At 54.3% G+C, this 115,343-nt stretch carries 91 protein-coding genes and 1 riboswitch (2 of these 92 cut by a window edge); of the genes, 57 read left to right on the forward strand and 34 right to left on the reverse strand.

What is annotated here, in order from left to right:
- From pgmB to LOS79_RS26395, 3 genes are all read left to right on the forward strand, one after another.
- A protein-coding gene (pgmB, locus tag LOS79_RS26385) for a beta-phosphoglucomutase (protein WP_315413564.1) crosses the window boundary here: on the forward strand, positions 1-453 show its end. Its footprint begins 2,556 nt before the window's first position; 453 of the gene's 3,009 nt are visible here — the last part of the coding sequence; the start codon falls outside the window, past its left edge; the stop codon is at positions 451-453.
- A gap of 499 nt (positions 454-952) precedes the next feature.
- A complete protein-coding gene (locus LOS79_RS26390; RefSeq protein ID WP_315413566.1) occupies positions 953-3,907 on the forward strand; it encodes an ABC transporter substrate binding protein in 2,955 nt (984 codons plus the stop codon).
- A 24-nt stretch (positions 3,908-3,931) separates the two neighbouring features.
- Positions 3,932-4,429: a GNAT family N-acetyltransferase gene (locus LOS79_RS26395; RefSeq protein ID WP_315413568.1), complete on the forward strand. Its 498-nt coding sequence runs from the start codon at positions 3,932-3,934 to the stop codon at positions 4,427-4,429.
- Positions 4,430-4,536: 107 nt separating this feature from the next.
- Here LOS79_RS26395 and LOS79_RS26400 read toward each other — a convergent pair whose 3' ends face one another.
- Both LOS79_RS26400 and LOS79_RS26405 read right to left on the reverse strand, forming a co-directional pair.
- On the reverse strand, positions 4,537-5,928 hold the full coding sequence (locus LOS79_RS26400; protein WP_315413571.1) for an aldehyde dehydrogenase: 1,392 nt from the start codon (positions 5,926-5,928) through the stop codon (positions 4,537-4,539).
- A 17-nt stretch (positions 5,929-5,945) separates the two neighbouring features.
- Entirely contained in the window at positions 5,946-6,647 is a 702-nt protein-coding gene (locus LOS79_RS26405; RefSeq protein ID WP_315413573.1) for a Crp/Fnr family transcriptional regulator, read from the reverse strand.
- Positions 6,648-6,865: 218 nt separating this feature from the next.
- Between LOS79_RS26405 and hcp the strand changes: the two genes are divergently transcribed.
- Positions 6,866-8,518 (forward strand): hydroxylamine reductase, encoded by a 1,653-nt coding sequence (gene hcp / locus LOS79_RS26410; RefSeq protein WP_315413575.1) that lies wholly within the window; start codon positions 6,866-6,868, stop codon positions 8,516-8,518.
- Between the two features lie 115 nt (positions 8,519-8,633).
- Here the strand turns inward: hcp and LOS79_RS26415 are convergent, their stop codons facing one another.
- Both LOS79_RS26415 and LOS79_RS26420 read right to left on the reverse strand, forming a co-directional pair.
- Entirely contained in the window at positions 8,634-9,614 is a 981-nt protein-coding gene (locus LOS79_RS26415) for an aldo/keto reductase (RefSeq protein ID WP_315413577.1), read from the reverse strand.
- A 5-nt stretch (positions 9,615-9,619) separates the two neighbouring features.
- Positions 9,620-10,534 (reverse strand): LysR family transcriptional regulator, encoded by a 915-nt coding sequence (locus LOS79_RS26420; RefSeq protein ID WP_315422462.1) that lies wholly within the window; start codon positions 10,532-10,534, stop codon positions 9,620-9,622.
- 96 nt (positions 10,535-10,630) lie between these two features.
- Between LOS79_RS26420 and LOS79_RS26425 the strand changes: the two genes are divergently transcribed.
- Positions 10,631-11,506 (forward strand): DMT family transporter, encoded by an 876-nt coding sequence (locus LOS79_RS26425; protein ID WP_397386694.1) that lies wholly within the window; start codon positions 10,631-10,633, stop codon positions 11,504-11,506.
- 85 nt (positions 11,507-11,591) lie between these two features.
- Here LOS79_RS26425 and LOS79_RS26430 read toward each other — a convergent pair whose 3' ends face one another.
- Together LOS79_RS26430 and LOS79_RS26435 are read right to left on the reverse strand one after the other, a co-directional pair.
- Positions 11,592-13,211: a flagellar assembly protein A gene (locus LOS79_RS26430; protein ID WP_315413581.1), complete on the reverse strand. Its 1,620-nt coding sequence runs from the start codon at positions 13,209-13,211 to the stop codon at positions 11,592-11,594.
- A 103-nt stretch (positions 13,212-13,314) separates the two neighbouring features.
- A riboswitch (cyclic di-GMP riboswitch) is annotated at positions 13,315-13,408 on the reverse strand.
- 296 nt (positions 13,409-13,704) lie between these two features.
- Positions 13,705-14,814, reverse strand: a complete 1,110-nt coding sequence (locus LOS79_RS26435; protein WP_315413583.1) for an FUSC family protein — start codon at positions 14,812-14,814, stop codon at positions 13,705-13,707.
- A 288-nt stretch (positions 14,815-15,102) separates the two neighbouring features.
- On the opposite strand from LOS79_RS26435, the gene LOS79_RS26440 reads away from it, so the two are divergent.
- The 4 genes from LOS79_RS26440 to LOS79_RS26455 are packed head-to-tail and all read left to right on the forward strand — an operon-like array spanning position 15,103 to position 18,923.
- Positions 15,103-16,227, forward strand: a complete 1,125-nt coding sequence (locus LOS79_RS26440) for an ABC transporter ATP-binding protein (protein WP_315413585.1) — start codon at positions 15,103-15,105, stop codon at positions 16,225-16,227.
- Entirely contained in the window at positions 16,217-17,023 is an 807-nt protein-coding gene (locus tag LOS79_RS26445) for an ABC transporter permease (protein WP_315413587.1), read from the forward strand. The genes LOS79_RS26440 and LOS79_RS26445 overlap by 11 nt, the downstream gene beginning before the upstream one ends.
- Positions 17,020-17,853: an ABC transporter permease gene (locus tag LOS79_RS26450; protein ID WP_315413589.1), complete on the forward strand. Its 834-nt coding sequence runs from the start codon at positions 17,020-17,022 to the stop codon at positions 17,851-17,853. Before LOS79_RS26445 ends, LOS79_RS26450 begins: the two co-directional genes overlap by 4 nt.
- Entirely contained in the window at positions 17,850-18,923 is a 1,074-nt protein-coding gene (locus LOS79_RS26455; RefSeq protein ID WP_315413590.1) for an ABC transporter substrate-binding protein, read from the forward strand. Before LOS79_RS26450 ends, LOS79_RS26455 begins: the two co-directional genes overlap by 4 nt.
- Positions 18,924-19,450: 527 nt before the next feature.
- Here LOS79_RS26455 and LOS79_RS26460 read toward each other — a convergent pair.
- The 5 genes from LOS79_RS26460 to LOS79_RS26480 all read right to left on the reverse strand — a co-directional run bounded on the left by LOS79_RS26460 (position 19,451) and on the right by LOS79_RS26480 (position 24,648).
- Positions 19,451-20,572 carry an IS4 family transposase gene (locus LOS79_RS26460; RefSeq protein ID WP_315411632.1) on the reverse strand — a complete coding sequence of 374 codons (1,122 nt, stop codon included), beginning with the start codon at positions 20,570-20,572 and terminating at the stop codon, positions 19,451-19,453.
- 716 nt (positions 20,573-21,288) lie between these two features.
- Positions 21,289-21,963, reverse strand: coding sequence for a hypothetical protein (locus LOS79_RS26465; protein WP_315413592.1), 675 nt, complete (start codon positions 21,961-21,963; stop codon positions 21,289-21,291).
- Positions 21,964-22,121: 158 nt separating this feature from the next.
- Complete coding sequence (locus tag LOS79_RS26470; protein WP_315413593.1) at positions 22,122-22,946, reverse strand: class I SAM-dependent methyltransferase; 825 nt, start codon at positions 22,944-22,946, stop codon at positions 22,122-22,124.
- A 139-nt stretch (positions 22,947-23,085) separates the two neighbouring features.
- On the reverse strand, positions 23,086-23,937 hold the full coding sequence (locus LOS79_RS26475; RefSeq protein WP_315413595.1) for a 1,4-dihydroxy-6-naphtoate synthase: 852 nt from the start codon (positions 23,935-23,937) through the stop codon (positions 23,086-23,088).
- A complete protein-coding gene (locus LOS79_RS26480; RefSeq protein WP_315413597.1) occupies positions 23,938-24,648 on the reverse strand; it encodes a futalosine hydrolase in 711 nt (236 codons plus the stop codon).
- A 655-nt stretch (positions 24,649-25,303) separates the two neighbouring features.
- On the opposite strand from LOS79_RS26480, the gene LOS79_RS26485 reads away from it, so the two are divergent.
- The 10 genes from LOS79_RS26485 (at position 25,304) to LOS79_RS26530 (ending at position 35,750) form a co-directional block, all read left to right on the forward strand.
- The gene (locus tag LOS79_RS26485; protein ID WP_315413599.1) at positions 25,304-25,777 is read left to right on the forward strand and encodes a MarR family winged helix-turn-helix transcriptional regulator; all 474 of its coding nucleotides are present in this window, start codon (positions 25,304-25,306) and stop codon (positions 25,775-25,777) included.
- 314 nt (positions 25,778-26,091) lie between these two features.
- Positions 26,092-26,493 (forward strand): DoxX family protein, encoded by a 402-nt coding sequence (locus LOS79_RS26490; protein ID WP_315413601.1) that lies wholly within the window; start codon positions 26,092-26,094, stop codon positions 26,491-26,493.
- A 47-nt stretch (positions 26,494-26,540) separates the two neighbouring features.
- Entirely contained in the window at positions 26,541-27,491 is a 951-nt protein-coding gene (locus LOS79_RS26495) for a ring-cleaving dioxygenase (protein ID WP_315413603.1), read from the forward strand.
- Positions 27,488-28,111 carry an alpha/beta hydrolase gene (locus LOS79_RS26500; protein ID WP_315413604.1) on the forward strand — a complete coding sequence of 208 codons (624 nt, stop codon included), beginning with the start codon at positions 27,488-27,490 and terminating at the stop codon, positions 28,109-28,111. The genes LOS79_RS26495 and LOS79_RS26500 overlap by 4 nt, the downstream gene beginning before the upstream one ends.
- Before the next feature lie 254 nt (positions 28,112-28,365).
- The gene (locus LOS79_RS26505) at positions 28,366-29,595 is read left to right on the forward strand and encodes a multidrug effflux MFS transporter (RefSeq protein ID WP_315413606.1); all 1,230 of its coding nucleotides are present in this window, start codon (positions 28,366-28,368) and stop codon (positions 29,593-29,595) included.
- Positions 29,592-30,458: a DMT family transporter gene (locus tag LOS79_RS26510; RefSeq protein ID WP_315413608.1), complete on the forward strand. Its 867-nt coding sequence runs from the start codon at positions 29,592-29,594 to the stop codon at positions 30,456-30,458. The genes LOS79_RS26505 and LOS79_RS26510 overlap by 4 nt, the downstream gene beginning before the upstream one ends.
- Positions 30,459-30,546: 88 nt before the next feature.
- A complete protein-coding gene (locus LOS79_RS26515) occupies positions 30,547-30,906 on the forward strand; it encodes a FlxA-like family protein (RefSeq protein ID WP_315413609.1) in 360 nt (119 codons plus the stop codon).
- 280 nt (positions 30,907-31,186) lie between these two features.
- Positions 31,187-31,972 (forward strand): nucleotidyltransferase domain-containing protein, encoded by a 786-nt coding sequence (locus tag LOS79_RS26520; RefSeq protein WP_315413611.1) that lies wholly within the window; start codon positions 31,187-31,189, stop codon positions 31,970-31,972.
- Between the two features lie 197 nt (positions 31,973-32,169).
- Positions 32,170-34,821, forward strand: a complete 2,652-nt coding sequence (gene mprF, locus LOS79_RS26525; protein WP_315422464.1) for a bifunctional lysylphosphatidylglycerol flippase/synthetase MprF — start codon at positions 32,170-32,172, stop codon at positions 34,819-34,821.
- A gap of 89 nt (positions 34,822-34,910) precedes the next feature.
- Complete coding sequence (locus LOS79_RS26530) at positions 34,911-35,750, forward strand: nitroreductase family protein (protein ID WP_315413612.1); 840 nt, start codon at positions 34,911-34,913, stop codon at positions 35,748-35,750.
- Here the strand turns inward: LOS79_RS26530 and LOS79_RS26535 are convergent.
- Positions 35,743-37,455, reverse strand: a complete 1,713-nt coding sequence (locus LOS79_RS26535) for an ATP-binding cassette domain-containing protein (RefSeq protein WP_315413614.1) — start codon at positions 37,453-37,455, stop codon at positions 35,743-35,745. The two genes, LOS79_RS26530 and LOS79_RS26535, sit on opposite strands and share 8 nt — an antisense overlap.
- On the reverse strand, positions 37,449-38,267 hold the full coding sequence (locus tag LOS79_RS26540) for an ATP-binding cassette domain-containing protein (protein ID WP_315413616.1): 819 nt from the start codon (positions 38,265-38,267) through the stop codon (positions 37,449-37,451). The genes LOS79_RS26535 and LOS79_RS26540 overlap by 7 nt, the downstream gene beginning before the upstream one ends.
- A 119-nt stretch (positions 38,268-38,386) precedes the next feature.
- Between LOS79_RS26540 and LOS79_RS26545 the strand changes: the two genes are divergently transcribed.
- The gene (locus tag LOS79_RS26545) at positions 38,387-38,995 is read left to right on the forward strand and encodes a biotin transporter BioY (RefSeq protein ID WP_315413617.1); all 609 of its coding nucleotides are present in this window, start codon (positions 38,387-38,389) and stop codon (positions 38,993-38,995) included.
- A gap of 102 nt (positions 38,996-39,097) precedes the next feature.
- Here LOS79_RS26545 and LOS79_RS26550 read toward each other — a convergent pair whose 3' ends face one another.
- From LOS79_RS26550 to LOS79_RS26560, 3 genes are all read right to left on the reverse strand, one after another.
- On the reverse strand, positions 39,098-40,579 hold the full coding sequence (locus LOS79_RS26550) for an alpha-amylase (protein WP_315413618.1): 1,482 nt from the start codon (positions 40,577-40,579) through the stop codon (positions 39,098-39,100).
- A 49-nt stretch (positions 40,580-40,628) separates the two neighbouring features.
- A complete protein-coding gene (locus LOS79_RS26555) occupies positions 40,629-41,474 on the reverse strand; it encodes a DUF72 domain-containing protein (RefSeq protein WP_315413619.1) in 846 nt (281 codons plus the stop codon).
- A 266-nt stretch (positions 41,475-41,740) separates the two neighbouring features.
- Positions 41,741-43,333: a histidine kinase N-terminal 7TM domain-containing diguanylate cyclase gene (locus tag LOS79_RS26560; protein WP_315413621.1), complete on the reverse strand. Its 1,593-nt coding sequence runs from the start codon at positions 43,331-43,333 to the stop codon at positions 41,741-41,743.
- 366 nt (positions 43,334-43,699) lie between these two features.
- On the opposite strand from LOS79_RS26560, the gene LOS79_RS26565 reads away from it, so the two are divergent.
- The 6 genes from LOS79_RS26565 to LOS79_RS26590 all read left to right on the forward strand — a co-directional run bounded on the left by LOS79_RS26565 (position 43,700) and on the right by LOS79_RS26590 (position 50,464).
- Complete coding sequence (locus LOS79_RS26565; protein WP_315413623.1) at positions 43,700-44,482, forward strand: ABC transporter ATP-binding protein; 783 nt, start codon at positions 43,700-43,702, stop codon at positions 44,480-44,482.
- A 2-nt stretch (positions 44,483-44,484) separates the two neighbouring features.
- Positions 44,485-45,297: an ABC transporter permease gene (locus tag LOS79_RS26570; protein WP_315413624.1), complete on the forward strand. Its 813-nt coding sequence runs from the start codon at positions 44,485-44,487 to the stop codon at positions 45,295-45,297.
- Positions 45,297-46,217: an ABC transporter permease gene (locus tag LOS79_RS26575; protein WP_315422466.1), complete on the forward strand. Its 921-nt coding sequence runs from the start codon at positions 45,297-45,299 to the stop codon at positions 46,215-46,217. The genes LOS79_RS26570 and LOS79_RS26575 overlap by 1 nt, the downstream gene beginning before the upstream one ends.
- A gap of 167 nt (positions 46,218-46,384) precedes the next feature.
- Positions 46,385-47,482: an ABC transporter substrate-binding protein gene (locus tag LOS79_RS26580; protein ID WP_315413625.1), complete on the forward strand. Its 1,098-nt coding sequence runs from the start codon at positions 46,385-46,387 to the stop codon at positions 47,480-47,482.
- 91 nt (positions 47,483-47,573) lie between these two features.
- Positions 47,574-49,037: a CoA-acylating methylmalonate-semialdehyde dehydrogenase gene (locus LOS79_RS26585; protein ID WP_315413626.1), complete on the forward strand. Its 1,464-nt coding sequence runs from the start codon at positions 47,574-47,576 to the stop codon at positions 49,035-49,037.
- A gap of 32 nt (positions 49,038-49,069) precedes the next feature.
- Positions 49,070-50,464, forward strand: coding sequence for an aspartate aminotransferase family protein (locus LOS79_RS26590; protein ID WP_315413627.1), 1,395 nt, complete (start codon positions 49,070-49,072; stop codon positions 50,462-50,464).
- Here LOS79_RS26590 and LOS79_RS26595 read toward each other — a convergent pair.
- Positions 50,430-52,118 carry a PucR family transcriptional regulator gene (locus tag LOS79_RS26595; protein ID WP_315413628.1) on the reverse strand — a complete coding sequence of 563 codons (1,689 nt, stop codon included), beginning with the start codon at positions 52,116-52,118 and terminating at the stop codon, positions 50,430-50,432. The genes LOS79_RS26590 and LOS79_RS26595 overlap by 35 nt on opposite strands.
- A 333-nt stretch (positions 52,119-52,451) precedes the next feature.
- Here LOS79_RS26595 and LOS79_RS26600 point away from each other — a divergent pair, with 333 nt between their 5' ends.
- The 4 genes from LOS79_RS26600 (at position 52,452) to LOS79_RS26615 (ending at position 56,887) form a co-directional block, all read left to right on the forward strand.
- On the forward strand, positions 52,452-53,843 hold the full coding sequence (locus LOS79_RS26600) for an NAD(P)-dependent oxidoreductase (protein WP_315413629.1): 1,392 nt from the start codon (positions 52,452-52,454) through the stop codon (positions 53,841-53,843).
- A 78-nt stretch (positions 53,844-53,921) separates the two neighbouring features.
- Positions 53,922-55,211, forward strand: coding sequence for an NAD-dependent dihydropyrimidine dehydrogenase subunit PreA (preA, locus tag LOS79_RS26605; protein ID WP_315413630.1), 1,290 nt, complete (start codon positions 53,922-53,924; stop codon positions 55,209-55,211).
- Between the two features lies 1 nt (position 55,212).
- The gene (hydA, locus tag LOS79_RS26610; protein ID WP_315413631.1) at positions 55,213-56,640 is read left to right on the forward strand and encodes a dihydropyrimidinase; all 1,428 of its coding nucleotides are present in this window, start codon (positions 55,213-55,215) and stop codon (positions 56,638-56,640) included.
- A 1-nt stretch (position 56,641) separates the two neighbouring features.
- Positions 56,642-56,887, forward strand: coding sequence for a hypothetical protein (locus tag LOS79_RS26615; RefSeq protein ID WP_315413632.1), 246 nt, complete (start codon positions 56,642-56,644; stop codon positions 56,885-56,887).
- Positions 56,888-57,030: 143 nt separating this feature from the next.
- On the opposite strand, the gene LOS79_RS26620 is transcribed toward LOS79_RS26615, so the two are convergent.
- From LOS79_RS26620 to LOS79_RS26635, 4 genes are all read right to left on the reverse strand, one after another.
- Positions 57,031-57,531 carry a GNAT family N-acetyltransferase gene (locus tag LOS79_RS26620; RefSeq protein WP_315413633.1) on the reverse strand — a complete coding sequence of 167 codons (501 nt, stop codon included), beginning with the start codon at positions 57,529-57,531 and terminating at the stop codon, positions 57,031-57,033.
- 85 nt (positions 57,532-57,616) lie between these two features.
- Entirely contained in the window at positions 57,617-58,288 is a 672-nt protein-coding gene (locus tag LOS79_RS26625; protein ID WP_315413634.1) for a hypothetical protein, read from the reverse strand.
- 289 nt (positions 58,289-58,577) lie between these two features.
- On the reverse strand, positions 58,578-59,669 hold the full coding sequence (locus LOS79_RS26630) for a response regulator (protein WP_315413636.1): 1,092 nt from the start codon (positions 59,667-59,669) through the stop codon (positions 58,578-58,580).
- A gap of 11 nt (positions 59,670-59,680) precedes the next feature.
- Positions 59,681-62,803, reverse strand: coding sequence for an ATP-binding protein (locus LOS79_RS26635; RefSeq protein ID WP_315413638.1), 3,123 nt, complete (start codon positions 62,801-62,803; stop codon positions 59,681-59,683).
- A 224-nt stretch (positions 62,804-63,027) separates the two neighbouring features.
- Between LOS79_RS26635 and LOS79_RS26640 the strand changes: the two genes are divergently transcribed.
- Positions 63,028-63,672, forward strand: coding sequence for a TVP38/TMEM64 family protein (locus tag LOS79_RS26640; protein ID WP_315413640.1), 645 nt, complete (start codon positions 63,028-63,030; stop codon positions 63,670-63,672).
- Here the strand turns inward: LOS79_RS26640 and LOS79_RS26645 are convergent.
- Together LOS79_RS26645 and LOS79_RS26650 are read right to left on the reverse strand one after the other, a co-directional pair.
- Positions 63,658-65,178, reverse strand: coding sequence for an aminotransferase class V-fold PLP-dependent enzyme (locus tag LOS79_RS26645; RefSeq protein ID WP_315413642.1), 1,521 nt, complete (start codon positions 65,176-65,178; stop codon positions 63,658-63,660). The two genes, LOS79_RS26640 and LOS79_RS26645, sit on opposite strands and share 15 nt — an antisense overlap.
- Before the next feature lie 101 nt (positions 65,179-65,279).
- Positions 65,280-65,762, reverse strand: coding sequence for a DsrE/DsrF/DrsH-like family protein (locus LOS79_RS26650; protein WP_315413643.1), 483 nt, complete (start codon positions 65,760-65,762; stop codon positions 65,280-65,282).
- 170 nt (positions 65,763-65,932) lie between these two features.
- Between LOS79_RS26650 and LOS79_RS26655 the strand changes: the two genes are divergently transcribed.
- The 5 genes from LOS79_RS26655 (at position 65,933) to LOS79_RS26675 (ending at position 70,532) form a co-directional block, all read left to right on the forward strand.
- Positions 65,933-66,658, forward strand: a complete 726-nt coding sequence (locus LOS79_RS26655; RefSeq protein ID WP_315413644.1) for a response regulator transcription factor — start codon at positions 65,933-65,935, stop codon at positions 66,656-66,658.
- Positions 66,648-67,736, forward strand: coding sequence for a sensor histidine kinase (locus LOS79_RS26660; protein WP_315413645.1), 1,089 nt, complete (start codon positions 66,648-66,650; stop codon positions 67,734-67,736). The genes LOS79_RS26655 and LOS79_RS26660 overlap by 11 nt, the downstream gene beginning before the upstream one ends.
- Before the next feature lie 73 nt (positions 67,737-67,809).
- Positions 67,810-68,682, forward strand: coding sequence for an ABC transporter ATP-binding protein (locus LOS79_RS26665; protein ID WP_397386695.1), 873 nt, complete (start codon positions 67,810-67,812; stop codon positions 68,680-68,682).
- 1 nt (position 68,683) lies between these two features.
- Entirely contained in the window at positions 68,684-70,270 is a 1,587-nt protein-coding gene (locus tag LOS79_RS26670) for a Tat pathway signal protein (protein WP_315413647.1), read from the forward strand.
- A 37-nt stretch (positions 70,271-70,307) separates the two neighbouring features.
- A complete protein-coding gene (locus tag LOS79_RS26675) occupies positions 70,308-70,532 on the forward strand; it encodes a hypothetical protein (protein WP_315413649.1) in 225 nt (74 codons plus the stop codon).
- Between the two features lie 102 nt (positions 70,533-70,634).
- Here the strand turns inward: LOS79_RS26675 and LOS79_RS26680 are convergent, their stop codons facing one another.
- The 4 genes from LOS79_RS26680 to LOS79_RS26695 form a co-directional block, all read right to left on the reverse strand.
- Entirely contained in the window at positions 70,635-70,961 is a 327-nt protein-coding gene (locus LOS79_RS26680) for a hypothetical protein (protein ID WP_315413651.1), read from the reverse strand.
- A gap of 76 nt (positions 70,962-71,037) precedes the next feature.
- Complete coding sequence (locus LOS79_RS26685) at positions 71,038-73,179, reverse strand: bifunctional diguanylate cyclase/phosphodiesterase (protein ID WP_315413653.1); 2,142 nt, start codon at positions 73,177-73,179, stop codon at positions 71,038-71,040.
- A 258-nt stretch (positions 73,180-73,437) separates the two neighbouring features.
- Positions 73,438-74,061: an acetate uptake transporter gene (locus tag LOS79_RS26690; RefSeq protein ID WP_315413655.1), complete on the reverse strand. Its 624-nt coding sequence runs from the start codon at positions 74,059-74,061 to the stop codon at positions 73,438-73,440.
- A gap of 120 nt (positions 74,062-74,181) precedes the next feature.
- The gene (locus LOS79_RS26695) at positions 74,182-76,548 is read right to left on the reverse strand and encodes a bifunctional diguanylate cyclase/phosphodiesterase (protein ID WP_315413656.1); all 2,367 of its coding nucleotides are present in this window, start codon (positions 76,546-76,548) and stop codon (positions 74,182-74,184) included.
- Positions 76,549-76,721: 173 nt separating this feature from the next.
- Between LOS79_RS26695 and LOS79_RS26700 the strand changes: the two genes are divergently transcribed.
- The 4 genes from LOS79_RS26700 to LOS79_RS26715 are packed head-to-tail and all read left to right on the forward strand — an operon-like array spanning position 76,722 to position 80,513.
- The gene (locus tag LOS79_RS26700) at positions 76,722-77,642 is read left to right on the forward strand and encodes a prenyltransferase (RefSeq protein WP_315413657.1); all 921 of its coding nucleotides are present in this window, start codon (positions 76,722-76,724) and stop codon (positions 77,640-77,642) included.
- 39 nt (positions 77,643-77,681) lie between these two features.
- Positions 77,682-78,467, forward strand: coding sequence for a DUF6081 family protein (locus LOS79_RS26705; RefSeq protein WP_315413658.1), 786 nt, complete (start codon positions 77,682-77,684; stop codon positions 78,465-78,467).
- 37 nt (positions 78,468-78,504) lie between these two features.
- Complete coding sequence (locus tag LOS79_RS26710; RefSeq protein WP_315413659.1) at positions 78,505-79,464, forward strand: 1,4-dihydroxy-2-naphthoate polyprenyltransferase; 960 nt, start codon at positions 78,505-78,507, stop codon at positions 79,462-79,464.
- A gap of 53 nt (positions 79,465-79,517) precedes the next feature.
- Positions 79,518-80,513, forward strand: a complete 996-nt coding sequence (locus LOS79_RS26715; RefSeq protein WP_315413661.1) for a Gfo/Idh/MocA family protein — start codon at positions 79,518-79,520, stop codon at positions 80,511-80,513.
- Between the two features lie 88 nt (positions 80,514-80,601).
- Here the strand turns inward: LOS79_RS26715 and LOS79_RS26720 are convergent, their stop codons facing one another.
- Positions 80,602-81,969, reverse strand: a complete 1,368-nt coding sequence (locus tag LOS79_RS26720; RefSeq protein ID WP_315413663.1) for a dicarboxylate/amino acid:cation symporter — start codon at positions 81,967-81,969, stop codon at positions 80,602-80,604.
- A gap of 426 nt (positions 81,970-82,395) precedes the next feature.
- Here LOS79_RS26720 and LOS79_RS26725 point away from each other — a divergent pair, with 426 nt between their 5' ends.
- From LOS79_RS26725 to LOS79_RS26745, 5 genes are all read left to right on the forward strand, one after another.
- Complete coding sequence (locus LOS79_RS26725) at positions 82,396-83,181, forward strand: hypothetical protein (RefSeq protein ID WP_315413664.1); 786 nt, start codon at positions 82,396-82,398, stop codon at positions 83,179-83,181.
- A 69-nt stretch (positions 83,182-83,250) separates the two neighbouring features.
- Positions 83,251-86,988, forward strand: a complete 3,738-nt coding sequence (locus tag LOS79_RS26730) for an S-layer homology domain-containing protein (RefSeq protein ID WP_315413665.1) — start codon at positions 83,251-83,253, stop codon at positions 86,986-86,988.
- A 204-nt stretch (positions 86,989-87,192) separates the two neighbouring features.
- Positions 87,193-87,996: an ABC transporter ATP-binding protein gene (locus LOS79_RS26735; RefSeq protein WP_315413667.1), complete on the forward strand. Its 804-nt coding sequence runs from the start codon at positions 87,193-87,195 to the stop codon at positions 87,994-87,996.
- The gene (locus LOS79_RS26740; RefSeq protein ID WP_315413669.1) at positions 87,989-89,653 is read left to right on the forward strand and encodes a hypothetical protein; all 1,665 of its coding nucleotides are present in this window, start codon (positions 87,989-87,991) and stop codon (positions 89,651-89,653) included. Before LOS79_RS26735 ends, LOS79_RS26740 begins: the two co-directional genes overlap by 8 nt.
- 225 nt (positions 89,654-89,878) lie before the next feature.
- On the forward strand, positions 89,879-91,888 hold the full coding sequence (locus tag LOS79_RS26745) for a putative bifunctional diguanylate cyclase/phosphodiesterase (protein WP_315413670.1): 2,010 nt from the start codon (positions 89,879-89,881) through the stop codon (positions 91,886-91,888).
- An 84-nt stretch (positions 91,889-91,972) separates the two neighbouring features.
- Here LOS79_RS26745 and LOS79_RS26750 read toward each other — a convergent pair whose 3' ends face one another.
- Positions 91,973-93,646: a methyl-accepting chemotaxis protein gene (locus LOS79_RS26750; protein WP_315413671.1), complete on the reverse strand. Its 1,674-nt coding sequence runs from the start codon at positions 93,644-93,646 to the stop codon at positions 91,973-91,975.
- Between the two features lie 301 nt (positions 93,647-93,947).
- On the opposite strand from LOS79_RS26750, the gene LOS79_RS26755 reads away from it, so the two are divergent.
- Positions 93,948-94,379: a MarR family winged helix-turn-helix transcriptional regulator gene (locus LOS79_RS26755; RefSeq protein ID WP_315413672.1), complete on the forward strand. Its 432-nt coding sequence runs from the start codon at positions 93,948-93,950 to the stop codon at positions 94,377-94,379.
- Between the two features lie 100 nt (positions 94,380-94,479).
- On the opposite strand, the gene LOS79_RS26760 is transcribed toward LOS79_RS26755, so the two are convergent.
- The gene (locus LOS79_RS26760; protein ID WP_315413673.1) at positions 94,480-96,372 is read right to left on the reverse strand and encodes an LTA synthase family protein; all 1,893 of its coding nucleotides are present in this window, start codon (positions 96,370-96,372) and stop codon (positions 94,480-94,482) included.
- A gap of 263 nt (positions 96,373-96,635) precedes the next feature.
- On the opposite strand from LOS79_RS26760, the gene LOS79_RS26765 reads away from it, so the two are divergent.
- Positions 96,636-98,954 (forward strand): ATP-dependent DNA helicase, encoded by a 2,319-nt coding sequence (locus LOS79_RS26765; RefSeq protein WP_315413674.1) that lies wholly within the window; start codon positions 96,636-96,638, stop codon positions 98,952-98,954.
- A gap of 102 nt (positions 98,955-99,056) precedes the next feature.
- Positions 99,057-100,025 carry a Gfo/Idh/MocA family protein gene (locus tag LOS79_RS26770; RefSeq protein ID WP_315413676.1) on the forward strand — a complete coding sequence of 323 codons (969 nt, stop codon included), beginning with the start codon at positions 99,057-99,059 and terminating at the stop codon, positions 100,023-100,025.
- Positions 100,026-100,119: 94 nt separating this feature from the next.
- Here LOS79_RS26770 and LOS79_RS26775 read toward each other — a convergent pair whose 3' ends face one another.
- Entirely contained in the window at positions 100,120-100,800 is a 681-nt protein-coding gene (locus tag LOS79_RS26775; RefSeq protein WP_315422468.1) for a CidB/LrgB family autolysis modulator, read from the reverse strand.
- The gene (locus LOS79_RS26780; RefSeq protein WP_315413678.1) at positions 100,800-101,171 is read right to left on the reverse strand and encodes a CidA/LrgA family protein; all 372 of its coding nucleotides are present in this window, start codon (positions 101,169-101,171) and stop codon (positions 100,800-100,802) included. The genes LOS79_RS26775 and LOS79_RS26780 overlap by 1 nt, the downstream gene beginning before the upstream one ends.
- A 113-nt stretch (positions 101,172-101,284) precedes the next feature.
- Between LOS79_RS26780 and cidR the strand changes: the two genes are divergently transcribed.
- The 7 genes from cidR to LOS79_RS26815 all read left to right on the forward strand — a co-directional run bounded on the left by cidR (position 101,285) and on the right by LOS79_RS26815 (position 110,950).
- A complete protein-coding gene (gene cidR, locus LOS79_RS26785) occupies positions 101,285-102,190 on the forward strand; it encodes a cidABC operon transcriptional activator CidR (protein WP_315413679.1) in 906 nt (301 codons plus the stop codon).
- Positions 102,191-102,328: 138 nt separating this feature from the next.
- Positions 102,329-102,610 (forward strand): aspartyl-phosphate phosphatase Spo0E family protein, encoded by a 282-nt coding sequence (locus tag LOS79_RS26790; protein ID WP_315413680.1) that lies wholly within the window; start codon positions 102,329-102,331, stop codon positions 102,608-102,610.
- Between the two features lie 139 nt (positions 102,611-102,749).
- Positions 102,750-104,156, forward strand: a complete 1,407-nt coding sequence (locus LOS79_RS26795; protein ID WP_315413681.1) for a DNA-binding protein — start codon at positions 102,750-102,752, stop codon at positions 104,154-104,156.
- Between the two features lie 316 nt (positions 104,157-104,472).
- Complete coding sequence (locus LOS79_RS26800; protein WP_315413683.1) at positions 104,473-104,856, forward strand: MarR family winged helix-turn-helix transcriptional regulator; 384 nt, start codon at positions 104,473-104,475, stop codon at positions 104,854-104,856.
- On the forward strand, positions 104,849-106,609 hold the full coding sequence (locus LOS79_RS26805) for an ABC transporter ATP-binding protein (RefSeq protein WP_315413685.1): 1,761 nt from the start codon (positions 104,849-104,851) through the stop codon (positions 106,607-106,609). Before LOS79_RS26800 ends, LOS79_RS26805 begins: the two co-directional genes overlap by 8 nt.
- A complete protein-coding gene (locus LOS79_RS26810; RefSeq protein ID WP_315413686.1) occupies positions 106,606-108,495 on the forward strand; it encodes an ABC transporter ATP-binding protein in 1,890 nt (629 codons plus the stop codon). The genes LOS79_RS26805 and LOS79_RS26810 overlap by 4 nt, the downstream gene beginning before the upstream one ends.
- Before the next feature lie 226 nt (positions 108,496-108,721).
- Positions 108,722-110,950, forward strand: coding sequence for an MMPL family transporter (locus LOS79_RS26815; protein WP_315413688.1), 2,229 nt, complete (start codon positions 108,722-108,724; stop codon positions 110,948-110,950).
- An 88-nt stretch (positions 110,951-111,038) separates the two neighbouring features.
- On the opposite strand, the gene LOS79_RS26820 is transcribed toward LOS79_RS26815, so the two are convergent.
- Positions 111,039-111,758, reverse strand: a complete 720-nt coding sequence (locus LOS79_RS26820; RefSeq protein ID WP_315413689.1) for a 3-ketoacyl-ACP reductase — start codon at positions 111,756-111,758, stop codon at positions 111,039-111,041.
- A gap of 104 nt (positions 111,759-111,862) precedes the next feature.
- A complete protein-coding gene (locus LOS79_RS26825) occupies positions 111,863-113,416 on the reverse strand; it encodes an FAD-dependent oxidoreductase (RefSeq protein WP_315413690.1) in 1,554 nt (517 codons plus the stop codon).
- Between the two features lie 153 nt (positions 113,417-113,569).
- Between LOS79_RS26825 and LOS79_RS26830 the strand changes: the two genes are divergently transcribed.
- Together LOS79_RS26830 and LOS79_RS26835 are read left to right on the forward strand one after the other, a co-directional pair.
- Positions 113,570-114,937 carry a spore germination protein gene (locus LOS79_RS26830; RefSeq protein ID WP_315413691.1) on the forward strand — a complete coding sequence of 456 codons (1,368 nt, stop codon included), beginning with the start codon at positions 113,570-113,572 and terminating at the stop codon, positions 114,935-114,937.
- 35 nt (positions 114,938-114,972) lie between these two features.
- On the forward strand, positions 114,973-115,343 hold the 5' end (the start) of the coding sequence (locus LOS79_RS26835; protein ID WP_315413692.1) for a GerAB/ArcD/ProY family transporter. 691 nt of this gene lie beyond the right edge of the window; 371 of the gene's 1,062 nt are visible here — the first part of the coding sequence; its start codon is at positions 114,973-114,975; its stop codon lies off the right edge, out of view.

The following is a 115,343-nucleotide window of genomic DNA, read 5'->3' on the forward strand; positions in this document are numbered from 1 at the left end:
AAGCTCCGGCTGGCGGAGAAGAAGAATGATCATTACAAGGTAATGATCAGCCGCATCACCCCGGCGGACCTGCTGCCGGGTATCCCGGAGCTGCTGGATTCCCTGCGTGAGCGGGGAATCGCAGCCGGGCTGGCCTCGGCCAGCCTGAATGCGCCGCAGATTCTGGAGCGCCTCGGCGCCGCCCGCTGGTTCCAGGCGGTCGCCGATCCGGGCAGTCTGCGGAAGGGCAAGCCCGACCCGGAGATCTTCCTGCAGGCGGCAGAGCTGCTGCACGCCGATCCGGGGAGCTGCATCGGCGTGGAGGATGCAGCCGCAGGCGTGGCCGCGATCCGCGCGGCCGGCATGAAGGCTGTGGGCATCGGCAGCGCTGAGCTGCTCGGCACAGCCGAGCTGGTCCTGTCCTCCACAGCTGAGCTGACCGTCCAGGCGCTGCTGGAGCTGTCCGGGCGGTAGCCGCGGGCGTCCCGCAGTTGCGGCTGCCGGCTGTGACTGCGGGCTGCGACTACCGGCCGCGATTGCTGCTGGGTTCGATATGCCGGACGTGGTTCTGCATAGACCGCCTACGCAGTGACAGCAACAATAAGACGCCCCTGTACTCCGTGCGAGCGGAGACAGGGGCGTCTTTGGTATGCAGCGGCAGAGGATTGCTTAGGGATAGTTGTATTGTGTGCAATTAAAAGATCATTTAGTTGTACGAACTGCAGTTGCCGCCGATACGCCAGCGCTGTCCTGTCCACAAAGGGGGATTCCTTTACTTTTAGTTATTTAAAAAAACCTGATTTCCCCCTATAATTGTATGAAAGCGGCTGATTCCGGTCAAATTTAACCTAAAAAATAAAGCTTTTATATGCAAAAGAGGGATGAGAAGCCGGAGCACCGAAATAGTAGATGTCGAAATTCCTCGTTTTATAATCAAAACCAGATTTTGAGATAGATGAACGGGAGTGTGCGAATGGGCGTAGATCATAACCATCTCAGATTGTTAAAAACCTTGCTCGTGCCGTTGTTTGTCTTGCTGTGTACTGCAGGAGGGGCGCGGGCTGAAGCGGAAGAGCTTCCTCCCCGGAATGTGCTGGTGCTGCATTCTTACCAGAAGGGTTTTGCCTGGACCGATGAACAGGGGGCCGGAATTGAAGAGCGTCTGAAGAATGCAGCCGATCTTCCCCTGATCTACACCGAGTATATAGACTGGAAGAGATACCCGACTCAGGAGAACCTCGATCATTTCTACGAAACCATCAAATTCAAGTATCAGAATGTCCATATTGATGCGGTGATGACCACAGATGATGCAGCGCTGAATTTTGCCATGAAGTACCGCAAGGAGATTCTGGATGATGCGCCGATCATCTTCAGCGGTGTGAACGAAGTGGGTGTGAACAGCATTCCGGACCGCAGCAATATTACAGGCATTATTGAAAAAATCGACCCAACCCTCACGATCCAGATGGCCAGGGAGATCAATCCTGCGCTGAAAAAAGTCTATGTGATCTTCGATAACTCGGAGAGCGGCCTGTCTACCGGGAAGATGGTCATGGACCAGATTGACTCCCTGAACCTGGGGCTTGAGCTATATCCCATGAACAACCTGTCGATCGAGCAGATTAAAGCAACAGCCTCAGGCTTATCACAGGATAGCATCGTGCTAATGACTACATACTATAGCGACTCTACCGGAAGAATTGTTGAGTTTGAACGGTTCGCCAGTGAACTTGGCAAAAGCAGCAGCGTGCCGGTGTATCATATCTATGATTTTGGACTGAATCACGGGGCCTTCGGCGGCAGTCTGATTAGCGGGAAAATACAGGGCAGAGCGGCAGCCGAGCTTGCGCTGCGTGTACTGCAGGGTGAGGGCGCGGGCCGGATACCGGTGGTAACGGACAGTACCGTGCGCAATGCGTTTGACTATAATGAGCTCCAGCATTTCGGCATTTCCCTGAAGCAGGTGCCGGCAGGCAGCGAAATTATCAACAAGCCGTTTTCCTTCTATCAGACTTATAAGGTGCTGGTGCTGAGTATTATTGCCGCCTTTGCTGTATTACTGGCCTTTATCCTCGTCTTATTATTCTATGTACAGCTGGTCAAGCGGATCAGAACCAATCTGGAGAAAAGCAATGAACGCTTCAGCCTGGCCACCTACGGTGCCGATGCAGTAATCTGGGATGTCGACATGTCTACGATGATCTACTACTTCTCGGACAGCTGGTACGAGCTGCTTGGCTATGAACGGGATGAAATTAATGAGGCGCACGGCGGCTGGAGGGAGATCATTCATCCCGAGGATGCCGAGCAGGAGGACCGGCTGCGGACGCAGCATCTGGAGGGGCGTTCCTCTTACTACTACGCAGAATACAGAATGCGCAGCAAGTCAGGCGAATATAAGTGGTTCCAGGCCAGGGGCAAGGTTCTGCGCAATGCAAACGGCAGCTACATCCGCTTCGCGGGTTCGATGGTCGATGTGACTGACCGCAAGGTCTATGAGAGCAAGCTGCAGCTCAGCTACCAGGAGCTTGAATCCACCTACGAAGAGCTGACAGCGCTGCAGGATGAACTGCTTGAGCAGTATAACAAGGTGGTTGAGAATCAGGCGCTGCTGCAGAGCAGTGAAGAGAAGTACCGGCTGCTGGCCTATAATGATGTGCTGAGCGGCCTGCCTAACCGCCTGTCGCTGTCCGAGGATCTGAAGGGATTCGTAGAAGCCCATTCCGGCGGCCATGCTGCGCTGTTCTTCCTGGATATTGATAACTTCAAATACATTAATGATACCATGGGGCACACCTTCGGCGATGAGCTGCTGGTGAAGGTCGGCGAACGGCTGCTGGGCCTCTCTGACGGCCGCAGCAAGCATTTCCGCTTCGGCGGCGATGAGTTTGTCATTCTGTTCAAGGATGTCGTGGGGTTCGGCGAGATTATCCGTTATGCAGACTCACTCGTCCAGGGCTTTAAGGAGCCGTTCCAGCTCCATGCGAGTGTTGTTCATATCTCGGCCAGTATCGGGATTGCCCAGTATCCGGAGGATGGGGTGAATGCGGAGGAGCTGCTGAAGAATGCCGATATAGCCATGTACAAAGCGAAGGAAGCATTCAAGGGGACCTATGTGATCTACGGGCATGAGATGCAGCAGCATTTTGACGAACGGATGATTATTGAGAACCACTTAAGAAGTGCAATTGCAAATAATGAGCTCTCGCTGCACTATCAGCCGCTGGTGGACATCAGCTCGAATGAGCTTTGGGGGTTCGAGGCCTTAATCCGCTGGAATAATCCGGTTCTGGGCTTCGTCTCTCCGCTGTCCTTCATTAAGATCGCCGAGGATTGCCGCCTGATTGTACCGATCGGGGAATGGGTACTGCGTTCCGCCTGCCGGTTCATCAAGGATCTGCAGGGTCACGAGTACGGGGGCTGCCATATTTCAGTGAATATTTCGGTAATTCAGCTGATGCTGGATGATTTCACGGACATGGTGCTGGATGTGCTGCAGGAAACCGGGCTTGCCCCCGAATATTTGGAGCTGGAGATTACCGAGTCCATCTTCATGGAATCATTCGAGGCGATCAGCTCTAAGCTGGAAGCCCTCAAGGAGAAGGGGATCGGCATTGCACTGGATGATTTCGGGACAGGCTACTCTTCGCTTAGCTACCTGAAACAGCTGCCGATTACAACGCTCAAGATTGATAAATCCTTTATTGACAGTATTGATACCCCGAATAATATGTCGCTCGCCAGCTCCATTGTGACGATCGGCCATGACATGGGCCTGAATGTTACTGCTGAGGGAGTGGAGACGCAGGAGCAGCTGGAATTCCTGGAACGGACAAGCTGTGACAAGATTCAGGGCTACTTTATCAGCCGGCCGATACCGGAGAAGGAAGTAGCAGACTGGGTGGCTGGACGGCGTGCGGGTTAGCGGGCAGTAACGGAGGCGGAAGTGATGATTGAGCTGCGCCCGGCACAGCTTAGTGACGGCAGGGACATTTATGACATGATTACCGAGATTGGACCCGGAGAGAACGGTTATGTAAATGCCGGCTACGATATGGGCTACTCTGATTTTCCCGGATTTATAAGGGAGCGAATACATATGGCAGAAGGGTTGGATCTCCCGGCCCACCATGTGCCCCAGACGACTTACTGGCTGCTGGTGGATTCGAGGCCAGTCGGCATCGGCAAGCTCCGCCATTCTTTGAATGAGCACCTGATCCGGTCCGGAGGACATATCGGTTATGCCATCAGACCCGGTGAGCGGGGGAAGGGGTATGGAAAGCTGATCCTGGGCGAGCTGATTAAGGCGGCAAGGCAGAAGGGGATAACTGTACTCTTGCTAACCTGTGATGAAAGGAATATTCCTTCCAGAAAAGTGATAGAAGCCCACTCAGGCCGGCTTGTGCAGGCTGAAAACGGGAAATGCGCATATCATATTACAACCTGAAGTCCAGGCAGCGGCCTGGATGGGTTCCTCGTACAAACGGCTCCGCTGTCCTTGAATAGGACGGCGAAGCCATTTCCGCTTGTGTCTTCTTGTGCTGCCCCGATCCGCTACTTCAGCAGCTTACGCGCCAGCTTGACCTTCTTGCCGTAAGGCGGGTATACAATACCCAAGTCCAGCCGGGTACCGCGTTTAACCACACTTTTGTGGTGGGAGAAGAGGTCGAAGCTGTATTTGCCGTGATAGCCGCCGATTCCGGAATTGCCGACACCGCCGAACGGCAGCCGCGTGCTGGCGACATGCGAGATGGTGTCATTAATACAGCCGCCCCCGAAGGACACGCGCTCCATTACCTGCTGCTCCACCTGCTTATCCTCCGTGAATAGATAGAGGGCGAGCGGCTTGGGGCGTTTATTGATGCTCTCAATTGCCTCGTCCAGCTGGTTATATTCCATAACCGGAAGGATAGGGCCGAAGATTTCATCCTCCATCGCTGCATCACTCCAGGCTGCCGGATAGATCAGGGACGGTTCGATGTACAGCTCCTCCTCCGCGACGCCTCCGCCCGCAATTACCTTGGCACGGTCCTGCTCCAGTATGGCTGCGAGCCGCTGCAGCTGGCGTTCATTCACGATCCTCCCGTACTCCGCATTATGCCGGATGTCAGATCCATAGAATGCCGTAATGCTCTGCTTGACCCGCTCAATCAGCTCAGCGGCAACCTCGCTGTGGACCAGCAGATAATCCGGGGCGATACAGGTCTGGCCTGCATTAATCAGCTTCCCCCAGACGATCCGTTTGGCCGCAGCCTCCAGATTGGCAGATTTGTCGACGATGACCGGACTTTTGCCGCCCAGCTCGAGCGTTACAGGCACCAGATTCTTCGCCGCAGCCTCCATAACAATTCTCCCAACGGGCACACTCCCGGTGAAAAAAATATAATCAAAGGCTGCATGAATCAGCAGATTCGTAGTTTCCTTCTCCCCCTGAACGACACTGATATATGCAGGGTCAAACGTGCTGCGGATCATGTCCTCGATGACTGCTGAAGTAGCCGGTGTGCTCTCGGAAGGCTTCAGCACAGCACCGTTGCCTGCTGCAATAGCCCCGATCAGCGGTTCGATGAGCAGCTGAAACGGATAATTGAACGGACCGATGATCAGTACCGTTCCGTAAGGCTCTGTGAGGATTCTGCTCTTCGCAGGGAACAGATGCAGCGGTGATTTCACCCGGGACGGCTTCATCCAGCGCCGCAGATGCTTCATCATATAGCCGATGCTGTCCAGCGTGAAGCCGATTTCTGTAGCGTAGGCTTCGAACTCACTCTTGTGAAGATCCTGATACAGCGCGGCGATAATCCGCGGCTCATAAGTCAGGATGGCCTCCTTGAGCTTCCGGAGCTGTTCCAGCCGGAAGGCGAGAGTTCTTGTAAGTCCGCTGCTGAACCACTGTTTGTGCTCAGCCAGCAGCTGGTTTATGGATTGTGCAGTGAACTGCGTCATGCTTGCATTCTCCTTAGTTACAGGTTACCTGCCGAAGGCAGGCTCTGAATGTAGTCATTCATCCGGCTCTGGTTCAGCAGGGTTACTTCACTGCCCTTGAAGGTTATCCAGCCCTGATCGCGCAGAAAGCCAAGCTCCCGGGACAGCGAAGGGCGGGCTGTATTCAGATGCTCAGCCCATTCTTTCCGGGTGAAGGGGAGCTTCACAACAGCCGAAGCCTGCTCGGTCCCCTGCTCCAGCAGAAAGCTGATGATCCGCCTGCGCAGCGGGCCGGCAGACAGATTCTCAATCTTCCGGTTAACGAGCACCAGGCGCTCGGACAGGTTCTCAATGAAGCGGGTAAGAATATCTGTATCTGCCGTGAATATTCTCAGCAGCTCCTGTTTGCCGATAAACATAACTTTGCAGGGACCTGTAGCCGTTACTGTAGCAGGTACTATATTCTCCCGGCGGAACAGCACGGCTTCACCGATGGTCTGCCCTTCCTTCAGGTGGGCGATGGTCACACTGCTGCCGGTTGAATGCGTCTTCTGTACCTCGACCCGTCCGGAGAGCAGAATGCCCAGCCGGTCTGCGGTATCGCCTTCAGCCAGGATGATAGCATTTTTGCGGTAAGTACTGACCGTATAAGCCAGCTTGTGCAGCAGACTTCCGATTTCCTCAACAGTTTTGCCGCGGAACAGCAGGCAGGACTGCAGCACGGCAGGCTCTGGTGACATATACATCCTCCAAATTTAATCAGGTATTGGTAACATCCGTTACCGATTGATAGACGAAAGTCTACTACAATTACTGATAACTGTAAAGGCAGGCACAACCGGGCTGTTCAGCTGAGCAGCTATCCAATTCAATAATCCTTTCCTTTGCAATGCGGGCTTAGTTTGAATGGATACGGGTGGGGTCTATGCTTACAATACTTTGAGGGAGTGAATGTGTAATGAGCGACATGTTTTGTTTCCAGTGCCAGGAGGCAGCCAAGGGAACGGGTTGTACGATTCAGGGAGTGTGCGGCAAGACCAGTGATGTAGCCAATCTGCAGGATCTTCTGGTGTATACACTTAAGGGAATTGCCGTCTTTGCGCGCAGCGGCCGGGAGCTTGGCATTACCGATCCGGTGACAGAGAAGTTTATTATAGAGAGTCTGTTCGCTACCATTACCAATGCTAATTTTGTACCTGAATATTTTATAAGCAGAATCCGGGAGGGGCTTACCCTGCGGGATAAATGGCGGAGCAGGGTTGCGGATGCCGGAGTCATTGCCTATATGTCAGAACATGACGCAGCCTGCTGGAGCGCTGGTACAGACGCGGAACTGATGGACAAGGCGGCGACCGTAGGCGTGCTTGCCACAGAACATGAGGATATCCGCTCCCTGCGTGAGCTGTTAACCTATGGCCTCAAGGGAATGGCAGCTTATATGGAGCATGCGGCGGTGCTGGGCTTCTACGAAGCGGGTGCACATGCTTTTATGGAAAAGGGGCTGACGGCTGTTCTCGATAATACCTTGGGCGGAGGCGAGCTGACAGCTCTGGTTCTGGAATGCGGCAAGTTCGGTGTCGATGTGATGGCGCTGCTCGACCGGGCGAACACGGCGGCTTACGGCAGTCCGGAGATTACCAAGGTGAATATCGGTGTAGGCAATAAGCCGGGTATTCTGATCAGCGGGCATGATTTGAAGGATATGGAGGAGCTGCTGAAGCAGACGGAAGGTACCGGAGTGGATGTATACACGCATAGCGAGATGCTTCCCGCCCACTATTATCCGGCCTTCAAGAAGTACAGCCATTTCGTAGGCAATTACGGCAACGCCTGGTGGAAGCAGACGGAAGAATTCGATAGCTTCGGCGGTCCGGTTCTAATGACGACCAACTGCATTGTACCGCCTAAAGAAAGCTATAAGAACCGGTTGTATACGACAGGGAACACCGGTTATCCGGGGGTTCAGCATATTGCGCCAGGGGCCGACGGGCGGAAGGATTTCTCTGCCCTGATTGAGCAGGCTAAGCAGTGCAGTGCTCCTGTTGAAATCGAGACCGGGGAGATCGTCGGCGGCTTCGCGCATGCGGCTGTAATGAATGTGGCGGATCAGGTGGTAGATGCGGTGAAGAGCGGCGCGATCAAACAGTTCTTCGTCATGGCCGGCTGCGACGGGCGGATGAAGAGCCGGAATTATTACAGGGACTTCGCGGCGGAGCTGCCAAGCGATACAGTGATTCTTACCGCCGGCTGTGCCAAATACAAATACAACAAGCTGCCGCTGGGCGACATCGGGGGAATTCCGCGTGTGCTTGACGCCGGCCAGTGCAATGATTCTTACTCGCTAGTGGTCATAGCGCTGAAGCTGAAGGAAGTGTTCGGCCTCGAAGACATCAATGATCTTCCGATCTCCTACAACATTGCCTGGTATGAACAAAAGGCAGTTATCGTGCTGCTGGCGCTGCTGCATCTGGGTGTGAAGAATATTCACCTCGGGCCTACCCTTCCGGCGTTCCTTTCGCCTAATGTAGCCAAAGTGCTGGTAGACAGCTTTGGCATCGGAGGCATCACCACTGTGCAGGAAGATATGGAAATGTTTATCGCAGCGGTATAACAACCAATATGCAGCTCCGGTGCAATATGAAGTAACCCGGCAGCCTATCTTACGAGCAAAGCGAGTCCCCGCCATACCAGGGACTCGCTTTGCTGTATATAAGCAGCCAGCTGCATTATGGCAGCCGGTAGACAGCGAACGGCTCGCCGGTGCGGAACGCGGCGCTGGCCTGCTCCAGCTCCAGCTGCGCAAGCGTCTCAGTATTCAGCTGGACCTTCAGGCTCTGCAGATTATGCTGCAACTGCTCTACCCGGGTTGCGCCGACAATCACTGTGGACACGGCAGGCTGGTTCATCAGCCAGGCCAGGGACAGCGCCGCAGGCGTTGTGTCCAGCTCTGCGGCGGCCGCGCTTACCCGTTCCCCGAGTGCAATGCGTTCCGGAGTCAGGAAGCGGCGGAAGTTCGGGTCTGTCACTGCTCTGGACCCCTCCGGTACGGTGTCGCTGCCGGCATACTTGCCGGTGAGAATGCCGCCGGCCAGCGGGAAGTAAGGGATAATGCCCAGTCCCTGATCCAGGCTGAGCGGAACCAGCTCAGCCTCCGGTGTGCGGTCAGCCAGCGAATAGCTGCACTGAATGGAGACAAACTTGGCCCAGTGGCGGGCCTCACTGATCCCCAGCGCCTTCATCAGCTCCCAGGCGGCATAATTGGAAGCGCCGATATAGCGTACTTTGCCTGCGGAGATCATATCGTCAAGCGTACGGAGAGTCTCCTCCAGCGGCGTGTAGGGATCGAAGGTATGAATCTGATACAAATCAACATAATCACTCTTCAGCCGGCGGAGGCTGCCCTCCAGCTCCTGCATCAGATGGTGGCGGGAAGAGCCGCTCCCGCCGGGGCCTTCATGCTTCGGCAGCCCGGCTTTGGTAGCAAGCACCGCTTCCTGGCGTCTGCCCTCCAGCGCGAGACCGATGATCCGCTCTGATTCAGAGCCGGCATATATGTTGGCGGTATCAATGAAATTTATACCCTGATCCAGCGCCGCATGAATAATCCGGATGGAAGTCTCCTGATCCGCACGCTTGCCGAACGCGTTCGTTCCAAGACCAAGGGCAGATACCTGCAGCCCGCTGTTGCCCATGCGGTTGTATTTCATGAATATCACTCCTTATGGATATTAGCAGTATGGATCGGCTCTGCAGCTGCCCCGCCGGAGAACAGCTGCAGAGCCGTATCGATGAACAGACGGACGGCGATAGAGGCCTCCTCCAGCGAAGGGACCACAACATGGATATCGCGGTAAGCCTCCTCCGCCAGCTCCCGGACTGCCACATTCGGCGGCAGGGACAGGAGGGAGAGCTGGGACATTACGCCGGCAGCGAGTCCCTCATTGATCATATTCAGCGCGGTAATATAGCTGTTAACCTCGTATTTCACATTAAGCCGGCAGCCGGCCCTGCGGAATAAATCGACTACCGGAGGCTCGTACCCCGACCGGCAGAGCAGCATGGGTTCAGTCTCCAGCTCCTGCACTGTAATGGAGGGCTTCTGTGCAAGCGGGTGATTGCCGGGCAGGACAGCATAGAGCTTCTCCCGGAACAGGGGCAGAGCAGCAAATTCCTCCACTGGCGGAATGACTAAGCCGACGTCAATGAATCTGGTATCCAGCCACTCCTTCACCTCGGCTACCGAGCCTTCATGCAGGCTAAGTTCAACTCCCGGGTATTTGGCCGAGATGGCCCGGATAATGGACGGAATGAAATGGGCGGCCGCTACCGGGAAGGCGCCGATGCGGAGCTGCCCCTTCTCCAGTCCCTTCTCGGCAGCAATCTCTTGCTCGATCTTGTTGAAGCCGCCCAGAATGCCGCGGCAGATGACGAGCAGGCGCTCACCGATGCCGGTCAGCTTCAGTCCGCTGCGCCGGTCGCGCAGCAGCAGCTTCACATCCAGCTCAGCCTCAAGCGCTGAGATCGCCCGGCTGACTGCGGGCTGTGTCATATTCAGCTCAAGGCCTGCCTTGGTGAAGCTGCGGCTCTCGGCAATTAAGACAAACAGACGGATTTGCGTATTGTTCATAACGAATCTGGTATGCCCCTCATGAGAATAATTCATTTCAATTATGACTGGTTCTATTGTATCATTTTGAAATAAAACAGAACAAGAGGTGCAGTGATGCAGAAGCGGAAGCAAACCATAGGCTTGTTAGTATTCCTTGTGATTGTCTGGGGCATCAACTGGCCGCTCTCCAAGATTGCCTTAACTTACGCCCCGCCGCTACTGTTCGCGGGAATCCGTACAGTAGCCGCTGGCATTATACTGATTATTGCCGCCCTGCCGAGACGGGGGCAGCTGCATTTCAGACAGCTCTGGCCGGTCTATCTGGTGTCGGCTTTCCTTAGTATTGTCTTCTACTACGGCTTCCAGACGATTGGCCTGCAGTATGTGCCTTCCGGGCTATTCTCGGCCATTGTCTTCCTCCAGCCGGTGCTGCTTGGAATCTTTGCCTGGCTCTGGCTTGGCGAGCGGATGTACGGGCTGAAGATTGCCGGGCTCATCATCGGCTTCCTCGGTGTAGGTTCATTGAGCCTTGGGGGATTCACCGGAAGCATCTCTGCTGCCGGTGTGATTCTGGCTTTAGCCAGTGCGCTTAGCTGGGCACTGGCTACGGTCTATACGAAACGGAATGCGGCGCGGGTGGATATGCTGTGGATGACGGCCATGCAGATTATGATCGGCGGACTGATTCTGCTGGCTGCGGGTTCAGCATCCGAGAGCTGGGGGGATATTACCTGGAGTCCGGCATTTATTGTAAATACGTTATTCATCGCGGTCTTTGTAATCGCGCTGGGGTGGATGGTCTACTTCAAGCTGATCAATGAAGGCGAAGCCGGCAAGGTGGGCTCGTTCACCTTCCTGATTCCGCTGATCTCAATCGGTTCAAGTGTGGTTCTGCTGCATGAGCAGATTACACTGAATCTGGTGATCGGCATGCTGCTGATCGTGGGCAGCATTATTCTGGTCAATGTCAGGCTGGCCAGGACGCACTGACAGAATAAACGGCTGCAGCCCCGCCTGGCGGGACTGCAGCCGTTTATGTTATGTAACAAACTCTGAAAGCCGGTATATTGCGTCATTACAGATGCTGCAGCTCCCGCTGGATCAGCCGGCCGCCGGATTGCTGGACATTGCCCTGTAAGCGGGCAATGTCAATGACAGCATATTCCTCATAGAGCTGCGTAATGCTGTCTGAGAGGTTATGAAGCAGACTGCAGAAGGTGGTGAGGACACTGTCTGTAATGAATTCTGTGAATTGTCCCGGATGAGAGAATACCTCCAGCATATGCTTAAGCCGCTCTGCGCTGAGCTGGAAGGCAGGGTTCATGGAGAGCAGGGCGGACTGCAGATCACTGACCAGAGGATCAATATGGCTGAACTTATCCTCCAGCAGCAGCATAACAACCAGGCCGTATTTAACAGACTGCTGGCGGGATTCCACATTCTTGGCCAACTGACGGGCAGCCTCCTGCAGGGCCGCTGCTTCTGCCGCAAGCAGCTTGGAGAAGCTGTGCAGACGGTTCTGCTCCACTCCGGCCTGACCTGCGTAGAGGCAGGAGTCTATAGCCTCACCGCTTATATATATGCTTCCGGTGGCCGTAATTGTGGATTGCCGGATGCTGCCGTAAATATAGACATTTCCTAACGCTTCAATCCGCAGGGGGCCACTGATGGAAGCCGGAACAATAATGTCACCGGCGAACATAATATCCGTAGACTCCGCTGCCAGCTCTTTGGTGAGCAGGAGGCTTGCCGGCATATCGCAGGTCTGGGCACTGCCGGTGCTGCCGCAGATCCGCGGCCTGCCGGACCGCAGAGCGGCGATGCCTCCGTCCTGAAGGAGCCGGGCAGCCTGTCCCCCTGTGAAAGGGAAATCCTGCGGCGAAGGCGGCGGCAGCACGCTTCCATCTACGTCGAATCCGGGAATTCCTTCTTCGGGCGGCAGCTTGCGGGCAAATGCCTCTCCCTCCCACGCGAAAGGGGCGCCCGGAAACCTGAGGTAATCCAGCAGGCTTGCTGTTTCCGCGGCTTCTTGCTCAAGCAGCATTCCGTTTCCTGCATGCGTATGCTCCGGAAGAGACAATACCAGCCGTGATGCCCTGCCGGGCCGGGGGGCTCTTCCTTCGGCAATACAGACGGGAAGATATGTAGGGTTGTCCAGCTCTGCGTACAGGGCAGGAATATTAAGATTACGCAGTATAACAGGGTTGTCCAGAGCAGAGAGAATCTTTTCTATGGTGAGCGTGGACAGCAGCATTGCCCGGTTAGGCTCAGCCCGGACTGCAGCCTCGAAGGAGGCGGGGCAATTAACCAGATTCCAGGCATACTTCTCCACGCGGTATAAAGTGGAATGCACCTTGAGCTTATCAGGAGAGACGGTAATCTGATACTGCGGCTTCTCGCAGATCTCCCAGGTAATATGATCTGCCGAGGTCACCTCGGTAGGTTCCGTTATCGTCTTCCAGTTGAGCTTCAGAACTACAGGGGGAACCGCTGAGATTCTGGCGGGCTTGCCGCCAAGCAGCGGCGGGGTGACAAAGACCTGATTGTTCTGCACAAGAATAATTCCGTTCTTATCTCCGTTGGTCCCGCTGGGGGCCAGGCCTTCTGCAGAGAATGAATCCAGGAAGCCGTTACGTTCAAGCATCAGGGATTCCATGAATTCAAACCGGGATGGATCAATGAACTGCTGGGGCATGTTCTTAACCTCGCTTTTCGTATAATCAATGGCATTCGTACAGAAAAGAGCATCATAAAGCCCGGGAACGCCTTCTTGGCCGCAGCTGGCTTACGTGGTCTCTATTGGCAGCCTGGCGACCGTAAACGCGGCATATCTGCGCTTTTAGGCCCATGGCTTTGCGTCCTAACCTTTCGGAAAGTTTGCCTTTAGAAATAGATCAATGATATACACTCAGCATGAGGCAATTTCGAATCGACTGTTATCGACAAAAAAGATCATAACTGGTTTCTGGGTGTAACAGAAACTTCTGCAAACAAGCTTAATTCTAGTACTTAAGAAGCTATTTTTCAACTCAATTCTGCCAATTTATTAATAATCTTAAAATATGCATTGCCAGGGCGCAAAAAAATAGGCTTTACCAGAGCTTACAGCATATAGGAGATTTGGTTATAATGGTAACGGTATCCAGTGAAATCCCGGCTGAATGTAAAAAAAGGGACACCCCCCAAGCTTATAGCTTATGAGAGAGTCCCTTTTGCAGAAAGCGCACAGCGCGCGCTGTATTGGCCTTGGCCGGCTGGGCGGCAGCTGAGACTGCCGCGTAATCAGCACGTTCAATCTCTTCAAGAATCCGGTTCAGATGGGAGAAGACTGCCCCGAGATCACGGAATGCGGCGAGCGGGCACTCCCCCTGCAGTTCAGCGAACCAGGCCAGCTGTACATCACGGGCACGGCGCAGGCTCTCTGGAAGGGAGCGTCCGCACTCAGCATCTGACAGTGTCCGGGTACCGTATAAAGCAATGCAGTCCGCAGTAGCCGTCACAACCTCAATCATCCAGTCTGCTGCAGCATAATGTGCCGGCAGCAGAGCGATCTCCTCGGCAATACCCTTAACGTATGCGTGTATCCTGCCGAGATGGGATGTGGCCTGTGATAAAGCACCCAGCTCTTTGCGGCACGGGAAATGGGACAGCGTGTAATGCAGCTCCTTCTGCAGCCGGTCACTCTTTGCCAGCAGCTCACCGGACTGCTTAAGCGCTGCAGGGGCTGATGCGGTACCCCGGCTGCCGGCGGTCAGGCCGCTTAAGGCATCAGACAGAAGGAGACTGCCTTCAAGTGCCAAGCTCTTGACCTTGACGAACCCTTTGGGCGGAACGATAATCATATTTATGGCTAAGGCGATCAGCACGCCGATTAGCGTTTCGGCGACTCTCCAGACAATATACCCATCATGATAGAAGGTAAGCGCCAGAACGGAGGTTACGCCGACCTGCGACACAGCCTGGATATTAATCCGGCACGCGGTGGCTACGCCTATGCCGAGCAGCAGCATCAGCAGAATGGAGAGCGCGCCTACATCGAAGAAGCGGCCGACAATCAGGCTGACGATCCCGCCGAGCACAATGCCCAGCAGCCGGTAGGCGCCTTTTTCGAGGGAAGCTTTAACACTGCTCTGGGTAATCAGAATTGCCGCCAGCGGTGCAAAGTACAGATAATGGTCCCCGTAAAGGCTGTGCACCGCCACCCAGGAGAGTGAAGCAGCGAGCGTAATGCGTATCATATAAAGCGATAATCCGTATTTTTCAAGGCGGTCCTGTAACCCCTCGTTCATTGATTTCATCTTCTTTCATAAAAGTGAGAAAATTAACATGATTTTCAGCCGTTTTCATTATAGCACCCCCAAACGTGCCTGACCGGCTTCAGTTTTTACGAACTTGTTAAGTTTCACGGACTAATTTTTACATTGTAAACTATCGCATATAAAGGATTATTCCTTTATGCTATATATATTGAAGTCTGTCGAACCAGAGGAGGAAATGTCGCTTATCACCGCATGGCATGCTGCCTGGACGGATTGTCTCCCGCAGGAAGCGGGTAAAATAGGTTGTACTACATAAGGTAAGGGAGGTTGTTAGCTATAGCTACCCCGGAAGGCACTATCATTTCATTTGATCAGGTAATTAAGCAATATGACGACGAAGAGGCAGTATTAAAAGGCGTAAGCTTCGAAATTGAACGCGGCAAATTCTATACACTGCTGGGCCCCTCGGGCTGCGGAAAGACGACCATACTGCGGCTCATCGCCGGTTTTGCCGAGCCGACTGAAGGTTCCATTTATCTGAACGGCAAAGTCATCAATCATATTCCCGCTAACGAGCGGCAGGTAAATACGGTTTTTCAGGATTATGCTTTGTTCCCGCATCTGAACGTATTTGAGAATGTAGCTTTCGGACTGCGGATCAAGAAGCTGAAGAAGGATGTCATTACGCAAAAGGTGCAGGAAGCGCTGCGCTTCGTCAACCTGGTCGGCTATGAGCAGCGGGCCATTAATGAAATGTCCGGCGGACAAAGGCAACGTGTGGCAATTGCCCGGGCAATTGTCAATGAGCCGCAGGTATTGCTGCTGGACGAGCCGCTGTCGGCGCTGGATCTTAAGCTGCGTACGGAGATGCAATATATTTTGCGGGAGATGCAGCAGCGGCTGGGCATCACCTTTATTTTCGTTACCCATGACCAGGAAGAGGCGCTGGCGATGTCTGACTGGATCTTCGTCATGAACGGCGGCAAGATTGAGCAGAGCGGTACGCCTAATGATATCTACGATGAGCCGATTAACCGGTTCGTGGCCGATTTCATCGGGGAGTCGAACATTGTGCCGGGCGTGATGATTGAAGACTATGTGGTGGAATTTAACGGCCACCGGTTCGAGTGTGTCGATGCCGGCCTGAAGCCGAACGAAGCGGTGGAAATCGTAATCCGCCCTGAGGATCTGGAGATTGCGACGGTGGAAGCCGGTAAGCTGCAGGTGCGTGTGGATTCCCAGCTGTTCCGCGGAGTGCACTACGAGATCAGCTGTTATGACGGCTCCGGCCACGAATGGCTGGTCCATTCTACGCGCAAGGCGGAGGTAGGCAGCGAGATCGGCCTGTATTTTGATCCGGAAGCCATTCATGTTATGCGGTTCGGTGAAACGGAGGAAGAGTTCGACAAACGTCTGGAGGCTTACGGCGAGGTGGAGAGCGATGAAGAGTAAGGGCAAGTCGTATTACCTCATCCCGTACTACCTGTGGATTGCCTTATTCGTTATTGCACCGGTGCTGCTGGTTATCTATTACTCCCTGTTCGATCTCGACGGGAAGCTGACGCTGGATAACTACGTTAATTTCTTCACGCCGGTCTATATGAGAATGATGCTGAACTCCTTCTGGTATGCCTTCCTGATCACCCTGTTCTCGCTGCTGGTGGCTTATCCGGCGGCGTATCTGCTGACGCGCACAAAGCATAAGCAGCTTTGGCTGCTGCTGATTATTTTGCCGACATGGATCAATCTGCTGCTGAAAACCTATGCCTTCATCGGCATCTTCGGCACCTTTGGCCCGGTGAACAATTTCTTTGACTTGGTTGGAATAGGTGAACAGCAGATACTCTTTACAGGCTTCAGCTTTGTGTTCGTATCGGTTTATATTTTCATCCCGTTCATGATTCTGCCGATCTTCAGCGCACTGGATGAGATGAATCTGTCGCTGGTGGATGCAGCGCGTGATCTGGGCGCCTCCGGCTGGACGACGTTCCGGCGGGTGGTATTCCCGCTCACCATCTCCGGCGTACGCTCCGGCTGCATGGCAGTGTTCATCCCGGCACTGTCGCTGTTCATGATTACTCGCCTGATTGCCGGCAACCGGGTTATTACGCTCGGTACCGCCATTGAGCAGCACTTCCTCGTCACGCAGGATTGGGGTATGGGCTCTACGGTAGCGGTGTTCCTGATCGCCATTATGGCACTGTTCATGATTCTTACGGGCAGCTCGCGGAAGGGGGTGCGCGGGTGAGAAGCAAGAATAAAAACGGGATAGCGAATATCTATCTGGTGCTGGTCTTCGTTGTCCTGTACGCGCCGATCTTCTACCTGATGTACTACTCGTTCAACAGCGGCGGCACGATGCATGAATTCGAGGGGTTCACGCTCGACTATTACCGCGAGGTTGTCGGGGACACCCGGCTGATGATTATTATGATTAACACCCTGGTGATTGCGCTTCTGTCTTCGGCGATTGCAACAGTAATTGCTGTCATCGGAGCACTGGCGATCCAGCATGTCCGCAGCCGCCGGGCCAAGAATACGCTGCTCTCGCTGAACAATGTGCTGATTGTCAGCCCGGATGTCATTATCGGAGCCTCGTTCCTGATTCTGTTCACCATTGTCGGAATCAAGCTGGGCTTCACCTCCGTTCTGCTCTCGCATGTGGCGTTCAGCATTCCGATCGCCGTTATTATGATTCTGCCGCATCTGCAGGAGATGAGCCCGACGCTGACCGATGCAGCCCGTGACCTTGGGGCTACCCGCCGCGATGTGCTTACGAAGGTTATTCTGCCGATTATCAAGCCGGGGATCTTCAGCGGGTTCTTCATGGCCCTGACCTATTCCCTGGATGATTTCGCGGTCACCTTCTTCGTAACGGGCAACGGCTACTCTACGCTGTCTGTTGAGATTTATTCGCGGGCACGGCAGGGGGTTTCGCTGTCGATCAACGCGCTGTCGACGCTGATCTTCCTCTTCACCATACTGCTGGTAATCGGTTATTACTACCTCAACCAGCGTAAGAACAAACCAATGATGCATACCGCAGAACCGGTTGCCGAAGCGGGGGTGCCTAGATGAAGCAGCTGATCAATACTTTTCTGGCCATTCTGATTGTCGCTTTCGGGCTGATGTTTCTGGCCTACCGGCTGAATTCAGCGGAAGGCTATTCCGGCGGCAATACGCTGACCATCTATAACTGGGGTGATTATATCGATCCCGACCTGCTGAAGCAATTCCAGGAGGAGACCGGCATTACGGTCATCTACCAGACCTTTGACTCCAATGAAGCGATGCTGACCAAGGTCGAGCAGGGGGGTACGGTCTTCGATGTCGTCGTGCCATCCGACTATGCCATTGCCAAGATGCGGGAAGAGAATCTGCTGCTGCCGCTCGATCACAGCAAAATTCCGAATTTGACCAATATTGATTCTAAATTCATGGACCTCTCCTTTGATCCCGGCAACATGTACTCCGTGCCCTATTTCTGGGGAACTGTAGGCATTATCTACAACCCGGATATGACGGAGGGGATGGATTTCAGCAGCTGGAATTCGCTCTGGGACAAGCGCCTGAATAACGAAATCTTCCTGGTGGACGGGGCCCGTGAGGTGATGGGGATGGCGCTTAACAGCCTGCATTATTCCGTCAATGACAAGAACGAGGAGCACCTGCAGGAGGCGCTGTCCAAGCTGAACAAGCTGTCCCCGAATGTCAAAGCGATTGTCGGCGATGAGATCAAGATGCTGTTGGCCAACGAAGAGGCCTCAGTAGGAATCGTCTGGTCCGGTGATGCTTCAGAGATTATGGACGAGAACGACAAGCTTGATTATGTGGTGCCGGAGGAAGGCTCGAACATATGGTTCGACAACATGGTCATTCCGCGCACAGCAGCTAATGTAGAAGGCGCGCATAAGTTCATCAACTTCATGCTCCGCCCTGATGTGGCCGCGCAGAATACGGAATATGTCGGCTACTCTACGCCTAACACGCCTGCACTCGCGCTGCTGCCGGAGGATATTTCCGGGGATGAGCGCTTCTACCCGCCCGCCGAGATCACCGACCGGCTGGAGGTCTATGATAACCTCGGGAAGCGGATGCTCGCCCATTATAACGAGCTGTTCCTGAAGTTTAAGATGAACAAGAAATAGGAATTGGAGTTAGAATGGGATTGCCTGGCGGCACCTGGACACCCGTATGCGGATTATCTGCGTGCGGGTTTTTTTTGCGGAATGAGCTGGAATGGGGGTAGTTGGTGAACTGGTGAAGAGGAACTGATAGGGCATGTAAGGTAAGGGGGGACGGGGATGAATAGGCGGGAGCAAGCGGGGATAGGCAAGAGTAGGTATAAGTGAGAAATGAGTATGGATAAGTAGGAAAGAGTAGGTGTGCGAATGGCAGGAGTAGATATGCGCGAATGACGGGAGGAGGCAGGAATGGCAACCTTAGCAGCATTGGTGGATGTAATTAGAGTGTTATCCCAATTTAGTTGGATTTTATCCACTTGCTGATGAGCAAAAAGCGTCTGCCTGAGAAATAGTTGGAAAAACAGCACTTAATTTGTAATATTTAATCTGAAAAGGCTGAATCCTATAGAAATAGATGCTGTTTTTCCACTTAATTGCTCGAAATCGCCCGGAGGCATGAAATTAAGATACGTTTATCTAGGCCTGTTGATTTACCAGTTTGTGTTAATAAAATGGACGGCTTGAGCTAAATAAATCCTCCACTCCACAGGTAACTTATGCAGCGCAAATAACCGGTCAAAGTTCGCGAACGTTAACCTAGCGCTAGCGTGCACGATACGATTTCCCTGCTCAAACAGAAACTTTAGCAACACATACACCAATAAAGCCACATAGAGCTGTCCATAGACTGCATTTTCTGTGGTTCCAAACAACTTGGGAATGTTTAAATGCTGCTTAATCCAACGAAAAAAAACTTCAATCTGCCAACGTTTCTTATAGATCTCTGCTATGGCTTCTGGGGAGTGCCAGTGCAGATTTGTTGCGAGAATGACGGGATTTCCCTTGGGATCTTTCAGAATAACCACTCGAAACCGATTCTCGGAGAGCGCCTTTTTCTTTCCCAATTGGCACGTCAAATCCTGTTCGATCCCTCCCTCAAATGGGCGATTTCGCAGGCGCGGGATGGGATTGGCGAGCGTAGTATTATCCTTAAGCCGAATCACAAAATATTGCCGCTCTTTCTGCTCTTGATAGCGGTCAAACAGTTGGTGCTTCCCGTAAGCACGGTCACCCACCAAAATAAATTGGCTGTCGAGCAGCGCAGCACAACTGTTTAGATCATGCTGAATGGCCGGGGTCTCCGTCACTTTGTGCAATTCGTTCGAGTCCCCGAGTAACCCGACATGCAGCTTAACGCCTGCTTTTCGCCCTTTAATTTGCGCCCACGGCAACCGACCCTGACCGACCGAAATAGTGGTGGAGTCCACGATTAACAGGTCTTTCGGAATACCGAGGGTACGCTTTGTCTTCCGGTTACATAGCCCTAGCATCAGATTCAATAGACGCTTAAATACTGAAAAAGGAACCGCCTTGGCCTTTTTGGAAAGGGTAGAATAATTCACCGTACGTTGTCCCTGAAGGGACATTCGCTGTGCGCCGTCTCGGTATCCATCCCACTGCTGAAACGCAGCTTCCGCCAAAAATAAAAACAAATCATACACGGTAAATTTACGCGCAACATCCGTATATTGTAATTCTTCCAGGATGGGACGCATGTCTTCCTCGGGAATCACCAATTGCAGAATGTGTGAAATTGAAGTAGACTTTTTCATGAGGTCGCCTCGTTTCGGATAGTTTGTAGGGGTACAAACACTTTACCGAATGAGCGGCCTTTTTGCTACCTTTTTTTGGCTAATCAACAGGCCTAACGTTTATCCACTTACTGATGCTGCGGTCAGTGCCGGGTGGTCTTTCCGGCCATATAACCGGGTAGCCAGGCAACAATTCTTCCGCAAATAATCGCTGTCTAAGCCTGTGAGTGTGTACCGGCCCATCACTTACCGCGCCCCTCTAACACCTACCCATCACTTACCCGTCACTTACCGCACCTACCGCAACTACCCCGCACTCGCCGCGCACCTATCAGGTATCTGCCCCGCACCTGGTACCTTGCAGCCTCGCTACTTACATGCCGTTTGCTAAAGCTGGCTCACCAGTGCTTTTCACACAAGAATGTTACTTGGCATACGCCTGAGCGGAGAATGAAGCAGAGTTAGCCCTGCCAGGCGCTGCAGCATCCAGCTGCGTTAATCTGTTAAGTAATCAGCCCCACAATCTGACCGGAGGTGGCAGCACTCCACTGTACCTAAAGCACGGCACGGAAGTCCCGTCCATCACCGCCCAGCACAATGGCACGACACGGAACTCCACCAACCACTGCACAGTAGCGGCACACAGTAAAATGGTTAGATGATCCGTAGGCCCGCAGTCTGTTGCATTCATGCCGGTTCGCTGCAGTAACCTCTTTGTTGCGCTTTTTGGCCACAGGTTAGTTGAAGTACTCCAGTACGCCCCGCCCCAGCTCATAGCGGCTGATTCGCTCCCGATTGCTGGTGGGGAGGGGGAGGAGCCAACCCTTGTCTGACAGACTGCGCAGCGTGCGGACTGCCGTCCGGTAATCGACAGTGAAATGCTCTTTAACATCCTGGGGGCGGATGGGCCGGGCCAGCTGGATAGCCAGCCGGATTACCTCCTGCTCCATAAGCTGCAAGCGGGACACAGGCGTTTCTGCAGGCTGATACCGGCCGAGCACCATCCGCAGCAGGGTCATGCAGACTTCAGGCCGCTGCTCTACATCATCGTAAGCGAATGAAATGACATGATAGCCCATGGCGTATAAGAAGGTCTCGCGGTTTAGCTCATTGCAGTATTTGAGCCGGTCCATGTCGCGGACATGGGTGGTATAGCCCTTAATTTCGATGAGCAGCTTCACATATCCGGGCAGCCAGGCGAAGTCGGCGAAATAGGATCTTCCCCGCCAGTCCAGCACCTCATATTCCGGATGCAGCCCGTCCAGCTGCCCCCGCAGCGGCCACCAGACATTACGCAGGAACAGAATTTCTGCATGGCGGTGCCCCCGCTCCAGCCGGCCGCGGCGTTCTCCCTCTGGTCTGCTGTCCAAGTGCCCGTTGATGAACGCCAAATGTGCTTCTTCAAATAACATATTCGCTCAATCCCCCCTGTAAAATAGAAAACGCCCCGGAAGCCCTCTTAAGGGCAACCGGGACGTTCTTCGTCTCGCTGTTATTAAGTATAGGCCGGATACTTCAGGAAGGCCAGAGTGCTTTTTATTTACGTATTAGCATTCACACATTCGCACATCTACTTCACTCCGATCCGCATCCGGTAGCTGATCGGCACCTGCAGGGTCCGGCCTTGGAAATAATCCTGGACCGCTGCCGAGAAACCGGCGATGTCCGTCTCGAGCAGAGCGGGATCCAGCTTCAGGACGGACTGGATTCCGCCTTGGCTGAGAGTCAGGCCGATGTACCGCTCAGCATTGCAGGCCTCCATATTATGAAAAACAACCTCCCGGGCGTAGGTAAACAGCCCGCTTGCTTTGATCCGGGCGAGGTGTCCTTCCTTATCCCACTTGCGGGCCTGCTCTGCGGCCGGCTGCCGCTCAGCAAGCAGGGCATCAGCAGAGGCAATCAGCCCGTTATAGCGGGCTTCAACCGCCGGGTGCAGCATCAGGGGCCAGTCGCAGTCATAGGCGGCAAAGATACCGCCGGTTCGCAGACAGCGGGAGATTTCCTGCAGGGTGCTGGACGGGTCCATCCAGTGGAAGGACTGCGAGCAGGTAACGATATCGACAGTGCCCGAGGGGAACGGCAGCTCATTGGAATAGCCTTGAACAAAGGATAAAGCGCTGCTTCCGGCGTGCAGAGCGGCAAGCTTCTCTTGTGCTTTGCCCAGCATATCGGGATTAGGCTCCACTCCTGTTACCTGATCCGCAGCGTCCTTCCACAGGAAGGTGGAGAGACCGGTACCGCAGCCGATGTCAGCCACCAGGGCCGGGCGGCGGCCGAGATAGGTACTCAGCAGCCCGGTAACCAGCGGCGGCGCTTCGGGCCTGTAGCGGTCGTAATTGTCCTGATAGCCCAGGAACCGGTCAATATTTGCCTTGCTGTTGCCTGATGGAATCATAAGATGAGCCTCCTCACGGATTGTAGATAGGGTAAGGGTTGGAAAGCCTGGTGGCTACCAGGATTATTCAATTATCTGACTCCGGAGCGGCGGGGCCGCCTGGCTACCGGCAGAATGGTCCAGAACTCCGGTAATGCAGCTACCGCAGCAGTGCCGGATTTATGGCCGGAACGAGACCTTCGGCTGCAGCCCGGTTCAGCAAAGCAGAGATTGCACCATAACCGTCATCTCCCAGATTCATGGAGAATTCATTGACGTACAAATCGATGTGCGATTTGGCTACCTCAGGGGAGAGCTCCTGGGCGTGGCTCAGAACATATTCCTGAGTATCGAGCGGATGGTCCCAGGCATGCTGCAGCGAGCTGCGGATCCAGCCGGTAATGGCTTCATGGTCCAGATCCCGGCGGGCAATGATGGCCCCGAGCGGAATCGGCAGACCGGTATCGCTCTCCCACCAGCTGCCCAGATCGGCGAGCAGTTGGAGATTATAGGAAGGGTAGGTGAACCGTGCCTCGTGAATCACCAGACCGGCATCGATTGCCCCGCTCTGCACCGCAGGCATAATCTCATCAAACGGCATGACGATAATCTCGGCAGGGTCGCCCGATACCTGCTGCGCTGCCCACAGGCGGAACAGCAGGTAGGCTGTGGAGCGCTCGCTCGGAACAGCGATTTTCCGTCCGGACAGCTCACGCGGGTGCTTGATGGCACCTGCTCCTTTACGGCTCAGCACCAGCGGGCCGCAGCCCCGTCCGAGTGCGCCTCCGCAGGGCAGCAGCCTGTAGTTATCCAGTACCCAGGGGAGGGCGGCGTAGGAGATTTTCAGCACCTCGGGCCCGCGGCCCTCTGCGGCCAGTTCATTGGTAATGTTAATATCGGCATAGGTAATATTCAGCGCCGGCGCATCCGGCACCAGCCCGTGCGCCCAGGCATGAAAGACAAAGGTATCGTTAGGGCAAGGGGAAAACGCAATATTAAGCTCAGCTGTCATCTATAGCACCTCCACTAAAATAGCCGCTGCTGCGCTCAAGGCATCCAGCGCTTCATTGATCTTCCACGCGGCCCGGTCGCGCGGGCCGACCGGGTTCGAGATCGCGCGCAGCTCAAGCGCCGCGATCCCCAGCCTTTGCGCGGCCACGGCAACCCCGTGGCCTTCCATCGCCTCCGCCGCCGCCTGCGGGTGGCGGGCGGCCAGGGCCGCGGCCGTACCGGCGGTGCCGGTCGCGGTGGACACGGTAAGCACGGTGCCCGTGCTTACCGGTAGCCCGGCCGCAGCCAGCGCGGCCGCAAGGGCCTGTACCGTGCCGCCGGGCGCCGGCACGGACACGCTGCCGAAGCCGAGCTCGGCAGCGCTGCGGAAGCCCTCCGGCGTCTCCGCGCCGAGGGCCGCGTCAAGCATCTCGCTGGCGACAACCAGCGAGCCTACAGGGGCGCGGCCCGGGAAGCCGCCGCCGATCCCGGCGCTGACGGCCCAGCCGTAGGAGCCGGCTGCCAGAGCGGCGGCGGTGCCCGCCGCAGCCGCAGCGGTACCGGCGCCCGCTGCAATGACATGGAACCTGCGGTCGCCCCGCAGGCCGCGCAGGACGGCATCCCGCTCAGCCGCGACTGCCGTCACAATCAGCACCTCCGCGTGTGCCGCTGCGGGCAGGGATTCACCAGCGGATGCATCCCGTTCCGGTCTGTCTGTTGATGTTGATTCCATTCGGGTGAAGCCTCCTCTATATGAACTGGACTTGCTTCTATTATTCGCACCCAAAAGGATACGCCGATTTAACGGTGAGGTCAAACCGGCTGCAAGTTCTGGCAGTTTCTATTGAGCTGACTGTAGGGTGGGGAAGAATACTCCATTACATTCAGTCAGGTGCTTTTCATACCATTTTATCTTTACTGTACGCGTGCCAAATGAAAAAATAAGCGGGAAAATATCAGCTAATAACGGAGAGCTCTTGAAAAGTACGAATGATATAGCTTGATCTGGAACCTTCCAATTTATTAGCGCTAAGAGGATGTCCATAACAAAGGCGCAACAAAGGAGCGAAAGTGCAATTGTATTTTATACTGTAGATCTCTTGCAAAACGCTCCAAATATTCATTCTATTGTATTTTGTACAATGCATTTCAGGTAAATGAGCTTTAAATGCCTAAATCAGAAGAAGCTAGTGTACAAAATACAATAGATTCTGTTTTTAGGCGCTTTTAACCGTAATCTGCTGTACAAAGTGCAATAGAACTCCCCGCGCCCCCCGGTCAAACAACTTTATTGCAAACAGTTGACAACGGCTGAAGCATGCTGTATATTTATCTTAACTTAAAGATAATTAACTTAAAGATAAATACAAAAGACAGGAGGTGCACATATGAGCGACAACAAGGAGACCCTTAACGCGGCAGCAGGCAGTCAGAGTGACCAGGATGAGGCAGTATCGCTGAAATTGTTCGTAGTTTTGTCTAAGGCGTATAAGAGCCTGATGGATCTGGCCGTGAAGGATATGAAGAGCCACGGGCTGGCTTCGGCGGAGTTCATGGTGCTGGAGGTCCTGTATCATAGAACGCGGATTCCGCTGCAGCAGATCGGCGAGAAGATTCTTGTGACCAGCGGCAGCATCACCTACAACATCGACAAGCTGGAGAAGCGCGGACTGCTGAAGCGTGTTCCATGCAGCGACGACCGGCGCGTGACCTATGCTGAGATTACGGAAGCGGGGCGGGAGCTGTTCGATGATATTTTCCCCCGTCATATCCAGTCTATACACAGCCTGATGGGCGGACTGAGCAGTGAAGAGAAGGCCCAGGCAACCCTGCTGCTGAAGAAGCTGGGCAAGGGAGTATAGAAGCGCAGGGCCGCCGCTCCCAGGTGCCGCCTGATTAGAAGTTCAGCCGGCAGCCGGCGTTATATGGTAAACTGCAGCCCGTCCGGGCACATCATGCAGCCATATTAACATCATTCAGTATTAATGCATGCATGGTCGTTATATTAATCCGCAGGAAGACTAGGCGATCATATGCAGCAGTAATGTTACCGAAGTTACCTGGGCAAGAACGCATGACTTAGAGTTCAGCAGAAGCAAATAGAGAGAATCAAAAATTTTTAGTCAATATCTTAACGTTAAGATAATTAAAATCGAGAGAATGAGGAGTGTTTAAAATGGTTAGTGTAGGTTTATTGTTGATCAGATTGGTAATTGGTGTAGCGTTTATCGGGCATGGTGCACAGAAGCTGTTCGGCTGGTTCGGCGGCTACGGTCCCAAAGGCACAGGCGGCTGGATGGAGTCCATCGGCATTAAGCCGGGCGTGCGCATGGCGGTACTGGCAGGGCTGATGGAGCTGGTTGGCGGGTTGCTGTTCACACTCGGCCTGCTGACACCGGTGGCTGCTGTCCTGATTGCTGCAACTATGCTTGGCGCGATTGTCAAAGTGCATGCTCCGAACGGCTTCTGGTCTACAGCTAACGGTATTGAATTTCCGCTGACACTGCTGGTGGTTGCGGTAGCGGTAGCATTGACCGGAGCAGGATCGATCTCTCTGGATGCCATCTTCTTTAATTAATCGAAACTAATGAAATATCATAAACTCAAATTCAGGAGGGCTTACTCATGACTATGCAAACTGCAGGAATTCATCATATTACCGCTTTTGTAGGGGATGCACAGCGTAACGCTGACTTTTATGCCGGAATTCTCGGGCTGCGGCTCGTTAAAAAAACGATCAACTTCGACGCTCCCGAGGTCTATCACCTCTACTTCGGCAATGAGCAGGGTGCGCCGGGCACAATCATCACCTTCTTCCCGTGGTCTACCGGACGCAAGGGCAGAATCGGCGGCGGGCAGGTGGGCGTAACTACTTATGCGGTACCTGCCGGCTCCCTTGGGTTCTGGGAGCAGAGGCTGGCTGCCTATCAGATTCCCGTTACCAAGGTTACCCGGATCGGCGAGTCCTATCTCTCCTTCGCGGATTTCGACGGGCTGCGGATTGAACTGGCAGAGCGTGAGGAAGGGGCGCTTAGCACCTGGTCCTTCGGCGGAGTCCCTGTTGAACATGCAATCAAAGGCTTCGGCGGCGCCGTACTCTACAGCACGGCACCGGATAAGACGGCAGATACGCTCTCCCGGACAATGGGCATGGAGCAGATTGCCGAAGGCGACGGCTACATCCGGTATAGAGCAGCTGGTGATATCGGGAATATCATCGATCTGAAGTCGGCTCCGGTACCGCAGGGGGCAGGCGGCACAGGAACTGTCCACCATATCGCCTGGCGGGCGGCAGATGATGCCGATCAGCTGGAATGGGGCCGCCGCGTACAGAGTCACGGCTATCAGCCGACTCCGGTACAGGACCGCCAGTACTTCAACGCCATCTACTTCCGTGAAGAGGGGGGAATCCTGTTCGAGATTGCTACTGATCCTCCGGGCTTCGCCCGTGACGAAGCTCCGGATGCGCTGGGACAGAAGCTGATGCTTCCGGCATGGTTTGAGCCGCACCGCAGCACGATCGAGGAGAACTTAAGCCCGTTTGAAATCCGCGAAATCGGGGTGAAGCAGGTATGATCCATATCTATAAGCAAGGTACAGATGCAAGTCTGCCGACACTTGTATTATTCCACGGTACCGGCGGCAGCGAGCAGGATCTGCTGCCGCTGGCCGGGCTGCTGGCCCCGGGCGCCCCGGTGCTCGGCATCCGCGGCAATGTGCTGGAGAATGGAATGCCGCGCTTCTTCCGGCGGCTGGCTGAAGGGATATTCGATGAGGAGGATCTGATCTTCCGCACCCGTGAAGTGAAGGGATTTCTGGAGGAGGCTGCGCTGAAATACGGATTCGATGCTGACAATCTTGTTGCTGTCGGCTACTCGAACGGGGCGAATATCGCCGGCAGCCTGCTCTTCCATTACGGGAACATCTTCCGGGCAGCGGTGCTGCTGCACCCGATGGTCCCGCTGCGCGGGCTTGAACTGCCGCCGCTGCAAGGTGTTCCCATCTTTATCGGTGCCGGGACTAACGATCCGATTATCCGCTCTGAAGAGACCAGGGAGCTGGAGGCACTCCTGAGCGGTGCAGGGGCAGAGGTTACCGCACACTGGGGCAATCAGGGACACCGCCTGAGCGCCGCTGAAGCTGAGGCGGCCAGAGATTGGCTGGCTAAACTCATAGCGGCGGATCAAAGCAAATAAATGAGTACCCGGACAACCGTCTGCGGGGCTGCTGACCAGTGACTTCATTGTCAACTGTAAGCCCCTGCAGGCGGTTTTTTATTGAAATAAATAGGAATTGATGTGTTTGCGCATAGAATTGCCCGTATCTATTTCCCGTTAATGCATAAAAGCATTGAACAATCCGGCTGCGATCAGGTAGTATGGGGAAATACAAAAATCGGGCCTGCTTAATAATCAAGGAGGTTGCCAGTGAAAGGTTGCGTCGTTAAATCATGATTAAGCAAAACCATCTTACAAGCCTGGCGGCTGACGGGCCGTCCAAGAAACAGCGGCTGCAGCTTGCAGTCATCCTGGGAGCCATTGCTACAATCGGCCCTCTGTCCATTGATATGTACCTGCCGGCACTGCCCGCGCTGAGCACACATTTCTCGACCAGTGCGGCTATGGTCCAGCTCAGCCTGACCTTCTTCCTGCTGGGGCTGGCCTCGGGCCAGCTGGTGGCAGGACCGCTCAGTGATATGCACGGCCGGCGTCTGCCGCTGTTTATCGGCATGGTTATTTATGCAGCTTCCTCGCTGCTCTGCGCGTTCAGTCCCTCCATCGGTCTGCTGATTCTGCTGCGTTTCATCCAGGGGCTGGCCGGCTCGGTCGGTGTAGTCATCTCCCGGGCTGCTGTCCGTGATATGTACAGCGGTCCGGAGCTGACGAAGTTCTTCTCGCTGCTGATGATTGTCAACGGACTGGGACCGATCTTCGCCCCCGTGATCGGCGGACAGCTCCTGAGAGTGACCACCTGGCAGGGTGTGTTTGTCGTGCTCTTCTTCTGCGGCCTGCTCTTTGCGGCGACTATTCTGCTGCGTCTGCCGGAGACCCTGCCGAAGGAGCGGCGTGTCAAAAGCGGTCTTAAAGGCACCTTGCACACCTTCCTTATTCTGCTCCGTAATATGAAATTTATGGGATATGCCCTCTCCCAGGGATTCGTTACGGCGGCCATGTTCGCTTATATCTCTGGTTCTTCCTTCGTACTGCAGATTATTTACGGGGTGACCCCGCAAATGTACAGCCTGATCTTCGCGGTTAACGGCATCGGCATTATTATTACCGGTCAGATTGCCGGCAGGCTGGCTGGCAGAGTCGGTGAACGGAAGCTGCTGGTCAGCGGCCTTCTGCTCTGTACGCTTGGCGGAGCCGCCCTGCTGGTTACACTGCTTGCCGGCGGAGGCCTGCCGGTGGTTCTGCTCTGCCTGTTCGCTGTTGTCTCCAGTGTAGGACTGGTATCAACCACCAGCTTCTCACTGGCGATGCAGGATCAGGGGGAAACCGCAGGCAGTGCCTCGGCACTCCTCGGGCTGCTTCCGCTGCTTCTGGGGAGCTGCGCCGCGCCGCTGGTCGGACTTGGCGGCAGCGGTTCTGCAGTGCCGATGGCACTGGTTATCGCTTCAGCCGGTGTCCTGTCTATCCTGTCTTATCTGCTGCTCTGCCGCAGGGAGGAGAGATCATGAGCCGCAAGGATTTCGCTACGCTGCTGTTGTTGGCTTTTGCCTGGGGCGCCTCCTTCCTGTTCATGCGCATTGCTTCGCCTGAACTCGGCCCGGTCTTCACAACCGAGCTGCGGGTTACGCTGGCCGCAGTAGCTCTGCTGCTCTATGCGCTGCTGACCCGGCGTAAGCTGGGGATTCTGAGGTACTGGAAGCAGTTCCTTATGCTTGGTGCGGTTAATGCCGCGCTTCCCTTCACCCTGATCTGCATGGCTGAGCTGCATCTGAGTGCTTCGCTGGCGGCAATCCTTAATACTACCACCCCGATGTTTGCGGCATTGGCCGCCTGGGGGACGCGCCAGGAGAAGCCGGGACTGGCCAAGTCAGCCGGGCTAATCATGGGTATGCTGGGCGTGGGCGTTCTGGTCGGCTGGAGTCCTGTACCGTTAACGGGTACCGTCCTCTTGTCCGTAGGCTTCTCGCTTGGTGCCGCCTTATCGTATGCCTTCGGAGGCCTGTATGCTTCACGCGTGGGGAAGGGGCTGACGCCGCTCGCGCTTGCCGCCGGACAACAGCTGGGGGCAAGCGTAGTCCTGCTGCCGCTGGCCGTTATTTTCGCCCCGCAGCATATGCCGTCTGCAGCAGCCGTATACTCCGTACTCGGCTTGTCGCTGATCTGTACATCGGTGGCCTATCTGCTGTATTTCCGCCTGATTGCCAGTGTCGGACCCGTGAAGACCGTCAGCGTAACGTTTCTGGTACCGGTATTCGGACTGCTGTGGGGAGCGCTCTTCCTCCATGAACCGGTCTATGCCAATACCATTGCCGGCTTAATCATCATTCTGCTCAGCCTGACGCTGGTTAACCGGAAGACCCGGAGGCCCTAAGCGGCAGACATTCAGCAAACTTTCAGCGCATTTTAACGTTATCTTTGGCTTAAAGGACTATATTGAAGGAATGAAAGGAGGGACAAGCATGAACATTTCATCTGTATCATCTTCAACTTCGGCTTCGTATACGTCCTCTAGCGCAAGCGACACAGCCGCACTTGAGAAGCAGAAGGCTAAGCTGGAAGCCGATCTGGAGAAGGTGAACTCAAGCAAGGACAACGAGAAGACCAAAGAGACCAAAACCAAGCAAATTGAGCAGCAAATCAAGCAGATCGAAGCGCAGATTGCCCAGAAGTCACAGAGTACAGGCAGTGCTTCTTCCGCGCAGGGTGCTGGTGCACCGCCGGAGAAGCCCGCTGACAGCAATAAGCTCGCAGCCGCATCGGCACAGCAGATTGCAACCGCAACAACGGATAGCGAAGGCAGATTCGATATCCGGGTTTAGTTTCAGACGTTTCAGATGAACAGCATGCTGCAGGACAGCTCCGTTATTGCCGTGGTAGCGGTGCCCGTTTGCAGCCGGCAACCCGTGTACAGCAGGAAGCAGGCTCCCGGACCTTATACCGTCCGGAGGCCTGCTTTTTGCTGTGTAAGGAGCCTTGCTGTACAGCAGACACACAAAATTTGGTATTCGATATACATGCTGTATGCTATGATACTGGGAAGTTAGGTTTGTGATTTTGTTAACTAATTAATAGTATTATAAACTTAAAGGGGGATAACGCTTGTATCAGCATCATCAGAAGGCTATTGAAGCCATAACCGGCAAGTTGCGGGCCAGGGAAGATGTGCTTGGAGTAATTATCGGCGGTTCCATAGCGCACGGGTATGCCAGTGAAACCTCGGATCTTGATTGTATGCTTGTGCTCTCTGAGGAGGATTACCGGAAGGCGCTTCAGACCGGAGACATCGGTTTTTTTGAGACGGAATCCACTCCGTATGAGGGCGGTTATGTGGACGGAAAATGCATAACGCAAGACTATCTCAGAAAGGTGGCGGAGCATGGGACGGAGCCTGCGAGGTATGCATTCAAAGATGCCTTTGTAGCCTATTCCCGGATAGAAGGTCTTGAGGAGCTGGTCCATGCGGCTTCCCGCTATCCGGCGGAGCACAAGGAGGAGAATATTCAGAAATTCTACGCCCAGCTGGAAACGTGGAAATGGTATTTTTACGAAGGGCTTAAACGAAACGACCGGCTGCTGATGGATTATTCCCGCACAAACTATGTTATGTTCGCCGGGAGACTGATCCTGGCCCACAATGAGCGGCTGTTCCCCTCCTATAAATGGCTGCTCAAGGAGCTGGAGAAGGCAGAGGCTAAGCCGGATAACTTCATGCAGCTGATGGACGAGGTGATCAGGCTGCAGACGCCGGAATCCATTGAGTGCCTGTACGGCAGCATCACGCAGTTTCATGACTGGTATACCTCGGCAGAGCACTGGACTGTCAGGTTCATGCTTGACAGCCAGCTGAACTGGCTTGAAGGCATCGTGCCCGTTCTGGACCTATAATGAGCCTGACTTGAAGCCGCCGGATGCCCAGTGTCCAGCGGCTTGTTCTAATCCTTGAAGGCAGTGTTGCCGTTTCTGCTTGGCATTGTGACCATTAAACGGGCCTTCTGCTCCCTGTGTTGCTATAATGGTGCATATGGAGAGTGCTGGATATTCCTGATTCGGGGATAATGACAGCAGTAAGGACAGGTGAAGTCATGCATTCTATGAAAGAAAGACTGGAACGTTTTAAAATTGTGCGGCTGCTTCTGTCGCTCTACCGGATCAAGGCGGTGCGGGCGCTTGTCCCGCTGATGATTATCGGCCTTGTCTACTGGGAAGGGCAGCATGAGCTGAAGCAGATTCATTTAGGACAGATTATTCATGAATTAAAGACGGTTCCCGCACCGGCGATTATGCAGATGCTGGGTATTTCCCTGCTCGCAGTTGCGGTGATGAGCGCTTATGATTACTTGATCCGCAGGCATTTCCGCCTGGAGACCGGACTCCTGGGCACCTTCCGCTATGCCTGGATTGCCAACACCTTTAACAATCTGATCGGGTTTGCCGGGCTGGCCGGAGCTGGCCTGCGGACACTGTTATACAAGAAGAGCGGTGTGCCTTCGGCAGTGCTGGCGTCGGCCATCGTATTCCTGTCGCCGCTTATGATAACGGGGTTATCCCTGTTGTCCTGGGGCAGCATTACCGGCCTTCTTCCGGCTGACGGGCTGCTGCATGAGCATCACTGGCTGGTGTTCGCGGTTTGGGGCATGGGCCTTTATTTGCCGTTTTTTGTGCTGCTTCAACGCTCCTCACTATTCGCCAAGTGGATCAACCGGGGGCAGGGCAGAACCCCCTGGCTTACGGTCGCTGCTTCTGTGGGGGCTTCTTTTATGGAGTGGGCGTTTGCCGGACTGGCCTTCTGGGTCATCGCCGGCCAGCTGCTCGGGGGGATCGGCTTTACTCCGGTATTCAGTATTTTCGTGGTCGCCGCAGTAGCAGGCATACTCAGCATGGCTCCCGGAGGTATCGGTGCCTTCGATCTGATTGCCCTGCTCGGGCTTACCCAGCTCGGGATCAAAAGCGATCAGGCCATGGCGGTGCTCGTCATCTACAGATTATTCTATTATATTGTGCCCTGGCTGATCGGGCTGGCGCTGGCTGCGCTGGAAATCGGCCTGCCGGGCAAGAAGGGAGCCGGACGAAGCGGAGAGAGCATCGAAACTCCGCTTACGGTCTGGCAGAGAATCTGGGGCTGGCCGGGCCAATACACCTTCCTCAGTGATTTGGGCGTATGGGCGCTAGGCAAGCTGGTGCTGGCCAGCGGCCTGATTCTGCTGTTGTCTGCGGCTACACCCGAGCTGCTCTACCGGTTGAAGGTTACGGAGGAGCTGTTGTCATTGCCGGTTATGCGGATATCCCATCATCTGTCCGTGTTAATCGGCTTCATGCTGGTCCTGTTATCACGGGGGATCTCCCTGCGGATCTACAGGGCATATGTCTGGACTAGTCTGCTGCTCTTCGGCGGAGCAGTGTTCGCTTTTACCAAGGGATTGGATTATGAAGAGGCGCTGTTTCTGCTGTTAGTTGCTCTGATTCTCTGGATCTCGCGGACCCGCTTCTACCGGATCAGCGTTCCGGTCAGCACAAGAAGCACTATCTGGTGGCTGATTCTCACCTCGGTTATTGCCTTCAGCTACTATCTGCTGGGCAGCTATTCCCATCATGGCTTCCTGAAGCATCTGCCGGCCGGCATTCAGCCGGAATGGCTGCGCCAGCACAGCAATGTGGCGGTTACGGCTGTTTCCGGACTGATCTTCTCCTGGCTGCTGCTGACGATGTTCATCACCCTCCGGCCGCAGCGGAAGGCGGATCAAATCTTCGCGGATAAGGATATGGCGCGGCTGGAGAAGTTCCTCTCGGAGGAATGGGGAAATGCTTTGAGTCATATGCTGTTTCTGGGTGACAAAAGCTTCTTCTGGGCACAGGAGGGCAAAGTGCTTTTTGCTTTTGCCAGAGTCCGGGACAAGCTTGTGGTGCTGGGCGATCCGCTCGGCCCGCTGAACCGGGTCAATGACGCAATCAGCGAATTCAGGCAGGCTGCTGATTTGTACGGGCTTACGGTAGTCTTCTACCAGGGGACACCGGCCTATCTGCCTGTATATCATGAGCAGGGCTACCGCTTCTTCAAGCTTGGCGAGGAGGCGCTGGTACCGCTGGAGAACTTTAAGCTGAGCGGGGCCAGAAACGGCAGTCTGCGGGGTGTGAAAAGCCGGTTTGAACGCGAGGGCTACCTCTTCGAGATTGCCGAAGCGCCCCATGCTGATGAGCTGCTGCAGGAGCTTCGCTTAATCTCTGAGGAATGGCTGGCCGGACGGCTCGAAAAAGGATATTCGCTCGGCTGGTTCAGCGGGCCTTACCTGCAGCAGGCTCCGCTGGCTGTGCTGCGCTCCGCCTGCGGGGAGGTGCTGGCCTTTGCTTCTATTGCCCCGGGGTATGACGGGCACAGGACGGTTTCGATTGACCTTATGCGCCACCGCAAGGAAACTCCCAACGGGACTATGGATTATCTGTTCCTCTGCCTGCTGGAGTGGGCGAAGTCGCGCGGCTTCCGCAGCTTCAATCTCGGCCATGCCCCGTTGTCTAGTGTCGGCCGAAATTCAGGAGCGCTGCGGGAGGAGAAAATCGCCCGGCTGGTGTTCGAGCGGGGCGGACACTGGTACGGATTCTCCGGTCTCAGACGGTATAAGGATAAATTCGGACCCGAATGGGAGCCAAGGTATCTGGCTTATCCGGCCTCGCTTACCTTGTCTGTCCTGACACTGGATCTGGTAAGGCTGGTCTCCCGTCATCCTGAGGGTAAAGGGTAGCCCGGCAGCGGCTTAAGCGGGCGGAACGGGGGTATGATCCCGAAATTACGAGGAGGCGGACGAAGATGGTGAATGCTGTACTTGAAATTATGGAGAAACGTAAATCGGTACGTACTTATGAGGTTACGCCGATTGCTCCGGCAGCCCATGCCTCAATTATGGAATATCTGGCTGCGGAAGAGAATCTGCGCGGGCCATTTGGCGGAGTCCCGGGCATCGAATGGATCTGGGCCAAGAACGGGGCAGGCGAAGGGAAAGGCATGAAGCTGGGGGCTTACGGAATTATTGTTAATCCGCAGGCATACCTGGTAGGCTCCGTGCGGAATGAGAAGCTGGCGCTGCTGGAGTTCGGTTACACCTTTCAAAAGCTGATTCTGCATGCCACCGGGCTGGGGCTGGGAACCTGCTGGATCGGCGGAACCTTCAACCGCAAGTCCTTTGCCCGTGAGCTTGAGCTTGCCGAAGGGGAAATCATCCCCTGCATTACCCCGCTTGGATATGCGCGGGAGAAGCAGCGGCTGCTCGATACTACGATGCGTTATGTGGTTAAGGCGGACAATAAGAAGCCGTGGAAGGATCTGTTCTGCGACAGCAGGTTCGGCCAGCCGTTAAGTCCTGAAGCGGCAGGAGAGCTGGCCGTTCCCCTGGAGATGGTGCGGATCGGCCCGTCTGCCTCCAACAAGCAGCCATGGAGGCTCGTGATGTCTCCAGACCGCCGGCAGGTGCATTTCTATCTGCTGCATACGCCTAATTACAGCGGCAACAAGCTGGGATTCCAGATGCAGCGGATTGATATCGGCATTGCCGCCTGCAATTTCGAGCTGGCCTGCCGGGAGCTGGGGATTGCCGGCGCCTGGACCATGAATGATCCGGGCATCGAGGCAGACAGCCCGCATCTGGAATATATGCTCAGCTACACGCTCAGCTAAGCTGCGCTATCCACCACAGCAGTGCCGCTGTGCCAAGAATGATCAGGGCAGCCAGTGTATCCCGTCTGCTCCATGACAGCTGGTAGGCTGGTGTACGCTGCCTGGCTGGATCATATCCCCGTGATTCAATAGCTGTAGCCAGCTCATCCCCCATACCCAGGACAAGAATCAGCAGCGGCACAATAAGCAGGGCGATCTGCCGCGGAGACCAGCGCCTTAAGCCGTGTGCAGGCCTTCCGCGTGAGCTCAGCGCAAGCTGCAGCTGGGCCAGCTTGCCGATAATCCAGGGGATAAACTGGAGTGTCACGGAAACGACCAGCGACCAGTTGCGCGTCTTTATTCCAAGCGCCTTCAGCGGAGCAATGCCCCATTCCAGCCCTTCGCGCAAGGGCATGCCGGTTGTGGTCTCGGTGAACAGGAAGCCGAGCGCGATAAGCAGCAGAAACCGCAGTACGCTGATTCCGCCGCTCAGCATTCCAGCTGTGCTGAAGCCGAGCGGCCCGACCGTGAAATCGGGCGCGCTCCAGCTGAGTGCGGACATCAGCCAGAGAAACAGAAACATGAGCAGGAACGGACGGAAGAAGCGCAGCGCCCTCCGCCGGGATATTCCTGCTGCACCGCCAAGCCCGGCCAACAGGCCTCCTGCCAGCAGCAGCGGCAGGAGGGTATCCATCCCGAGCACGGTCATTGAACCTGCCAGCATCCCCAGCCATTTGACGCGGGGGTCCAGCCCCTGCCAGCTCCACCAGCGAGGGGCTGTTTGCCGTGCTGATGCCCCGGCTCCCGGGGAGGGCAGGTCCGCTCCGGCGGATTCCTGCCGGTCCGGGTGATCCGCGCTGGCCGGCTCCGCCTGCACCTGTACTTGAACCCGGCCGTTGACCGGGAGGGGCAGGGGGTGCTTATCCAGACTATCAAGCAGCATCTCCAGACTGTCCGGCATGGTATGAAGATAACCGCGCTGCAGCAGGCTGCTTCCCAGCGAGGCGTAGGCCGGCGGCGTAAGACCGGCATCCGGGAGCAGCTGCGGATCGGCAGTCAGCGCTGGTGCGGGGCCGTCATAATGGACGGCTCCCTGCTTCATAACAATTACCCTGTCCGCAACCGGCAGGAAGCTGTCCAGATCATGCGTGCCGATGATCAGTGTCAGGCCGCTTCCCCGCAGTTCCTGCACCAGCGCAAGCAATGATTGGGCAGCCTGGGGGTCCAGTCCCGCGGTCGGCTCATCGAGAATCAGCAGCCCGGGCTGCAGGGCGAGAGCGCCGGCTATGCAGACCCGGCGCTTCTCCCCGCCGCTGAGCAGGAAAGGCGAGCGCCCGGCGTATTCCTCATACGGCAGCCCGGTTCCGGCCAGCGCCGAGCGGATCATATCACTGCGCTGTGCCTTGGGCACGCCATGCTCCGCCAGGCCGTATTCGACATCTTTATGTACACTGCCTGCGAACAGCTGGGTCTCCGGCTGCTGGAACACCATGGATACGGCAGCTCCGGTCCGTTTGTCTGTACCTTCCACCTCCGTGAAGGTGATTGTGCCGGAGGCCGGCCGTTCCAGCCCGGCGAGCAGGCGCAGCAGTGTAGATTTGCCGCTGCCGTTAACGCCGCAGAGAACGTTCAGCGTCCCTTCACGGATATTCAGGGAGATATCCTGCAGAACCTGCTTGCCGCCATCGTACTGGAAGAAGAGATGCTCCGCCTGGATTCTCACCATAGCCCCTCCAGCTCAGGCCCGGTAAGCGGCAGCTGCCGGAGCGGCCAGCCCTGTCCCTGCAGCAGCTTCCCGATCCGGACTGCCGGGGGCGGAGTCCAGCCTAGCTGCTCCGGCAGCTCCGAGGTGTAGAACAGATTGCGCGGGCTGCCGTCATAGAGCAGCTGTCCGCCGCCCAGAACCATGATCCGCGGGCTCTCTGCCAGCTCCTCCATCCGCTGGGTTACCCAGAGCACAGCGGTGCCCCTGCGCCATAATTCCCGGGCCAGCTCCAGAATATCCTGCCTTCCGGCAGGGTCCAGCATGGAGGTCGCTTCATCGAAGATAATCAGCTCAGCCTCCAGGGCCAGGCAGCTGCCTACAGCCAGGCGCTGGCGTTCCCCGCCGGACAGCGTGGCGACATCTGCCTCTGCTTTGTGGGCCAGCCCGATCTGCTGCAGAACCTCATTAATCCGCGTAATCATCACACTCCGCTCCAGTCCCCGGTTTTCCAGCCCGAAGGCGATATCCTCCCAGGGGGTAGTGCCTACCGTCTGCGACTCAGGATTCTGAAATACCAGCTGGACATACTGCTTGACCGCAGCGCGGTTCGCCGGGACACGCAGATCAAGCCCGGCTACAGACAGACTGCCCCCTGACGGCGTATTCAGGCCGTTGAAGGTACGGATTAACGAGGTTTTGCCGCAGCCGTTGGCGCCGGTGAGCGCAACCCATTCGCCCCGTCCGATATGTAAGCTAATCCCTTGCAGGACCGGCAGCCTGCGCTGTCCATCCCGCATAGACAAGGTTAAATTATCCGCCCTGATCATCATCATGCCTGCTTTCCTTAGAGCTCTAGTCAACAATCGCTACCCATTATAGCAAAGAATTAAGGATTGATGTATCCGCAGGGATGATGTTATAGTGATCCTAAAAAACGGGGGTAATCCTGCCAATGAAGAAATGGACGACTCGCGGCCTGATATTCAGCGCCTTATTCGCCGCAGTTATGATAGCCCTGAGCTATTTGAAGATCTCACTGCCCTTCTCCACTGTGCCTATTACGATGCAGACGCTGGCAGTCATGCTGGCCGGCTCTATCCTGGGTGCCCGCTACGGATCACTCTCGGTACTGATCGTAATTGGACTTACAGCAGCAGGCTTCCGGGCGATGGGCGGAAGCGGCGGGCTTTCCGTGCTGACCGGCCCGACGGCAGGTTATATTTTCTCCTGGCCGTTCGTGGCTTATCTGATCGGCTTCTTCGCCCAGCGCTTCAAGCATAATAAATATACCTTCGCTAAGCTGCTGATGGTCAATATCCTCTTCGGTGTATTGCTTGTTTACCCTGGAGGTGTATGGTGGCTGGCTCATTCTTTGGATATGAACTCGCTGGCAAAGGCGCTGACTGCAGGCATGTGGCCGTTCATTCCCGGAGATCTGCTTAAGGCGGTCTTATGCTCGGCGGTAGTAACCGCGGTCTGGAAGGTCTATCCGATCGAACGTATTCTGAACAGTGATGCCGGGGGCTGGGCCGAAGGGGACAAATCCACGGTCAGCCGGTAACTGCAATATACAGCACAACAAGGCGATTCCCCGGCCGTGAGGCCTGCGGGAATCGCCTTGTTTGAAATATAAGACTCTCCATAAATCAGCTCTGTGTCTGCCTCAATCCGCGTCATCCGCTCCGGTCTCCGGGTCAGGCAAAGCCCAGACTGAGACGCTTCCGCCATTCGCCGGGAATACCGCCCAGCCGTCTTCCCCTATCGTGACCGACTCTCCGCGGTTACGGGTGAGATCAGTCCAGTTTTCGCCGCCCCGCTGCTCACCGACGAACATCCGCTTCTCTCCGTTGTCTCCGTTCGAGATTACTACAGCGCAGCCAGAACCTTCAATCTCCGTGACGCCGCGCCGCACCCACCCGATGGTGTTTGGATGATCGAAGTAGTCATCCTGATCACCGTAGGCTTTGCTGTGGCGTGCACAGAGCAGCGGATCGATAGCCTCCTTCTTGCCGTCTACCGGAGCAGGCCCGCCAATACCGTAATAATCCCCGTAGAAGACGACCGGATAGCCGTCCCGACGCAGCAGGATCAGCGCATAGGCACTTTGCTTGAACCAGTCGCCGACCCATGACTCCAGCGCTTCATGCGGCTGGGAATCATGGTTGTCTACGAAGGTCACGGCATTCAGGGGATGCGTCTGCACCAGCGTATCCTCAAAAATATGCCGCAAATCAAAGTCCCTGCCCCCGAGGGCAGCGGAATACAGCTTGTAATGCAGCGATACATCGAACAGGTCGATCTGGTAATCAACAGTGTTCAGAAACTCACGGCAGGCCTCCAGATTGGAATTCCAGAATTCACCGACGATGTAAAAGTCCTCGCCGCGCTTTTTCTTCATTTCCGCCGCGAATTCCTTGATGAACTCATGGTTGATGTGTTTGATCGCATCCAGGCGGTAGCCGCTGCACTGCAGCGTATCAACCAGCCATTTGCCCCACGCCAGCATCTCATTCTTGACTTCCTCATTGCTGTAGTCAATATTGGCGAACATCAGATAGTCGTAGTTGCCGAATTCATCATCGACATTCTGATTCCAGCCTTTATGGGTGCCGTCAATCCGGAATACGCCGGTACGGCTGCCTTTGGCATCGAAATCAGTGCCATTGAAGTGGGTGTGATTCCATTTGAAGGCGGAATGCTCATCGCCGCGTCCCGGGAAGTTAAATTTGGTCCAGCCTTCAATCTCGAACGGCTGGGAAATATCCTTATTGCGGTCATTCGGATCAACCTCAATGACCTCGAAGACCTCTGTCTCATCAGCCCCGGCCTTGTGATTCATGACCAGATCGACGTAGACGGCGATGCCGTTCTTCAGGCACTCGGCAATGGCGTCGACCAGTTCCTGCTTCGTTCCGTATTTCGTGCGTACAGTTCCTTTTTGATCGAATTCACCCAAGTCATACAGATCGTAGACACCATAGCCGGTATCCTCGGCAGAGACTGCCTTCGTCACCGGAGGGACCCATACAGAATCAATTCCCGCCGCCTTCAGCTCCGGGGCCATTTGGGCCAGCCGTTTCCAGTGCTCTCCGTCAGCCGCAACATGCCATTCAAAAAACTGCATCATCGTATGGTTTCTCTTCATCCGGTATGGCCTCCTTTATAGTTATAGCGCTTATGTAGATCTATGGAATTCATGAGAACAAATCGAGCTGGCGCGGGGCGAGTCCGCCGTCAATGCCAAGCAGTGATTGCAGCTCCTTGGCGTTGGGGGTGGCATCCCCGGCAGAATTATTATTAAAAACGACGTAGATTTCCTTACAGCTCTGTTCCAGCGCAAGCAGCCGGGTACGCCATTCAGTCAGCTCTTCCGTGCTGTAGCGGTACAGATAGCGCAGTGCGCGCCAGTCGGGATGGCTGCTCTGGCTCCATCCGGCAACATTGCGGCCGTGCAGCCGGACATAGGTGATATCGGGCCGGGTAGCAACCGGAACAATTGGAATGGAGCCTGAACCGGCCTGTGGTTCATCGGCTACCGTATGAATCCAGCCCTCGTGTTCAAGAAACTGCAGGGTTCTGCTGCGCAGCTCCGGACTGTACCAGGAATCGTTGCGGAATTCAACCGCTGCAGGCACATCCCGCATCCGCTGCTTGGCCTCGCGCAGGAACGCGACATTGTCCTTGGTGCAGTCGAACCAGGGCGGGAATTGGAACAGCGTCATCGCCAGCTTGCCGGCATCGCGCACGGGGGCAATGGAGGTATGGAAGGCGCGGTACATTTCCTCCGTGGTATCGTAATAATTTTTGTTGCTGCGCAGGTGTCCGGTCATTCCCTGATAGGCCTTCACTATGAACCGGAACTGCGCGGGTGTCTGGTCTACCCATTTGATGTAATTCCTGACCGGCTGAACTGCATAGAAGGAGCTGTCGATTTCAACGATGGAAAAATGTGCACTATATGCAGAGAGCCGGTCGGCCGGTTTGAGTTTGCCGTACAGCTCCTCATGATCGCCAAAGCCGGTCAGCCCGATCTTAATCATTGTAAGCCCTCCTTGTCTGCACAGGTTGTTCGGAAGATGTATAGCGGCTAACTCTTATTAAACTGAAAACATATCAGGACAAACAAGGGCGGTTAATGAATGCCGCAAATTCAGGGAGCTATGGGTGCTGTTATCACCAAAAGTGGAAAAGGATATACTTCGGCGGAATCATTTAAAAAAAGAACAGCCCGCCTCTGCCGGCCTGAAGCCGGCTATGAGGGGGCTGTTTGTGTGCGTCCTGCAAAAATCAGCCGGCAGGCAGCTCTTTACACTGACGTGAAGTGGACAATAGAGGAGCCGCTGGATAAATGCACGGCATTGCGTCCGCCCCGCTTGGAAGCGTACAGGGCATGGTCGGCCTCAGAGAGCAATTCCTCCAGTGAACCATTGCTGGGGCCGGCCTCGGTTACACCGAAGCTTGCCGTGATATTGACCGGTCCGGACAATGTGTAGAATACACTCCGCTCAAGGTCACTGCGGATAAGATCGGATATGCCGGCCGCCTGCTTCAGGCTGGTGCCGGGCAGGCTTAAGACGAACTCCTCACCTCCGTAACGCCCGAACACATCACCTTCACGCAAATGCCGGCTGCATACATCCACCACATGCTGCAGAGCCATATCCCCGTATTGATGCCCGTACCGGTCATTAATACTCTTGAAGAAATCGATATCGAGCAGAATGATGGAGAAAGGTGAAGCCTCTTCCGCTGCTTCCCGCAGTAACTGCCGGCTCAGCGCCATGAAATGTGTCCGGTTATAGATGCCGGTAAGACTATCGATGGTGGCAAGCTGCAGCAGCTTCTCCTGAAGCAGAGTCCGTTCTGTGACATCAATCAGCATAATCATCCGTCCCGCCAGGTGATCATCTTGCTTCTGGACCGGGGAGGAGCGGATCTGGTAATAACGGATCTCGCCGCCTGTATTCCAGGCCAGCTCCTGCTCCTCGGTGTCGTGCGGGCTGGAATTCATGACATAATCAACAGCCTCCTGGCCGGCGGACAGAAACAGCTGGGCCAGCGGCCGGCCGATCGCAGCAGCACTGAGGTCCGGCAGCATCTCAGCCGCAGCCCGGTTATAGTCCACCAGCTTGTCCGCCAGGTCCATAACCAGCACACCGTCACGCATGCTCTCGAACAGATTCTCCCGGGCAATCGGGGCTGCGGTAAGCATGCCGCGCGAGAGAATAGCCCAGATATACAGAGTCGAGGTGATGCTCATAATGACGGGCACGGGATCTATTCCGTAAGGAGTCAGGTCAACCAGATAGAGAAATGCGCCTAATGCGGGCAGGAACTGTCCAATGAAGATAATCAGCATCTGCCGGAAGTATACCCGGCGCATCCGGCTCCACCGCCATACAATCAGGCACATACCGGTCAGCATACAGCCGAAGGTCAGGCTGCCCTGGACGATATACCAGGGGCCCATAACGACATCCACGAGAGGGGTAGGAGCACCTTCGCGGAAGTAAATCGACTGATAGAACAGATGATGATATTCGTTAGTCCATACAAGCAGGGTGGAGATTACGGGTACTGAATACAGAATGGTCAGCATTTTTTTGGAGATCAGCCGCTCCAGACCTACGAAATGCATAATCATAAGCAGACTTGAGGGAGCTATATAGGGCATTCCAAGGTACTCCAGTTTGATCCACAGCCCGATTTCCCGCATGTTGCTTCCGGACAGCTCCAGGGCGAAGCCGAATGTATATATGGCGGAAGCGGCTGAGCTTACGATGAAGGCATTGAGGCCGGAAAATTCAGTCTTCCTGTAGTAGGCGAACAGCGCGAGTAATGTGCTCAGCACACCTGAAATAGAGACGATAATTATATAATTTGAAATCATGGATTGCATAGATGGCGCCTCCATGTATTGAGATGGGCTATGAACATTGGTAACAGGTCTCCCGGGTAAGAATGGATACATTCAAATGATATCATATCAGCCGTACAGATGCAGATACCGCCCTGCAAGGAGCGATATAAGATAGATACTATCTTTATCGGCACAAAGTTCAATTATTAACAATGCAAAGGGCCCCCTAGACAAAGTGACGGAATTTCACGGAGTCAATTTTACGAATTGTCTAATGTAGCTCTGAAGAGCAAAGTGTACCATGTTAATAAATCATACATGAAGTAATTAAGTAGACGTTTTTTAGGTATTTTGTGTTATGTTAATTAACATTAAATGCATTCAGGGATGAAGGGGGAACCGGGAATGTCATTAGTTGCGACGAAGATTCCTGAAATACAGCTGGAAAACGTTGAAATGCGTTACAGGGCCGAAACGGCCGATGTGCTTGCACTGCATCAGGTAAGCCTTAATATTGCCAAAGGGGAGTTTGTTTCTTTGCTGGGGCCTTCCGGATGCGGAAAAACTACACTGCTGAGATTGATGGCAGATCTTATAACACCAACCGCCGGGAATATTATGGTAGCAGGCAAAAGTGCAAAAGAGGCCCGGCTGGCCCGGAAGTACGGAATAGTATTCCAGAGTCCGGTGCTCTATGACTGGCGGAAGGTCAAACATAATATTATGCTGCCGCTTGAACTGATGGGCGTGAAGAAGTCCGAGCGTGAAGATAAGGCGCTGGAGCTGCTGGATCTTGTCGGTCTTCAGGGCTTCGCAGATAAATATCCCTGGCAGCTCAGCGGAGGGATGCAGCAGCGTGTAGCCATTGCCCGGGCGCTGTCGATGGAGCCGGAGATTCTGCTCATGGATGAACCGTTCTCTGCGCTGGATGAGTTTACCCGTGAGCGATTAAATGAAGAGCTTCTCTCTGTCTGGAGTAAAGTCCGGAGCACCGTTGTCTTCGTTACGCACAGCATCCCGGAATCGATCTTCCTGTCGGACAGGGTGTTTGTCCTGTCTCCGCATCCCGGGAGGCTGTCGGCGGTTGTTGATATTCCGCTGCCGCGTCCGCGTACAGCAGAGATGAGGAACAGCCCGCAGTTTTTTGAACTGATCGCCCGCATCCGCGACAGCTTCGAAGGGGTGTAGCCATGAAGCAGAACAATGCCTTTATGCGGGGACGTCTGCTGCCGCTCCTCGTCTGGATCTTCGGCCTGCTGGTAATCTGGGAGACTGTCTCCTGGTGGCTGCTTAACGTGGCCAGGACACCGCTGGCCCAGTCCAAGCTGCCGTATGTGCATGAAGTGGCTTCTACCCTGTGGAAGTACAGCGGTACTTTATTGAAGGAAGGGGGAGCGACCTTTGGCAATGCAGGTGTCGGGTTTCTGATTGGAGCGCTGGCAGGTGTACTGCTAGCTGTTCTGATGAGCCTGTCCCGGACCATTGAACAGCTAGCGTTCCCGTATGCCATTGCTTCGCAGATGATACCGGTCCTGGGGCTTGCGCCGATTATCTACGGCATAGTACGCGATGAGCAGGTGTCGCGGATTATTATCTCCGGCTACATTACCTTCTTTCCGGTTGCGCTTAATATGCTGCGCGGTCTGCGGAGTGTTGATCCTTCGGCGCTGGAGCTGATGCACTCGTATGCTGCGAAGCCCTGGGCTGTATACTGGAAGCTGCGTTTCCCGGCGGCACTGCCGGGACTGTTCAGCGGGCTGAAGATTGCGGCCCCGCTGGCCGTAACGGGGGCTATCCTTGTTGAGCTGATGGGTGCGCAGCACGGCATCGGTGTCATCATGCTCCGTAACCTTTATTACGGCCCGTCGCATACGTATATGTTCTGGTCCACTGTACTGGTCGGTGCGCTGCTCGGTATGGCCAGCTACTGGCTGATGAGTCTGGCAGAACGTCTGGCGGCTCCCTGGCAGCCGGAATTCCGTCCGAAGGGAGGCGGCCAGTGATGAAGAGCAGTCCTGTGCTGGATGCCGGACCCGCCGCTTCTGCCGGTAAAGGGGCTGATTCTATTCAGTTTTCTTCAGCCGAGCATCCTCAACATTCTCCTAACAACGTTAATCTGACAGAACCTCTACAGCAGAACAATCCACGAAGGTCTATGAAATTGCTGAACCGCGGTGTGTTTCTGCCTTTGCTGGCCGGAGTTGCATTCCTGCTCCTCTGGGAGTACCAGGTGTTCCATAAGATCTTTGATTTGAAAAAGTATCAGCTGCCGCTGCCCTCAGCCATTGCGGAGGCGATGCGGGATAACTTCAGCCTGCTGATCTCCTACACCGGCTATACCCTTGCGGAGGCGGTTCTCGGCATGCTGATCGGTTCGGCCTGCGGCTTCCTGATTGCCCTGGCCGCAACCGCCTGGCCCCGCTGGGGCGGAGGCAGCCTGACGATGGTGGCCGCGCTGAATGCTGTGCCGATCGTGGCGCTTGCTCCGATCATGAATCTCTGGTTCGGCGACGGCATCGGCTCGCGGGCCGCTATTGTTACAGCGACCACCATGGCGGCGATGGCGATCAACGCCTATAAGGGCATGGCGGCTGTAGATCCGCTGGCGCTCGATCTGATGCATTCCTATGCAGCAGGCAAGCCGGCGGTATTCCGCTACCTGCGGATTCGCAGCAGCCTGCCTTATGTATTCACTGCCCTGAAGATCAATGCCACGGCAAGTATGATCGGAGCGATAGTCGGGGAGTTCTTCTTCTCCTCGCGGGGGCTTGGGTATCTGCTCTCCAACTCTATCAAGGTGGCGAAAATGCCGCTCGGCTGGTCCTGTATCGTGCTGGCAGCCATCGCCGGAGTTGTCTTTTATCTGGTTGTGGAGCGCCTGGAAAAGGTGTTCATCAGGTGGCATCCCTCCCGGCGGTCGTAGCGGCAGTGCAAGTGATGAAGAACTCCCTGAATCTGTTACATCCGGCTGTGTGCTGACGGGATATAGAGAAGCTGTCAGCGCATGACCGTATGCATAGAGCAACAAGACGGCAGCCATGCTGTGTTTGGCCGGATTACTAATCTCAAACGGGTAGGGGGAGTTGCTGGATGAAGGGTAAGAAGAGCAAATTTCACGGCGGGTTAATGGTGGCGGCGGTGATTACGATGGTTTCATTGCTGGCAGGCTGCGGAGGGAATAACAATGCTCCGGCAGCCGGGAGTGGCAGTGCGGCAGCCACAGCTTCGCCGGAAGCGGCGGCAACTGCTGCACCGGCGGCCGATCCGGTCACGGTGAAGCTGCAGCTCAAATGGGTGCCGCAGGCACAGTTTGCCGGGTACTTCCTGGCCCAGGACAAAGGCTATTATGCCGAAGAAGGGCTTAATGTGGAGATTCTGCCCGGCGGCCCGGATATCGTGCCTGAGCAGCAGGTTGCCGGCGGTTCGGCTGATATCGGCGTGGACTGGGTAGCGAGTCTGCTGACCAGCCAGGAGCAGGAAATGCCGCTGGTGCAGATCGCCCAGATCTTCCAGAAGAGCGGGCTGGTGCTGGTCTCGAAGAAGGATGCTGGGATCAGCACACCGGCAGATCTGAAGGGCAAGAAGGTCGGCAACTGGATGGGCGGCAATGAGTTTGAGATTCTGGCTCTCTTTGATAAGTACAAACTGGATTCTAATAAGGATCTGAACTTCACCAAGCAAGGCTTCACGATGGACCAGTTCCTCGGTGGCGAAATTGATGCGGCATCAGCCATGACCTACAACGAATATCAGGTTGTGCTGGAATCGGGCGTCAAAGCAGAGGAGCTGAATGTAATTGACATGAATGATGAAGGCGTGGCGATGCTTGAGGATAACCTGTTCGCCAACAAGGAATGGCTGGAGGCAAATAGGGAGACAGCAGCCAAATTCGTGCGGGCTTCCCTGAAGGGCTGGGCGGATGCTATTGCAGATCCGGAAGCGGCAGTCGACAGTGTGATGAAGCTGGCGGAAGAAGGCAGTACGACCCGTGAGCACCAGCTGACCATGATGACCGAAGTGGCTAAGCTGATTCAGCCGGAGGGCTTTGATGCTTCCAAAATGGGATATACAGATGCTGCCGCATTCCAGCAGACTGCTGATATCGCCCTCAAATTCGGGGTGATCAAAGCAGCAGCTGATGTGAATGCAGCGTACACGAATGAAATCGTAGAAATGGCAGCGCAATAGAGTACTCTTCATAGCAATAATAGATGGCCGCCCGGAACTGGCGGTCATCTATTATCATAAGCATTCCAGAATATGGAAAGAGGTGCAGACGATGTCTCTGCTTGCAGGTCAGGCCGTGAAAGTGAAGAACTATGTGGAGGGTGCTTGGATAGAATCTGCCTCCGGAACTGAAGAGGAGGTGTTCAATCCGGCGACAGGTGAAGTGATTGCGTACGTGCCGATCTCCAGCCGTGCAGAGCTGGAGGTGGCCGTCCAGGCGGCTTCAAAGGCCTATATGTCTTGGAAAAGAGTGGCCGTTCCGCGCCGGGCCCGCTACTTCTTCCAGTACCAGCAGCTGCTGGTGCAGCACTGGAATGAGCTGGCGGAGCTGATTACACTGGAGAACGGCAAAAGCCTGGATGAAGCACTGGGTGAAGTGCAGCGCGGTATTGAATGTGTGGAATTCGCCGCTGGCATTCCGACGCTGATGATGGGCAGCCAGCTGCCGGATATTGCGACAGGCGTGGAGTCCGGGATGTACCGCTACCCGCTCGGCGTAATCGGCGGCATCGCCCCGTTCAATTTCCCGATGATGGTGCCCTGCTGGATGTTCCCGCTGGCCATTGCCTGCGGCAATACCTTTGTGCTGAAGCCGTCTGAACGGACGCCGCTCCTGGTGAACCGGCTGGCGGAGCTGTTCGCGGAGGCGGGCTTCCCGCCGGGAGTGCTGAATGTGGTACATGGAGCTCGTGAGGTAGTGAATGGCTTGCTTGAGCATGAAGAGGTGAAGGCGGTTTCGTTCGTCGGCTCGCAGCCGGTGGCGGAATATGTATACAGACACGGCACGGCGCACGGCAAGCGGGTTCAGGCGCTGGCCGGAGCCAAGAATCATTCGATTGTACTGCCGGGTGCGGATCTCGACAATGCGGTGAAAAATATTATTTCCGCCGCCTTCGGTTCCGCCGGAGAACGCTGCATGGCCTGTGCTGTGGTCGCTGTGCATGAAGCGGTCGCCGATGAACTGGTAGGCCGGCTGGCCGCAGCGGCCGACGGCCTGAAGATCGGCGACGGCAAGGAGGAAGGCGTGTTCCTCGGCCCGGTAATCCGCCAATCGAACAAGGAGCGGACGATAGCCTACATTGAGGCCGGGCTGGCTGAGAAGGCGGTGCTGGTGCGTGACGGCAGGAAGGACGCTGCAGCGGCGGGGGCCGGATATTTCCTCGGACCGACGATCTTTGACCATGTGACGCCGGGCATGACGATCTGGCAGGATGAGATCTTCGCACCGCTGCTGTCCATCGTCCGCGTTAGGGATCTGGCCGAGGCGATAGCGGTTACGAATCAGTCGCCCTTTGCCAACGGGGCCTGTATCTATACCGACAGCGCCAAAGCCATCCGTGAGTTCCGCGAGGAGATTGATGCCGGAATGCTGGGGGTTAACTTGGGCGTACCTGCGCCGATGGCCTTCTTCCCGTTCTCGGGCTATAAGAAGTCATTCTATGGGGATTTGCATGCTAATGGAAGGGACGGCGTTGAATTCTATACCCGCAAGAAAATGGTTACGGCACGTTATTGACTTATGACTTATGAAACAAACTCAAACATCAAATGGGTTTTCCGGGAGGAGAGAGTGCCGTGCAGAGTCTGGGCAAAGAAAGCGAGCAGCTGCTGAAGAAGGATCAGCAATATTTATGGCATAATATCACGCCTTACAGTGAACAGAATCCGCCTATGATCGCTGCTTCTGCAAGCGGTTCGTGGGTTACGGATATCGACGGCAATAAGTTTCTGGACGGGATGTCCGGGCTGTGGTGCGTGAATGCCGGTTACGGGCGCAAAGAGCTGGCGGAAGCGGCCTACCAGCAGCTGCTGGCCCTGCCGTATTTCCCGCTGACACAGAGTCATATGCCAGCTATCGCCCTGGCGGAGAAGCTGAATGAATGGCTGGAGGATGACTATGTCATCTTCTTCTCCAACAGCGGCTCGGAAGCGAATGAAGCTGCCTTTAAGATTGCCCGCCAGTACCAGCAGCAGACCGGCCAGCCGTACCGCCATAAATTCATAGCCCGCTACCGCGGGTATCACGGAAGCTCGATGGGCTCCCTTGCGGCGACCGGACAGGCGCAGCGCAAATACAAATATGAGCCGCTCAGCGGCGGGTTCCTGCATGTGGCCCCGCCGGACAGCTACCGCCGCCCTGAGGGGATGACGGAAGAGGCATTCAACCTCCAGTGCGCCCAGGCGATTGAGGACATGATCATCTGGGAAGGTGTAGAGTCCGTCGCGGCGGTCATTATGGAGCCGGTCATTACCGGCGGCGGCGTCATTGTGCCGCATCAGGTCTATATGGACCGGGTTCAGGAGATTTGCCGCGCGCATGGGGTGCTGCTGATCATCGACGAGGTCATCTGCGGCTTCGGGCGCTCCGGCCGTAAGTTCGGTCATCATAATTATGGGGTCAAGCCGGATATTGTCACGATGGCGAAGGGGCTGACGAGCGCCTATCTGCCGCTGTCGGCCACGGCGGTGCGCAAGGATATCTATGAAGCCTTCAAGGACAACAGCGATGAATACGGCCATTTCCGCCATGTGAATACTTTTGGCGGCAACCCGGCGGCTTGTGCGCTCGCGCTGCGTAATCTGGAGATTCTGGAGCAGGAGAAGCTGGTGGAACGTGCGGAGCTTCTGGGCCGCAGGCTGGCAGACGGATTCGCTGCTCTCCTGGATCACAGGCTGGTCGGCGACATCCGCAGCTTCGGGCTAATTACCGGCATTGAGCTGGTGGCGGACAAAGTTACCAGGCAGCCTGCCGGGCTCAGCATCGTCAAGGGTATTATTGCCGAATGTAAGTCAAAAGGGCTGATCATCGGCAAGAACGGGGATACCGTAGCAGGCTTCAATAACGTATTGACCTTCGCTCCGCCGTTATCGTCCACCGATGAGGATATTCAGTTTATCATTGATACGTTCACAGCTGTGCTGAACGGGGGCTGGGCAGGGTGAATTTCTCCGGGTAGAGGAACTGGTAGGCACGCAGGGCGACCTGGATGGAGATCCGGTTCTCCGGCAGCATGAAGTCTTCACCCAGCAGTTCGGTGATTTTGTCCAGCCGGTAGTAGAGCGACTGCCGGACAATGAACAGGTTCCGCGCAGCGATCTGCTTCGAGCCGTCATGGTCGAGATATACGCGAAGTGTCAGCATCAGCTCGCTGCCCTTGGCTTCGTCATGGTCAATCAGCGGGCCGATATAGCTGCGGATGAAATTTTCCAGTGTCTTGCCGTCGTTCAGATTCAGCAGCAGCTGAAAGACTCCGAGCTCTTCGTAGAACAGGATGGATTTCTGGTAGCAGGTATAGAGAGACAGCGCTTGTACGGCTTCCTGATAACCGGCGTGGGCATGCTTCAGGCCTTTGTGGGACTTGCTGACTCCGATGACGAGCTGCAGGTCCTTCAGCTTCTCATCCGAGCGGATATGCTGCAGGGAGCCCAGCGCCTGCTGCAGGCGCAGCTTGCCGGGCAGCTTGGACTGGATATCCAGTGCGATGACGGTCAGCCGGTTGTTCTTCAGGGTAATCAGCGGCCGGAGGGAATACTTCTCGAAGATGGAGCGCAGGATGAGGGACAGATGGAAGGTGATTGATTCCCAGTCGTTCTCTGAGCTGTTCCATTTCACGTCACGCGGGTTCTCGATTTCAATCAGGCAGACCCGGTACGGCAGCTCGTTGACTGTGTTGAAGTCAGGACCGACCAGCCCCTTGAGCCGGGAGTCGTCCTGGCTGCGTCCGCCTACGAGTTCATCCACCCACAGGTTCTCGGAGAAAAGCTTGCGCTCCTCCATATAACGCGTACGCAGCAGCTCCTGGGCAATCGACAGGGAGGCTGAGTCGAGCAGCAGGCAGTCGAATTCCTGCGGCTTGTGATTGCAGACCATCAGAATATAAGCCCAGGTCTGATCCAGCGCGCCAACCGGCTTCAAGACAATGGATTTATGGCCATATTCGCGGATATGGGGAGCTGCGTCGGGCTGTGCGCCCTCCATCTCTTCTCTGAAGGCTGTGAAGAAGCTGAGCAGCGGGGCCTGCTCCTCGGGCGCAAGCGCCGGGAAGAACAGCGGTTTGCCCTGCAGCTGCATATAAACAATTTGCGTGCGCGTGCTTTTACATAAAAGCTGAAGGACCTTAAGGGTGCCTTGGGAAGTCAGTGTGAGCCGGTGGAATTCGCGGGAGATGCTCTCGAGCTCCTGCAGCATACGGTGATGGCGGTTGATGATGAGGGAATGCAGGTCAAGGGTGATGTCGACGAATCGTACGGTGCGGGTAAACTGGATCAGCGGGAAGTCGTGACGGTTAGCGAGATCAATCATCTCTTGCGGAATGGTGCTGAAGTAAGCTCCCAGCTCAATACACAGGCAAGCGGCGTTCTTATCAATCAGATTCTGCATGAAGGACAGGGCTGCGTCCAGATCAGCGCTTGCACCCATTCCGGTAGTCAAAATCATCTCTTCGCCATGAATAAGGCTCTCGAAGCTCGGACTCTCCAGCACATGCACCCAGCGGACTGCCCGGTTCAGGCCGGTTCTCCCTCCGACCAGCTCGGCCTCTGCGAACAACGGTCTCTTAAGCGCGCCCGAGATCGTAAATACAAGTTCCCAATCCATATGCCTTCCCCCTCATTTGCGGATGTCATGAACGTATCTTTGACGCTCTCCCCATTTACGGGCTAATCTCACAGGTAAAAAATAGACTTTTGAAATTAGACAATTTGTCTAATGTAACGAAATATGGAATTGACTATAGTTTGAATATAATATGTCAGGAAACATAACTTAAGTGGAAATGGAATCAGAACTGATATTGCTTTAAAGATCATTTTACTACAATAATCCGTAATAGTAAGTAAAATATTAAGGCAATCATCGTAATAATGTTATATTATATAACACAAACCTGATTCAGATGCGGAAGCTACTCATACAGAGGAGGGATAACCGATGGAGCAAGGTTCACCGTTAACCACATTTACACCTGAACTGTTCATGCGTAATTTTGCCGAGGCTGAGCCGGGGTTAACCCGCAAAGGTGCAATGGAGGAATCCAACCGCTGCCTGTACTGTTACGATGCCCCTTGTATTAAGGCCTGTCCGACCAGCATTAATATCCCCTCCTTCATTAAAAGAATCGCCACTGACAATCTGAAGGGTTCAGCGATGGCCATCATGGACGCCAATCCTGTCGGCGCCAGCTGCGCCCGTGTCTGTCCTACCGAGGAGCTGTGCGAAGGGGCCTGCGTGCTGAATGATGCTTCCGCCCCGATTCAGATCGGTCTGCTGCAGCGCTACGCTACCGACTGGGCAATTAACAGCGGAGCTCAATTATTCAAGGCGGGTATTCCTAACGGTAAAAGAATCGCAGTCATCGGCAGCGGACCGGCAGGCTTATCGGCGGCAAGGGAGCTGGCGCGCGAAGGCTTCCGGGTTGTGGTCTATGAGGCGAAGCAGCTGGCTGGCGGCCTCGACACACACGGAATCGTATCCTTCCGGCTTCCGCAGTCTGTTTCGCTCTGGGAAGTAGAACAGGTGGAGAAGCTGGGTGTGGAGATCCGCACCGGAACAAAGGTGGGTGTGGACGTTTCGGTAGAAGAACTGAAATCAGATTACGATGCTATTGTGCTGGCTGCCGGTATGGGGTATGTGCCTCCGCTGGGTATTGAGGGTGAGAAGCTGTCCGGTGTCTACGATGCGATCGAATTAGTGGAAACTACGAAGACGGGGATTCCGGCTCTGGAGCTGATGGGCCAGCGTGTTGCAGTCATCGGTGCCGGCAATACGGCAATAGATGCGGCAACCTGCTCAGTGCGGCTCGGTGCCGCGAATGTGAGGATGGTCTACCGCCGGACCCGCGGAGAGATGACGGCGTATGACTTTGAATATGAATTCGCCAAGCAGGAGGGGGTAGAATTCAGCTGGCTGACCCTGCCGAAGCGGATTATCGGCGATGAGCTCGGCAATGTCACGGCGCTGGAATGTGTACAGATGAAGCTGACCGGCGAGACCGGCTCTGACGGACGCCTTGCTCCTGTGCCGGTGGAAGGCTCGGAATTCCTGCTGCCGGTGGATGCAGTGGTCATAGCCATCGGACAGAAACGGCGGATTGACCTCATTGAAGCCCTGGGTATTGAGCATAACCGGGGTGTGGTGAAGATTGACGGGAAGACCGGCCGTACCTCTGATCCGCAGATCTATGCTGCCGGGGATATTGTCTTTGGTGCAGGCTCAGGCGAGGCGATGGTTGTCTCCGCTGCCCAGCAGGGTAAAGATGCCGCTTATGCAATTATGAAGCAAATGCCGGGCCTTCAGGATCTTGCTGCCCGCTCTGCTGTATAAATTCTGTGCATGGACTAGTGTTGCATACGACAAGCCCGGCTGTTCCGGGCGGACTTCATATGACAGGGAGGTATATCAATGGCAGATCTGAGTATTGATTTTGCGGGGATCAAGTCACCTAATCCGTTCTGGCTGGCCTCTGCGCCGCCGACCAATACAGGCTATCAAGTACAGCGTGCCTTCGAAGCGGGCTGGGGCGGCGCGGTGTGGAAGACGCTGGGCGAGCCGGTTATCAATACCTCTGCGCGGTTTGCTGCCGTTCATTTTGGCGGGCAGCGGGTCGCCGGGTTCAACAATATTGAACTGATTACCGACCGTCCGCTGGAGGTTAACCTGAAGGAAATCTATGAGACGAAGAAAAGATTCCCGGACCATACCATCATTGCCTCGCTGATGGTTGAGCCGAAGCGGGAGAAGTGGCATGAAATCGTCAAGCGTGTTGAAGCTATCGGTGTAGACGGCCTGGAGCTGAATTTCGGCTGTCCGCACGGGATGGCTGAACGCGGAATGGGCGCAGCCTCCGGCCAGCAGCCGGATCTGGTGCAGGCACAGACAACCTGGGTCAAGGAAGTGGCGACGACTCCGGTGATTGTGAAGCTGACGCCGAATATTACCGACATCACGGTTGTTGCCCGGCATGCGGTTAAAGGCGGCGCCGACGCAATCAGCCTGATCAATACGATCAACAGTCTGGCCGGAGTGGATATCCACAGCTGGAACACGATTCCTAATGTCGGCGGCCAAGGCGCACATGGCGGCTATTGCGGTCCTGCGGTGAAGCCGATTGCCCTTAGCATGGTGGCGGAATGTGCCCGTGACCGTGCGGTCGGCGTACCGATCTCCGGCATTGGCGGCATCTCCACCTGGCAGGATGTCGTTGAGTTCATGCTGATGGGCTCTACCGGGATTCAGGTCTGTACGGCGGTAATGCACCATGGCTTCCGGATTGTCGGGGAGATGATTGACGGTCTGAACAATTATCTGGATGAGAAAGGTCTGGCTTCCGTGATGGAGCTGGTCGGGAAATCTGTGCCCAAGTATTCCAACTGGGGTGATCTCGATCTTAACTATAAGGTGGTTGCGCGGATCAATAATGATAACTGCATCAACTGCAATAAATGCCATATTGCCTGTGAGGACGCCTCGCATCAATGTATAGATATGCTTACTAATGCTGAAGGCAAGGCTATTCTGGAGGTGCGTGAGGAAGACTGTGTGGGCTGCAATCTGTGTTCGATTGTCTGCCCGGCGGACGGGGCGATTGATATGGTTGCGCTGGACAGCGGAGCGGCTCCGCTGACCTGGAATCAGCGTAATCAGGTAATCAGCGGAGTTAACGGTGCTTATTCTGAAGCGGAGGTGGTCTAAGGTGAAGAAGCTCATCAAGAACGGGGTTATCGTGACGGCAGCAGATACTTATACTGGGGATGTGCTGATCGAAGACGGGATGATTACCGGAATCGGCCTGGGTCTGGATGCGCAGGGAGCAGAGCTTGTCGACGCTGCCGGCTGCTATGTATTTCCGGGAGGGATTGACCCGCATACCCATCTGGATATGCCCTTCGGCGGTACGGTGACTGCCGATGATTTCGAGACCGGTACAATTGCTGCCGCTTTCGGCGGGACGACGACGGTTATCGATTTCTGCCTGACCACCAAGGGGCAGCCGCTGCAGCAGGCCGTTGACATCTGGCATAACAAATCGCAGGATAAGGCGGTCATCGATTACAGCTTTCATCTGATGGTTTCAGAGCTGAACGACAAAGTGCTCGGCGAGCTGCCGCAGATTATTGAGAATGAAGGCATCACCTCACTGAAGGTGTTCATGGCCTACAAGAACACCTTCCAGGCTGATGATGGCGTATTATACAAGACGCTGCAGGCGGCTAAGCGCGAAGGGGCGCTTGTTATGGTGCATGCCGAGAACGGCGATGTCATCGAGTATCTGGTTGATCAGGCGCTGGCCGCCGGCAATACAGATCCGATCTATCATGCGCTGACCCGTCCCCCTGAGCTTGAGGGTGAAGCTACCGGCCGGGCTGCATATTTGACCGGATTGGCCGATTCCCAGCTCTATGTAGTGCATGTGACCTGTGCCGAAGCCGCCTGGAAGATTGCCGAAGCGCGCAAGAAAGGGCTGCGTGTCTACGGAGAGACCTGCCCGCAGTATCTGGTGCTGGATCAGTCGGCACTTGAGAAGCCTGACTTCGAAGGTGCCAAGTATGTGTGGTCCCCGCCGCTGCGCGAACAGTGGAATCAGGACGTGCTGTGGGATGCTCTCTGGAGCGGAACATTGCAGACGATCGGCTCCGACCAGTGTTCCTTTAACTTCAAGGGACAGAAAGATCTCGGGCTGGGTGATTTCTCCAAAATTCCGAATGGCGGGCCGACCATAGAAGACCGGTTCAGCGTCCTCTTCTCCGAAGGTGTGCAGAAGGGCCGGATTTCCTTGAACAAATTCGTCGATATTATCGCGACCTCCAGTGCGAAGCTGTTTGGACTGTTCCCGCAAAAAGGTACGATTGCCGTGGGCAGTGATGCGGATATCGTAATCTTCGATCCGGCTGCAGAAAGAACACTGTCTGCAGCGGCTCACCATATGAATGTGGACTATAATCCGTTTGAAGGCCTGGAAGTTAAGGGTGAGCCGGTGTCTGTACTCAGCCGCGGTGAGTTCGTGATCCGCGACAAGGCATTTGTCGGCACGGCAGGTGCGGGTAAGTATCTGCACCGCAAGCGCTTCGAGGCGGAAGCGCCCCGTCCGGCCAAGGCGGAAATCAGCGGAGGGGTGATCTAGGATGTCGGCTTTCGGGGAGTTTGATAAAGAGCGGCAGGAAATTGACGGGCTCATCAGCCGGGGATACAGGGTTATACGGATTATTGAAGATCTGGACGGTACCACAGTCAGATTCCGGCACCTTGAGCCGGGCGGAGCTCCGGTTGAACTGCAGCTGCTGACGGCGGATGCGCGTAAACATGTGACCACGCTGATGCTGGGCGGCAGCAAGTCTGCCGCTCCGAGCGGAGAGTCTTACGTCATCTAACATAACGAATAGAGAACGAGCGTCCCGGGAGTCAGGTAACGGCTGCCGGGGTATTTGTGTGAGTAAGCATAAAAAAACAGCCGGCAGGCCCAAAGTCTCGTCTAACCGGCTGGCTGTGCGGCTGTCTGGATATGTGGCAATACTCATCCATTCCCGTATTCTTGGCGCAGGATGGACATAATCATCAGCGAATCGAATCCATCCTCTGTCCGGACGCATTCGCGCAGGGTGCCCTCCGGCTTGAAGCCGGCTTTGGCATAGACATGCTGTGCCCTGGCGTTATGATCTTTAACGTCAAGCCATAGCCGGTGGGTATCGGTATATGTGAACACCCAGCTGCTCAGCATGGCCAGCAGCCTTGTTCCGTAGCCGCGGCCTTTAGCCTGAATGACAATCCGCTTGATGCAGACCGTGAGGTTAGGGTCCTGTAGTCCGGTAAGGATAACATAACCCGCACGTTCCCCCGCTTTATTTAGAACAATCAGATGGACTGTATCCTTATCACTTAATGCACCGGCATGCTGTTCGCGGCTCCATTTACCGACATACCGGGAGTTAAGCCCGTCCCTTTCCGCAGCGAGCACAAAATCCAAGTCTTCTGCAGCAGTAGAGCGTACATCTATAATATCGGATTGCAGCAGCATATTCTTCCACCCGCCTCCTAAGTATGTATAGAGACATCGTACAGGAAGAACCGCGGGCTGCCAAGCCGTGAGGGGATGTGAATTGTTATGCCAGGCGGTCGGCTTTCTCCAGCGAAAAAACAGAAACGGAAGGTGATTGGGATATGACAACAGATGCAGGAGGGATCACCGTAACATCGGGTGAATAAAGATAAAAGCTGTTGCCTGCGTCAGAAGTTCTAATTCTGGTGAATTCATTAGCAAGGGTAATTGAAGAGTTGAAGGCGAGTGTCTGTTCCTTGACCCGCAGCTTGAAGGTAACCAGTGTCTGGTCTACTGCCGGGATGCAGTTATGTTTGCTGCCCGCTTCAACCTGGATATCGATTCCGCGCATGGTGGTGTTCATTCCGAGATGAATGCTTCCGTCCACAGGATTCTGGAAATTAAACTGAAAGATATTATTGACCTCATTACCGGCGGTGTAGTTGGCATCCTTATAAGTTGAATGCTGCAGGTACTCCGAATTATCAAAGACCTGGCTGTCATATTGAACAATAAAATTAAGATAGCTGTAGCCGCGGTCGCTCGGTGTGAAATCTCCTAAGTGTACCGATACAATCACTTCTTCTCCCGGGAAGTAGGAAGCTTTATCGGTAGTTACCTCTACAGACATCGCAGGGGGCGTATTATCTACAGTCACTTCGCGAATCATCGACAACATCAGCGGCAGGAATCGGGTGCGTTTGACAACATTTTTGAAACCGGTCCATTTACTCATCTTACAACCTCCATTGCTATAATGATGCATCCTGTGATCGAAACATTCTGTATAAGGCAATGGTAACAATTGTCACTGATAAAACGCTGATAAACGTCGAACTGTGGCATAAAATATCGAAATAATTTGCATAAAACATACATATTTCCTCGAAAAATCATTTTGTCAGGAGTTTTTTCCTAAACCCAGACAGCCAAAAGACGACAAACATTCGCCGAATTGTGAATGAATGTCGTCTTTTGTAGTATTGCATTTCCCTGGTAGTAGGAGAAAGGATGCGGTCCTGCTACTATTTCCCCAGCCGCTGATAGACCTCAAGGAACCAGTCCGGCAGCCCGTCACCCATCTCGGCCTTGTAAGAGTCCCTGAATTGGGTGAATTTGCGCTGTGCCCGCAGAGGTTTGCCGATCTCATAGTAAAGGGAGATTAACTGCAGGGCATAGCTCTCCTCCAGCGGCTCCAGCTCAGTCAGGCGTACGGCATAATCCTCCGCCTCATAAGGGCGTCCGGCCTGAACCAGCCCAAGGGTAAGCTTCTCCAGCAGCTTCAGGTACAGCCGGCGGTACTTATCGCGTGTGGAATATACCCAGAGGCTATCCAGTGACTGGAGCAGATCGCCTTGGTACAGGGCTGCTGCTGCGCGCATATCTTCCAGCTGATTGTTCCCGAGCGCCCTTGTGGCGGTATCATTGAATTTCTCCGTATCGTCTTCAATCCCGCGCGATTCCAGCCGGTAGTTCTCCCGGTCAAAGCTCAGCTCGATGCTCTCCTCCAGTGCAGCCTTCTTCAAGGTTTTACGGATCTGATAGACGGTGGTGTGCAGATATTGCTTGCCCTTCTCATAATTCCACTGCGGAAAGACATCATTCAAAATTACGCTTACGCTGCCTTGTCTGTGCACCCACAGATAGGCAAACAGCTCCTCTGCCTTATGTGTATTCCACTTCACCGTCCCGTGCGGGCCGGTCAGCTCATAATCACCCAGCAGCCGGAAGGTCGTTACTGCTCTTGTTTCAGCGGTGCTGGACAGCATACGTTTCGTCAGCAGTTTGTTCCAGGTCTTCAGCAGGCGTGAAGGATCAACAGGCTTAAGCAGATAATCGACTGCGGACAGCTCGAAAGCCTCTACAGCATAATTACGGTAGGCAGTGACGAAGACGATATCCGTATCCGGCGAATAGGGCAGCAGCTTCTCGGCAAAAGCCAGCCCGGACAGCTCGGGCATCTGAATGTCGAGGAACAGAATATCCGGCTTCTGCTCTACGGCAGCTGTGAAAGCTTCACGCGGATTGTCATATACAAGTATAGAGGAAATACCCTCACACTGGAGCAGCAGCTCACGCATCTGCTCCAGTGCCGGCCATTCATCATCAATAACCATTACAGAAATGCTCAGTTGACCTCATCCTTCCAGGGGATTGTTATAAGTACATCTACGCCGCCGCCGGCTCCATGTGTAAGGATCAGCGGGTAGCCAAACTGTGTCAGCAGCCGGCGGTTAATATTCCGCAGACCGATTCCTGTGCTTTCCCCGTGCGGGGAACGGTAATCCTCCTGCATCCAGGAGGCAAGCTGCTCATCGCTCATCCCTTTGCCGTTGTCGGAAACGGTAATAAGAATCGCATCGCTTTCCTGCCTGGTAGAGAGGGTGACGGTGCCGCCGCCGATTTTTTCCATCAGCCCGTGCCGGACGGCATTCTCTACAATCGGCTGTACAATCAGCGGCGGCAGCGAGAATTCACTCGCCTCAATATTGTACTGGACATTAAGCCGCTTGCCGAAGCGGGCCTGCTCCAGCGACAAATAGGCTTCGATCAGCTCCAGCTCTTTCTCGAACGGAATGGCTGTTTCCTGATTGCTGAAGTCAAAGCTGCCGCGCAGGAAGTGGCTCAAATCATATAGCAGATGCCGGGTTTTCTCATTGTCGCGTGCACTCATCCAGATAATTGTATTGATGGCATTGTAGAGAAAATGCGGTTTGATCTGTGCGCGCAGCATGGCAATCTCCGAGCTTAGCCGGTCAGAGACAGAACGTCTCAGCTGGACAAGCGTATTGACGCGCCCCTTGAGATCGCTCCAGGCATACGGCTTATGGATAAAGTCATTTGCCCCGGCGCGGAAGGCCGCCTCGTTGAAGTGAAGCTGCTGTCCGGCGGTAGCCATCAGAATAGGCAGATCCAATGGAGTGTAGGTCTGGCGGATCAGCCTGCACAGCTCAAGGCCCGACATCTCCGGCATCATGACGTCGATAATACAGAGGTCGAAATTACGGTCCTCGGCGAGCAGCGCCAGTGCGTCCTTGCCGCTCCGCCGGCTGGAGATGGTGTACTTCTCCAGCGACAGCAGATTAGTCAATGCTTTAAGGTTGGCGTAATCATCATCGACAATCAAGATGCGCGGAGCGTACAAGCCCGCTGTTCCGGCAGACTGCGGCGGAGCTACCGACCGGTATTTCCAGGCATCATCAAGCATCTCCGGCTGGAGCTGCTGCAAGCTGTGAAGCGGGGGGGTCTCCGCTTCATCTATGCCGGCGGCTTCGGCCTGCTTGAACGGCAGCGTGAAGGTGAAGGTGCTTCCCCGGCCAAGGCCGGAGGTCACGCTGATGGTGCCGCCGTGCAGCTCTACAAGCTTACGGCTGATCGCCAGGCTGAGGCCAAGGCCTCCGGTCTCCAGCGAGTCAGCTTCACTAATCTGCTCATAATCACGGAAGATGCTTTCGAGCTGGTCCTCGGGAATGCCCCGTCCGGTATCGGTAACAGAGACCGAGACGAGTCCGTCCTGCTGGACCGCTTCAATCACCACACTGCCGCGGTCGGTGAATTTCAGCGCATTATCCAGCAGATTGTAGAGAATCTGCATCAGCCGCTGCTCGTCCGCTTCGACCAGGAAGGTTCCCGGCGGAATATGGTTCTTGATGCGGATCTCGCCTTTTTTATTCAGAAACTGGAAGACCTCAATAACGATGCCGGCCACACCCTGGATATCAATGGTGCCCCAGTGCAGCGTGATACGCTGGCGCTTGATCTGTTCATAATCCAGGATATCCCTGACGAGAAAGGCCAGCCGCCTTCCGGTGCCCAGAATCAGCCGCATATCCTCCCGCTGGGACGAGCTGAGCGGTCCGCCGGCCCCTTCGTACATAGATAAGGCAATATTAATAATGGCATTCAGCGGCGTGCGCAGCTGGGTGGATGTCTTCAGCAGGAATTCATCCTTATCCCTGTCCTTGCGTTCGAGCTGGCGGGAGAGCTGCTTGATGGTCTGATAGGCATGGGCATGGCGCGCGGAGAGGAATAATCCTTCGGCAATGATGAAGATGGGTCCGGAGACCGGCGGTACTGAATAGAACCCTGTGCCCAGAACCAGGTTGCTGGTCAGAGTAAGTGTGAACATAATTGCGGCAATGACCCCAATGAGCAGATAATAGGAGCCGGTCTCCCGCCTCCATGTTGCTTTGGCCATAACATAGAAGGTATAAATGACAGAGATTAAACTGAAAAACAGCAATATGCCGGAGACTCTGGAGTATACACGCATAGTAGTAGTAAGTGTAATCAGGCAAAAGCCTGCAGAGTATACAAAGGTGATCCGCCGGAAGATACGGGAATAAAGTGCAGGAAATAAGGAATAGGTGTAGCTGGAAACAAAATAGAATCCGACCAGGCCTGATATCATCTGCAGCTTGCTGAACCCTTCATAGGAGAGGGAAGGAAGATAGCCCAAGAGCAGCTTTTCGCTGTGTGTCAGCATATACAGGGCAATTGTGAAGCAATACAATGCCAGCTGAAGGGAAGCCTTGTCATCTTTGCGCTGAAATCCCTGTCCGAAAAGGTAGAGACCGATGAAGGCAAAGCCTGCTGTAAGCAATATATCGTAGGTGCTGTTCCGCTGGTTAAGGGCTCCGATGGCGGAAGGGGTTCCGATCAGGAGCGGCTCGGAGATGCCTCCGTTCGTATAAATGAAATTGGAGGTATGAATCAGAATCTCCGCCTGATTGTCCTTTGCACTGAAAGTGAAGCTGTATGGGTTATTACGCGGTATGGTGCTTTCGGAGCTTGTCCCCGGTGTTCCGCTGCTGCCCAGAAGCTCCCCGTTCACAAATACCCGGCTGGCATTGCGGATATTGGTTACCTTAAGGGCATAGACAGGAATATCCGGCGGGAGCTGGACCAGCATACGGTAAGTGGCATAGCCGTAGCGGGAATAGCCGGTAACCGCAGACTTTGGACCCCAGGAGCCGGGTACAGCCATATAAGCAGGTAATTCAGCGGCCGCAGTGCGGCTGCCTTGTGCTTCCAGCAGCTGCTGCCAGTGGAATTCCCATTGCCCGTTTAATGGGAATACGGAATTATCATCAAAGGTACAGGCGGATAAATCGGTCACTCCGGGCTGGCGGGAGGTACAGGCAGAAGAGGACTTATCCAGCAGCGGCACCAAAGCCGCTGCGGCGAGCAGGCAGATACACAGCAGGGCGAGCGTTCTTTTGGCCAGCAGGCTATAATCAAATGTTTTCATGAAGACCTCACTTCGGGCTGGCGGTTTACTGACATTGTACAGGAGCCTGTCCGGGTGTATACCGGCTCCGTAACCAGGTTATTTCATCATATCTCCGCCAGCTTGTGCTTGTCCAGTCAGCCTGACGTTTTAGCGTCAGGCTGACACAAAGTATTGTATAATTGAAATTCATCACCCTAAATTTAAGGGCGTTAGTACACCAAGACATGAGGAGAGCTGAAGAAATGTTCTTTTTAGATACAATATCCTGGATGACCGAGGAGCGGCTGCTGGCTCTGCTGGAGCAATACCGCTCGCTGGGACCGCTGCCCGGTGTTCTGCTGACCTTCCTGAAATCGTTCGTGCCGCCGCTGCCGACTATTGCGATAGTAGGCCTTAACGGGGCCGTATACGGGTTATGGCTCGGGTTCCTGTATTCCTGGATCGGCCTTGTTGCCGGCTGCGTCACGACCTTCCTGATTATCCGCAAAATTGCCAGCCATCCTTTTTTGAGAAAATGGGCAGCGCGGCCCAAGGTAGCGAGAAGCATGACCTGGGTCCGCCAGAGCGGGTTCAGCTATGTGTTTCTGCTCAGCCTGTTTCCGGTAGGCCCGTTTGTAGTCATCAACATGGCTGCCGGCCTGGCCGGGATGCGGCTGCGTTCCTATCTGATTGCCCTTAGCGCCGGCAAAGCCATTATGGTATTCGCGGTCTCCTACATCGGTAATGATGTGCAGCGGTTTATGCGGCATCCGGGAGAGCTCATTTACGTCCTTTTGTTTATCGGGATTTCGCTCTGGGGCGTGAAGTCGATCGAGGCCAGATTCACCCGGCTGGCGCGGGAGCGTGAAGAGCGCCTTGCGGACGGTAAGGCGTTACAGGGTAAATAATCTGCCGATGCTTGCGCCGGTTTCTCCGGCTTCACCTGCATTCCCTGTATACATCCAGCTGTTGGAGGCCGGGGAGTAACGGTAATCCTTCCGCCATTCTCCTATCCGGCTGACCAGCGTCTGCACGGCGGAGACGAGGTATTCCACTTCAGAGTCTGTCATGATCGGATGCAGCGACAGCCGTACCCAGCCCGGCTTCAGCGACTGATCCCCGGCATGAATCGCCTGGATGAAGTCTCGCGATTCCTGCGGGCCAAGCCCGAGCAGCTCGTGCCCGTACGGTCCGGCGCAGGAGCAGCCTCCGCGGGCCTGAATGCCGAAGCGGTCATTCAGCAGCCGTACGGCGAGGTTGTAATGGATCTCCTGCAGCGTGAAGGAGACAATGCCATGGCGCTCCGTGTGTGTGCCCGCCAGCACGGAGCAGCCGGGAATCTGCGCAAGGCCCGCCAGCAGCTTCCGGCACAGCTCCTGCTCCCGGACAGCCATATACTGTCCCGGCCCGTTCATCTCCTCCTTCAGCCGGATGCACAGGGCCGTCCGGATAGCCTGCAGGAACCCGGGCGTGCCGCCGTCCTCACGGACCTCTATGTCGGCTATGTAACGGCGCCCGCCCCAGCGGTTGACCCAGACTACTGTGCCGCCGCCCGGCTCATCCGGCAGGCTGCCGGTGCTTAGCGCCGTATCGAACAGCAGTACTCCGCCGGTGCCGGGGCCGCCAAGGAACTTATGCGGCGAGAAGAAGATGGCATCCAGCTTCTCCTGCGGGGATTCAGGATGCATGTTTATCGGCTCATAAGGCGCACTCGCGGCAAAATCAACAAAGCATAACCCGCCATGGCGGTGCATGGCGGCAGCCAGCTGGTGATAGGGTGTCTTGAGGCCAGTGACATTGGAGCAGGCAGTGAAGGAGCCGATTTTGAACCGGCGGTTCCGGTAGCGGCGGAGCAGCTCTTCCAGGTGCGGAAGCTCTACTTGCCCGTCGGCTCCTGAAGGGACGGTGACCACATCGCAGACGGCCTCCTGCCAGGGCAGGAGGTTCGAATGATGCTCCATATGGGTGACGAAGACCACCGGGCGTTCCCCTGGAGGCCAGAGCTGATCCTGCTGCAACCAGCCCGGCAGCCTCAGGCCCATGATCCGCAGCAGCTTATTGACCGCGCCTGTAGTGCCGTTGCCGCAGAAGAGCAGGGCATCGCCGGAAGCGGCATTCACATGCTGTCTGATGATTCTCCGTGCTTCGTTATAAGCCAGGGTTATGGTAAGCCCTGTCGTATTGGAATCCGTATGCGGGTTGCTGACATAAGGACCGAAGCTTTCCTGGATCCGGCGTTCAATCGGCTCATACAGCCGTCCGCTGGCAGTCCAGTCGGCATACAGCAGCGGTATCTTGCCATAGGGGGTAGAAATCAGATGCCGCTCCCCGATGGTGTGCTCGCGAAAGGACGCGAAATGCTCTTGCAGTGAAGACGGCGCCTCTGCCGCAGCGGGGCGTTGGATACTCAGCACGGGCAATCCCTCCAGGTAGTAGTAGCTTTGTCAATTCTGTCTGCCCTCAGTATATGCCGCTTGCGCGAATAGGTTAAAGCCCAGGCCTGTGGAATGCAGGCTTAGATGAAGAGCTGGATGTCGCTCTCCAGCGCATCCCGCAGATAGGCGGCGGCATCGATAATCTCCACTTCCGGCAGCAGTTCCTCCGGCTTGAAGCCCATGATCTCCACCGAAAGCTTGCAGGCGTAGAACTTGATGTTCTTTTTGCGCGCGCCCTTAAGGAAATGAATCAGCTTCGGCGCGTTGTTGTCTTCCATCATCTCCTCCAGCATCCATTTGCCGAGACCGCTGAAATTCATGCGTGAGAGCGGCAGCTGCTCCGGCCCCTTGGGTGTGATGACATCCATCAGCTTCTCATAGATGGTCTTGTCCTCAAGTGTCATTGTCTCCGGATCACGGACCAGAAACAGCCCCCAGAACGAGAAGAACATCGTAACCTCAACCTCAATATCCCTTGCGGCATTCGCCAGAATCAGTCCCGCCATCGCTTTGTCATATTCCCCGCTGAACATCAGCAAATTCAGTTTTTTATTTGTATCCATCCCTGTAACCCTCCATTATTCCATAGAATGTCATTAGTATGGTTGCAGGGAGGGAAAGTATGCTTGTGCGGCGGCTCAGAGGTATCTTGTTTGAAGGATATGTTAATGTTAGGGCGAATACAGCATAAAGGATTTTCTCTTCAAAATTTTGGATAAAGGCAGGGATAGGGTTGCAGGATGAACGTATATTGCTGGTGGACGATGAAAAAGGGATATTAACAATGCTGGAGCTGCTGCTTTATAGAGAAGGCTTCAAGCATATTACAACAGCAGGTACAGGGAAGGAAGCATTGGATAAAGTTGCGGCAGCTCCATTTGATCTCATTGTGCTGGATATAATGCTTCCGGATATAGACGGGTTCGGGCTGTGTCAGCAGCTCCGCAGGCTTACAACAGTACCGATCCTATTTCTGAGTGCCCGTTCGGGTGATTATGATAAGTTAATGGGCCTTGGCATTGGAGGAGATGACTATATTACGAAGCCGTTCAATCCTCTGGAGGTAGTGGCCAGAATCCGGGCGCAATTGCGCCGGAAGAATCTGTACAGCATACCTGAAGAAGCAGCCCAGCAGCTTATGGATTACGGTTTGTTTACTATTAACAAGAAGGCGGCAGTGCTGGCTGTAAATGGTGTAGAGATCCCTTGTCCGGCAAAAGAGTTCGAGCTGCTTGTCTTTCTGTGTGAGCATCCGAACCAGGTGTTTACCGCCCTGCAGTTATATGAACAGGTCTGGGGAACAGCACTGACAGGCGATGAGAAGACAGTGGTGATTCATATCTCCCGGCTCCGGAAAAGACTTGAGGCAGATCCCGCTGCCCCAAAATACATAGTGAATTTACGCGGCATCGGATACAAATTCATTCCCGCGGGGAAAGTGGCAGTCCATGAAGACTAATCTACGCCTGAGCCTTCGTCTTATCATCTATCTCATAATTATCCTGCTGCTGCTAGCCCTGGTTATAAGTGGTGTGCTGGCCCTCGTGACGGAGGTGATTCTGCCGCGGGAGGGGAATGAGCAGGATCTCGGGGTATTAATCAGTGTCCCTGCGATCTTCCTTGGCTTCATGATCTTCGCAGGCTGGTCATTAGGCAGGCCGTTATATTATATTATCCGCAGAATCGACCTGCTGGCGGGCGGAGTATACGCTGATCCGGCAGGTGACCGGAAGATTTATTCCGGTAAAGCAGCGAGGCTAAAGCGGCCATACCGCCTATTCAAAGAGTTGATTATCCAGCTGCAGGCACTATCTGACGTACTGGAGAACAGCAGTCAGGAACGGAGACGCCTGGATGCGATGAGAATGGACTGGGTTGCCGGAATCTCCCATGATCTTAAGACGCCGCTTACTTACATCAAAGGATACTCCTCGATGATGCTCTCGCCGCAATACGAATGGACGAAGGAGGAAACCACTCTGTTTCTGACAGAAATAGAACGGAAGGCTGATCATATGCAGGAACTTATCGGCGATTTGAATTTGTCGTTCCGGCTGGATGAGCAGCAGGCTCCTATACAGCTGGAACGGACCGATCTGGTTGAATTTGTACGGCGGATTGTAGCTGATATATCTAACGATCCCCGTGCGGGCCGGTATTCCCTGATCTTCGGAGCCGCGAAGCCCCATATGGAAACTGTGCTGGACCGAAGACTCCTGGGGCGGGCGCTGCATAACCTGATTCTCAACGCGGTCCTTCATAACCCTCCCGGCACCCGTGTTAAGGTTCACATCAGGCAAACTGCCCGGCTGGAGATTGATATTGCAGATGATGGAGCCGGGATGAGTGAGGAGAGCGTCGAGCGGTTGTTCGATAAATATTACCGAGGTACCTCTACCGATATCTTATCGGAGGGAACCGGACTTGGCATGGCGATAGCGCGGCAGCTGGTGCTGGCTCACGAAGGAGATATTAGTGTTGCCAGCCGTCTTAATGAAGGTACGGTAATTACCGTAGCCCTGCCGCTCTATAATTAAGCTGAATGTAGCCTGGTGTTTACTCCAATGTTACTTTGGGCCCCTACAATAAAAGCCATAGGGGGGAATGAATATGCTGGAGATAGATCAGGTCAGCAAGCAATACAAGAAAGGGGTCTGGGCGCTGCGGGAGAGCAGCCTGCAGCTTAGGCCAGGCATTATAGGTCTGCTAGGTCCTAACGGTGCAGGTAAATCAACGCTGATGCGGATTATTGCAACAATTTCACGGCCGACGAGCGGAAAGGTTATCTGGAACGGTATGGATATTCACAGGAAGCCTGATGAGCTTCGCCGGGTTCTGGGATATTTGCCGCAGGACTTTGGCGTGTATCCGCATTTGAATCCGCTGGAGTTTCTCGAATACGCAGCTGCTTTGAAAGGTCTTGGCGGCCGTACGTTAAAAGCGCGTGTAACAGGACTCCTGGAACTACTGAACCTACAGCATGTCGCGAAGCGCCCCATCGGCAGCTTCTCCGGGGGGATGCGCCAGCGGATCGGTATTGCCCAGGCACTGCTGAACGACCCGAGCCTGCTGATTATTGACGAACCGACTGTAGGTCTGGACCCGGAGGAGCGGATGCGTTTCCGCAGTCTGCTTACAGAATTGTCCGGGGGGCGGACAATTCTATTCTCAACTCACGTGATTTCCGATATTGAGGCTGTCGCAGATCAGGTTGCCCTGCTGTCCCGGGGCCGGCTCATGGCCTATTCTGATCCTGTCTCGCTACTCTGCAGTGTACAAGGTAAAGTGTGGTCGGTCCTCATTCCGGATGAAGAATTTCAGGAGAAGCGTGCCGGGTGGATTGTCAGCGGGACGATCCGGCAGCAAACAGGGCTGCTGGTCCGGATCATCTCGGAAGCCCGGCCGCTGCCACAGGCTATAGAAGTATCGCCAACCCTTGAAGAGGCCTACCTGTACACCAGGGCCATGCAGGAGGAAATCTGAAATGGGTGCTATCCGTGCAGTCTATCATATTGCCCGGGCTGATTATCTCGAAAGAATCAGACATTACTCGTTTATGGTGATACTCGGAATAACCGTGCTGGCGGCGTATTACTTTGTTCCCCCGGCAGAGGCTGGTTATACGGTCCTTTATCTTGACGGGTACCGCGGAATTTACAATTCGGCCTGGATTGGCGGCTCAGTCGCTGTGTCTACCACCTTATTGCTGTCCCTGCTGGGCTTTTATCTGGTTAAGAATAGCATCCGGCGGGATGAGATAACTGGAGTCGGGCAGATTATTGCCGCCTCCTCCGTGAAGAAGCTGTATTATCTGCTTGGGAAATCAATCAGCAACTTCGCCGTTCTGTCTTCTATTGTTGGGGCTGTTATGGCAGCATCGCTGATTATGCAGCAGGTCCGGGGAGAGGACTCATCGGTTCAATTCTGGCCGCTCGTATCCCCCTTTCTGTTCCTTGCACTTCCAATCCTGTTTGTGGTTGCTGCATTGGCCGTATGGTTTGAGACATGCCGTCTGCTCAGGGGAACGCTGGGGAATGTCCTCTATTTCATTCTTTACCTGCTGTTCACTGCGGGCTCGAGTGTAATAGCAGTTGGGCCTAAGCTCATTATTTCAGCAATGCAGAAGGAGCTGCTTACACATCTTCCTGAATCATCCGGATCTTACGGAATGGGGATCCTTATACTGGAGGAGCCGCTCCGGCTGTTTGAATGGCAGGGGGTGAACTGGACCCGGGCGCTGGTGTCACAGCAGTTGCTGCTGCTTCCGTTAGCACTGCTGCTCATTGCTGCAGCTGCTTTTAAGTTTCATGGATTCAGGGAGGGCGATGCAGCAGTAAGAAAAAATTTGAATACGGATAAAGAGCAGTCTGCTACGGATAACAACGAAATTGAGCTGGATAGTTTCGGCGGAAATCCTGTCTCCGGCGTTTGCATATCAACACTCCCCGCTGTAGATGGTAAATATTCTTTTCCGGCCCTGGTACATGCAGAGTGGCGCCTGATGATGAAGAGCGCTTCACGGGGCTGGGCAATCATTGCCGGAAGCCTGTTTATTCTTTGTCTTGCTGTACCAGCATCAGTCTCGGCAGAATGGTTGATCTGGCCTGCTGTCTGGATCTGGCCGTTGACTTTCTGGTCCGGAATGGGCAGCCGGGAGACATGTTACCAGACAGAATATCTTGTAGCCTCCAGCCCGCGCTATGTTTACCGCCAGCTAACTGCGGTGTGGCTCTCCGGAGTAATGCTTGCCGGTATTTCAGGGGGAGGGATGATTCTGAGAATGATCCTTGAAGGAGATGCAGAACATCTGTTGTATACTGCGTCCGCGGTTATTCTGATTCCCAGCCTGGCTCTCGCATGCGGAGTATTGACCCGGACGGGCCGTACCTTTGAAGTAATATATCTGATCATCTGGTATTTGGGTCCGTTCAGTAAATTGCCGTACATTGATTTCCTGAGTATAGGGACAGCAGGAGGGGAAGCGGCGCCGGGAGTTCTGAGTTATATAATGATCAGTATAGCAATGTTATTTGTGGCCTACATGTTCAGAAGACGTCTGGACCAGGGCTAAGCTTATTATTAAATAGAGAGATTATGGAGGAACTATCATGAAATCAGTAACATTCTTTAGATATATCACCCCGATAGCCTTATCGGGAGCGGGGCTTGGTCTGCTGCTGTTCATACTCACCCGGTCTGGAGTGTTTGAGCTGCCGATTGTAATCGGGACTACTTCTTATGAAGGAATGGGTTCCTCACTTCTGCTGCTTGTCAGCCCCCCTGTCCTGCTCACCCTGCTGGGCTGTGTCTTTTACTTATTCCGGAAGAGATAGCATCTGGTATAGTCTGTGAAAACTCAAAAAAAGCCCCCATACGGGAGCTTTAAGTAATAAACGTATTATAGTCCCGGCAATGCGGGTTGGACTTGAATCATGCTACTCTTCCCGGGAGCTGTCCTGCTGCTCTCCTCCTGCATCAGCCAGCCGGGCATTGTCATGGCGGCGGGCGGCCAGCCAGATGCTTCCGGTGAACAATACAACCAGGCCGAGAATAATTCCGAAACGCCAGTCGCCTGCCTTGAAATTCAGCTGGAGTACGGCCAGCACCAGGGCAACCTGGGTCCAGACCAGTGTCCGTTTGCGGAAAGCGGTGATATCTCCGGCCATCTTCGGCATGCCGCGGATGATGCGGTAGGCAAGGATTGCAAGAATCAGCGCAAAGATGGCTGTTCCGGCAATTTCACCTGTAGTTAATCCATTCATGGTCTCAAAATCCTTTCGGGTTAACATCAGTGTTAACTACAGTATAACGGTCTGCGGATTATTTACAAAACCAGTCTTACGAAGCCAGCTTGCGGATTTCATCCGCCGGAAGCGGCGGGAAGAACAGGAAGCCCTGTATATGCGGGCAGTTATGCTCCACCAGGAAGGCAAGCTGCTCAGCCGTCTCCACCCCTTCGGCAATCAGGTCATAGCCCAGCTGTGAGGCCACAAAGACGATGGATTTGATAATGGTCTCATCAATGGAGCTGACGCCGATTCCGGTGATGAAGGTCCGGTCAATCTTGATTTTATTTACGGGAAAATGCTTCAGGTAATTCAAGGAAGAATATTTCGTGCCGAAATCATCAATGGACACGATGATTCCGTGATCACGCATCTGCTGCAGCAGCGGATAATGCTCCTCCAGCAATGCGGTGCTCTCGGTAATCTCGAATTCCAGCACGCCCGTATCCAGTCCGTATTGTTCCAGCACAGCGAACAGATTCTCAATCAGATTGCGGTTATAGAACCAGCTGTTCGAGATATTAATTGAAGTCCGCAGCAGCGGCATGCCCATGCCGCGCCATTCACAGAGCTGGCGGCATACCTCGCGGAGCACCCAGTCCGTAAGCTGGATCATCAGTCCGGCCTCCTCTACAGCGCTGATGAAGGTTCCGGGTCCGATCAGCCCCTTCTCGGGGTGATTCCAGCGGATCAGCGCCTCCATGCCAACCATTTTTCCTGTAAGCGCATTGATCTGCGGCTGATAGTAGAGCACGAATTCCTCCCGCTCCAGTGCAGAGTGCAAATACTTGGCAATCATGGTCTTCTGCTCCAGCTTCTCGCGCAGCTCCCAGTCAAAGATGAAGAAATTCGTATGCTCCAGTGACTTGGCCTGATACATCGACATATCCGCAAATTTGAGGAGATCGTCAGTCTTCTGGGAATGCTCAGGGTACAGCGAGACCCCGATGCTGGTGGATAAGCTGAGATGAGCTCCGGAGATCAGCAGTGTCTGTGAGATCAGCAGGCTGATCTCACCCGCAATGACCGGAATTTGCCCCGGCGGCAGATCGGGGAAGACCATAACGAATTCATCCCCGCCGGTGCGGGCGAACAGCTTGAAGGGCAGGTCAGCCGATTTCAGCCGTCCGGCCAGGATTTTGATTACCTGGTCGCCGGTAGAATGACCCAGTGTATCGTTAATCTCCTTGAACCGGTTGAGGTCGAAGAAGAACAGGGTGTAGGTCTGGGTCGGTTCCGAGCTCTGCAGCAAACGCTCAAATTCATCCATGAAAAACCGCCGGTTCGGGATTTCCGTCAGGCTGTCATAATGCGCAAGCTTTTCGTACAGCCGTTTGGAAATGCGCAGATCCCGGGTCCGGATGCTGACCACCCGCTCCAGCTCATGGTTGAACCGGCTTTGATACCAGAACACATAGACAATAAAGGCAATTACAAGCAAACACGCAATATCAATCCATAGCACACTGCGGAATACCTGCCATTTCTTATGGGCGGGCAGGGAAATACCCATCAGCCAGTGCTGATTGTAGGCCGTAACAGGAACCGTAAGCTGCGGGTCAGCAGAATGTGTTTTATTGCCGAAAAGGAAGGTGTGATCCCCGGCAGTCACATAAATATTGCTGTCCTCAAGGGTCAGCTGATTAACAATATTATCGATTTTGACTGTGACAGAGACGATGCCCTCATAGGAATTGCCATTATAAATGGCTTGCCGGATCACCATGCCATAGCCGCCTTGGGCGAGCGTGCGGGGCCCGTCTACTGTAATGCCGCGGGAACGTATCGTTTCTTGGATCATGCCGGGAGTGGACAGGGAGGAATCCAGCAGGAGGCTTTTGCCCAGAATGGCTGTATTGCCTGCAAGTGGATAGAGATAGCGGATAAGCCCGTCAGGAGCAATCATGATATTCGTAATATTGCTGGAATTGTTGTATGCCGTTTCCAGATAGTTATGGATCAGCAGCGGATCGGCATCGAAGCCAACCGTTTGAATGAAGGAGCTGACGCCTTTGACAATGGAAACCCGTTCCTCGATATTTGAGGTCAGCATGACTGCCTGTGAGGCGAGGTCAGCCTTTTCAGCCCGGTATTCGCGGCCTAGTGACACGGAATAATAATAGAAAAGCGAGAGCTGCAGCACGACTAAGAAGCCAATAATAATAGTTAAAGGCTTTTTATTAATGAAAGCCATGGATTGCCTCCGATACCCGAAAAATTAAAGCAGTATATTGCGTATTCCCTAATAACAGTTCCTGCACCGCAGAAAAATGTCGAGATATGTCGTAGGTGTCTCTATAGCATGTCATTTTTATCGCCTTTGCGCAAGGAAAAACGTAATAACCGGCTGTACAAATTTAAAACGGATAAAAACCGTCAGCCTAAGGGCGACAAGTATTTATCCGTTGCTCTTGAGATGTATATCATTTTCAATTCCGCAGGACAGCCGGAACTACTTCTTGAAGATACGCAGCGGAGCTCCAACCGGCAGGAAGGTGCGTCCGAAATGGGCATTCAGCACAGATGCGCCGCAGCCGTAAAGCGATACGATTCCGATAGCCATTTCCGAGACAGCAGCCAGCTTATGGAAGAATTCTGCAGCTACGCCGAAGGAATCCATAGCCAGGCCAATGAACAGGAAGTCGATGAGGATGAAGATCACCAGCAGCACGCGGTTTGCTTCAACGGCACCCAGAGTCATGAATAATGTAAATACAAGATATCCGACAAAAACAAATCCGAGCTGCTTGGGATCAACGCCTTCTGCCAGCACTGTACCGAATACACCGAGCTTGATCAGCCAGCTTGTACCCATGCCGAACCAGAAGAATGCATAGGCGCCGAAGGCAGTCATGCCGAAGGTGTTATTGTGCTTGGCATCCTGAATGGATGCGAACAGCTGGGCGAAGGCTCCGAGGAAGATAGCCCAAGGAATACAGTAGCTCAGACCTGTTGTAATTTCGAGCTTTTGTGAAGAAGCGACCAAGGTGACGATAGCCAGTCCGAACAAGCCGATGGCGCTGGGGTCGGCGGTAACGATTTTGACGGATTGGGTTGTTTGCGGTTGCGCTGACATAACAATTAAAGCCTCCAATTTTCATAATTGTTCGCATAGGATAACAGCACCCGGAGCGGGTGCTGTTATCAGCTTGCCTATCATATCATATTGCCCGTAACTTGCCTATAAAAGAAGTGCTTATTTTGACTTGTGAAAGTAATTTTCCTGCGCCAAAAAAGAATACAGCGCCGCGGTCTGGAGCGGCCTGCTGATATAGTATCCCTGCAGCTCGTCACTGCCCATGGCCCGCAGCATATCAAGCTGCTCCTCCTGCTCAATTCCCTCGGAAACTACCCGGAGTCCGAGGTTGTGGCTAAGCTCAATAATCGCTTTGACCAGCACATCAGCCTGCGGCGCAGGTGACAGCTCCGATACGAAGGAACGGTCGATCTTGATTATATCAACGGGGAAGCGGCGGAGATAGCTTAAGGAGGAGAAGCCGGTGCCGAAATCATCCAGCGAGATGCGGAAGCCGTGGCATCTGAGCTGCTGCAGTGAGCGGAAGATGCTGTCGCCGGAGACCAGTACGCTCTCGGTAATCTCCAGCTCCAGGCTGGAGGCGGGCAGCTCGAATTCCTGGAGCAGCTCGAGCAGCAGCTCCAGTAGCCCGGGCTGCATCAGCTGCAGGGCGGAAATATTGACAGCGGCGGTAAGCTGCAGTCCGCGGCGGCGGAATTCACGCATATCGGAGCAGACCTGGCGCAGCACCCAGCCGCCGATGCCGATAATGGAGCCGCTGCTCTCCGCCAGCGGAATGAACTCGGCCGGTGAGACATGCCCGTACGAGCCGCTGTTCCAGCGCAGCAGCGCCTCTACCTTGGATACCTGCAGATTCTGCGCGCCGAGGATCGGCTGGTAATGCACCTCGAACTCGCCTGCGGCCGCTGCGGACAGCAGCAGCTGGGACAGCACTTTTTTGCGCCGGATGCCTGCCTCAAGCTCCTCGGAATAGCGGTAAACATTGTTACGGCCGGTCTCCTTGACATGGAACATAGCCAGATCAGCCTGCTTGACCAGATCATCGGCATCTTCACCATTCTGCGGATAAATGCTGATGCCGATGCTGGCTGTATTGTATAGAAGATGCCCCTTGATGCGGTGCGGCATAGAGAGGGCTTCCTGAATCCGCGCCAGCTGTGCGTTAGTACTGGCGGTATCAGGAACATCGGAGAGCAGAATGGTGAACTCGTCCCCGCCAAGCCGGGAGACGATATCCTTCCGCCCGACCACCTGTGTGAGCCGGAAGGCTGTCTCCTTCAGGATGGCATCGCCGAAATCATGGCCCAGCGTGTCGTTCACCGTCTTGAAATGATCCAGGTCAATGAATACAAGCACCAGCTGCCGGCCCAGCCCCTGAACCGAGGCAATGGCATCATTCAGCTCCGCAAAAAAGAGCGAACGGTTAGGGAGCTGGGTCAGCGGGTCCAGCATCGACTGCTTCAGCAGCTCATTCTGAACCTGCTCCAGCGAATCAAGCATCCGGTTGAACTCAATCTCCACTTCGCTGAATTCATCCCTGCCGGAGCTTGCAATCCGGATGGAGAGATCCTTGCTGCTGCCGATGTCGCGGATATTGCTTACGAGTGAGGACATCCGGCGCAGAATGAAGCGGTTGACGAAGAGAAGGCTTGCTGCAAGCACCAGCAGCATAGCGGCAGAATAGAGCAGCCGGTAGATGCCAAGGGACTTCTGGGTATAGTTATACATCTGGCGCGGTTCCTTCAGGGAGATGATGATTCCCGGATCACCGAACAGGTCGTCCACCAGCGTATGAGCCGACATCAGGCTGCCCGTGGCCGGACCGCTCCAGACACGCTGGCCGTTGCTCTCGGCCAGAAGCGGCTGGGTGATACGGGAGATCCGGATACTGGAGAACGAATCATCCCAGATTTGTGTAATCTCATCCTGGTGCAGCATCCGTCCGGCAACGGCCAGGCCAATGACCGGTTTGTCTTTGCTGCGGTTGACTATGGGGGTGAGCGTAATCAGCATAGGCCCCTTATCGAGATTCACAATTCCGCTCCTGCTGTCCCTGGCATCCTTCAGGGCAGGCAGACGGCTGTGTATCAGCCTGAAGAGAGACAGCTGTTCCTGTGTCGATGGGGTAACGCTTCCTAATGAAGAATCGTAGCTGCCGCCGTAAAGGGCGTTGCCGTTCAGATCCAGCAGGGCAATCATATCAAAACGGTTGATCTCATAAGTGGCGGGGGTGAAGCTGCTGCGGATGAAGGCGGCGGCGCCGGAATCTGCGGCAGCTGAACCTGTGCCGGACTCGATGAACCGGTAGGTCTCGTCACGGAGCGAATAATTGAGCAGCCCCGTCCGCATCTCCTGCAGCTGCTTATTGTAGGATTCTACGGCCCTGTTCAGGTTACGCTGCAGCTGCTCCTTATCCAGATTATCAAAACGGTTCAGCAGAATTATATGAAGCAAAAGGTATGTAGCGCCGATTCCCAGCACGGCAACGGCACCAATAAATATGATAATTTTTTTGCGGAGTTTCATGATGTTCCCCTTTAATATTTTTAGACTGAATAGGAAATAAGTACCATCTATAGTAGTGTACCATGATTAGGGAATATTTTGCAGCGTAAATCTCCCCAAAGTGTCGAAATTTGATGTATAATAGTTTAATGATAATCATTATCAAATAATAATCGAAGGAGTTAAGCAGTGGCATGATCGAAAAATGGAAGATTTTCAAGAAAGCCTCACGGTTTGGAGTTATTCCGGTTATGCTCATACCTGTTGTCCTGGGAACTGCCGGGGCCTATGTATGGGCGGGGGAATTCCATCCGTTTTTATTTGTTATAACCTTTGTCGGAGCGGCTGCAGCGCATTTATTCTCCAATATGGTGAATGATTTATGGGATTTCCGTAATGGAACCGATACAGAGGCACATAATACACCTGGAGTTATCTCTACGAACTCCGGTTTTCTGTCGGGAGGCATCATGCGGGAGTCGGTGTTTGCCCTGCTGACCTGGGGACTGCTTGTCATCGCGGTCCTGTGCGGGGCCATTCTCAGCCTCTACAGCGGCTGGGAGATTCTCTGGTTCGTAGCGGGCGGTGCACTGATTGCATACTTTTATGTCGCTCCGCCGCTGCGCTTCGGCTACCGCGGCAAGGGCTACAGTGAGCTTGCCATCTTCCTTGCATTCGGGCTGATGCCTGTACTGGGGGCTTATTTCGTTCAGACCGGCGGGTTCAGCCTGAAGCCTGTGCTATTGTCCCTGCCGGTCGGGCTGCTGACAACGCTGCTGCTGTTCAATCATCATTTCCTGCACTGGAGAGCAGACCAGCAGGCGGGGAAACGCTCGCTTGTGGTCGTATGGGGCGAACGCAAGGCGCTCGTCTTCTCCCGTGTACTGCTCTATATCTCTTACGCTTCGCTGATTGTCTGTGTTCTGCTTGGTGTATTACCTGTGTATGCCCTGCTTGCCCTGCTGACGGTGATTTCACCGCTGCAGGTCTACCGCCGGCTGCAGCCGCAGAATGATTCAGCGGCCTATCTGCCGCTGATGGGTGCCTCGCAGCAGGCTTCCGTGCGCTGTGGTGTCATTATGGCTGCCGCTCTGCTGCTCCAGGGGCTGCTCTAAATATTGCTAATCAACTACATTACAGAAGGCGGGATAACGATGGATAAGAATAAAGCTCTGCCGGAGGCTGAAGCTGTACAGGCTGCACAAGCTGCACCGGTCAAACAAACGGTTCTCGGAGACTTCCACACGATTCTGAATGAAGGCAAGGTATGGCAAACCGGCGGCTTCAAGCTGCCTGACGGCTCGTTCTGGGCATACCGCGAGCCCGAGGCGGTAGTGATTGTGCGCGGCGGTTATCTGTATGTACGGGCGCAGCTGAGCCGCCGGAATGATCATGTCCAGATTCTGGACAACGCGAAGCACATGTATTATTCGGCGCAGCCGGTAGAAGTGCCGGCGGAAGGGGAGATCAGCTTTGAGCTGCAGATCCGAGCCCGTACGCAGGGAACAGCACCGGGTGATCTGTATGACGGCTACGTTTCGCTGAATCTGCTTGATTTCACGACGGGCGCTGCGCTCGATTTCTTCGCCGGAAATGACATGTATGCCAGCGTATACGGGATCCTTCCGTTTCCCGGGGTAACGGTTCCCGAGACCGGCGGAACGAAATACTTCTGTATTTTCACGGAGGATACAGACTTCAAGCCGCGCGAATTCAACACCTACAAGATTACCTACCACCGGGGCAATAATGAGGCTGTCTTCTATGTGAATGGCCGGGAAGTGCGCCGGGAGCAGAATGTGCCGGTTAAGTTCAACAGCTTCACGGTAGCTCTGGGCATTATGACAGAGAAGGACCTGACCCCTGAAGGCAGCGTCTCCGCACACGGACAGACGGTCATCGCCGAATGGTCTCCGGTAACCATTACAACCTCTGTATAGCAAAGAGTATCCATATGACTGATAAGGACGAATGGCTGTGAATCTAAAAACATTCTTGAGGTTTGTCGAGCTGCCGACCAAGGTGGCCAGTATCCTGCCGCTGCTGCTGGGAACGCTGTATGCCCTGTACCGGTTCGAGGACTTCTATATTCTGCGCTTTGTGCTGATGTTCGTCTCGCTGCTGAGCTTCGATATGGCAACAACGGCGATCAACAACTATTATGATTTCAAAAAAGCGGCCAAAACCCACGGCTACGGCTATGAAACCCATAACGCCATCGTTCATTACAAGCTGAAGGAGAGCACGGTGGTGGCGACGATATCCGTCCTGCTGGTGCTTGCGGTAGGTGGCGGTATTGCCCTGGTCGCAGAGACCGGACTGATTGTCTTTCTGCTGGGCGGACTGTCCTTCCTGATCGGTATCCTGTATTCCTTCGGACCGATTCCGATCTCGCGGATGCCGCTCGGTGAGCTGTTCTCCGGCCTGTTCATGGGCTTCGTTATTATCTTTATCTCCGCTTACATTCACTCGGATCAGACGGTGGTGACGCTGCTCTTCCAGGGAGACTGGATCAGCCTGCGGATTAATTATCTTGAGGTCCTGTATTTATTCTGGTTCTCCGTGCCGGCGATTCTCGGCATTGCCGGGATTATGCTGGCCAACAATATTTGCGATATTGAAGAAGATGTGGAGAACCGCAGATATACGCTGCCGGTGTATATCGGGCGCAAGAATGCGCTGCTGCTGTTCAAGCTGCTGTATTATGTTTCCTTTGCAGATTTGATCGTGCTGATTCTGCTGGGAGTACATCCGGTGCTGGTACTCCTGCTGCTGCTGACACTGGTTCCGCTGCGCCGTAACATTGCCCGGTTCCATCAGGAGCAGCATAAGGGCACGACCTTTATTTTATCTGTCCGGAATTTCGTGCTGATGAGTGCGGCGCGGATTGCCGTGCTGGGGATCGCCGTGATCTGGAGCAGCATTTGGCCCTCGTAGAGATCTGCTGAATTCTGTGATATGGTGACAGTAAGGAAGGAAGGTGTATAACGATGACACAGAAACTTCGCTGGGGAATTATGAGCTGTGCACAGATTGCCACGGGCTCGGTAATGCCGGCGATTCAGGAGTCAGAGACCGGAATGATTCAGGCAATCGCCAGCCGTGAGCTGGAGAAAAGCAGGGCCGTAGCGGCTGAGTTCGGTATTGCGCAGGCATACGGCAGCTATGAAGAGCTGCTTGCTGACCCGGATGTGGATGCAGTCTATATTCCGCTGCCGAACCATCTGCACTGTGAATGGGTGATTCGGGCGGCTGAAGCAGGCAAGCATATCCTGTGTGAGAAGCCGATTGCGCTGAACAGCAGCGAAGCGGCGCAGATGGTAGCCGCCTGCCGGACGGCGGGGGTTCATCTTGCGGAAGCTTATATGTACCGCCATCATCCAAGGATTGTAGAGCTCAGGGATATTATTGCAAGCGGAGAGATTGGTGCGCTGCGTTCCATCCGTGGAACCTTTACTTATAATGATGCCACCGACACCTCGAATATCCGCTTCAAGTCGGCCTGGGGCGGAGGCTCGTTGTATGATGTCGGCTGCTACCCGCTTACAGCCGCGCGGCTACTGTTCGGTACAGAGCCGGAGGCGGTAACTGTGCAGGCACTGTTCTCACCGGAGCATGATAACGTGGACATGATGGCTTCCGGGCTGGTGGAGTTCCCGGGAGACCGCAATCTGATCTTCGACTGCGGCATGTGGGCATATAACCGCCAGCTGCTGGAGGTGCTCGGCACACTGGGACGGATTGAGATTCCGATGCCGTTCAATGCCAGATTCGATGATGCTGAATTCATTGTGTATACCGGAGGAGAGAGCCGGTGTGTGAAGCCTGTCGGCGCGAACCCTTATGTCCAGCAGGCGGATCATTTCGCGGCGGCTGTCTTCAGCGGCAAACGCTGGATTGCCGAAGAGGACCCGGTACTCAATATGAAATTGATTGAGACCTGCCTGGAATCAGCACGCAAACGTGAAAGAATCAGCCTGGTCTGAATTTTCTGCCCCACTGCAAAACGGATACCGCCCCAGGGCAGTATCCGTTTTGCTTTTACATATAGATGCTGAGCTTCCGGTTTCCGGCTTATACAGCATTCAGGAGAATTTCATCCTCATCGTCCTTGCGGTTGAAAGCTTCACGGTCAAACTCACCCTCTGAATTGGCAACCAGCAGAGCGGTGACGGCTGTTCCTGTAGCATTAACAGCAGTGCGGCCCATATCAATAAGCGCCTCGACCCCGGCTACAATCGCAATACCCTCAAGCGGCAGACCGAGTGCGGTCAGCACAACGGTGGTTGAGATGACAGCCGGCCCGGGCACGCCCGCTACCCCGATGGACGAGATAATGCTGACCAGCACGAGAGTGACATAGTCGGTACCTGTAAGCTGGATTCCATAGACTTGTGCTGTAAATACAGCCACGATGGCAGGCCATACACCGCCGCAGCCGTTGAAGTTGACCGAAGCGCCGAGCGGAGCAACAAAGCTGGCGATCCGCGGAGAGACATGCAGGCGTTTAGTAATGACCTCCAGGTTCACCGGAAGGGTGGCATAGCTGCTTCGGGTTGTGAAGGCGACGGTGAGTGTCGGATACACCTTTTTGAAGAAGCGGAGCGGATTCACTTTGACCACAAGCAGCACCAGCCCGCCAAAGACCAGAACGAAATGCAGAATCAAAGCGACGTAGGAAGTGACAATAACGCTGCCGAGCTCCTGAAGCGTCTCCCAGCCGTAGCGGGCCGTAATTCCGGCAATCAGTGCAAATACGCCGTAAGGCGTCAGCCGGATCACGAACTTGACCACCTGATGCAGCACCTGGGTCAGCGATTCAATCAGATCGCGTACGGGCTTGACTGCCTCCGGTTTCTTGGAGCCGATCTTAATAATCGCCACCGCGAGGAAAATAGCGAATATAAGCAGCGGCACGACCTTGCCTGTAGCGGCCTCGTTGACGGGATTGGACGGAACGAGGTCAAGGATGACCTGGGAGAATGTAGGGATTTCGCGGGCAGTGAAGCCTTCCGGTACAGCCTGCTGGATGCCCTTGCCGGGATTGAACAGCAGGGCTATCGACAGTCCGATGACTGAAGCGATTCCAGTTGTCCCGAGGAACCAGGCGAAGGTCTTGAAGCCGATCTTGCGCAGGTATTCAAGGTTGCTGAGGGAGGAGATGCTGTTCAGTACCAGGATGAATACCAGCGGCACGACGAGCATACGGATCAGGCTGACATAAATGCTGCCGAAGGTAGTAATGGCATTCGTTTCGAATTCGAAGTATTGAAAAAATATACCGGCGAGCAGACCGATTCCAAGTCCTATAAGCACTCTGGTACCGAAGCCGACCCGTTTGCGTGCCAGGAAATTCAGAATGGCAAATACGAAGATGGATACTACGAAGCCGTACCAGTTCGTCTCAATGGCTGACAATAAGTTGTTGTCGATAGTGTTCATTGCGGTTGAGGACCTCCTAAGCCTAGTTTTTTGATATGAATAATGAGATCAAATGTATAGGCAAATTTTATGAAAGTCAATGTATAAATATGTTAAATATTTTAATCCCGATAAAACTGATAAGAAAAATAAAATTTTAATTGACAGATGGTGTCAGCATGAATAATATGGAACTTAATCCGCTAGGCCAAATACGAATCGACTGGACCGCCAGAGATTCAGCAGGAACGCATATTTATGCGCCTGTTGAGTCTCTTTTTTTATATTCTGCCGGAGGGGGGGACGGATGACTGCGCTGCGGGAGCAGCTCATGGCAAGCTGAATGGACTGGACCAAGGGATGTAAAGCGGGGCGCGGACCATGTGTTCCGTTAGGCCTTTATATGATGAACAAAACTACAGACGAACGAAAGGAAGGGTACCCAATATGAAAAAGCTTACTGTATCCGTAATTGCAGCAGCAGCAGTCTTCTCCGCATTGACTTTTGCTGCGGTGTCCGCTAACAAGAAAACTGCTGAGGCTAATCCGCTTCAGGTAAATACCGCTGTTGCAGCCGCAGCTGCAAGTGAGCCGCAAACCGCCCCGGCTGCCCCGGCGCAAACGGCTGAGCCGGCGGCAGCCGCTCCGGCAGAGACAGCCGCCGCCGAAGCAGCAGCTCCGGAGGCTACCGAAGCGGCTGCCTCTCCGGCCGCTGCCGCTGGAGTGCAGCCGGCCGCCCAGGCTACAGCGACCCCGGCTGTCGCTGAGGCTCCGGCGGCAGCCGCAGCTCCGGCAGCGGCTACTGCAGCCGAGCCTAAGAGTGCCGCCGCCGTGAAGACGGCAGCCGCCCGTCCGGAGGCCAGCGCAGCGCCTGCTGTGCAGCCGGCCGCGGCCGCTGCTGTGAAGCCGCAGGCAACCCAGGCTCCCGCCGCAGTGCAAGTGAGCAGTGCACCGGCAGTCAAGCCGGCTGCAGCGGCCACGGCTGCTCCCGCAGCGAAGGCAGCAGCTCCGGAGCCTACTGCAGCACCTGCCGCGACCCAGGCTCCGGCGAGATCCGTTACTTTCTCGACAACTGAGGTTGTCAAAGCAAAAGCTACCGCTGCACCTGCACCTGCGGCACAGACGAGCACGGCCAGCACTGCACCCCAGCAGTCCGTAAGTGCTCCAGAGCCGGCGGCAGCTGAAGCAGCCCCTGCCCCGGCGCCTGCAGCCGAGGAAGAGGTATGCCCTTAAGTGCCGGCCTGACTCTGAAGCTCTGCAGCCGTATGAACCCATAAACCAATCTAAACCGAGGTGCACATAATGACAAAACCGAACAAGCTAAAAAAACTGTTATCGCTATTTCTGGCAGCTTCCCTGGTAATCCTGCCCGTTCATGGCGCCAAAGCGGAAGCTGCGGTGCCGGAAACGGAAGCCTTCGTGAATACAGCTGCATCAGGCGGCGTCAGCCATTATAACTATTTCAACAATGTCTACGGGAATCTGCAGGATGAGAATCATGTGTTCAAAACTGCGACCTACGAGGATATCGTCCATCTCTTTGAGAGCGAAGGAAATTACGCTGTTCTGGTGGGCGGGGCATGGAGCGAGGATACACAGGCTGACATCGGCTTTATCAATGAGGTGGCCAAGAAATACGGCGTCTCCACCATCTACAACTTTGACACCAGGCTGGACGGTGCAGAGCTGAACATTGCCGACAGCAATAATAAGTATGCTTACAAATACGTGGATCTGGTCAATAAGTACTTAAAGAATCTTGCGCTGTATGACAAAAATGATCCGGCACATAACGTCAGCTATGTTAATAAAGCCGGAGAGACGGTTAGCGCGAACAAGATCGAAGCTCCGTTCCTGTTCGTCTACAATAAGGACCACAAGGACAGTGCAGGCAACAGTGCTCCTGTCGTGGCCTATCTGAACGAGAGCAGAGCCTGGAGCGACTTCCAGACCGGCGGATCGCTTGATCCGGTCAAGGTAGCCGAATACAAGGCTTTACTGGAGCCGGTATTCAGCTCAGTGCCTGCTTTCAGCACGATTAACGAGTCGGAGTATATCAAAGCGGCCTTTAATACGAACTACCTGGGGGAGAATCCGGGAAAACCGGCGATCTTTACAGAAGGCGATGAAAGTCTTGTCTATGAGCATGTAACCTACCATCAGCTGAAGCAGATTCTTGCCAGTGAAGGCAGCTATGCCATCCTGTTCGGCGGGTCCTGGTGCCCGAATACGCAAGCCATAATTAAATACATCAATGAGTATGCCAAGAAAAATAATGTAGACAAAATCTACTTCTTCGATACCAAGCTGGACTCCGGTGTGAATGTAGCCGAGCCGAAGAATAACAGCGGCGGTGTTTACCCTGCCAATCCGCACGGCACCGAAGAGCTGCAGATCCGTTCGAACGATCATCTGTATACCAAGCTGTATGTGGATCTGGTAAAGACTTACCTGACCAATATCAAGACAGAAAATAACACAGCCGCAAAGCCTAATGTGATCAGCTACACGGATGGGAGCGGTGTCAAGGTTACAGGTGACAGATTGCAGGTTCCTTATTTCTTCACTTATAACAAGAGCAATAAGGATGCCAGCGGCAACAGTGCCCCGATTCTGGGACATGTAGAGCTGATGTATTCCTGGACCAATATCCAGCCTGATTTCGTGGATACCAGATACCCGAATGTGTATCCGGTTGGCGTCAGATATACCAACGCTGTAACCGCACTGAACGCGATCTACTCCAGACTGGAGAGTGTACCGTCAGGGCTGTCCGGTGTGGCTCCGACTTCAGCAGAGGGCACTGACGGGCAGATTACCGGCACGGGAAACAAAACGTTAGAGTATAAAGCTCTGACAGATAACGCATATACGGCTGCAACAGGAGAGGCAATAACCGGCCTGGCTCCGGGAACCTATAGTGTACGTTATGTGTCCAAGCCGGGATATCAGGGCCCGATTACTGCGACCGGCGGGGCAGCAGCAATTGCGTATGCTGCTGGTGAATCAGTAAATGTAGTGGTTCCTGAATATACCCGGTCCCAGCCGGCACCATCCGGGCTGCAGGGGATTGCGCCTACAACGGAGGCCAACCTTGACGGGCAGATTACAGGTGCCTCAGCAGGACAGGAGTATAAGCTGGCACAGGATACAACGTATCAGCCAGTTACCGGTCCAATTATTACCGGACTGATTCCAGGCATATATCAAGTACGCTACCCGGCTAAGGAAGGCTACAGCGTCAGCCCGGTAACGGAAATAGAGGTTCCTGCTTACGGGGAACAGGCGGCTCCAACCGGACTTGCCGGCATCGCACCTACTACTCCGGAGAATAAGGACGGACGGATTACGGGGACTACTCCGGCCCTGGAATTCAAGCTGTCCACCGTCACGGAATATGTCTATGCAACAGACATTGAGATTACCGGCCTCATACCCGGAACCTATGAGGTAAGATTCGCCGCCAAAGAAGGCTTCAATGCCGGGCGGATAACCAATGTGGTAGTGCCGGCATTTACTGCAGAGCAGGCGGCTCCAACAGGCCTGGCCGGAATTGCCCCAACCTCGTCCGAGAACAACAACGGGCGGATTACAGGAACGACCACAGCGCAGGAATATAAGCCGGCAACGGCTACAAGCTATGTGTATGCACCGGACAAGGAGATTACCGGCCTGGCTCCGGGAACCTATCATGTAAGATACTCAGCCAAGGAAGGTTATAAGGCTGGTGCCGCAGCCAGTGTGGTAGTGCCGGCGTATACAGCGCCTTCCGGCGATGTTCCGTCGTCTTCAGGAAGCACGCCTGCGGCATCGGCTGCCCCGTCTGCCGGAGGCGGCAGCGAACCGGTGACAACAACTGCCGGGGCAACGGTGACCGTGTCGGTAACTGCGGCGGCATCTACGGATGAATCTACAGGTGTGACTACGGCAGCCGTGACAGCTGATGCGCTGGCCAAACTGGCCGAGAGCGGCAAACAAGCCGAAGCTGGAGGGAAAAAGGCAGTACTTGAGATTAAGGTGGAGACGAAGGCTGATACGCAGACGGCTGAGCTGAGGCTGCCGAGAAGCGCGTTTAATGCACTCGCCTCGGGAACCAAGGCTGACCTTAAAGTAAACTATCTGAATGTGGGCAGCATTACTCTGGATGCCCGGTCAGTAGCCAGTATCAGCGGAGCAGCGGATAGCGGTGATATTCATATCCGGATTGCCAAAGTTGCCTTGAACGCAGACGGGAAGGCTGTGCTCGGGGACCGGCCGGTCTACGATCTTGCGGTAACCGCAGGTGACAGCCGGGTCACAACCTTCGGCGGCGGAAAAGCCAGCATCAGCGTGCCATATACCCTGGCAGCGGGCGAAGAGTCCAATTCCCTGATAGTCTACTATATTACGGAATCCGGCAGCCTGGAGACGATACGCGGCGGCTACAGTGCAGCTGCGGGTGGCGTGAATTTTGTAACACCGCATTTCTCACAGTATATTATCGGCTATAACAAGGTAGAGTTTACCGACGTAACCTCTGCCGCCTGGTACAATAACGCTGTAAGCTTCCTCGCAGCCAGAGGGATTACCTCAGGTACGGACGGCAGCAGCTACAGCCCGAATACCCAGGTCACCAGAGGACAGTTCATTGTCCTCCTGCTTAAAGCCTATGGAATCTCACCTGAGGCTGGCGGGGCAGACAACTTTACGGATGCGGGATCTGCTTATTACAGCGGATATCTGGCCGCCGCCAAGAAGCTGAACATTGCCACCGGTTCCGGTGACAACCAGTTCAAGCCGGATAACCGGATTACGCGGCAGGAGCTGTTCACGCTGCTGTACCGTGCACTGAGTGTGCTGGGTGAGCTTCCAGGCAGCACAACAGCCCAGAAGCTATCCGATTACAGCGATGCGCCGCAGGTAGCGGGCTATGCCGGGGAAGCCCTGCAGGCTCTTGTGGAACGCGGAGTCATCGAGGGGGACAACGGCCGGATTCATCCGCTGGAGTTCTCCACGCGGGCGGAGGCGGCGCAGGTCATTTATAACCTGTTGTCCGAATAGTGCTGCTGCTATAACAGCGGATGTGACGGAACAGGATAACATTATTCGAGCAGCCTCCGGGCTGCTTTTTTTTGATGTTTTTCCTCAATACTATATATTTGTTGCAATATTTCATACGTATCCGGTGTTAAAATTTGCTAGAATAGGAGCTAATAAAATCCAGAATTTGGAGAGCGCCACAGAGATCCGGAGGAGGAGAGGTTAATGGGCAGTATTGCAGAAGAGCCTGTCATTTCAATTGAAGGCTTATGGATGAATTACTCAGACCGGATGGTTCTGCGGGGAATTGATCTGGAGGTGTACCGCGGGCAGATCATCGGCTATATCGGACCTAATGGTGCAGGCAAAAGCACTACAGTGAAAATTATGCTGGGGCTCGTAGAAGGCTATAACGGGACTGTGCGTATTTTTGGCAGGGATATCTCAGACGGCGACACAGCCTACAAAAAAAGAATCGGATACGTGCCGGAGGTAGCCGAGCTGTACGACAGCCTGACGGCGAGGGAGTATCTGACCTTCATCGGAGAGCTGTACGGGCTGAAGAAGCAGGACGCTGATGCCAAGGCCGAGCGGCTGATGGGCCTGCTGAATCTGGCGAAAGCCTATGATATGCGGATTGCGTCGTATTCCAAAGGGATGAAGCAGAAGGTGCTGCTGATCTCAAGCATGCTGCATGATCCGGATATTCTGTTCCTGGATGAGCCGCTCAGCGGGCTGGATGCCAATAGTGTGATGGTAGTGAAGGAGATCTTCGCCACGCTCGCAGCCAGGGGCAAAACTATCTTTTACTCCTCGCATATTATGGACGTTGTGGAGAAGATCAGCAGCCGGATCATCCTGCTGAACGGAGGCGATATTGTTGCCGATGGCAGCTTCGCAGAGTTGCAGGAGCAGAGCCGGGAGGGCTCGCTTGAGGAGATATTCAACCAGCTGACCGGATTTGACAAGTACCGGGATATTGCCGGTGAGTTCGTCGCTGTGATTGGAGAGGGGGCAGCGGATGCGTGATTTCCTGGTGCTGAAGCTGCTTGACCGGCTGCAGTGGATATTTAAGGCGCTGGGCATCGATTATCCTGTAATGCGCAGTATTCTTCAGGTTAAGCTGACCATGGACGGCAGACGGACACCGACACTTTTCTCCGGGACCCAGGATCAGAAGCTGAATACGGACGGCTCGCCGCTGCGGGTGCAATGGTTCTATTTACTGCTGGGACTGATGCTGATCGTGCTGGTGGCACCGAGTGGCAATTATCACCTGATGATGAGTATGCTGTTCAGTGTCGTCATGTTCATGATCACAACGACGCTGATCTCGGATTTCTCCTCAGTCATGCTGGATCTGCGGGATAAGAACATCCTGTCCTCTAAGCCGGTGGACCGGCGGACGCTGGGGATGGCCAAGAGTATACATATTCTGATCTACCTGCTCACGGTAACCCTGACCTTCACCGGACCCTCGCTGCTGGTATCGTTATTCCGGCATGGGGTGGCCTTTTTCCTGCTCTATGCTGCAGAGATCATCCTGATGGGCGGCTTCATTCTTGTCTTTACGGCAATGGTCTATCTGCTGATTCTGAAATTCTTCGACGGGGAAAAGCTTAAGGACATCATCAACTATGTACAGATTATTCTGTCCGTTGCAGTTACTGTAGGTGCCCAATTAGTATCGCGCCTGTTCAATATTTCTGAGCTGGGCGCTGTCTTCCATCCGGCCTGGTGGCATTTCCTGGTGCCTCCTGTCTGGTTCGGTGCTCCGTTTGAGCTGCTCATCGGCGGTTCGGCGGGAGGGCACCTGGTCACCTTAAGTGTGCTTGTCCTCGTAGTTCCGGTTGTAATGTTTACAGCTTACATTCTGCTGATGCCGGTGTTTGAACGCAGCCTGCAGAAGCTGGCCGAGCAAGGGGCGGCAGGCAGGGACAGCGGCCGGATTGCCCGTCTGCTGTCTGAGGCGGCCTGCCGGAATAAGGATGAGGCGATGTTCTTCCGCTTCACCTGGTCGATGATGAAGAATGAGCGGGAATTCAAGCTGCGCGTCTATCCGAGCCTGGGTATCGCCCTGGTGCTGCCCTTCATCTTCATCTTCAATCAGGTATGGAGCGGCGATCTGGCGGCCATTCAGGGTTCCAAGTCATACCTGTTCATCTATTACAGCGCTCTGCTGATGATGACAGTCATCCAGATGCTGCGGTACTCGGCCAGCTATAAGGGTGCCTGGATTTATAAGGCGATTCCGCTGCCGGGGACGGCAATGGTCTACCGGGGCATGCTGAAGGCGGCGTTGCTCAGGCTGCTTCTGCCGCTCTTTGCCGTAGAGGCAGTTGTGTTCACCCTCTTATTCGGAACAAGGATTGCGGCCGATCTGGTGGCAGTCCTGCTCGCTTTGCTGGTGCATGCGGTTCTGTGCTTCCTCATGTTTCCTAAGGCCTTGCCGTTCTCGGAGAAGTATGAAGCGGCACAGCGCAAGGGATTCACCATGAGCTCTTTCGTCCAGCTGTTCATTCTGGCCGGCATGACCGGTGTGCATTATGTCTTCACCTTATTTCCGTTCGGAATATACATCTATATGGTAATTCTGGTAGCTGTGAACGGCTGGATTTGGCGCCGTGCCTTCCAGTCTGAAGGTTCACGCAGCGGGCAGATTCCAGCCTTCCGTGCCAAGGGCTGACGGCAAATATGGACATTTTTTGCACACACCGAAAAAAGGGTCTAAGTTCCAGTATTTACTTAGACAGCCTACCAAATTCAAGGTAAAATACAGCTAAAGTTATATTTCAGGGATAGCCTATAATCTTTATGCACTCTTCCATTTATCTAATACTCGTATAATGATTTTTTACTTGAGATAAACACTGAAACGACGATGATAATAAAACTGGTGAAGAGGTCAACTATGGATCAAATGGGAATCCACTATAATTTCTGGATTGTTTTACTATCCTTCGCGCTTACGGCGACTGCCGCCTATTCGGCGCTTAATCTGATTTCGCAGGTTTCCCATTCTGTTGGCCGGGTCAGGCGACTCTGGCTGCTCTCCGGTGCCAGCGTGCTGGGAAGCGGAATCTGGGCCATGCATTTTGTAGGTATTATGGCCGGTCATCTGCCGTTTGAAGTCAGTTACCGTCCCGGTACTGCAGTGCTGTCTCTGCTGATTAGCATGGCGTCCTGCTATGCGGCGCTTAGAATCGCAACGGCCTCCCCGCAGAGAATGTGGCGTTTCCTTGCCGCCGGCGGCGTCCTGGGCAGCGGGATTTCACTGATGCACTACGTCGGAATGTTATCCATGGAGATGGAGGCCAAGGTTCATTATGAGATTATGGACCAGGCATTGTCCGTACTGATTGCACTGCTGGCTTCTTATATTGGTGTGCTGCTGTTCCGCAGGTTCAAGGACTACACGGGCTTTAGCCGCTGGAAGCTATACTCGGCGCTGTTTATTGCGGCAGCGGTCACCGGCATGCATTATACGAGCCTGAGAACAAGCAGCCTGCAGTATGACAGCTGGATGGCTACAAGACCGCTGCTCGTGGATACGGATGTTATTCTGCTGACGGGCATTTCGCTGGTTACCCTGTTTATGCTGGCTATATCCGGCGGGGCTGTTTTTCTCGACAGGCATGTCCTGGAACGTATGGCTTATCATGATCCGCTTACTGAGCTGCCCAACCGGCATGGGCTGGAGCGCTATTTCAAGAATGATTTCTTCGGCGGCAGTTCGGGAGCGGTGTTTTTTGTCGATCTGGACCGCTTTAAATCGATTAATGATACGCTCGGGCATGATATTGGCGACCTGCTGCTCCGGGAGGTTTCGGAGCGGCTCACCGGCTGTGTTGGTACAAAAGGCAGAGTCTTCCGGCTGGGCGGCGACGAGTTTCTGATTGCCCTGCCGGAGTGTACGGTGGCAGCAGCTGAGGAAGAGGCGCAGTATATTTTGCAGGAGCTTAAGAAGGCTTACAGCATTGAAGGCAATGAGCTGTATGTAACAGCCAGTGTCGGAATCAGCATGACCCCGGCGCATGGGACGGACCGCTCAGCCTTAATGAAGGCTGCGGACACGGCCCTCTATACCTCGAAGGACTCTGGCAAGAATAAATTCAGCATCTTCGATCTGGAGATGAACCGCCATCAGGTACGGCGGATGTCACTGGAGAAGGATCTGCGCAAGGCGCTTGCCCGTTCCGAGTTCATGGTTGTCTATCAGCCCAAATGGGATTCACTGATGAACGTTACGGTAGGCCTTGAAGCGCTGCTGCGCTGGAAGCATCCGGAGCACGGTGTCATCTCTCCTGCAGAGTTCATTCCGATTGCTGAGGAGACGGGCCTGATCGTGCCGATCACTTACTGGATGCTGCATGATGTATGCGCCCAGAATATGCTGTGGCATGAGGCCAATGTTGCGACTGTGGCCGTCTCAATCAATATGTCGGCGCGGATGTTTGAAGGCGGCAGCCTGTATGAAGTAGTGGAAGAGGCACTGAGCCGCTCCGGGCTTGAGCCGCATTTCCTGGAACTTGAGATTACCGAATCGATTGCAATGAACAATATGGAGGAAACGGTTGCCCAGCTCTCCAAGCTGCGGAATCTTGGAGTGAGAGTCTCGCTTGATGATTTCGGAACCGGGTTCTCTTCCCTGGGTAATCTTGATGAAATTCCGGTCAATACGCTGAAGATTGATCAGGTCTTCATCCGCAAGAGCAAAATGCATTCCAAGAAAGCGATCATCAGCAATATTATCGCCATTGCCAGCAATCTCAATATGGAGGTTGTGGCCGAAGGGGTAGAAACTACCGAGCAGATTGAGCTGCTGCAGTCTCTCGGGTGCCGTGTAATGCAAGGCTTCTACTACGGCCGGCCAATGCCGGTCAAGGAACTGGGCCAATGGTTTATTGAGAATACAGCATAAAGTATGCTGGTTCTCCTGTCTCCAAAAAAGGCTGTCCCGGCCGTGGAATTCTCCACGTTCGGGACAGCCTTTTTAAATGAGTACTTATGCGGTTATTTTGAAATTCTCTACCAATACCTGCAGCTTATCCGCTAGGGAGGAGAGGAAGGCTGCGGAGGACTCTACTTCCTCCATGGCGGCCAGCTGCTCCTGTGAGGAAGCCGACAGCGTCTCTGCCCCTTCCGCGGTCTGGTTAGAGACAGCTACGATATTCTGAATGGCAGTAACAAGCCCGTCGGAGATCAAGGCCAGCTCACGTACGGTTGCCGAAATCTGCTGACTCTGCGAAGACATATCGGAAACGGAGGTCTCAATCTCCGAGAAGGAATGACCGGCGGAGATAATCATCTCCTTGCCGTGCAGCATTTCTTCAGTAGAGCGTCGCATGGTCTCGCCGGCTTTGTCCATCTGATGCACAATCAGACTGACGAGTTCACCGATCTGACCGGCAGATTTCGCTGAACGTTCAGCCAGCTTGCGCACAGATCCGGCAACAACGGCGAAGCCGCGGCCTTCTTCGCCGGCCCGTGCAGCCTCAATCGCCGCATTCAGGGATAATAGATTCGTTTCTTCGGCAATACTGGCAATGATTCCGACAATACTCTCAATCTCTTTGGAATGGCTGCCCAGGGTCCCGATAATGCCGGACAGATCCTCGATGCTTCCGCTGACAATGCTCATCTGGGTTGTAGTGGAATCCATGGACTCGCGGCCGGTCCGGGCCTTCTGTGCATTCAGCGCCGCATTATTCATCGCACTGTCGGCATTGCTGGCTATTTCAGTAATGAAATGCGACATTTCCTGCACGGCTTTATAACTGCCTTCAAGATTCTGCAGCTGGGTGTTTGCCCCTTCCGCCAGCTCGATTGTAACATTGACGCTATGCTCCCCGGCGCGGTTGGTTTCCTGGGCACTGGCCGACAGCTCTTCAGAGGAGGAGGCAACCAGCATAGAGGTATCATTAACCTGTGTAATCAGGTTGCGCAGATTGAGGGTCATATCATTGAAGTCAGCGGACAGCTGGCCGATCTCATCCTTGCTTGTGAGGCGGAGCGGTTCCCGGGTGAGATCACCCTTAGCTACAGTGTTGACGGAGCTGGATAATTTAGTAAGAGGTCTTATCATGCGGCGGATGGTCAAATAGGCGGCAATTATGGCAACGAGCAGGACCAGAGCACTGATGATGAAGGGCTGAGTAATAATCTCCATTGTCCGTGTCTGAATCAGCGGGCCGTCAAAGTTGATGGCCATTAAAGCGATGATAGGTTTGGTGGGATCATGGTCCTGATAGATGGGGCCGTAACCGGTTTTGAGGGAGACCCCTTCATATGTATAAACTTTAGAGTAGGCGGAGTGCTTCATGGTGGTAATCATTTTTTTATCCTCATCGGAGAAATAGAAGGTGTCGCCTGCTTTATAACCTCTTTCTTTGAACTTCTTGTCAGCAGCGAGTACCTTGCCATCCAGTGAGAGAATGAATGCTTCCTTGAAAATAGGCTTGTGATCATTTATCCAGGCGATCCGGTCTTCAATGGCACTGAGCTTGCTGGTATCGCCTGCAACCAGGGCGGATATATCGGCGGGATCTATAAGGCCGGTAGTGATGTTAGCACAGCCTACCAGTTCAATACCTGCAGCTTCATCAATCTGTTTATAAGCCGCATGGTACCCGAAGAACCCGATGGATGACCCGACCAGAAGCAGTACAATAAGCATCATCCAAGTTAATTTTGTTGCCAATTTCATAAAATATCTCACCAGCCCTGACTCTAAGTATATTAAGTGAAAATAGCTATCACTGCTACGATTATAGCGCATCGCCGCTATTTGGGCATCAGTCAGAATAAAGAATTTTTGTGTCGGGAAATGACGATTTGTGTAAAGGAAACCGCCGTATGATCAGGTTCTGAATCAGGTTCTCGGGGCAAAAGCATTGAATCCATATCCATGTTGATGTTACCCTTTAAATAACCCCGCAAAATGGGGCTGTGGCTGAACATACGGACTGGGAGTTGAAGGGATGACACAGGAAATAAATCCGTTGATCGAACGTGTGGGATTATCCATGTGGAAGGTACAGCGCAAAATCATGTCGCAGATGTCTATGCATAAGGAAATGGGCTTAACGGTTCCGCAATTCGGACTGCTGCATATGATTGCCCAGGAGAAGCAGGCCAGGGTTATTCATCTGGCGGACAAGCTGGAGGTGAAATCCAGTGCAGTTACAGTGATGCTTGACCGTCTGGAGCTGCTGGAGCTGATTGCCCGCGTTCCTGATGAGAATGACCGCAGGGCTGTCATTGTAACCATTACCGGTAAGGGACAAGGGATTCTGGAAGAGGCGCAGCGCCGTTCAATGGAGCTGCTTCAGGAGCATTTAGCGATTCTGGAGCCGGAGGAGCTGCAGAACTTCGCAGATTATTATACGCTGCTGGAGAAGCAGGAGCGTTAATCAGCAGTGCAGCGCCGGTTGCCTGTAAACATACAAATGAGCCAGCTCCTTAAGCAGGGGGCTGGCTCATTTATGTTTATTTAAGAAGTGGCTGTGCGGGCTACTCGGCAGCCGGCTCTTTATCCGGCAGCTGTGACACATAGCTGTCTGACAGCTGGCGCAGGCGCAGGGCGCGGTTATATTCATCCTCAGTGCCGGAAGGGGCGCTGCTGCCGCTTGCCAGGTTATGCTGTGTGTTATCCTCGAAGCTGTTTCCGGGGATCAGCAGCCCTGAGCTGGAGATAAACGAGCCGGTAGGCAGATAGTAACGCTGCGGCAGCAGATTGTAAGACTGGCTGAGCAGATCCTGGCCAAAGTGAATATTGTTGTCCATAGATACACCCAGCAGACTGAGCGCCGTCGGCATAATGTCTACCTCACCGCCCACCTGTTCAAGGGTCTCTGATGTCAGGCCCTGACCATGAATGAGCAGCGGGATATTGAGCATATTCGCATATCCGTAATCATATCCGTAAATTTCCTTCATTAACTCTTTGTCATCATGATCGAGTGAATAGATCGGCAGGCCCATATGGTCACCGTAGACCATAATCAGGCTGTTATCCCATAAGCCGTTCGCCTTCAACTCATCCACGAATTGCCCGAAGGCATAGTCGGCATAGTTCTGGGAGCGGATGTAGTCTCCGACAAAGGTTCCTTCATAACGTTCCGGCAGCTTCATCTTGTACTTCTCTGCAGGAATCGTGAACGGATGATGCGCAGACATGGAAATGACCTGGGCGTAGAACGGCTGCCCTGCCTCGCTCATCTCCTTCAGCTTCTCCGAGGTTTTGCGGTAGAGCACTTCATCCGAAGCGCCAAAGAAGAAGGAGTCCTCATCTCCGAAGAACTGGTGATCATAATAGTGCTCCCAGCCCAGAGAGCTGTAGAGCTCGCCGCGGTTCCAGAATTCCACATCGTTTGTATGGAAGGTCGCACTCTGGTATCCGCTGGCCTGCAGGAGGCCCGGCAGGCTTGGTATTTTTTTGTCAACATAAGACATGGTTGCTGCACCCTGCGGCGGAATATAGAAGGACGAGTTCACTACAAATTCTGCATCTGAAGTATTGCCCTGGCCGACCATCTGGTAGAAGTTGTTGAAATAAAGGCTATCCTCCATAAGGCGGTTCAGGTTCGGCGTGATTTCCTGTCCGTCCACCTTAAGGCCCAGCAGGAAGTTCTGGAAGGATTCCAGCTGGATAATAATCAGATTCTTGCCTTTGGCTGCACCGGCATAAGGTGAGACCGCGGAGCTGTCAATGCCTTTGAGCTGATTGATCTTCTCCTGGGTAATTTCACTGGCCTGCACAAGCTCCGGTTTGTCTTGAGCAAAGATCGTATATGCCTCATAATTAAGGATACCCATTTCCTGGGCCTTCTTGATCTCGTTCATGCTTGCCTTGTTAGGCAGAATATTGAACAGGCACAGTCCGAGCGAGACTGCGAACAGGACCAGATGCAGCATCCGGCCATTAGGACGGTTGATGTTATGCTTTTTATAATTGCGGCCGTTTTTATTAATGAAGAAATAGAAGCCCAGCACGATAATATCCGTGAAGATCAGCAGATAATAAGGGTCCATGAGCGAGAATACACTGTTGCGCACGGCTGTAACCTGATTCACCTGCTCGGCGGCATGGTAAGTGACAATGACTCCATAATATTTGAAGTACATAATAGCGGCAAAAAAGATCGCGGTAACCAGCAGGTTAACCGTCATGTAATATCCAAGCTTCCGTTTGGAAGCAAACCGCTCAATCAGGAAAAACAGAACCCAGACAAAAGGGATTTCCGTCAATAGTGATTTCCAGAATTGCGTGTCTTCAAAGATAACGCCCCAGGCTAGCAGGCTTTTGAGGATGAAGATGATCGAGAAGAACACAAATGGCTTGAGCAACCATCGTTTAACCGTTACGGATGACACAGCTTCGCCTTCTTTCTTAGTAATGAACATGTTTCCCGGCTGGGAGGAAACAGCTGGATAATAAGCGGAAACGGACAAAAGAATACCATTATTAATAAAACTTATTATGCAGCGCCAGCCAGAGAATGTCAAAAATCAGAATCAGCCGTATATCCTTAGCGGAGAGCGTAAAATCAATCCTGCCTCAAGCGGGGGGCAGCTATTGCCCTCAGGAGGCGTTATACCGGCGAAACCGCATGAATATGGCGTCCGGGCCGGAAAGACATGCCGGGAAATAATGGAGGTGAGCCTGGATGGAGTATACAGAGATCGCACTTTCTGTAAGAGCGCTTGTTGAATATGCGTACAGCAGCGGGAGTCTGGAGCCGGGATTCCGCAGCGGGGCGGCCATGGCGGAGGGGACACGCATTCATCAGCAGATCCAGAAGCAGTATAAGGAGGGGGACCGGAAAGAGGTCTACTTGCGGACAGAGATTCCGCGCGGGGGGCTGCTGTTCATTATCGACGGCCGCTGCGACGGACTGCTGGCCGACGAGGCTGGAAACCTGACGGTTGAGGAGATCAAATCCATTGCCGGGCCGCCGGATGCTTCCATGGAAGGGCGCGAGGTGCACTGGGCACAGGCGTTCATGTATGCCTATATCCTGAGCAACGATCTGGAGCTTCCTGCGGTTAAGATAAAGCTGACCTACGTCCAGCGGGGAAGCGCCGAGCAGTACAGCCTGTACAAGGATATGACCCGCAGTGAGCTGGCCGCCTTCGCGGAAGAGACAGTCGCCCGCTATGCACCGTATGCAGAGATGATGGCCCGCTATAAGGTGCGCAGGGATGAAAGCATCCGCCAGCTGGGATTTCCGTTCCCGGCCTACCGGCAGGGCCAGCGCCATTTCGCCGCCGCCGTATATACCTCAATTGCGGAAGGCGCTAATCTGTATGCCCAGGCGCCAACCGGCATCGGCAAAACAATGTCTACCCTGTTCCCGGCGGTCAAGGCGCTGGGGGAAGGCAAGGCGGCAGGCATCTTCTATCTGACTGCCAAGACGGTTACGCGGATTGCTGCGCAGGAAGCAATGGGACTGCTCGGCAGCCGGGGGCTGCAGCTGCATGCTATTGCACTTACCGCCAAGGAGAAGGCCTGCTTCCGTGAGGAGGGGGGCTGCACCCCGGGTTCCTGCCCGTATGCCGAGGGGTATTATGACCGGATCAATGGAGCTGTGCTTGATATGCTGGAGCATGAGACTCTAATAACCCGGGAGACGATTGCCGGCTATGCCAGGCGGCATGAGGTATGCCCGTTCGAGTTCTCCCTGGATGCCGCCTATGCCTGCGATGTGGTCATCTGCGATTATAACTACATCTACGATCCCCGCATCAGCCTGAAACGGATGCCTGAAGAACAGAAGAAACGGACGGTTCTGCTCGTGGATGAAGCGCATAACCTGGTGGACCGGGGACGGGAGATGTACTCGGCTTCACTGACCAAGGCGCCGTTCCTGGCACTGCAGCGCCAGTACAAAACGCTGAATCCGGGACTTGCAGCAGCGGCTAAGGCGGTCAATGCCTTCTTCATTGCGCTGCGCAAGAGCTGCAGTGACAAGGGAGCCGGGGAGTGGGCGGAGTATCCGGAGGCGCTGCCGGAGCTGCTGCTGGACTTCAGCACAGAAGCAGAGCTGGAACTGATGAATGCTTCTGCAGCGATTGCCGCCCCGGCGGCAGAAGAAGAGGCAGGGGCGGGCAGCCTGCTGGATACATTCTTTGAGGTGCAGGGCATGCTGCGCACCTTCAAGACCTATGATGAGCGCTACATTACCTACGCGGAGGTCCGCAGCGGCGATGTGTACCTCAAGCTGTTCAATCTGGACCCGTCTTATCTGCTGCAGCAGATGGCGAAGAGCTTCCGCAGCCAGATCATGTTCTCGGCGACATTGTCGCCGCTCGCATATTACCGGGATATGACCGGCGCCGGGGAGGATGACTACAGCCTGAGCCTGGACTCGCCTTTTCATCAAGAGCAGTGGCAGGTCTCGGTGCTTCCGGTATCCACCCGTTATCACGACAGGGAGGCCTCCTTGCACCCGCTCAGCGATGCCCTGAAAGGGATGGTGTCCAGAAGGGGCAACTATCTGGTCTTCTTTCCATCTTATCTGTATTTGAAGAATGTGTATGAGGTATTCACAGAGAAATACCCGGAAGTCCGGACGCTGCTGCAGGGCAGCGGGATGAGTGAGATTGAGCGGGAAGATTTCCTCGCGGCCTTTCATCCGGGCAGCCCGGACAGTCTGCTTGGCTTTGCTGTGCTGGGCGGGATTTTCTCCGAAGGCGTTGATCTTCCGGGTGACCGGCTGAATGGCGTTATGGTAGTCGGGGTCGGGCTGCCGCAGGTCGGGCTGGAGCGGAATCTGCTCCGCAGTTACTTCCAGTCACAGGGCAAAAACGGCTTTGACTATGCGTATGTCTACCCGGGCATGTGCAAGGTACAGCAGGCCGGAGGCCGGCTGATCCGCAGCGAGCAGGACAGCGGGGTTATCGTGCTGGCGGATGACCGCTTTCTGCAGGCTTCTTACCGGCAGCTGCTCCCCGCAGAGTGGCGGGACTACATTGTTGTAACGTAAGCGCGTATAATCAGGAAAGAGCAGGACAAGCCGTCTGTACCGGTCTGGTCCGCTAACCTATTATGAAAAGGCATTCATTCAAAGAATACAGGAGGTAATGAAATGACACTTAATATCGGGATCGTTGGCACCGGCTGGTTCTCCAAGGTACATGCGGATCTGCTGGCAGGTATGGAGGATGTAACCCTGAAGGCTGTCTGCGGCAGCAGCCGCCAGAAGGGCCAGGAGATGGCGCGCGCCTACGGGGCTGAGGGCTACGGGGAGATTACAGAAATGCTGGATAGCCATAAGCTGGATGCCGTATACATCTGCGTGCCGCCGCAATCTCACGGGGCTACCGAGCGCGCCTTGATCCGCAGGGACATTCCATTCTTCATTGAGAAGCCGCTGGCCGCAACCACGGAGATTCCGGCCAGCCTGCTGCAGGATATTAAAGAACGCCAGCTGCTGACTTCTGTCGGCTATCACTTCCGGTATCAGGAGAACATCCAGCGGCTGAAGCAGAGGCTCAGCAGCGACAAAGTCGGGATGATTGTCGGTGAATGGATGGGCGGGATGCCCGGCGTAGCCTGGTGGCGCAATCAGGAGCAGTCCGGCGGGCAATTCACGGAGCAGACGACCCATATCGTCGACCTGCTGCGTTATCTGGCGGGTGAAGTGACGGAAGTCTACGGCATGTTCGGCAACCGGATTATGCATGAACAGCATGAGGGTGTAACCGTATCCGATGTCGGCACTGTATCGCTGAAGCTGGCCAGCGGCATTGTGGCGAGCATCTCCAATACCTGCGTACTGCCGGACGGGGTCGGCAAGAGCGGCATCAGCTTCTACAATGACAACGGGCTGCTCGACTGGAACCCGGAGCGGCTGCTGGAAATGCGCAGCGGGGAGAGCAAGGAATATAAGAATACTGGCAATCCTTACGCAGCGGAAAGCGAGGCCTTCCTCCATGCCGTGCGGACCGGGGACCGTTCCCGGATTCTCAGCGATTATGAGGATGGTTACAAGACACTGAAGGTAACCTGCGCGGCGTATGAGTCCTCCTTGAGCGGCTTGCCGGTGAAGCTGTAGGTCCTGCCTCTGAACGGCTGTTATTCCATAAAAAAACAGCAGCACCGCCGGCTTCTGCCGTGGATGCTGCTGCCCTGGCCCAAGCCGGGTCGGCCTAGTGGAGGAAAACCGCGAGCAGTGCCGGCGCAAGGCCAATCGAGAACAGCGCCGTCAGAATCATCGCGATACTGGAGATGGTGCCGGTCAGCGAACTCAGCTCGAAGGCTTTGGAGGTGCCCGTACCGTGCGCAGCGGTTCCCAGCGATACACCGCGCGCAATTTCATTGTCAATGCGGAAGAGGCGGAGCACGGATGGTCCCATCATCGTTCCCAGCACACCGGTCAGAATAACGAAGACTGCAGTGATGCTGGGAACGCCGCCGATGCTTTGCGAGATGCTCATGGCAATCGGTGTGGTCACCGAGCGGGGAACCAGGCTCGCTGCCAGATCCCCGCTGAGGTGCAGCCACTTGGCCAGCAGCATCGAAGACAGCACGGCAATCACCGTTCCTGACAGCACGCCTGCCGCAATTTCGGCGGCGTGCTTTTTGAGCACCTTGAAGTTCTTATGCAGAGGGATTGCAAAGGCGATGGTCGCAGGTCCAAGCAGATCCGACAGCCATTTGCCTCCCGCATTGTAGGATTCATAGGAATTGCCGGTCAGCAGCAGGAAGCCGATGATCAAGAGCGGCGTGACAATCAGCGGAGAAGCATACATTTTGCCGGTGGAGGTATAGATGCGCTTAGCCAGGAGGTACACTGCAATAGTAAGCCCGAGAAATAAAAATCCGGTCATCATGAGCTTCTCCGCTCCTTCACTTTATAGATAGCTCCTGTAAGGACTCCGGATCCGGCCATGACAGCAAAGGTTCCTAAGAGTACAACAGCCAGCACCTGCAGGCCGTCTGCCTCCAGCAGCTTCGAATACTTCATTACACCTATAGCCGAAGGAATGAAGAACAGCAGCAGCTCGGCCAGCAGCCACGAAGCGCCGGCCTCCACCCAGTTCAGGCGGATTACACCTGATTCCAGCAATATAAATAAGAGAATCATCCCGATAATGCTTCCGGGGAGAGGAATATGCAGCAGTGAGGTTAATGTATTAATCAGCAGGGAGAACACAGTCAGTATGCCCACCTGCAGCAGGCCTAAGGCAATCTTTTTCATCAATGATTACCTCCTTTCATCTTACTGAAAGTTTACATCTTTTTCTTTCATAGGTACAATGAATAGATTGAATATATTACATTCCTTTCATCTATATATGGAGGCTATAAATTATGGATATCCGGCAGCTGGAATACTTTGTACAGGCAGCCCGGCTGAACAGCTTCTCCAGGGCGGCAGAATCGCTGTATATCACCCAGCCCACCATCAGCAAGATGATCCGGGGCCTGGAGCTTGAGCTGGGGGCGGATCTTTTTTACCGCGAGGGGAAAAGCATCCGCCTGACTGATGCCGGTGAGCTTCTGCTCGTGAAGGCACAGAATATTGTCGAATCGTTCGCGAGCCTTCCTTCAGAGCTGGACAGCCTGCGCAATTTGCGGCAGGGGCATATCCGCATCGGGCTGCCTCCGATGGTGGGGGCGAGCTTTTTCCCGGCGGTTATCGGAGAGTTTCACCGGAAGTATCCCGAAGTGACGATCAGGCTGCATGAGGACGGGGCCAAAAAGGTAGAGGATGACGTAGAGTCCGGGCTGCTGGATATCGGGGCAATTGTCCTGCCGGTCAACGAAGCGAGGTTTCACTGCTTCACCTTCGTGGAAGAGAAGCTGCAGCTGCTGGTTCCGGCAGGACACCGTTTGGACGGGGCACAGCAGGTGCCGCTCAAAGAGCTCGCAGAGGAGGAGTTCGTGCTGTTCCGCGAGGACTTTGCCCTGCATGACCGGATCATCTCGGAATGTGTTAGAGCGGGCTTTCAGCCTAAGGTAATCTATGAGAGCTCCCAGTGGGATCTGATCAGCCGGATGGTAGCTGCCGGGATGGGCATTGCCCTGCTGCCGGAGACGATCTGCCGGGATATGGATGTCTCGCGGATCGCGGTTATTCCTGTGACGGAGCCGGTAATTCCCTGGCAGCTTGGCATGATCTGGCGCAGGGACCGTTATCTTTCCTTTGCGGCACGGGAGTGGATTGCTTTCGCAATGGATGTCCTCCGGCGGCGTTATCTTCCGCAGAAGCCCTGACAGAATCAGTAGAATAAGAGGTTTGGCCAGGCTGTTTTCGTTTGTCCGGGCGACATTTTTTTCTTTTTTTTCAAAATTTGTTTTTTGACATCATGAATTATGATAGGGGAGAAGTTGATAGAGAGAAGGTGAGTAACCGTGAACCTTTACCCCAATCCGCCCGAAGGCCAAGACCGGGATTACAGAGAAGATGAGCTATTTCTTACCATAGAGAATTTAAGATGCCAGCTGCTGGAAGTAGCGCAGGAACGGAGTCTGAGTGATCATATGGTTCTGGAGCTCAGCCAGCGGCTGGACGGATATATTGTCCTGGCCCAGAATCTGATGATGGAGAGTCTGCGTAGCCGTAAGAGCAGCGCTATTCCCTACGGCAAGAACACGAAGAACCAGCGGATCAGAAAGACAGCCTTGCAGCAGTAGTCCGAACTTTGCAGTTCCTCCAAACAGTGTCTACCCGGGTGGTCTCACAATGTGAGGCCCTTTTGTTGTGATTTCTATAGCCATGTCCTATAATGGCAATTAATAGAAGGTATACAAATGATACTTACGGAGGTGCCGGGTGGAGGCGAAACTGACAACAATACGATCAGAGATTGAGAAGCATTTGTCCCGCTCCGGGTATAATCTTGCCTCGTTTGCCAAAGTTTCCGGCCTGAACCGCGGCAGTCTAAGTGCAATTCTTCACGGCAATCCGCCCAAGCCGATCTCACTGGGACAGCTGGATGCGATGACCCGGGCGTTCGGATTTCCGGAAGGCTGGCTGTATCCGCTCTATGTAGAGGAGTGCTTTGGCGAAGACCGGGTTTCCCGCCGCCGCGTTGAGCCTTTCCTGGTCAGATGTGCCGAAATCGGCAAGCAGAAATGCATTGATGAGGTATTAAGCAGAATTATGGAGTATCCGAGACCTCTGGAGATTATTTATACGGTTGCGGAGAGGCTGTTCTGCAGCGGAAGAATTCAGGAATCGCTGACATTTTATAGACGGGTAGTGCAGTATGAGCCGGACAGCTATTCGGAACGGATGGCTATCAGCCAATTCCGTATCTTCATGTCGCTCCAGACTACCCATGAGATGGAGCCGGAGCAGAAGCTGCGCGGCGTAATCAGCTTTGAACCGTACCGCGGGCTGCTTCCCGAGGACATGCAGCTGGATGGTTTGCTTAAGCTGGCAAGGGTCTCTTCTGACCTGCAGCACTGGCGGGATGCCGCGAAGTTCGCTGATGAGCTCCGTGCGCTGGCCGGCGGCATTTACCGGGAGGAGCTCCGCCGGAGCTCGGTGAAGCGGCCCGAAGCCTTCGCCGCAGAGCGGCCGCTCGTTATGTATTACGGACAAAGCTATTTATTGAAGGCCACGGCGCTCATGATGCAGGGTGATTATGAGCAGGCCAAGCAATATACGGCCGGTTATGCTGATCTCGGGTGGTTTGAGCTGCTGGATGAGGACGGCCGCAGGGCTGTCGAAGATTTCCGGCAGCTTGCGGCCGGCAGCAGCTTCAAGCTGGAGATCCTGATGGGCAATACGGCCGTGTTGCCGTCATATATCTCCTTTTTGGCAGACCATCCTGGTGAAATTTTACCTGGTATGGTCATAATCATGGAGTCCGCCAACCGCTTCGGCTTTTGTGCAGATGCGGTTATGGCACGCTTTTCCAGAGAGATGCTGCGGTTTGAGCAATTTCAGGACCGGGTTAATGTTGACCGGTTATACCGGCTGTACTACCAGATTGCCATCTATCACATCGGCCAGGGACGGCATGCCCGGGGAATTGACTATATTATGCACTGTTTGCGGTTAACCGTCAGGCTGAACAGCGGACAGGATTTCATTAATTGTGTTACCTTGTTCGAGCAGAGCAGGGATTATTCTACTGAAGACCAGCAGAAGGCTTACAGGGAACTGCTGAAAGAGGTCAGAGCGCTGGATGAGCCTGCTGTTCCTGCCCATTCGCGGTTTGGCATCGTTTAACAGCCCGTTCATAATTACTCCCCGGCCGTTCATGTCGAGGGAGCTTTTGCGCGATCTTTTGTGAAAAAAATTACGTTCTTTTTTCTGTAAAAATTAATAACGTATTCAGGAATTGACAAAGCGCTGCAGGGAAAATATAATTAGGTAGCCTAATTAATATAGTATTTAATTATTTGTATACCTAACTAAAAGAGGTGGAAGCATTGGGATAAACCGGGAAGATGAAAATTCAGTCGGACACAAGCTGTTTTCCGCACTCCGGAGGCTGAACAAGGCGCAGTGGAAGCATTCGGTTGAGGGGCATAAGCCTAGTGAGATGACTTTATTGATATGTATCGCAAGAGCGTCCCGTTCTGCTGAAGGGCTGAAGGTATCGGAAATCAGCCGTTTCCTCGGACTGACGCCGCCCACGGTAACGCAGCTGATCAACAGTCTTGAGGCCAAGCAGATGCTGCAGCGGCAGCCAGACCCCTCAGACCGGAGAGTAGTCCGCATTAAGTTGACGGAACAGGGGAAAATTATTACCCGCAGAGCCCGGGAGCACATGGACGCTACACTAAACAAAATGGTGGAGTATTTAGGTGAGGAAGAATCGGACCATCTGGCAGAGCTGCTGCTGAAGGTGCACAACTTCATGGAAGAGAATCCCCCGCCTAATCTAGACCGGTTACAAATGAACGGAGATGAGAAGCTTGATTAAACTATTTAAGCAATTGAAGCCCTTCCAGTGGGCCATAGCTGCTGTGCTGGTCCTCGTTTTCCTGCAGTCGCTGGGAGATCTGTATCTTCCGACGCTGATGAGTGACATTATTGATCAGGGGATCGTGCATGGGGATCAGCCCTATATCTGGAGAATCGGCGGCTTCATGCTGCTCGTAGCGGCAGGCGGCGCAGTCTGCTCCATTATTGCCAGCTACCTGTCAGCCAGAGTGGCAGCCGGCTTCGGCAAGAATACCCGTTCCCGGGTGTTCAATCATGTTGAGAATTTCACGCTGCATGAATTCGACAAGCTGGGAACCGCTTCATTGATTACCCGCACCACTAATGATATTACACAGGTTCAGACTGTGCTGACTATGATGCTCCGCATGATGGTCGGGGCACCAATGATGATGATCGGCGGGATTATTATGGCGGTATCCGAGGACGCCAAGCTCTCGCTGATCTTTGTAGTGGTTATTCCGCTGCTGGTCGGAGCGATTCTGTTCATCGGGATGAAGGGCCTTCCGCTGTTCAAGGCCATCCAGATCAAGCTGGATAAGCTGAATCTTGTCCTGCGTGAGCATCTGACCGGTATCCGTGTCATCCGTTCGTTCAACCGGATTGAGCATGAGAACAAACGCTTCAGCACAGCTAATGCAGACCTTACGGATACCGCAATTAAAGTTAATAAGGTTATGGCCGGTCTGATGCCGCTGATGATGATTGTAATGAACTTCTCGATGATCGCCATTCTGTATTACGGAGGAATCCGTATTGGCGATGGAGATCTGCAGGTAGGCTCACTTATGGCTTTCATTCAGTATGCAATGCAGATTATGTTCTCCCTGATTATGGTTTCTATGATGTTTGTTCTCATTCCAAGAGCCTCTGCCTCTGCAATCCGCATTAATGAAGTGCTCGATGTGCAGCCTGAAATTAAAGATCCGACAGCTAATGAACTGAAGACAACGGCAGATGCTGCCCGCAAGGACGGCCGGGACGGCCTGCGGGGATTCGTGGAATTCGAGAATGTATCCTTCTCTTACCCGGGTGCGGAACAGCCGGCATTATCGGGCATTACCTTCAGTGCGCGCCCTGGTGAAATTACAGCGATTATCGGCGGGACCGGCTCAGGCAAATCGACCCTGCTGAGCATGATTCCCAGATTCTATGATGCTATTGAAGGCTCTATCCGGGTAGACGGTGTAGATGTCCGGGAGATGACGCAGGAGGACCTGCGGAGCAAGATCGGTTATATTCCGCAAAAGGCCGTGCTGTTCACCGGCACCATTAACGAGAATATCCGTTACGGGAAAGAGGACGCTACCGAAGAAGAAATTATTCATGCGGCTAAAGTGGCTCAAGCCTTTGATTTCGTCTCTGCGATGAAGGAAGGCTTCAATTCGGAGATCGCCCAGGGCGGCGGCAATGTCTCCGGCGGCCAGAAGCAGCGGCTGTCGATTGCCCGGGCACTGGTACGGAAACCGGAAGTGTATCTGTTCGACGACAGCTTCTCAGCGCTTGATTTCAAGACCGACGCCAAGCTGCGTGCAGCCCTCAAGGAAGAGACTACAGAATCGACAGTGCTGATTGTAGCCCAGCGTGTCAGTACGGTTATGGATGCCGACCGGATCATCGTCCTGGACGATGGCGAGATTGTCGGAATGGGCACGCACCGCGAGCTGCTGGATAACAATGAGGTATACCGCGAGATCGTATCCTCGCAGCTGTCAGAGGAGGAAATAGCATGAGTGAGCAGAAAAAAGATGTGAAACCGCAGCGCCGGCACGGCGGCTTCGGCGGCGGTCCTCCAGGCATGAGCATGCCCGCAGAGAAGGCCAAGGACTTTAAAGGAACGCTGCGCCGGCTGGTCCGCTACCTGCGCCCGCGCCAGGTTCAGCTGATTATCGTATTCGTCATGGCGATTGCCAGTACCGTGTTCAGTATCTTCAGCCCTAAGGTTATGGGTAAAGCAACCACCAAACTGTTTGAAGGTGCTTACGGCAAGCTGATGGATGTGCCGGGGGCGGAAATTGATTTTCATTATATTAATAATATTCTGATTCTCCTCGCCGGACTGTATCTGTTAAGCTCGCTGTTCAGCTATGTGCAGCAGTATGTCATGGCCGGTGTAGCACAGAAGGTTGTCTTTGATATGCGTGAGCAGATCAACAGCAAGCTGGAACGGCTGCCGCTGAAATATTTCGATTCCCGGACGCACGGGGAAATTCTCAGCCGGGCGACCAATGACGTAGACAATATCAGTACCACCCTGCAGCAGAGCTTGACCCAGCTGATTACGGCCATTGTAACCATTATCGGCGTTATTATTATGATGCTGACGATCAGCCCGTGGCTTACCCTCATTACTATAGTTACGCTGCCGCTGAGCTTTGTGGTGATTATGCTGATCTCCAAGCGCTCACAGAGCTATTTCATCGGCCAGCAGAAGTCGCTGGGCCAGCTGAACGGCCATGTTGAGGAAATGTATACCGGACACCGCATTATCAAAGCGTTCGGCCGGGAGAAGAACTCTCTTGAAGCATTCGACAAGATCAATGCGGACCTGTATGACTCCGGCTGGAAATCACAATTCATCTCCGGGATTATTATGCCGCTGATGATGTTCATCGGGAACCTTGGATATGTGCTGGTCTGTGTAGTCGGAGGGATCTTTGTTACCAAAAAAGCTATTGATGTCGGTGATATCCAGGCCTTCATCCAGTATTCGCGCCAGTTCACTATGCCGATTACGCAAACGGCCAATATTGCCAACATTATTCAGTCAACGATTGCTTCCGCAGAACGTGTCTTTGAACTGCTGGATGAAGAAGAAGAAGTTCCGGAAGTGTCTGGTACACTGGCGAAACGTCCGGCCGATGCCGAAGAGGGCGCTGTGGAATTCCGTCATGTGAAGTTCGGCTATAAAGAGGATGCTATCCTGATTGAGGATATGAACATCGAAGTGAGCCCTGGGCAGACCATAGCAATTGTAGGTCCGACCGGTGCCGGTAAAACCACGCTGATCAATCTGCTGATGCGGTTCTATGAAATCAGCGGCGGGGAAATTGTGATCGACGGTGTCAATATCACGGATATGAAGCGCAGCGAGCTGCGCAGCAAGTTCGGAATGGTGCTGCAGGATACCTGGCTGTTCAACGGTACCATCCGCGACAATATCGCTTACGGCCGGGAAGGGGCTACGGAGGCTGATGTGGTACGCGCGGCCAAGGCTGCACATGCCGATCACTTTATCCGTACACTGCCGCTGGGATATAACACGATTCTGAATGAGGAAGCCTCGAACATCTCCCAGGGTCAAAAGCAGCTGCTGACGATCGCCCGGGCCATTCTGGCTGATCCGTCCATTCTGATTCTCGATGAGGCAACCAGCAGCGTCGATACCCGTACAGAGGTACAGATCCAGAAGGCAATGAACACGCTGATGAAGGGCAGAACCAGCTTCGTAATTGCCCACCGCCTGTCTACCATCCGTGATGCCGACCTGATTCTTGTCATGAACCAGGGCAGTGTGATTGAGAAGGGCAGCCATACGGAGCTGCTTGAAGCCGGCGGATTCTATGCCGACCTGTATAACAGCCAGTTCTCCGGTGACGATCTGCCGGATGCAGGGTAAGCCGAGTCAGTCAGTAAAGTGAAATTTCATTCGAATAAACCGCTGCAGTACTGAGCGGTGCTCAGCCCCGGTGTTCATTGCAGAAGTCCTTGCGTGAACACCGGGGCTTTTGGTTTTTTATAAATATTTTACAAAAATGATTTGCTTAAAATTTTCAGGGTATATATGATAGATGTATAAAAATGACCCGCGGCTCATTTTTGAGCTTACGGACGTGAGAGAGAGGATGGATGGAATGTCGGGCTACGGGAAGTGGGTAGCAGGGAGCAAGACCAAATGGATTACTCTGCTGGTATGGATTGCAATTGTAGGGGTATTAACGATGCTATGGCCTTCGGTAAACTCACAGGTATTGAATAATGCCTCCAATCTGCCGGAGGATGCACTGTCAGTCCAGGCATCCGCTGTTGCTGAACAGGAGTTCCCGGCCGGAAGCGGAGTGCCTGCACTGCTCGTCTGGCACCGCGAAGGCGGACTTGCCGAAGAGGATCTTGTACATATAGCTGCTGTATACAACCAGCTTGAACAGCAGCCGCTGCCTCATCAGAACTTCGTTCCGCCGCTCGGCCAGCTGCCGCCGCAGGCGCTTGCCGCCTCCTTGTCGGAGGACCGCAGCACGTTCGTCTCACCGGTGCTGTTCGACAAGAATGCCGGCAGCGATCAGCTCGGTGAAGCGTTGACCGCGTTGAAGCAGCTCATCAGCACCGAGACCGGGGCTGACCCGTCTGCAGCACAGACAGACAGCGGTGACCTCAGCCTGCGGGTATCCGGTCCGGTAGGGATATCTGTTGATGCAACGGGCCTGTTCGAGAATGCGGATGTCTCGCTGCTGATTGCGACCGTTATTCTGGTTCTGGTCTTCCTGCTGCTGATTTATCGTTCGCCGATTCTGGCTTTGATTCCGCTGGTTGCTGTGGGTTTTGCTTATGGCGTAACCAGCCCGCTGCTTGGCAAAATGGCGGCAGAAGGCTGGATTACCGTCGATTCTCAGGCCGTATCCATCATGACAGTGCTGCTCTTCGGAGCGGGAACCGACTACTGCCTGTTTATGATATCGCGGTTCCGCCAGATGCTGAAGGTGGAGGAGAACAAGGGGCGGGCGCTGCTGAGTGCCATTACCCATTCTTCGGGAGCTATTGCCATGAGCGGATTCACGGTCGTGATGGCGCTTTTTGCGCTGCTGCTGGCTAAATATGGCGCATACCACCGGTTTGCGGTTCCGTTCAGTGTATCCATTTTCATTATGGGTATTGCCAGCCTGACGCTGGTTCCGGCACTCCTCGCCATCTTCGGACGGACTTCATTCTTCCCGTTCGTTCCGCGTACACCGCAGATGGAGATAGACCGCGCCCGGGCCAAAGGCAAAACGCTGCCGCAGCCGAAGCCGGCCCGCCGCAAAGGAATCGGCCAGCTCGTGGTATCCCGGCCTTGGGCCATTGTGGGAATTACTGTAGTCATTCTGGGAGTTCTGGCCTCTTTCTCCACAGGGATTAAATTTACCTATGATCTCCTTTCATCCTTCCCGAAGACTATGGAATCAAGGGAAGGCTTCGAGCTTATCGGCCAACAGTTCTCTGAGGGCGAGCTTGCCCCGGTTAAGCTGATGGTTGATACGGAAGGGCTGAACGGCGGAGAGGATCTCAAGGTTGTTCTGGGCGGGCTTTCCTACGTGGATGTGGTGTCTGACCCGCAGGCTGGGGCTGTAAATTCCAATATTGCCGGATACGATATCGAATTTAAGGCCAATCCGTATTCCATTGAAGCGATGAATCATATTCCGGCGCTCCGGTCCACGGTAGAACAGGCACTGGCGGAGTCGGGAATTGAGAACGTGCAGGATAAGGTATGGATAAGCGGGCAGACCGCTACCCAGTACGACACCAAGGAGCTTGGAGAGCGGGATACAGACCTGATTATTCCTGTTGTTATCGGCCTGATCACATTGCTGCTGCTGATCTATCTCAGATCGGTTACCGCTACAGTGTATCTCGTAGCTACAGTGATCCTGTCATTCTTCTCGGCACTGGGCCTCGGCTGGATCATCATTCATTACCTGCTCGGTGCTGATGCGATTCAAGGCGCTATTCCGCTCTATTCCTTCGTCTTCCTGGTGGCGCTGGGCGAGGACTATAACATCTTCATGATCTCGAATATATGGAAAAAGCGTAAAGTTATGCCGCTGAAGCAAGCTATTGCTGAAGGGGTAAATGAAACCGGATCGGTAATTACCTCCGCGGGGCTCATCCTGGCCGGAACCTTCGCCGTGCTGGCCAGCCTGCCGATTCAGGTATTGGTGCAGTTCGGCATCATTACCGCAATCGGGGTGCTGCTCGATACCTTCGTAGTCCGTCCGTTCCTCGTGCCGGCGATTACCGTGCTCTTCGGGCGGCTGGCCTTCTGGCCGGGCAAACATGAGGAAGTGAGTGAGACAGCACAAACTGCCCGCGAGTACTAGGACGGCAGGAATAATAGACAACAGGGATGCCCTGCAAGCCGTAAAGGCTGCGGGGCATCCCTGTTTGCACTCCTATTCTGTAACGTATTTACTGCGGATTGGTCGTCCAGATGCCGGCAGTCTTTAGGAAGACGCGGTCCGGCAGCTTCAGGGCGGCGAGCGCCAGCTCAGCAACATCCTCCGGCTGCATCATCCGGTCTTCATCACCGATCTTCAGGCCGGCGTCCGAAGCAAGGCCGGTGTTGACTGTGCTGGGCGTCAGCGCCACCACCCGGATGTTAGACTTGCGGACCTCCATCGCCAGCGCTTCGGTCATGCCCATAAGGGCAAACTTGGATGCACAGTAAGCCGAGCCGGTGGCGAAGCCGCGTTCGCCTGCGGTGGAAGAGATGTTGATAATGTTGCCGCTGGAGCGCTCAATCATGGCGGGCAGCGCCGCGCGGGTCACATAATAAGCACCGAAGAGATTAATCTGCATGTGGCGTTCCCAGTCCGCCGGGTCCATCTCCAGGAAGGTGCCGAACTTAGCAATTCCGGCATTGTTAATCAGCGCATCGAAGGGCCCAAGATCATTCTGCAGTGCGGCAACAGCCCGCTCCGCTTCTTCACGTACCGCGATATCGGCTACAGCAATGCTGACCTTAATATCGTAGACCTCGGTCAATGCCGCCTTCAGTGCCTCAAGATCGGCCGAAGTTCTGGAGATCAGCCCCAGATTCGCGCCTTCCTTGGCCAGCGCGAGCGCGAGCGCCTTGCCGATCCCCTTGCCTGCACCTGTAATGACAATACTGGTTCCTCTCAAATCCATGACCTTTGCCACGCTCCTTATTAGATAGAATACTTCTAAGTGCATAAACCTAAGGTTTATTATACCTGAGCGGAAAGGGACAATCACGCGGTGCGGGATACCGTTCAGTTCTCTGCCGTAAGCTGCTTGAGCGGAACTGTGGCCGGACCCTCGATCACATCGCCGTTGTACGAGAACCGGGAGCCGTGGCATGGGCAATCCCAGGTGCGCTCCGCCTCATTCCATTCACATTCACAGCCCAGATGCGTGCAGGTTCTGTCTACGAGATGCAGTGTACCCCCGGAGTCGCGGTATCCGCCTACCCGCTTGCCGTCATGGAGGACGACGGCGCCTTCGTCCGGCGCCAGATCCTGTGTTTTCTTATGGATAATCTCCACTTTTCCGGCGACCAGCTCCTTGGTGACAGAGAAGTTCTGGACGATGAAATTTTTGATGCCGGGAATAGCTTTGAAGCGGGACGGATCGTATAACCCGGCATACGGATTACTGCTGCCGAGAATGCCGTCGGTAATCAGCCGTGCCGCCAGCGTACCGCTGGTCATGCCCCATTTGCCGAAGCCGGTGGCGATATAGATTTCTTCATCCTCCGCCCGCTTGCCGATATAGGGAACCCGGTCGAGTGTAATCAGGTCCTGCGTGGACCAGCGGTAAGGAACACTGCGGATTCCGAGCAGTTCCCCGGCGAACCGCTCCAGCTTCTCATAGTGGCCGAACGTACAGATGCCTTGGCCGGTCTTGTGATTCTCGCCGCCGACGATAACCAGCTTCTGATCTCCCCATTCTACCGCCCGCAGTGACCGGGTAGGCTCGCCGGCGCTCAAGTACATGCCGCCTTCATAATCAGTCTCCGGCTCAACCGCAAGACAATAGGAACGCTCAGCATGCAGCCGGGAGAAATAGAGCGAGCCGCCGTCATAGAAGGGGAAATGCGAAGCCGATACGGCATGACGGCAGGTGATTTTGCAGCTGCTTCCTTCGGTGTAGAGTGTAAGGCGTCCGTCCGTATCGACCTTCTCTCCGATCATCGTGTGCTCATACACCGTTCCGCCCTTATCCAGGACAGCCTGCAGCAGCCCCTTCAGATAATGCAGCGGATGAAAGCGTGCCTGCCCGGGCAGCCGGATAGCCCCTCCGGCCCGCAGCGGCAAGGATACCCGGTCCTGCCACTCCCCGGGCAGCCCGAGCTTAACGTAAGCCTCGTACTCGGCAGCCAGCTGCTTCAGCGTCTTCTCATCGCCCATATCGGCGTACAGATAGGCATCCTCACGTTTCATATCGCAGGATAACCCCAGCTCTCCGGCGGTAGCAACCATCCACTCCAGTGCTTCGCTGTTCGAATGATAGTATGCCCGTGCTTGCTCCTCGCCGAAATGCTTCAGCAGATCATGGTAAATCATGCCGTGCTGGGCGGAAATTTTGGCGCTGGTGAACCCGGTGGTGCCGCCGAGCACCGTTCCGGCCTCAAGCAGAGTCACCTTATATCCGGCGCTGGACAGCAGATACGCTGTTGTAATCCCGGTAATGCCTGCACCTACTATGGCTACATCAGTAACATGATCTTCCGCAAGCTTCGGAAAGGAGGGCAGCTCGGTACTGCCCAGCCATAAGGATTCCGGAAATTGGGGAAGACCTTGCAAACGGGGAGTCTGTGAATGCATTGAATAATCCCTCCAGTTCAGTATTCACTTCATTTATTACCACACTCCCTATAAAAGAAACCCGCGGTCCAGGTGTAAGGTGCATGAAATGGGAGGCGGAGTAGCAAAATAAGGGGAAGTTCCCAGTAAACTGGTCCTGGAGGGGGAAGATCCGTGACAGCACGAGAACATAAGCAGGGAGCTACACTGGAATGGATCAGAGGGCAGCTGAGCGGGTTCGGTGATCTGGAGGACAAGCTTATGGAGGTCCCTTCAGGACAGATCAGCCTGCTGTACATCAAAAGCGTTACTGATGGCCAGGCGATCAGCCGGAGCATTGTGGCGCCATTTTACGAAATGAAGAGTGTGGAGGCTTACTACAGCTACATTACGGATGCCCCGGGCAGTGAGGAGACTTCGGAGGGAAAACGCGCAATCGATCTTCTGCTCAGCGGTTATGCCTGCATCGGCTGCTCCGGCCGGCTCTGCTTCCTTGATGTGCTCCGTTCTGAGAACAGCAGCGTCAAGGAGACCATTACAGAGAGCATCAGCCAAGGACCCTCGGATGCGCTGGGTGAGAATCTGGCGGTGAACCTCAACCTGATCAGGCGGCGGTATCAATCCTCCGGGCTGAAGATGGAATTCACCATTATCGGCAATGTCTCGAAGACCAAAGCAGCTATTCTCTATGATGAGAGCCGGGTGAATCACGATGTGCTCGCAGAGCTGAGAGAAAAGCTGGATACGCTGAAGCTGGATGTGCTGCAGGCGGCCGGTGAGCTGGAGAAATATATCAGCAGCGATAAGCTGCGCATTTTTCCGAAGACGATTGTTACAGAGCGGCCGGACCGGGTGGTCTTCAATCTGGCCGAAGGCAAGGTCGCTGTCTTGCTGGATACTACCGGATATGCGATCGTGCTTCCGTCTATTTTCAATGACTTCTTCACCGCAATGGATGATAAAGTGCATCTTCCCTTCGTAGGACGGTTTCTGAAAATGCTGCGTATTCTCGGTGTGGCTATGACGTTGTGGCTGCCTGCACTCTATATTGCGTTTACCTCGTACAATCCGGAGATCGTCCGTGTGCAGATCGCCCTGCTGATCGGGGGCAGCAGAGCAACGGTTCCTTATCCGTCTTTTGTTGAGGTTATTCTGATGATGATCATGATGGAATTTCTGACAGAAGCGAGCTTAAGGCTTCCAAGGGCCATTGGTCCCACCGCAACAACCGTCGGCGGTCTGATTCTGGGGCAAGCCGCAACAGCGGCGGGGCTGATCGGTAATATTATGATAATTCTGGTGTCGGTTGTGGCTATATCCAACTTCCTCATTCCGCTGAATATGATGAGCTTCTCCATCCGGGTGCTGAAATATTTCTTCGTCATTGCGGCTGCGGTGCTGGGGCTGGTGGGGGTTGTCGTCTGCCTGGTGGGCTTCACCCTGTATTTATGCAGCCAGCGCAGCTTTGGCCAGCCGTATTTCAAACTGTTTGCCCTGGATACCATCGGAGAGACCCTGAAGAAGAAAAGCGGTGGAGGATGAAGGCGAACAACCGCTATTTCTATTGTCTTTTTCTAATGAACACGCTGATTAATATCATTAACTTTACCCCCCGTGAGCTGATTGATGCCCGGTTTGACGGAGCGCAGTCCTCTATTCTGGTTGCAGTAGCTGTGGGGACGCTGTTTCTGTACCTGTTCTCCAAGGTAATCAATAAATTTCCCGGCCAGGGGCTGCCTGAGATATTCAGCTCAGGTCTGCCTAAGCTGCTGGCTTCACCGCTGATTCTGGTCTACGCATTTCTCTGGTTTATGGCGGGGGCGCTGATCCTGCTGTCCTTCGTGGATATTACCCTGCGGTTCATCAGCCCGGATACAGGCCCCTATGCGGTGCTGCTTGGCTTCCTTGCCGTAGTCTGCCTGTGTTCCCGCATAGACTCGCTGTCGCT

Source organism: Paenibacillus sp. MMS20-IR301, assembly GCF_032302195.1.
Taxonomy (GTDB): Bacteria; Bacillota; Bacilli; order Paenibacillales; family Paenibacillaceae; genus Paenibacillus_AQ.

Bases quoted from the DNA above. Each gene is read 5' to 3' on its own strand.
- LOS79_RS26820 (WP_315413689.1), bottom strand. From the start codon at position 111,758: ATGGATTTGAGAGGAACCAGTATTGTCATTACAGGTGCAGGCAAGGGG.
- LOS79_RS26705 (WP_315413658.1), top strand. From the start codon at position 77,682: ATGGATAAGAATAAAGCTCTGCCGGAGGCTGAAGCTGTACAGGCTGCA.
- LOS79_RS26510 (WP_315413608.1), top strand. From the start codon at position 29,592: ATGAGCCGCAAGGATTTCGCTACGCTGCTGTTGTTGGCTTTTGCCTGG.
- LOS79_RS26545 (WP_315413617.1), top strand. From the start codon at position 38,387: ATGAAGAAATGGACGACTCGCGGCCTGATATTCAGCGCCTTATTCGCC.
- LOS79_RS26660 (WP_315413645.1), top strand. From the start codon at position 66,648: ATGAAGACTAATCTACGCCTGAGCCTTCGTCTTATCATCTATCTCATA.
- LOS79_RS26460 (WP_315411632.1), bottom strand. From the start codon at position 20,572: ATGAAAAAGTCTACTTCAATTTCACACATTCTGCAATTGGTGATTCCC.
- LOS79_RS26480 (WP_315413597.1), bottom strand. From the start codon at position 24,648: ATGGAATCAACATCAACAGACAGACCGGAACGGGATGCATCCGCTGGT.
- LOS79_RS26815 (WP_315413688.1), top strand. From the start codon at position 108,722: ATGGATGGAATGTCGGGCTACGGGAAGTGGGTAGCAGGGAGCAAGACC.
- LOS79_RS26470 (WP_315413593.1), bottom strand. From the start codon at position 22,946: ATGATTCCATCAGGCAACAGCAAGGCAAATATTGACCGGTTCCTGGGC.
- LOS79_RS26775 (WP_315422468.1), bottom strand. From the start codon at position 100,800: ATGACCGGATTTTTATTTCTCGGGCTTACTATTGCAGTGTACCTCCTG.
- LOS79_RS26725 (WP_315413664.1), top strand. From the start codon at position 82,396: ATGAAAAAGCTTACTGTATCCGTAATTGCAGCAGCAGCAGTCTTCTCC.
- LOS79_RS26810 (WP_315413686.1), top strand. From the start codon at position 106,606: ATGAGTGAGCAGAAAAAAGATGTGAAACCGCAGCGCCGGCACGGCGGC.
- LOS79_RS26650 (WP_315413643.1), bottom strand. From the start codon at position 65,762: ATGGATACAAATAAAAAACTGAATTTGCTGATGTTCAGCGGGGAATAT.
- cidR (WP_315413679.1), top strand. From the start codon at position 101,285: ATGGATATCCGGCAGCTGGAATACTTTGTACAGGCAGCCCGGCTGAAC.
- LOS79_RS26635 (WP_315413638.1), bottom strand. From the start codon at position 62,803: ATGAAAACATTTGATTATAGCCTGCTGGCCAAAAGAACGCTCGCCCTG.
- LOS79_RS26615 (WP_315413632.1), top strand. From the start codon at position 56,642: ATGTCGGCTTTCGGGGAGTTTGATAAAGAGCGGCAGGAAATTGACGGG.
- LOS79_RS26730 (WP_315413665.1), top strand. From the start codon at position 83,251: ATGACAAAACCGAACAAGCTAAAAAAACTGTTATCGCTATTTCTGGCA.
- LOS79_RS26690 (WP_315413655.1), bottom strand. From the start codon at position 74,061: ATGTCAGCGCAACCGCAAACAACCCAATCCGTCAAAATCGTTACCGCC.
- LOS79_RS26640 (WP_315413640.1), top strand. From the start codon at position 63,028: ATGTTCTTTTTAGATACAATATCCTGGATGACCGAGGAGCGGCTGCTG.
- LOS79_RS26765 (WP_315413674.1), top strand. From the start codon at position 96,636: ATGGAGTATACAGAGATCGCACTTTCTGTAAGAGCGCTTGTTGAATAT.
- LOS79_RS26405 (WP_315413573.1), bottom strand. From the start codon at position 6,647: ATGTCACCAGAGCCTGCCGTGCTGCAGTCCTGCCTGCTGTTCCGCGGC.
- preA (WP_315413630.1), top strand. From the start codon at position 53,922: ATGGCAGATCTGAGTATTGATTTTGCGGGGATCAAGTCACCTAATCCG.
- LOS79_RS26760 (WP_315413673.1), bottom strand. From the start codon at position 96,372: ATGTTCATTACTAAGAAAGAAGGCGAAGCTGTGTCATCCGTAACGGTT.
- LOS79_RS26495 (WP_315413603.1), top strand. From the start codon at position 26,541: ATGACTATGCAAACTGCAGGAATTCATCATATTACCGCTTTTGTAGGG.
- LOS79_RS26680 (WP_315413651.1), bottom strand. From the start codon at position 70,961: ATGAATGGATTAACTACAGGTGAAATTGCCGGAACAGCCATCTTTGCG.
- LOS79_RS26465 (WP_315413592.1), bottom strand. From the start codon at position 21,963: ATGTTATTTGAAGAAGCACATTTGGCGTTCATCAACGGGCACTTGGAC.
- LOS79_RS26475 (WP_315413595.1), bottom strand. From the start codon at position 23,937: ATGACAGCTGAGCTTAATATTGCGTTTTCCCCTTGCCCTAACGATACC.
- LOS79_RS26585 (WP_315413626.1), top strand. From the start codon at position 47,574: ATGTCTCTGCTTGCAGGTCAGGCCGTGAAAGTGAAGAACTATGTGGAG.
- LOS79_RS26800 (WP_315413683.1), top strand. From the start codon at position 104,473: ATGACTTTATTGATATGTATCGCAAGAGCGTCCCGTTCTGCTGAAGGG.
- LOS79_RS26395 (WP_315413568.1), top strand. From the start codon at position 3,932: ATGATTGAGCTGCGCCCGGCACAGCTTAGTGACGGCAGGGACATTTAT.
- LOS79_RS26715 (WP_315413661.1), top strand. From the start codon at position 79,518: ATGACACAGAAACTTCGCTGGGGAATTATGAGCTGTGCACAGATTGCC.
- LOS79_RS26750 (WP_315413671.1), bottom strand. From the start codon at position 93,646: ATGATGCTTATTGTACTGCTTCTGGTCGGGTCATCCATCGGGTTCTTC.
- LOS79_RS26745 (WP_315413670.1), top strand. From the start codon at position 89,879: ATGGATCAAATGGGAATCCACTATAATTTCTGGATTGTTTTACTATCC.
- LOS79_RS26500 (WP_315413604.1), top strand. From the start codon at position 27,488: ATGATCCATATCTATAAGCAAGGTACAGATGCAAGTCTGCCGACACTT.
- LOS79_RS26535 (WP_315413614.1), bottom strand. From the start codon at position 37,455: ATGGTGAGAATCCAGGCGGAGCATCTCTTCTTCCAGTACGATGGCGGC.
- LOS79_RS26600 (WP_315413629.1), top strand. From the start codon at position 52,452: ATGGAGCAAGGTTCACCGTTAACCACATTTACACCTGAACTGTTCATG.
- LOS79_RS26570 (WP_315413624.1), top strand. From the start codon at position 44,485: ATGAAGCAGAACAATGCCTTTATGCGGGGACGTCTGCTGCCGCTCCTC.
- LOS79_RS26580 (WP_315413625.1), top strand. From the start codon at position 46,385: ATGAAGGGTAAGAAGAGCAAATTTCACGGCGGGTTAATGGTGGCGGCG.
- LOS79_RS26625 (WP_315413634.1), bottom strand. From the start codon at position 58,288: ATGAGTAAATGGACCGGTTTCAAAAATGTTGTCAAACGCACCCGATTC.
- LOS79_RS26540 (WP_315413616.1), bottom strand. From the start codon at position 38,267: ATGATGATGATCAGGGCGGATAATTTAACCTTGTCTATGCGGGATGGA.
- LOS79_RS26505 (WP_315413606.1), top strand. From the start codon at position 28,366: ATGATTAAGCAAAACCATCTTACAAGCCTGGCGGCTGACGGGCCGTCC.
- LOS79_RS26685 (WP_315413653.1), bottom strand. From the start codon at position 73,179: ATGGCTTTCATTAATAAAAAGCCTTTAACTATTATTATTGGCTTCTTA.
- LOS79_RS26560 (WP_315413621.1), bottom strand. From the start codon at position 43,333: ATGCAATCCATGATTTCAAATTATATAATTATCGTCTCTATTTCAGGT.
- LOS79_RS26735 (WP_315413667.1), top strand. From the start codon at position 87,193: ATGGGCAGTATTGCAGAAGAGCCTGTCATTTCAATTGAAGGCTTATGG.
- mprF (WP_315422464.1), top strand. From the start codon at position 32,170: ATGCATTCTATGAAAGAAAGACTGGAACGTTTTAAAATTGTGCGGCTG.
- LOS79_RS26530 (WP_315413612.1), top strand. From the start codon at position 34,911: ATGGAGAAACGTAAATCGGTACGTACTTATGAGGTTACGCCGATTGCT.
- LOS79_RS26565 (WP_315413623.1), top strand. From the start codon at position 43,700: ATGTCATTAGTTGCGACGAAGATTCCTGAAATACAGCTGGAAAACGTT.
- LOS79_RS26630 (WP_315413636.1), bottom strand. From the start codon at position 59,669: ATGGTTATTGATGATGAATGGCCGGCACTGGAGCAGATGCGTGAGCTG.
- LOS79_RS26485 (WP_315413599.1), top strand. From the start codon at position 25,304: ATGAGCGACAACAAGGAGACCCTTAACGCGGCAGCAGGCAGTCAGAGT.
- LOS79_RS26555 (WP_315413619.1), bottom strand. From the start codon at position 41,474: ATGATTAAGATCGGGCTGACCGGCTTTGGCGATCATGAGGAGCTGTAC.
- LOS79_RS26515 (WP_315413609.1), top strand. From the start codon at position 30,547: ATGAACATTTCATCTGTATCATCTTCAACTTCGGCTTCGTATACGTCC.
- LOS79_RS26695 (WP_315413656.1), bottom strand. From the start codon at position 76,548: ATGAAACTCCGCAAAAAAATTATCATATTTATTGGTGCCGTTGCCGTG.
- LOS79_RS26740 (WP_315413669.1), top strand. From the start codon at position 87,989: ATGCGTGATTTCCTGGTGCTGAAGCTGCTTGACCGGCTGCAGTGGATA.
- LOS79_RS26620 (WP_315413633.1), bottom strand. From the start codon at position 57,531: ATGCTGCTGCAATCCGATATTATAGATGTACGCTCTACTGCTGCAGAA.
- LOS79_RS26590 (WP_315413627.1), top strand. From the start codon at position 49,070: ATGGGTTTTCCGGGAGGAGAGAGTGCCGTGCAGAGTCTGGGCAAAGAA.
- LOS79_RS26825 (WP_315413690.1), bottom strand. From the start codon at position 113,416: ATGCATTCACAGACTCCCCGTTTGCAAGGTCTTCCCCAATTTCCGGAA.
- LOS79_RS26390 (WP_315413566.1), top strand. From the start codon at position 953: ATGGGCGTAGATCATAACCATCTCAGATTGTTAAAAACCTTGCTCGTG.
- LOS79_RS26665 (WP_397386695.1), top strand. From the start codon at position 67,810: ATGCTGGAGATAGATCAGGTCAGCAAGCAATACAAGAAAGGGGTCTGG.
- LOS79_RS26700 (WP_315413657.1), top strand. From the start codon at position 76,722: ATGATCGAAAAATGGAAGATTTTCAAGAAAGCCTCACGGTTTGGAGTT.
- hcp (WP_315413575.1), top strand. From the start codon at position 6,866: ATGAGCGACATGTTTTGTTTCCAGTGCCAGGAGGCAGCCAAGGGAACG.
- LOS79_RS26415 (WP_315413577.1), bottom strand. From the start codon at position 9,614: ATGAAATACAACCGCATGGGCAACAGCGGGCTGCAGGTATCTGCCCTT.
- LOS79_RS26420 (WP_315422462.1), bottom strand. From the start codon at position 10,534: ATGAACAATACGCAAATCCGTCTGTTTGTCTTAATTGCCGAGAGCCGC.
- LOS79_RS26720 (WP_315413663.1), bottom strand. From the start codon at position 81,969: ATGAACACTATCGACAACAACTTATTGTCAGCCATTGAGACGAACTGG.
- LOS79_RS26670 (WP_315413647.1), top strand. From the start codon at position 68,684: ATGGGTGCTATCCGTGCAGTCTATCATATTGCCCGGGCTGATTATCTC.
- LOS79_RS26445 (WP_315413587.1), top strand. From the start codon at position 16,217: ATGAAGAGTAAGGGCAAGTCGTATTACCTCATCCCGTACTACCTGTGG.
- LOS79_RS26455 (WP_315413590.1), top strand. From the start codon at position 17,850: ATGAAGCAGCTGATCAATACTTTTCTGGCCATTCTGATTGTCGCTTTC.
- LOS79_RS26490 (WP_315413601.1), top strand. From the start codon at position 26,092: ATGGTTAGTGTAGGTTTATTGTTGATCAGATTGGTAATTGGTGTAGCG.
- LOS79_RS26550 (WP_315413618.1), bottom strand. From the start codon at position 40,579: ATGAAGAGAAACCATACGATGATGCAGTTTTTTGAATGGCATGTTGCG.
- LOS79_RS26770 (WP_315413676.1), top strand. From the start codon at position 99,057: ATGACACTTAATATCGGGATCGTTGGCACCGGCTGGTTCTCCAAGGTA.
- LOS79_RS26755 (WP_315413672.1), top strand. From the start codon at position 93,948: ATGACACAGGAAATAAATCCGTTGATCGAACGTGTGGGATTATCCATG.
- LOS79_RS26435 (WP_315413583.1), bottom strand. From the start codon at position 14,814: ATGAAATCAATGAACGAGGGGTTACAGGACCGCCTTGAAAAATACGGA.
- LOS79_RS26595 (WP_315413628.1), bottom strand. From the start codon at position 52,118: ATGGATTGGGAACTTGTATTTACGATCTCGGGCGCGCTTAAGAGACCG.
- LOS79_RS26430 (WP_315413581.1), bottom strand. From the start codon at position 13,211: ATGCCCCAGCAGTTCATTGATCCATCCCGGTTTGAATTCATGGAATCC.
- LOS79_RS26575 (WP_315422466.1), top strand. From the start codon at position 45,297: ATGAAGAGCAGTCCTGTGCTGGATGCCGGACCCGCCGCTTCTGCCGGT.
- LOS79_RS26400 (WP_315413571.1), bottom strand. From the start codon at position 5,928: ATGACGCAGTTCACTGCACAATCCATAAACCAGCTGCTGGCTGAGCAC.
- LOS79_RS26425 (WP_397386694.1), top strand. From the start codon at position 10,631: ATGCAGAAGCGGAAGCAAACCATAGGCTTGTTAGTATTCCTTGTGATT.
- LOS79_RS26780 (WP_315413678.1), bottom strand. From the start codon at position 101,171: ATGAAAAAGATTGCCTTAGGCCTGCTGCAGGTGGGCATACTGACTGTG.
- LOS79_RS26675 (WP_315413649.1), top strand. From the start codon at position 70,308: ATGAAATCAGTAACATTCTTTAGATATATCACCCCGATAGCCTTATCG.